The following is a 90,016-nucleotide window of genomic DNA, read 5'->3' as shown; positions in this document are numbered from 1 at the left end:
ACAATATATAAACAAGTATTACAAAGTTCTGGAAACTATGCTAAAACTTTCGATCTTACAAATCTAGAAGACGGCTTGTACAGAACAGAACTAGAAAAAGACTTCGAAATTATTGTTAAGAAATTTGAGGTAAAAGATGGTTTTGTTACTTTTTTTGAAGAAAAAGATGAAATAATTTTTAAACCTGTAATTAGAACAGAAGGAGATTTAATATTAATTTCTAAAATAGCATTTAACAATAAGCCTTTAGAAGTAACTTTATATTTCAACGATGCTATTATTCTTTCTGAGAAAGTAGCTGGAAAAGAACTTATAAACAGGATTTACAAGTTATCTGAAGAAGAAAAAGGAACGTATAAGGTTGTCATATTTACAGATAACAGGTCTTATGAAGAAAACTTCAGAATTTAAAAAACAGTAAATTTCATCATCAATCTACTGCCATACTTTGATGCTTAAAGCGAGTCTAATTTAGACTCGCTTTTTTTTTATAACTATTTCTAAAAATTTGGTTTTCTTTTATTTAAAAATGCATCAGTACCTTCTATAAAATCATCTGTTCCAAAACACTCTCCAAATTCATCTACTTCAACATCAAAACCATTAACACCATCTTCAAAACCTGCATTAACAGCTCTAATGGCTGCGCTAATAGCTAACGATGAATTTCTTATAATCTTACTTGCAATCTTTTCGGCTAATGGCAATAACTCCTCTTGGGTAGTAACATGATTCACCAAACCATATTCTTTTGCCTCTTCAGCAGATATCATACCAGCCGTCATAATCATTTCCATCGCCTTTCCTTTACCAACCAATTGTGGCAAACGCTGTGTACCTCCATAACCTGGTATAACTCCTAAAGAAACTTCCGGTAAGCCCATTTTTGCATTATCAGATGCTATTCTAAAATGACAAGACATCGCCAACTCTAATCCACCACCTAAAGCAAAACCATTTACGGCTGCAATAACAGGTGTAGATAAATTTTCTACATAATCGAATAAAGTATCGTGCCCTAATTTAGATAATCGGGTTCCTTCATCTACAGAAAAATCTGCAAATTCAGAGATATCTGCTCCTGCAACAAAAGCTTTCTCTCCGCTACCCGTTAAAATAATTGCCCTAATATTAGTATCATCTTCTAATCCTTCAAAAGCTTCATTCAATTCTATAATTGTTGCCTTATTAAGAGCATTTAATTTTTTGGGTCTGTTGATTGTTATTTGAGCCAAACTATCTTTTTTCTCAACTAAAATATTCTCGAATTTCATTTTTTATAAATTTAGTTGCCTATTCTTCACATTCAAGGCAATGATTATATTAACTTTTGGGTAAGATAACTGTAAAAACAGTTCCTAATCCTTCTTTAGAAGTAAAAGAAATGGTTCCTTTATAAGCTTCAATAATATTTCTTATCATACCTAAACCTAATCCCATTCCACTAGATTTTGTAGTAAATTTAGGTTCAAAAATTAAATCTTTTAGGTCGTCAGAAATTCCCTTTCCATTATCAGAAACTGTAATCTTTATATTTAGATCTTCAGAAAAAACTTTCACTTCAATTAAAGGGTTTTCCTCAACATTTACCGCCTGAATCGCATTTTTAACTAAGTTTGTAATCACTCTTATTAATTGCGTTTTATCTAAATTAGCATGCAGTTCTTTTTCTTGCGGGTAGTATTTTATATATCGCTCTGAAAAAATATCTAAAGCAAACTTTACAACGCTAATTACATCTAATTGTTCTTTCTTTTGAGTTGGCATTTTAGCAAAATCAGAAAAAGCAGATGCTATAGAACTCATAACATCTATCTGCTGAATTAAAGTCTGGCTAAATTCTTTTAACTTCTCTTTTGCTTTTTCGTCTGTAGGATCAAATCTTCGCTCAAAACTTTGCACTGTTAAGCGCATTGGAGTCAATGGATTTTTAATTTCATGCGCTACTTGTTTTGCCATTTCTCTCCAAGCTTGTTCTCGCTCACTTTTAGCTAATTTAGCAGCACTTTCTCCCAATTCATCAATCATATGATTGTATGCTTCCACCAAAATTTCTATTTCTGAACTAGCCTTGTCTAAAATAATCTTTTCATTCCGTTTATTAAGACGTGTCTGCTGCATTTTATCAGAGATCGATTTAATAGACCTTGTAATATAACTTGATAAGAAATATGCAATGGCAATGGCAATTAAAAACATTAATATATACACCACACCCAATCGCAACATAAACTCTCTCAGCTCATGCTCTATCTCCGAGTTATCTTGTGTAAACTGCAACTCAATAATACCGATTCTTTTAAATTTTGGATCATGTATAAACGAGAACGAAGATTGATAACCCGTTCCATTTTCTACACTTGTTTTTAATATTTTATGATTAGAATTTTGCGATAATTCTTTTAAAACATTTATCGGAAGCGGTTTTATATCTACCTTTTCAAAAGCATTTTCCGTAGACGATTTTAGCAAATTCCCCTTTAAGTCGTAAAACGAGATGTTTAATTTATTAATAGATGATATTTCAAAAATACGTTCTTGAAATATTTTAGCTAAATTTTCAGTATTTACCGGGTAGGTGGTTTTGTTTTTAAGCTCTAACTCTATAATTTCTTTTGTAGTGGCTTCTTTACGCTCAAAACGTTGAATATTGTAGTCTTTTGTCTGTTCATCATACTGATAAATAGTAACCACCAAGATTAATACAGATGCCAATAACACCAATAAAATCATTGATAAAAAGATACGTATTCTTAAGGATATTTTTTTAAAACTCACCAAATCTAATCTAATTTAATTCTTTTTGTCTTCATGGTTAACAAGTCATCAAAGTTTCCATCCTCATCCCAATCATACTTACTTGTTCCTATAAAACCTTCTGTAGTTCTTTCAATAAAGTAGCTTACTTTCTTATCTTTTCCTCCATAGTTAAAAGCTACTTTTAAAGAATCTCCTACTACATCCCACTCTCCAATAGCTTTAGATATTTGCTCTCCTTTTGTGTTTTTAAACCAAGCAGAAAAGGTACCATCATTATTATATTGAGATTGTGCTACTAATTCTGGATTATCATCAAATTTGTCTTCGTAAACTTGCAAAGAATCTGTATTATTAACCGTATACATTTCTATTTTTAGGTAAGTGGTTTCCCAATTATCTACCATAAATTCTTTTGTAGAAAGTTCTGGTGTACAACTAGCAAAAAGTATTCCGAAAAGAAGAATAAAAAAATAAGATTTTGTTTTCATAATAAAAGTGAGATTACATAAATTTAAACATTCTAATTTACAACTAATTTAGCTCTTTTTTAGCTTCCTTAAACTCTTCTTGTGTATTTATGTTTCTAATATAGTCATCATCAATTTCTACAATTTCTACTTCAGAATTAATTAACATTTTACGCGGACAAGAATATCCTTGTGCTAAATATTGTAATAAAATAGCGTATGCTTTCGGCTCGTAAATAGTAATTAGAGGTTCCGGAAAATCTTTACCTTTCCCCTTAATTGCCGTTGCTGCCTTACTTGGGTTTCTATGCTTTAATACTAATTGAATAATTTCTTCATTTACAAAAGGAACATCTGTTGCCAACACAAACCAAGCTGCATTTGGATCTTTCTGAAAAGCAGAACAAATTCCGCCAAACGGACCTAAATTGATGAATTTATCTGAAATTTCATCTCCTTTTTCTGATGAATTCTGAACAGAATAAAAGGTTTCTAAGGTATTATTTTCTAACAATTCTTTTACCGCTTCTTTCTGTGGTTTTCCAAAATAATCAAGTTCAGATTTATCCGTTCCCATTCTTGTACTTTTTCCGCCAATCAAAACCAAACCTTTTACAGGAGCAATTTTTTCTTGAATTAAATTATGAATATGATTAGAAATCGCATCAATTTCATCAATAGTATAACAAGTAATATTTTTTATCTGCGGATATTTCTCTTCTAAAAAGTTAAAATATTCAGTTTCTGATTTCAACTTAATTATAAATTGAATACGATCTAACTGATCTAACCTTTTTAAAACAGAGGCTTCTTTTGCCTCATCTAAAATTAGAATTTGTTTTGCTCCTTGATAATGATTTCCGTTGATAAAAACATAATCAAACTGAGCAAAATCTAATCGCTGTTGAAATTTATTGATGTTTCCAGAAGTGGTAATTTGTAGATTTCCTTCGTGATGAAACACATATTCTGACAAGTTATTCTTCACGACATCCTTGGCATGAGAAGCATCAAAATAAGCCAATTTATAATCTGATAAATTTTTAGAAACCTTGTGAACCAAATCTGAAATAACACCACAATTTGTACCCAAAATTGCAATTTCATTCGGAGCAAAATTATCGTTATCTCTTCTTTCTAGATTGGTATGTTTGCTGTGTTTTTTCATAATATTATTCTATTGTTTCTAAAGCAAGTGTCATTTAGAAATGAGCTTTTTAAGCGATTGAGAAATCTCATCATTTAGAACTCCAAAATTTTATAATTTTCATGTAATTCTCCATAAAGAAGAAATAACAGTGGTTGATCTTTAAAAATTAGATTCTTCAATCAGCAAGAAGTCTTATTTCTATATGACATTTAATTCTTAATATCAGATTTCCCTCCTGTTTTCTCTAACAACTTTACTTCTTTAATCACCATTTTCTGACTAATGCTTTTGCACATATCATAAATAGTTAAACACGTAATGTTTGCGCCCGTTAGAGCTTCCATTTCAACACCTGTTTTACCAGTTATAGTTACCTCACAAAGCACTTCTATATTTTCTGAATCTATAATATTGATATCAATATCCACACCATTAATCAATAACGGATGACACATTGGTATTAATTCTGAGGTCTTTTTTACACCTTGAATTCCAGCAATAATTGCCGTTTGAAAAACAGGTCCTTTTTTGGTAAATAACTCATCATTTGTAAAATGAGCAATTACTTCTTCTCCTAAAAACATGGTTGCCTTTGCAATTGCCGTTCTTTTGGTAATTTTCTTATCAGAAACATTTACCATTTTAGGATTGTTCTTTTCGTTTAAATGACTAAAATCGCTCATTATCTATATCTTATTATCGGAAAAACCTCTCCTTTTTTAAACTCAATTTTATCATTTGGCAACTGAATAAAAGCTTCTGTTTTCACTAAACTTGCTAAATCTCCAGAACCATTTCCCTTAATTGGAGTTGCTATTAAATGCCCAAATCTCGAACTTAATTTTACTTGTAAAAAATACGATAAATTAGGCTTGAAAGAAACATCCGCATTTAAAATTGCCGTTTCAGTTTCAGCCTTTATGTCTACAGATTTATAATACCAAGGATAAAAATAGGCTACACAATTTACAAAAGTAGAAATTGGATTCCCAGGAAATCCGAATACAATTGTGTTCTTTTTATATTTATCATTTATCTGATTATCGGAATTTAAATCATTTTCATTAAGAAAAGTTTTTTTTCCAAACCAGAAGGGTTTTCCAGGTCTTTGTGCTACTTTATGAAAAAGTTTTTCTACTCCTAATTCATCAAAAACTTCTGGTAAAAAGTCATATTTACCTTTACTTACGGCTCCACTAAAAAGCAATACATCATATTCTTTTAAGTAGTTTTCTATTTTCGACTTTAATACTGGCTTATCATCTGTAATATGTGCGGTTTCTGATGGAATATTTAATCTTTCTAACAAAGACACCAATGTAAACACATTGCTTCTTCTAATTTGATGTTCTAACGGAATCTCATCAACCCCAACCAATTCATCACCCGTAGAAACAATCATTGCTTTTGGTTGTTTTGCAACTTTTACTGTAGATTTACCAACCGTTGCTAAAACACCAATTTCTGCTGCAGAAATTATTTTATTTTCTTCAATTAATACATCTCCTTTTTGTCCATCTTTTCCTTTAGGATGAACATTTTGGCCATCGTTAATTGCATCAATATTTATGGTTGCAATTTCGTCTTCTATCGTTACATCTTCATATCTAATAACAGTATCTGCATTGTTAGGCAAAACTGCTCCAGTCATAACTTCAATACAGTTTTCAGGGTTCTTAAGTGAAATTTGTTCACTTCCCGCAGCTTGAATTCCTTCTATTTTAAAATCTCTTTGTCCATTTTTAAATGCAGAGTAATCAATTGCAATTCCATCCATAGAAACCCTAATAAATGGCGGAAAATCTCTATCTGCAAAAATTTCTTCCTTTAAAATTCTACCAACAGATTTTATAAACGGAATTTCTTCAACTCCAAAATCTTGATATGAATTTAAAACGGTTTGCAAAGCTTCTTCTACTGAAATCATTATTCGTTTAATTAAGCAATCTATTAATTTGATATATTAATGCAATAAAACTTGCAATAATAATTCCAACATTTCTAATATAAATATTAAACTCTATATAGTTTTTTGACTTTTTATAGTCTAAATAATCACTTTTAATATTTACACAACAGTATATTCCATAAACAATGAAAGCAAAAATAAAAATATCAAAACTGTCCATATTTTTTACCCTCCAATAGTACTCATACTTTCAGAAGCACCACCATCCTTTCTATTTGCTTCTGCTATAAAACCATTTTCTGGTTTCTGTTTTACCAAACCTAAAAACAGTTCTTTTAAATCGTCATTAGACGCTCCTTTTCTTATAAAATCTCTTAAATTAAAAACGCCATCATCAAACAAACAGTTTTTAAAAGTTCCGGTAGATGTTATTCTTATTCTATTACAATCGTTACAAATAGTTCTTGTAAAAGCAGGAATTATTCCGAACGTTCCTAAATGATTATCAACTTTATAATTTCTAGAAGTTGATGATTTTTCTGATTGAATTTCATTAACATCAAACTCAGTTTTCACCTCGTTTAAAATCTTCTTAAAAGTCCAATTTTCTTTCATATCTCGTTGTCCTTTTCCATTAAAAGGCATTTCTTCTATAAAACGGACAGCAACATTTTTATCTTTTGTTAATCGTACAAAATCTACAATTTCATTTGTGTTAAAACCAGATTGTACAACTACATTTAGTTTTAAATTTAAACTACTTTTCTCTAGTAATTCAAAGGTTTTATAAACCTCTGGATACACATCTCTTCTAGTAATTTTCGCAAACTTTTCTCTATTTAAACTATCAATACTTAAATTGATATTTTTCACTTTTTCTAACTCCTCTATTTTAGAAATATGCTTAGAAATCATTGCACCATTTGTAGTAATATTTATGGCGTCTAACAAATCGTTATAAGACAACATTTCTAAAAAACCAACAAAATCTTTACGCACAAAAGGTTCTCCACCAGTTAAACGGACTTTATTCACCCCCAATTCGGTTAACACACGAATTAAACGATACATTTCTTTAAAAGTAAGTAATTCTTGTCTCGGAACAATATCTATACCATGCGCCGGCATACAGTATTGGCAACGTAAATTACAACGATCTGTAACTGCTAGTCGCACATATTCCATTTGCCTACCAAAACCATCTACTAATTTGCTCATTTAATTGGGTAGTTTTTTACTTAAAACGCCATACAATAACGTTCCTAAAAGCGATCCGAACAATAAAATTAAAGCCGGAATTAATTCGAAACCAAGGATAACAAAAATTGGAGCTGCACAAGCACCAGAAATCCCCCAACCTAAACCAAAAAAAGTTCCTCCTAAAAGAGTTCTTACAAAACCTTTTTCTTTCGGTTTTGGAATTATTTTATTCCCGTGAATGTCTTTTATTTTTCCACTTTTAAAAAGTTGCATAAAAATCATAGAAATTACAACTGCTCCTCCAATTATTCCAAACATATGAAAAGATTGAAACTTAAACATTTCGTAAAATCGATACCAACTGATTGCTTGTGTTTTGCTTAAAACGATTGCGAAAAAGATTCCTAATATTAAAAATTTAATGTTTTTCATATCTAAAATATTAAAGGGATTATAAACCAGGTAGCAATAATACCACCAATAAAAAAGCCAATTACCGCCAATAAAGAAGGCAACTCTAAATTGCTTAAACCTGTAATTGCATGACCAGAGGTACAACCGCCAGCATAACGGGTTCCAAAACCAATTAAGATTCCTGAAACAATTAAAATTAAAAATCCTTTTAAAGAAAATACAACATCTTCACTAAAAATTTCATCCGGAAAATATTGACTTCCAACATTAGAAAAACCTAAATCTGTTAATTCTTGTACCGTCTTTGGGTTTAAATCTATTGCTTGATTTGGCGTTAAAAAATTTGCAGAAATAAAGCCACCAATAATTAAACCAACAACAAACATCAATGCAAAGTCTCTGTCTTTCCAATCTTTCTTAAAATAATCCGATACTTTATCTGCACCTGCAATGGTACATAAAGTTTCAAAATTTGTTGATGCACCAAAATTTTTACCAAAGTAAAAATACAAGAGTAATGATATTGCTATTAAAGGCCCACCAACATACCAAGCCCAAGGTTGTAATATAAAATCCATTATTAAATCTTCTCTTTTAAATAATTCATAATTAATTCTGTTGCTCCAAGGTTATCTTTAATATACCTCTTATTAATAACACCGGTTAACTTTCTAAAGTTTTCATCGTTTTTTAGACTGATAAGATTAGAGGTAAATTCTTCTTGATTTGCAATTGAAATACACCCACCTATTTTTACCAAATCTACAGCTTCTTTAAATTTGTCGTAATTATTACCAATCACAACAGGAATACCAAAAGTTGCTGGTTCTAAAATATTATGCAATCCTGTTTTTAAACCTCCACCAACATAAGCTAAATCTGCCGCTGCATAAATCTTAGTTAATATACCAATCGTATCAATAATAAAAACCTGGTATTCAGCTAAGTTTTTATCCGCTTTAGCGGAAAATAAAACTGTTTTTTTGTTGATGGAATTCTGTAATTCTAAAATTGCATCTTGTTTAATATTATGTGGTGCAATAATAAACTTCTCATCTTCTGTTGCATTATTATTGATGTAATTTACCAACAACGCTTCATCTTCTTGCCAAGTACTTCCTGCAACAATTGTGTATTTACCACCTTTAAACTGATTGATAAAACCTAACACATTATCTTGTTCTAATATTTTAGAAACTCTATCAAAACGAGTATCACCAGCAATGGTAACGTTTTTAAAGTTGATAGATTCTAGTAATTCTTTAGATTTTTCGTCTTGCACAAAAAAGTGATGAAAGGCTTTTAATGCATCTCTCATAAAACCACCATAACTCTTAAAGAACAATTGTTTTTCTCTTAAAATACCTGAAACTAAAATAGTCGGAATTTCTTTTAATTTTAATTCATTTAAAAGATTTGGCCAAAACTCATATTTTACAAAAATGGCAAATTTAGGATTTACAATTTCTACAAATTTTCGTGCTTTTGCTTTAGAGTCTAAAGGCAAATAACAAATAACATCTGCCAAATTATAATCTTTTCTAATTTCATATCCCGAAGGAGAAAAAAAAGTGACTAAAATTTTATATGTTGGATATTCTTTTTTAATTGATTCGATAATTGGCCTTGCTTGCTCAAACTCGCCTAAAGAAGCTGCATGAAACCAAATAACTTCTGAGTTCTTTAAGGCAGATATCTTAGAAAATGTTTCATTTCTACCAGATACAAAAAGTTTTATTTTTTTATTAAATAAAGCAATTATTGGTAGTAACAGAGCGGCAATAAAAACGACAAAGTTGTATAAAAATTTCATAGCCGTAAAAATACGAAATAGTAACAACTAAGCTTCTACATAATTAACTAGATAAAAAAAAAGCTACCCTAAGAGTAGCTTATTTTTATTTATGAAATTTAACTATTATTAATAACATTCATATTCCCCCGAAAAAAATGTTACAAGTAAATTAAATTTCATGGTTAAATATACAACAATAAAATGACTAGCAGTTGTAAACACCACAAAATACAGTTATAATAATCTAAAAAACACGTATTTACACCCATTCTCTATTACAACAACTTACTTTTATTCTTATTGTTAAATTTATTTAATAGGCTAGATATATACTGATTTATCACCTGAATTACCTTCCTAAAAATAGGAAATGATTCACTTTAATAATCTAAAAAGTAATTAATTTACTAGTAATAATTTCTAAAAAACAGAAACGCTCAAACATTTTCATGCTTGAGCGTTTCTAATACTTTTAAAACTTAAATAGACTAAGCTTCAAATGGAGTAATAGATACATAAGATCTGTTATCCTTTTTCTTACGGAATTCTACAACACCGTCAACTTTTGCATGTAAAGTATGATCTTTACCCATGTAAACGTTTTCTCCCGGATTGTGAGTTGTTCCTCTTTGACGAACAATAATGTTCCCTGCAATTGCAGCTTGTCCTCCAAATATTTTTACTCCTAGTCGTTTCGATTCTGATTCTCTACCATTCTTCGAACTACCTACACCTTTTTTATGTGCCATGTTATTGAGTTTTTATAGGTTAAAGTTAAATTTTTAGGAATTATTTTTCAATACCTCCGTCTAATCTATCTTGTAATTCTTTTAATTCATCCCACTTACCTTCTGCAGCTAAACCAGCTTGTTTAGGCCAAGTAGTTGTTACTAAATGAGATAATCTTGAACTTGCTTCAGTTAAGATTTCACTCAATTTTGCTGGATCTGCTTTTGCTACTTTTGCAAAAGTATCTAAACCTGCATTTACTAAAGCTTCTGCAGCTTTAGGTCCTGCACCTTCAATTTTCTTTAAGTCGTCTGCTTTTGCAGATTTCTTTGGAGCAGCTTTAGTTGCCTTAGGAGCTGCTTTTGTGCTACCAGAAGCAGCAATAGATTCAATAAGAATCTCGCTTAAAAATTGTCTGTGTCCGTTTTTCTTAATGTAACCTTTTCTTCTTTTCTTCTTGAAAACGATTACTTTATCACCTTTTAAGTGACTTAAAATTTGAGCTGTTACTGAAGCTCCTTCTATAGCTGGGGCGCCAATAGTTACATTACCTGCTTCATCAAGTAAAAGAACGTTATCAAAAGTAACTTTTGATCCTACTTCTCCTTGTAAACGGTGAACGTATACTTTTTGGTCTTTTGCAACTTTAAACTGCTGCCCTGCCATCTCTACGATTGCGTACATACTATTTGTTTTGCGTTTATTACTAATTATTTTGCATTATCCTAATGAAAATGCGGGTGCAAATATACATCTTTTTTACAACTAACCAATATTGTTTTTATAAATAATTTTATCAAAATCAGCACAATAAAAGAAAGATGCATCACTTTTTATGTATATCTTTTTTATTTTTGATGTGTACACAAATTGTCTGGCGAAAAGTGTAACAAATAAAACTTCCGAGCGTCAAACAGAATATCAATTAATAACTTATTAAATAAAATTTATGAAGAAAAGTATTTTATCTCTTACTTCTGCTTTTTTAGTCGCATTTTCTATAAATGCACAACAAGTAGAATTTGAAGAGTATGACTTAAATAACGGAATGCACGTTATTTTACATCAAGACAATTCTGCACCCGTAGTTACAACTGCAGTAATGTACCATGTTGGTGCAAAAGACGAACAACCAGACAGAACTGGTATGGCTCACTTTTTTGAGCATTTATTATTTGAAGGAACAGAAAATATTGATAAAGGAGAATGGTTTAAAATAGTTGCGGCAAATGGTGGAAAAAATAATGCCAATACAACTGATGATAGAACTTATTATTATGAAGTATTTCCTTCTAACAATCTAAAATTAGGTTTATGGATGGAATCTGAGCGTTTATTACATCCTATTATTGGTCAAGATGGTGTAGACACTCAAAACGAAGTTGTAAAAGAAGAGAAAAGATTAAGAGTAGATAACCAACCTTATTCTCGTTTTTTAGAATATGTAAAAAAAGAAATCTTTAAAAAACATCCATATAAAGGAACTACAATTGGAGAAATGCAACACTTAGATGATGCTACTTTAGAAGATTTTTTAGCATTTAATAAAAAATTCTATGTACCAAATAACGCTACTTTAGTGGTTGCAGGTGATATTGATGTTGCAAACGCAAAAAAATTGATTGAAGCTTATTTTGGTCCAATTCCTCGTGGAGCAGATATAGAAAGAACAGTAATTCAAGAAGAACCTATTACTACTCCAATTTCAGCAAAAGGTTACGACCCTAATATTCAAATTCCAGCGATTATGACAGCGTACAGAACGCCGTCTATGAAAACAAAAGATTCAAGAGTATTAGATATGATTTCTTCTTATTTAAGCACAGGAAAAAGTTCTGTACTATATAAAAAGTTAGTAGATACTAAAAAAATGGCATTACAAGCTGGAGCTATTAACTTAAGTCAAGAAGATTACGGAACGTATATTATTTTTGGCTTACCACAAGGTGAAACTAAATTAGCTGACATTGTTACAGAAATTGATGAAGAAATTGTAAAACTACAAACAGAATTAATTTCAGAAAAAACATACCAAAAACTTCAAAATCAATTCGAAAATCAATTTGTAAATTCTAACTCAAGTGTAGAAGGAATTGCAAACTCTTTAGCACGATACAATGTATTATACGGAGATACAAATTTAATTAATACAGAAATTGAGATTTATCGTTCTATTACTCGTGAAGATATTAGAGAAGTAGCTAAAAAATATCTAAACCCAAATCAAAGAGTAACTTTAGAGTATTTACCTAAAAAATAATTAACAAAAGACATACATATACAATGAAAAAACAGATAATATCACTTATCGCACTTATAGCAATGTCTTTTGCTACAACTGCGCAAATAGATAGAAGCCAACAACCTAAACCAGGACCAGCACCAAAGGTTCAATTAGGAAAATCAGAAAAATTTACTTTATCTAACGGACTACAAGTAATTATGGTAGAAAACCATAAATTACCAAGAGCGTCTGCTAATTTAACTATAGATAATAGACCTGTAGTAGAAGGAGATAAAGCTGGAGTTTCTACCATAATGGGAAGTTTACTAGGTAGAGGAACAGAAAACATTACCAAAGATGAATTTAACGAAAAAGTAGATTTCTTAGGAGCCGGAGTTAATTTTTATAGTTCTGGAGCTTCTGCAAGATCATTAACAAAATATTTTCCAGAAGTATTAGAATTGATGGCAGACGGAGTTAAAAACTCTCAATTTACTCAAGAAGAATTCGATAAAGAAATTAAAATAACTTTAGACGGATTAAAATCTGATGAAAAAAATGTTACTAGCACAGCCAGAAGAGTAGAAAGCGCTTTATTGTATGGTAAAAACCATCCCTACGGAGAGTTTATCGCTAAAGAAACTGTAAACAACATTACTTTAGAAGATGTTAAAAACAACTACAACACATATTACAAGCCTAATAACGCTTACTTAATAATTGTTGGAGACATCAACCCTAAAGAAACTAAGAAATTAGTAAAAAGTTTATTTAAAAAATGGAAAAAAAGTGATGTGCCAGAAGTTGCTTTTACAAAACCAGAAAATGTTTCTAAAACAGAAATCAATTTTATCAATATGCCTAATGCAGTACAATCTGAAGTGGTAATTGCTAACAATATCGATTTAAAATTAGGTGACAAAGATTATTACGCAGCTTTATTAGCAAACAACATTCTTGGTGGTGGTGGAACCGCACGTTTATTTATGAATTTACGTGAAGACAAAGGTTATACTTACGGATCTTATTCTAGTGTTAGACAAAGTAAGGTAGCTGCAACTTTTAGAGCTTCTGCAAGTGTTCGTAACGTAGTCACAGACAGCTCTATAGTAGAAATTAAAAAGGAAATCGATAAAATTCGTGCTGAAAAAGTTACCGAAGAAGAATTAAAAAATGCAAAAGCACAATATGTTGGTAACTTTGTTATGGATGTACAAAAACCTGCAACTGCTGCTAGTTTTGCTTTAAATATTGCACGTTATAATTTACCAACAGATTTTTACGAAAACTATTTAACTAACATAAATGCAGTTACTGCAGAAGATGTTCAAAATGCAGCTTTAAAATACTTTAAAAGTGATGAAGCTCGTATAATTGTTACAGGTAAAGCGATTGATGTTTTAGATAATTTAGAAAAAACAGGATATACCATTAACTACTTTGATAAAAATGGAAATACTACTGAAAAGCCAGAAATGACTATAGCAATTCCAGAAGGAGTTACTGCAAGTTCTGTTATTGATTCTTACATTGATGCTATTGGAGGAGAAGATAAATTAATGGCAATTGAATCTGTTTCAATTACTTCTGCGGCAAAAGTACAAGGAATGGATATTTCTTTAGTAACAAAAACTGCTGCACCTAATAAAAGTGTTGTTATTGTTTCTGGAATGGGACAAGTTTTACAAAAAATGGTTTTTGATGGTGAAACTGGCTACCAAGAAGCAAGAGGTAACAAAAAAGAAATGACAGCAGAAGAAATTACAAAATCAAAAGCTAAAAATACAATTATAGGAGAATTAGCATATAAAGAAGGAGAGCTTTTAAGAATTGAACCTTTAGAAGACACCAAAGCTTACGTTATTAAATATGATGATAAAGAAATATTTTTTGATGTAAAATCTGGATTAAAATTACAAGAAGTTCAAGTTGTAAAAACTCCAGACGGAAAAGAAGTAAGAGTACCTTCTACTTTTTCTAATTACAAAGAAGTAAAGGGTGTTAAATTTCCATTTTCAATGGGACAAAAAATGGGTCCTATGGACATAAAATTTGAGGTAACAGAAATTAAAATTAACGAAGGTGTTACTGACGAAGATTTTAAATAAGCTACTCTAAAAAAGTATAAAAGGTTGAAAATTTAGGTTTTCAACCTTTTTTTATGTAAAATTAGTACAAAACTCTATAAAAATTTAAAAGTCAAGGCTTTTATTAATAAATTTGTAAAATAATTTTATAACTTATAATAATGAAAATTCAAAAAATATTATTTTCTTTCGCACTTGCTTGTTCCCTTTTAATAGGATGTAAAAGTGAAGTTAAAAAAGAAAAATTACCTGTACAGAAAGAGAACGTTTCTTTAGCTATTTCTGGTATGACTTGCGAAATTGGTTGTGCAAAAACGATTCAATCTAAGTTATCTAAAAAGGAAGGTGTTATAGATGCAAAAGTTGTTTTTACAGACAGCATTGCAAACATTGCGTTTGATGCAAACACAACTTCTAAAGAAGATTTAGTTGCTTTTGTTAGCGGTATTGCTGGAGGAGAACTTTATAAAGCTTCTATTGCTCCTAAAAAAGTAGCACATACTTGTACAGAAGATTGTAAAGAAACTTGCCAGAATAAAACAACTGCTACAGAAACAGAGAAAGCTTGTTGCTCTGTTAATGAAGATGGAACAACATTTTGTAAAGAAGACTGTAAAATGGCTTGTTGTGCAGACAAAATAGCAGCATAACACTTATTTTAAAAGCAAAAAAAAAAAGCTGAATCTCAATTGAGATTCAGCTTTTTTTTATCCTTAAAATTTAATTACATTTTCTGTAACCAAGTTTTCACATCTACTTCTGCTTTAATAATTTCTTTTAAATCAGCTATTGCAACACGTTTTTGCTCCATAGTGTCTCTATGTCTTATAGTAACACATTTATCTTCTAAAGTGTCATGATCTACAGTAATACAAAATGGTGTTCCTGCTGCATCTTGTCTTCTATAACGTTTACCAACGGCATCTTTTTCATCGTAAAAAACGTTGAAATCCCATTTTAAATCGTCCATTATTTCACGCGCTACTTCTGGTAAACCATCCTTTTTAACTAAAGGAAAGATAGCTGCTTTAAAAGGCGCTAAAACTGCAGGTAATTTTAAAACAGTTCTTGTAGTTCCATTTTCTAACGCTTCCTCTTGTAAAGAGTTAGAGAAAACAGCTAAAAACATTCTATCTAAACCAATAGAAGTTTCTACAACATAAGGTGTGTAACTTTTATTTTCTTCGTGATCGAAATACTGTAATTTCTTACCAGAAAATTCTTCGTGTGCTTTTAAATCGAAATCTGTACGAGAGTGAATACCTTCTAATTCTTTAAATCCGAATGGGAAGTTAAATTCAATATCTGCAGCTGCATCCGCATAGTGAGCTAATTTATCATGGTCATGAAAACGGTAGTTCTCTGCCCCCATTCCTAAAGATAAATGCCATTTTAAACGCGTTTCTTTCCAAGCTTCATACCATTCTTTTTGAGTTCCTGGCTTTACAAAAAATTGCATTTCCATTTGTTCAAACTCACGCATTCTAAAAATAAATTGTCTTGCAACAATCTCATTTCTAAAAGCCTTACCCGTTTGTGCAATTCCGAAAGGAATCTTCATTCTACCCGTTTTTTGCACATTTAAGAAATTTACAAAAATTCCTTGTGCCGTTTCCGGACGCAAATATAAATCCATTGCAGTTTCTGCAGAAGCACCTAATTTGGTACCAAACATTAAATTAAACTGTTTTACATCAGTCCAATTTCTAGAACCTGTTAAAGGATCTGCAATTTCTAATTCTTCAATTAATAACTTTACATCGGCTAAGTCTTCTTTTTCTAGAGAAGAACCCATTCTAGCTAAAATTGTATTTATTTTTTCTTGATACCCAACAACTCTTCCGTTGGTAGCTAAAAATTCTTCTTTATTAAAAGCATCACCAAAACGTTTTTCTGCTTTAGCAACTTCTTTATTTATTTTACCTTCAATTTTAGCACAATATTCTTCAATTAAAACATCAGCTCTGTAACGTTTTTTAGAATCTTTGTTATCAATTAATGGATCGTTAAAAGCATCTACGTGTCCAGAAGCTTTCCAAGTTGTAGGATGCATTAATATAGAAGCATCTATACCTACAATGTTTTCGTGCATTTGCACCATTGCTTTCCACCAATAATCTCTAATATTTTTCTTTAGCTCAACTCCGTTTTGAGCATAATCGTAAACCGCACTTAAACCATCATATATTTCAGAAGACTGAAAAACATAACCATATTCTTTAGCGTGCGATAATACTTTCTTAAATTGATCTTCTTGTTTTGCCATGCAGCAAAAATAAATTATTTATATCAATTTTTTATATATTAAAAATTACTTTTGTTAAAACTTTTATAACATGTTAAAAAGCCTTTTTACGGTTGTTTTCTCCTTCCTTTTTATCTCTTTAAATTTTGCTCAGATTAAAAAAACATCAACACCTAATTGGGTTGAAATACAAACGTATGCAAGCGAGCCAAATATTGATTTAGATGAAGTAACACAAGGAACTTTAATTCTCTTATACGATCAGCAAACACAGGTAGATAGCGAAGAGAATTACTTTAAAGTTGTCACTAAAATTACGGAAAATGTAGGTATACAAGAAGCATCGAGTATTAATATTTCTTTTGACCCAAGTTATCAAAACCTTAGTTTTCATGAAATTGATATTATCAGAAACGGCCAAACTATCAGTAAACTCAACAGTTCAGAGTTTCAAACTATAAGACAAGAGTTAGATGCAGAAAATTATATATATGACGGTAGTTTGTCTGCAGTAACCCATATAAGTGATGTAAGAGTTGGAGATATTATAGCCTATAGTTTTACACGAAAGGGCTACAACCCTATTCATAAAAATTATTTTGCAGAATATTATAATTTAGATAACTCCCATCCGATAGGTAAAATAAACATCAAAATTAACTCTAAAAACAAACTTGAAGTAAAGTTATTTAAAAACCAATTAAAATTTAAAGAAACTTTTAATAATAACAAATACACGTATTCTTTATTAGAAGAAAACATAAGCGCTACACATTTTGAAGACAACACACCTTCTTGGTTTCTAGACGCTAACTTTATAGAAATAGGTAATTACAAATCTTGGGAGAATTTAATTGATTGGGGTGTTCAGCTTTTTAAAGTTAAAGACAACCTATCTACTAGTCTATTAAAAAAAATTAAGGAAATTGATAAAGAAAACAATACTAAAGGTCAAAAAATAGAGGCGACATTAAGGTTTGTGCAAGATGAAGTAAGATATTTAGGGTTAGAAAACGGAATTAGCGCCTATAAGCCTTCGTCTCCCAACAAGGTTTATAACCAACGATTTGGTGACTGTAAAGACAAAAGTCTATTATTAGTAACCATGCTTAATCAAATGAACATTGAAGCGTATCCTGTTTTAGTGAGTACTTATCTAAAGAAAACGGTTACCAACTTATTGCCAAATCCTGCTCATTTTAATCATTGTGTAGTTAAAGTTATCGATGGTAATGAAGGTGAGCGTTGGTATGATCCAACAATCACAAATCAAGGTGGTACTTTTAATAAAGTTGTTTTTCCTGATTATAGATTTGGATTAGTTCTTAAAAAAGGAAATAAAGGTTTTGAAGAAATTTTTCCGTTTGCAGAAAATACCATCGATATAACAGATAATTATATTTTAGAGGAAGTTGGCAAAGGTGCAATCTTAAAAATAACTAGTGTTTACAGTGAAGCAGAAGCAGATAATATTCGTTTTTATTTTAAAAACAATAGTATTATCAACATCCAAAAGGAGTTTGAAAAATTTTACTCAGACTATCATGCGAATATAAAAAGTTTAGGTAAACCCGAATATACAGACAATCTTAAAACAAACACATTTACAATAAATGAAACTTATAAGATTGATAGTATTTGGCAACCATCATACATGGAAAACCAGATTGGTGTGGATTTTACACCTTACACAATAACAAATGTACTATCAATGCCTTCTAAAATTGAAAGAGAAACACCTTTTGAACTTAGCTATCCCATTACAAGAAGCCATACCATTAATGTAGAGTTACCAGAAGAATGGAATGTTGATGAAGATAATTTCAACTTGAGTTCTCCAAATATTTTTTACGATTTTGATGTATTATATAATAAGTCTAAAAACATATTAACTTTAAAACATTTACTTAAAATACAAAAAGACTTTGTAAGTGTAGCCGAATTCCCTGCATTTTATAATGACTTAAAAAAACTAGATAGTGAGTTAAACTATAACATTTCCTATAATATAGGAGGCAGTTCTACCTCAACTGGTTCAGTATTAAAATACTTAGGCATTTTTGTATTTATTTGTTTTTTAATCTTTTTTACTTGGCTAGCTTTTAAACTTTATCACTACGATGTAACACCAAAAATTGAATCTTATTATCAAGAAAATAAGCCTATTGGTGGTTGGTTAATTTTAATTGGTATTGGACTCTGTATCTCACCAATAAGAGTTTTTATGGATTTATTAAGCACGGAAATCTATTTAAATGGAGATTGGTTAGTCTATTTTGGTGGCGCAGACTTTAGTTTCTCTATAGGGCTATTATTGATTATTGAAACAATATTTAACGCAGCAGTTTTAGTCTTTTTACCGCTAATTATTGTTTTATTTATAAAAAAGAGAAGTAGTTTCCCTAAAGTATATGCAATCTTTTTAATCGTTTATTTTGTATTTATAGTAGCCGATTCATTTATAGCAACAGCTTTAACAGGTGTTAATAGTTTAACAAGTGTAGAGGAAAATCAATTGATAAAAAGTTTTATTTCTACAGGAATTATTATTCCTTATTTATTATTATCAGAAAGAGTTAAAGAAACTTTTATAAAAAGATATCAATAAAAAATTAACCTACTTTTTTACAATGATAAACAAAAGCTGGAGGAAAATTTAAGGGCTCAAAACCTAAAGATATAGATTCATTAAACACATTTTTAAGTTTTTTAAAATATGTTAAACTATACTGAAACTGAATAAAGGTTCCATTATCTGCTAAAGCATGAAAAGATTTTTCTAAAATTTCATCTGTAACTTCCTCCGGAATGATCGTTAAAGGCAAACTAGAAATAATGTGACACGTTTTATTTAAGTTGAGTTTTTTCAGTTCTTCTTCAATTTTTTCTGCAGATGATTTTACAACAATTAGTTGCTTATTTTTTATTTCGGATAGTTCATTGTAAAAACAATCATTAATTTCAAAACAAATTAGAGTTGCATTAATGGGCAACTTCTCTAAAATAAGTTTGGTTATCGCTCCGTTTCCAGGACCAAATTCTACTAAAACTTCTACTTTAGAAAAATCTATTTTCTTTAACATTCTTTCTGCCAAAAATCGAGAACTCGGTGTAACGGTTCCTAAGGTCTTTAAGTTCTTAATTGACTCTTTTAAAAAATTTATTCTGTTGTTCAAATCTTGTTCTTAAATTATAATCTTATCTTTCTAAAAAAAAGGCTTTGTAAAAATGCGAATTTTAAAAGACTTATTCAATCTTTTTTACCCTAAATTATGTGCAAATTGCGATAATCAACTCATTAAGAATGAAAATGCAATATGTACATTTTGCAGGCACGACTTACCTTTAACTAATTTTACAAACTATTCTGAAAATAAAATAACTAAAACATTCTATGGAAGAATTACCATAGAAAAAGCATATTCTTTATTATTTTACAGAAAAATAGGGATTACCAAAAAATTAATTCACGAATTAAAATACAAAGGAAATGAAGAAGTTGGTGTCTTTTTCGGAAATTGGTTGGGAGAAATGTTAATAGAAAATAATGAATTTTCTGCTATTGACGTTATTGTTCCAGTTCCGTTACATCCTAAAAAACGAAGGGAAAGAGGTTATAATCAAGTTTCAAAATTTGGTAAGGCCTTGAGTAATCATCTAGAAAAACCCTTTGTAGAAGATATTTTATTAAGAACCTCTACTTCAAAAACTCAAACTTTTAAGGCTCGTTTTGAGCGTTTTAATAATAACGACACCAAATTTCAGTTATCTAATGTAGCAGCCTTAAAAAACAAACACATTTTACTAATTGATGATGTTATTACAACTGGCGCAACCCTAGAAGCATGTGCAAAAGAACTGCAAAAAACCGAAGGTGTAAAAATTAGTATTTTAACAATGGCATACACCGAATAAACTTTATGATTTTTAAGTCAAAAATATATTGTTAATTTGTATAAAATTTACTTTTTGTGAGACACTTTTTTAAATTTATTTTTTTTAGCATTTCAATTCTAATTTTAACCAACTGCGCAAGAACAGGAAACCCTGAAGGTGGCCCGAAAGATGAAGATGCACCTTTGTTTGTTACTTCTACACCTGCGTATGAAACTATTAATTTTGATGCAAAAGAAATAGAACTTAACTTTAATGAATACATAAAATTAAAGGATCTAAACACACAACTTATTGTTTCTCCTCCTTTAAAAACACCTTTATTGGTTACACCACAAAGTACAGCCAGTAAATTTTTAAATATAGAAATTCTAGATACTTTAACTAAAAACACTACTTATATTATAAACTTTGGTAACGCTATTGAAGACAATAATGAAGGAAATAAGTTAGAAAACTTTAAATATGTTTTTTCTACCGGAAAATATATAGATTCACTTTCTACTTCTGGAGCAATTAAAGATGCTTCCTCAGACGAAATTCAGAAAAACATTAATGTTCTTTTGTATAAAATTGATAGTTCTTTTACAGATTCTATTGTTTTTAAAAACAAACCGAATTATGTAGCAAACTCTTTAGATACTTCACTTTTTAATCTTACTAACTTAAAAGAAGGTAAGTATTTAATGATTGCATTAAAAGAATCTATTAATGATTACCTTTTTAATCCTAAAGAAGATAAAATAGGTTTTTTTACAGATACCATAACTTTACCTAGAGATAGTATTATAAAAAAACCAATAATATTGTTTAAAGAAACTCAACCTTATTCATTTAAACGTGGAAAAGAAATTACGAGAGGTAAGATTGAATTTGGTTATGAAGGTGAAATAAAAGATTTAAAAGTTCAAATTATTTCTGATACTCCGGATGATTTTAAAAGTGTTTCTAAACTTCAAATGGATAAAGACACACTAAATTACTGGTACAAACCTTTTGAAGCAGATTCTTTAAATTTTATAGTTACAAACGATAGGTTTATAGATACGGTTACGGTAAAACTTCGTAAGAAAAAAACAGACTCATTAATTTTAAGCTCTTCTGTAAGTGGAACATTACAACTTAGAGATACTTTTTTTATAAAAGGAAATAACCCGCTTGTAAAAATTGATACGAGCAAGATTACCTTGATAGATAAAGATACATTGTCAGTTCCTTTTGTTAGTATTATTTCTAACATAGAAAATAAAATAGCCTTTGTTTTTGATAAAGAACCACAACAGAAATATGCTTTTAAGATGATGCCAGACGCTATTTCTGATATCTTTGAACAAAAAAATGATACCTTAAATTATAAATTTACTACAAAAGAAATTGAAGATTACGGAAGAATTACCATGGATATTGTAAACGAAACTTCTAATCATTTAATTATTGAACTTTTAGAAGGAAAAAACAAAGACAAACTTATAGAAAGACGTTTTATTTCAGGTTCTGGTCAAATACGATACAATCTATTAGAACCAAAAACCTATTTTATTAGAGCCATTATTGATGAAAATAAAAACAATAAATGGGACACTGGTAATTACTTGCTAAAACAACAACCAGAAAGCATTATTTATTATCCTCAGGAATTAAAATTACGTGCAAACTACTACTTAGACGGAAATGTGTTTACTGTTAAGAATCCTGAATAAGTTTTAAATTAAAATCATAAAAAAAGAGCCAATTGGCTCTTTTTTTATGATTTTAATGCAGATTCTAAATCTACAAGTATATCTTCTATATCTTCTATACCAACACTTAAACGAATTAAAGAATTTGTAATTCCCACTCTTTGTTTTTGTTCTTCTGGCATAGAACCATGAGACATTGTTATTGGATGATTAGATAAACTCTCTACGCCACCTAAAGATTCTGCCAACGTAAATATTTTAGTATTTTCTAAAAATGCATACGCTGCTTCTTGTGTCTCCTCTTTTAATCGGAAAGATACCATTCCGCCAAAACCGTTCATTTGACTTTTTGCCAATTCATAATTTGGATGCTTTTCTAAACCAGGATAATAAACTTGACTAACTTTCGGATGCTTTTCTAGAAATTTAGCTACTGCAATTCCGTTTTCGCAATGACGTTGCATTCTTATATGTAAGGTTTTTATACCTCTTAATGCTAAAAAAGAATCCATCGGACCAGCAATTGCTCCTGCTGCAGATTGAATAAAATGAATGTCTTCTGCCAACTTTTTATCTTTTACAACCAAAGCTCCCATAATTAAATCACTATGACCACCTAAATATTTTGTAGCAGAATGCATTACAATATCTGTTCCTAAGTCTAAAGGTTGCTGTAAGTAAGGTGTTGCAAAGGTATTATCTACCCCTATTAAAATAGTTGAATCAACATCTTTTACAGCTGATGAAATTGCTTTTATATCGGCAATTTTCATCAACGGATTTGTAGGTGTTTCTATCCAAACTAGTTTTGTATTTTCTGTAATGGCATCTGTAATGTTTGTAACATCGTCCATGTTTACAAAAGAAAACTCTAACCCGTATTTTTGAAATAATTTGGTAAACATTCTATAACTTCCTCCATACAAATCGTCTCCTGCAATAATTTCATCACCCGGATTTAATAAACGCAAAACAGCATCTATTGCTGCCAAACCAGATGCAAATGCAAATCCGTGTGTTCCATTTTCTAAAGATGCTAAACTATTTTCTAAAGCAGCTCTTGTTGGGTTTCCTCCTCTTGAGTATTCGAATCCTTTATGTTCTGTAGGACTCGTTTTTGCAAAAGTAGATGTTAAAAAAACTGGAGGCATTACTGCTCCAGTAGTTTCTTCTGGTTTTTGACCTCCGTGAATAGTTTTTGTATTGAATTTCATCTTTAAAAATGTATTGGTAATTTTATATTGCTATAAGTTAGCAAACTAGTTTAGCCCAGATTGAAGTGGCATCCTTTTTATAACCTATAATGAGGAAAATCTATTTTAAGCTATGAGATTGCGAATCTCACAGAAAAAGTGTGATTCGCAATGACAGCTATAAAAAGATATAACGAAAAGCTGGAAATAGCTTCTAATAAACCTATAAAAATTTCTTGATAGATCTTATAATTCCATAGTGAATTCCTTCGTGAAAATTGTTAAAAGAAATAGCAGCTTCTATAGAATTTAGTACAAAACCAGTGCTTGTTGGGTATTCTGCAAAATTCTCAAAAATACCAGCTTCATAATCCTCTTGTAAAGTGTCTGGTAAACCTAAAAGCAACTCTTTAACTTCTTCGAACTCCTCTTCTGTAAAAGTCTTTGTTGGTACCGTTCCTTTTTTATAATCTTCAATTAACTCATCTGGACACAAACAGTTTAAATCTGCTAATTTGTAGTTTAAAAGTTGTTGTGTAACCACTAAATGTGCCACATTCCAAGCAATATTGTTTTTAAAACCTGCAGGAATTGTATGGATTTGCTCTAAAGTTAAGCCCTCTAATTCTTTTAAAACTAGTGTGCGAGATGTTCTTAAAAGATCGAATTGTATGTTCATTTTTTTGTGTAATTTTGGAGATGTAAATATAATCTATAAAAATGAAGAAAGTCTATTTTTTACAAACTTGTGATACTTGCCGAAGAATTTTAAAAGAGGTAAATACCGATGGTTTTGAACGACAAGAAATTAAAGCAAACAACGTTACTGCAGCTCAATTAGAAGAAATGTATGCCCTTTCCGGTAGTTATGAAGCACTTTTTAATAAACGTGCAAAGTTGTATAAATCTATGGATTTAAAAAACCAAATGTTGTCTGAGTCTGATTATAGACAGTTTCTTTTGGATGAATACACGTTTTTAAAGCGTCCGGTTTTTATTGTTGATAAAGAAATTTTTATTGGAAATAGTAAAAAAGTAATTGAAGCTTTAAAAGAGAAGATTAGTTAAACCTTCTCTTTTTATTCTTGTTTTTTAATTTGATGAAACCTTTAAATCTGATGAAGAAATCATTGCCGCTAATTCATCGTGTGTAATTTTAGTTTTTAAACCAAAAAGCACCATTTTATCTGAGTCGCTGTTTGCTCTTATAATTATTTCTCTAATATACTTGCCTTCTTCTATAAAAAACAATTCAGCTTTACTTCCGTTTTCTTTTACTCTAGCAAGTGTTTTTAGGTTATTTTTTCTCCCGAATTTTCTAAAATCCTTGGAAAGATTGCTATCTTCATTATTGAAAATCATCAATTTAAAATCACTCGATTTTCTAATGATGTTCATTAAATCGTCATCTTCTTCATTATCTAAAAATGAACCAGCCAAAGAAGCTGATAAATTGATAGAAAAAGTAGATTTTTCTTTATTTGAATTATAGAAATTTTGAAATGCTGCATCTTGTGCAGAAATTGCAGTTATAAAAAGTGAGAAAAAAATTATTGCTAAATGTTTCATGTTAGTCGGTTTTAAATTGAAGACGACCACCAACTACATTTGTTACAATTGTTTAAAAATTGGAGTTATTAAAAACTCATAGAAATCCCCATAGAAGCCCCTTTCACACTAAAATTAAAAGACGGATTAAGGTTAGAACTTACACTTGGAACATCTACATTATATAAATCTACAGCTTCTTTTGTTTTTCTATTAACGGCTTTTACAATAGGAATTGACGCTACAATGAAGGCTGCTCCTACTCCTACTAAAGCCCATTTTGGTTCTCCTCCGCCAATTGCAGTTCCTACAGGAAACCCAACTAAACCACCACCTGCAACACCTAAAATCATTCCCCAAGTCTGATTTGATTTTGCAGATTTCATTAATTCAAAAGCTTGTTTGTTGTCTTTCATTACTTCTTGCATTTGACTTAAAGTTAAGTTTGAGTCATTTTGAGAAAAGATATAACCTCCAAATACTTTTTTTGTTTCGATTTTTTGAGCATTCGCAAAGGATAATGCAAAAACTGATAAGACAATTGTAAAAATTAGTTTTTTCATTTTAAATGTAGTTTTGGTTAATTGGATTGATATACTTTTATTAAGTTTTCTGCTTCTTTTTCTGCACTCCAATTTTTTAGAATTTCTTCTCTTGCTTCTTTACCTAGAAGTGGAATTTCACTATTTAATGACTGAGATAAAAGTTTTTCTAATTCAGAGATATTTCCTGCTTCAACCAAATAACCATTCTTTTGATTGTCTATTAATGAAGAATGGACTCCCACATTTTTAGTTGCAATTACAGAACATCCACAAGACATAGCTTCTGCAGTTACTAAAGAAAATCCTTCTGAAAAACTAGGTACAACAGCAATTTTTGAAGCTTGATAATAAGAAACAATATCTGATGTTTCATCTACAAAATATACTTGATCTGCAATATGATGTTTTTTAGAAATCGTTTTTAATTCCTCTAAAAAAACGGGTTTATCTACTTTACCAACTATTACCAAAGCCCAGTTTTTATGGTCTTTTAAAACCTTAGCTGCTTCTAATAAAACTACTTGCCCTTTTGCTTTTCGAACTCTCCCTGCACATAAAATAATATTTTCTTGCTGAATGTTTTCTAAAGTAACATCCTTTTTAGGAGAAAACAAATCCACATTTACTCCATGACCAACAATGGTATTTTTTATACCTAAGTTTTTACTCATACTTTCTATGAGTGTTACCACTTTATCTGCTTTTTTTAATAATTTTAAAGTTAAACCAGACGGCGTAGTTTCTGCATGACGTGTTGCAATCAAGGTAAACTTTGCACCTAAAAAACGTAGAAATAACATTCTCATTATTTCATTATTTCTATGACAATGCACAACAACTTCTCGATCAGAAAAAAGAAGTTTCTTTAATTTTGAAGTTGTAATTTTTTTCCCTTCCACATTATAACCATAAATATAGGTTTCATATTCCTTTTCAAAAAAAGGAAGCACGTTTTCTATACTTCTAGTAACTCCGGTTCTTCGTTTATGAAAATGTGTATGTATTAAAATTGGTTTCAAGAGTTGTCCTGTTTTCTGGATTTAATTAATAAAATAGCGCAGCAAATAATACTGTTTTATAAAAATATTTGCGGCGCTACATTTAAAAAAAATTATGCAAATTTACGTTCTACAATTTCTATAAAACGAGCTTCTAATTCTTGTTGAGTAGACCAGTCGTAATCTGGTTTTACCATTTTATTGATAAATTTTAAAGCTTCCTTTTCGGTTCCGTACGTATTTAATTGAGAAACTACTCTATTAAAATCTTCTTGACTCCCATCAAACAAATTCTTTACAAAGGCAATTCTATCATTTAAACCTATTTGAATATTGGCAGAAAATTTATCATTTAATGATTTTGGTGCAGCAACAGGAATATCAAATAAAGTAGCCATTTGATCTACAGAGATAGTGTCTTGCAACTCTTCTTCTAAAGATAAAGTCTTACTTTCTTCAATTTTAACTTCTTCCTTTACTTCAACTGTCTCTGGTTCTGCAAATATAATATCTTCTATTTCATCAAAAGGTTGTTCTATAATTTCTTCAACTACAACCTTCACTTCTTCTTTCACCTCCTCTTCAATCTCTTCTTCTATCTGTTCTTCAATTTCCTCTTCGGCATCTTCTTCTGCTTCTTCTATCACTAACTCCTCTGCCAATTCTTCCTCAATTAATTCTTCTTCAATTAGCTCTTCCTCAATTTGGTCTTCAACAGGTAAAGTTACTTCCTCTTCTTCTATTTCATAAAGCGTTACTATTTCTTCTTCAATATCTTCTTTAACCGACTCAATATCAACCGAAACAACTTCTTGTTCTTCTTTTAATGCGATTCCTTTTTCTACATTTTCAATTAATTCATCTTTTGTTACTTCTAAATTGGGTGTTGTGTTTATATATTCCTCTACAAAAGCTAATAAAGATAATTTCTCATAAATTTCTTTCGATTTTTCTTTTAAAGCAAACACATCTTCTTTATTTTTTAATTGCAAAATGCTGTGTGCTAAACTCATTAAATCGGCTTCTAATTTTTTGTGCATAAGTTGTAAGTTGAAGTTATTTTTTCCTCGTAAATATTCCTAAATTTGTTGAAATTCAAAGTAACATCAAATTTAATATTCTAACGCCTAAAATTACAAAATGTTTCTCGAAAATACAGTAAATCATTCAGAACAATTTGGCTGGATTGAAGTAGTTTGCGGCTCTATGTTTTCTGGTAAAACAGAAGAATTGATTAGAAGACTAAAACGTGCTCAATTTGCAAAACAACGCGTAGAAATCTTTAAACCTGCGGTTGATACACGCTATGATGAAGAAGAAGTAGTTTCTCATAATGATAATAGAATTCGCTCCACACCTGTACCTGTTGCATCTAACATTCGCTTATTAGCCACTGATGTTGATGTTGTTGGTATTGATGAAGCTCAGTTTTTTGACGATGAAATTGTTGCCGTTTGTAACGACCTCGCCAACCGAGGTGTCCGAGTAATTGTTGCTGGATTAGATATGGATTTTAAAGGAAAACCATTTGGTCCAATGCCTGCTTTAATGGCAACTGCAGAATATGTTACCAAAGTGCATGCAGTATGCACACATACAGGAAACTTGGCAAATTACAGTTTTAGAAAAACCCAAAATGAGGATTTAGTGCTATTAGGAGAAACCCAAGAATATGAGCCTTTAAGTAGAGCTGCATATTACAAGGCACTCCAAAAACAAAAAATGTTAACACAAAAAGATGTTGATTCAACTGAGGAATAAATGAATAACCATGTTACAGTTTTAGAAATTGATGGAGATGCTCTATTGCATAACCTAAATTATTTTAAAGGCAAATTACAACCAGAAACAAAAATTTTAGCGGTTGTTAAAGCTTTTGCCTACGGTAGTGATGCCGCACAAATTGCTAAATTTTTAGAAGATAAGGTCGATTATTTTGCCGTAGCTTATGTTCATGAAGGAATTGCTTTGCGTGAAGCTGGTGTAGAAAGTCCTATTTTAGTCTTACACCCACATACACAAAACTTACAATCTGTTGTAGATTATAGATTAGAGCCTTGTTTATACAATTTTAAAATTTTTAATGCCTTTTTAAAACTGTCAGATGAAATTCCGTTAATGAATTACCCAGTTCACATAAAGTTTAATACAGGGTTAAATAGATTAGGGTTTTGGCATACAGATATTCCTAATATAATTGCTGATTTAAAGGAAACAACACACGTAAAAGTAGCTTCTTTATTTTCTCACTTGGCTGCAAGTGAAGATCTAGAGGAACAAGACTTTACCATTAATCAAATAAATAACTTTGCATACATTGCACAACAATTCTACAAACATTTAGGATACGAACCAATGTTACATATTCTAAATACTTCTGGCGTAATAAACTACCCAAAAGCACAATTTAATATGGTTAGAATTGGTATTGGCTTGTATGGTTTTGGTAATGATGAAAAAGAAACTGCTCAACTTAAAAATACACATAATCTAAAATCTATTATTTCTCAAATTCATATTATAGAACCAGGAGAAACAGTAGGCTACAACAGAGCTTATACCGCCAAAAGACAAAGCAAAACAGCAACAATACCAATTGGTCATGCAGATGGTTTATCTAGAAGATTGGGAAATAAAAAGGGCTATGTGCTTATAAATAATCAAAAAGCACCCATTATTGGTAATGTTTGTATGGACATGATTATGGTAGATATTACTAAAATTGATTGTGCTGAAGGTGATGAAGTAATCATCTTTAATAATCAAGAAATGATACAACATATTGCTGATGTTTCTGAAACCATACCTTACGAAACCTTAACCGCAATTTCACAGCGTGTTAACAAAATGTTAAAGTGATGATTATTTTTATTACTTTTGTATTCTAACAAATAATAAAAATAATAAAAAATGGGAATGCTTAAAGAGTTTAAAGACTTTGCAATGAAGGGAAACCTTATTGACATTGCAGTAGGTTTTGTAATGGGTGCAGCTTTTAAACAAGTTGTAACTTCTTTTACAGGAGGAATTGTTTCTCCACTAATTGGATTAATATTTAATACTGATTTAAAAGATTTGAAATGGATCGCTAAAGAGGGTGTTGTAGATGACGCTGGAAAAGTTGTTGGTGAAGTAGCTGTTTTATACGGAGATTTCTTAACAAACGTTATCGATTTTATAATTGTTGCTTTTGTAATGTTTATGATTGTAAAAGGTATTAACTCAACTAAAAAGAAAGAAGAACCAGCTCCAGCAGCTCCTGCAGGACCAAGTCAAGAAGACTTATTAGCAGAAATTAGAGATTTATTAGCTAAAAAATAAGTTTCTACACTTCTATATAAAACAAAAACCCAAGCAAATGCTTGGGTTTTTTATATAAAATATTTTAACTATTAAGGTTCTAGAGTGTCTTCTTGTATATCTTCAATAAATTGCTCTACTGAAACTCCATTTACAACAGAAAAATCACCAATTTTAGTTCTTCTTAATGCTGATAAATGTGCGCCTGAGTTTAAAGCCAATCCAAAATCATACGCTAAAGAACGAATATACGTTCCTTTACTACAAACCACTCTAAATTCTACTTCTGGTAAATTTATTTTTGTTATTTCAAACTCTGTTATGCTTACAGTTCTTGCTTTAATCTCTGTAGTTTCACCCTTTCTAGCTAACTCATACAAGCGCTTACCATCTTTCTTAATTGCCGAAAAAATAGGTGGTTTTTGCTCAATATCACCAATAAATTGCTTGGTAGTTTCGTGCAGTAACTCTTCTGTTATATGATCTGTAGAGTAGGTTTTATCTATTTCTGTTTCTAAATCGTAACTCGGTGTCGTTGCTCCGATTGTAAATGTACCTGTATATTCTTTTTCTTGTCCTTGGTAAACATGTATTTCTTTTGTCTGCTTACCTGTACAAATAATTAATAAACCTGTAGCAAGCGGATCTAAAGTACCTGCATGACCAACTTTAATTTTCTTAATATTAAAGCGTTGTCTAATTTCCCAACGAAGTTTGTTTACTACCTGAAAAGAAGTCCAATTTAAAGGTTTGTCTATTAACAAGACTTGACCGTTTTTATACTCTTCTGCTGTTTTTATCATTTTGAAGAAAAACTTTTTATGATGAAATCTCTGCTTTCACAGAAATATCAGACTACAATTAATTTAAAAGAGCGTAACCAATAGCTACAAAACCAACAATAGCACAGTATAATGAGAAGTAAGATAACTTACTTTTTTTAACCAATGCAATCATCCATTTACAAGCTAATAAACCTGATAAAAAAGCGGCTACAAAACCAATTGAAATTGGCAACATTTCTGAAGATTGAAAACTTAAATCTCCACCTAGTAAATCTTTACCTATTTTACCAAAAATTAATGGAACAACCATTAAGAAAGAAAAACGTGCTGCTTTTGTTCTATCAATACCTAATAAAACAGAGGTAGAAATTGTTGCTCCAGATCTAGAAATACCTGGCAACATTGCAATTGCTTGAGAAATTCCAATTATTAATGAATTAGAAAATGTTACTTCTTTATTTGTATTTTTTGCTTTATCTGCTAATAATAAAAGTACAGCAGTTACTAACAACATAACCCCTACTAATAGAATTTTTCCTCCAAAAAAAGACTCTAATTCTTCTTCAAAAAGTAAACCAACAGCAACAGCTGGAATCATAGAAAGAATTATTTTTAAAGAAAACTTAGATTCATCATTCCATTTAAATTGAAACAATCCTTTAAAAATTTCTGCTACTTCTTTTCTAAAAATAACCAAAGTACTTAGTGCTGTAGCAAAGTGTAAAACCACTGTAAAGGTTAAACTTTCTTCCGGTACAGAAGTATCTCCTAAAATTACCTTAGCCAATTCTAAATGACCACTTGAGGAAACTGGTAAAAACTCTGTTAATCCTTGTATAACACCTAAGATTATTGCTTCTAATATATCCATTATTATTTTTTTGGATTTGCTAAAATAGCATAAATTTCAATTCCTAAACCAATAATTACTAAAGTTGGAGCTAAACGAATACGCTGCCAATTATAGATTTCTTCATTAAAAACCTCAGGATTATCACTTCCGCCACCTGCCATAAATATAAAACCCATTGCAATAACGATCAGTCCAATAATCATGAATGTATAATTTCTTTTACCAAATAAAAAAACTGGTTGTTCTGTATTTTCGTTTGTCATTGTATTAATAATAAAGTTCGTCTGTTTGTAAGTTTAAAAAACGTTGTGTTGCGAAGTAAGTACTGATCCAAGTAATTAAAAAAGCTGATATTAAAACACCCCCAACTAAATATCCTAGCGTAACATAATCTTTAACCAAATGTAAACTCGGTGCTAGCTGATCTGCATAATAAATAATAATTCCTAAAGCAACTAGGGCTAAAAGGGCTCCAAAAAAACCCAATTTAATACTTTGCCAAATAAAAGGTCTTCTTATAAAACCTTTTGTAGCACCAACCATTTGCATGGTTTTAATATTAAATCGCTTAGAATATATAGATAACCTAATAGAACTATTAATTAATATCATTGCTATTAAACCAAAGAAACCACAAACAACCAATAGCCAAAAGCTAATTCGTTTTATGTTTTTGGTTAATAAGTTAATTAAAGGTTTATCATAAGAAACATCAGAAACAAAAGCATTTTTAAGAAAACGTGTTTCTAATTCTTGCATTTTTTCAGGTGTTACGTAATCTGCTTTTAAGTAGATATCTATTCCGTTTTTTAACGGATTTTCACCTAAGAATTCTAAAAAATCTTCACCAATTTCTTCACTATAAATTTTGGCTGCTTTTTCTTTACTGGTGTAAATAATTGTTCTTGTAAACTCTTCTTCTAATAAAGAATCTTTAAAACTGTTTCTATTTTTAGTAGAAACATTATCTTTTAAGAACAAAGTTATCGCTACTTTTTCTTTTACTTTATTGGCAACAAAGGTAGATTTTAACAAAACTAACCCTAAAATACCGACCATAAAAAGTACTAAGGCTATACTTACTACTACTGATAAGTAAGAAGATAGCAGTCGTCGTTTTTGATAAGCATCAAATTTAGAAGACATATTATAGAATTTTTTTTAAGCCTGCAAGATAATAATTAGAATGCAGTTACCGTAAATGTTAGCAGTATTTTAACTAATCTATTTCTTGACACAACTCAATAAGAACTCCGTTGGTAGATTTTGGATGCAAAAAAGCAACTAATTTATTATCTGCTCCTTTTTTTGGTTCCTTATTTAAAACAATAAAACCTTCATTTTCGAGTCTTTTTATCTCTGCTTTAATATCTGAAACCGCAAAAGCAATATGATGAATTCCTTCGCCTTTCTTTTCTATAAATTTAGCAATTGGACTTTCGGGGTTTGTAGCTTCTAATAATTCTATTTTATTAGGTCCTGATTTAAAAAAAGAAGTTTTTACTCCTTCGGATACTACTTCTTCTGTTTTATAATGTGGTTTTCCAAACAAGGAAGCATACAACGCATTCGATTTTTCTAAATCTTTTACAGCAATACCAATGTGCTCTATTTTATCCATTTTGTAAAAATAAGAAAACTTCTTAATTTTTCTAAATCAAAAAAACGCATCATTCTTTTCCATTTATTATTACATTATCTAACTCATAAGTACCGTCAAAATTCACATTTCCATTCCCTGTATATTTAAAGGCGATAAAAGCAGTACCGGAAAAAGCAGATAAATCGATATAAGTAGAGTGGACCCAATTTTTATAATTCTCTCCATCAGAAACAATTTTTGCAGGTAAAACAGTCCAAGTAGCAATATTTATATTGTTTTCGTTTCCATCAAAATTTGTAGAAATTAAAGCTTGTAATTCACTTCCATTTCCAAAACTATTAGAAGTTTCAAAAGATAAAAACTCTTGAGATGTATTGTCTAAATTAATTCCGCTAGTAATTAACCAAGTAATGGTACTTTCATCTCCAGAATTGATCGAATTAACTCTAGCTGCTTTACTTTGCGCATAAGTATCCGTATAAGACCTCCATGATTTCGTCCCTTCTTCTCTGAAGTTAATCCAATTTAAAACATCAATATCTCCAGACTCATTATCAAAGTTTTCTTCCAACAAAATTGTCGAATATTCTTCCGCAGTTAACGGTATGCACCTTTCATCAATCATAGTAACATCATTGGTATCATTTAAAACAAGCACCATTAAATCTCCACCATAATCTTTAGAAACAACCGCGTTTATAGTACCTGCTTTTTCTGGCAAAGTTTCGTTTGAAAAACGAGAGAAAGAACTCGTTTCTACCAATAATTCATCATACCCCAACCCTAAACAAGTTTTAATTTTACGTTGTGTATCAAAATCTTCTTTTGGATCTACATAAGATTTCCCTAATAATTTGGCATCGAAAAAAACGTTTTCTAGCATAATAAAAGTCCCAATATTAGAGGCATTAATCCCTCCAAATGGAATTAATTTTGGAATAATGTCTTCTGTAATTTCTGTTCTATAAATATGATTTGGAATTTGATTGGTAGTTACATTTTCAATTTCAGTAAGATCTGTAGTACTTATTTTTCCACCAATGGTAATATTACCATCTCCAGAATTTGTTTCGCCAACATACAAACCCTTTAAACGGATGTAAACCTCTCTACCAATATTAAATTTATTATAACTATTACTTAAATTCAAGGCAACTCTTATACCTGCTGTTGGATTTTCTGGAGTATCTTGCATGTAAAATTCTTTATAGAAATTTCCTGACTTATCTGATGAAACAACATAGCCTTTAACAACTATATCGGAAACAATTTCTAAGGGATCATTACCAATTATATACAATTCCTTTAGTTGTTTTATGGTTTTTAATTGAAGAGTGCCAGAAGAAATACTATCTATTATCTTACTTACAGCTTCATTTTCTTCATTCCCTAAACTTTCTGGCACCTTAAAATCGGCATCTTCTATACAAGTTACAAAAGAAATACTTGTTATTAGCGCCAAAACTATTGTGATTATTCTTTTCTTTTTCATCTTTCTATTTTTCTTTTTGTTAAAATGACACACTTACATTCATAAAATAAGTTGCACCTCTACCATACCAGTATTTATTTCCAAAAACAGGTTTGTCTAGAGATTTATCTTCTAATAATTGTCTGTAATTTGCATTTCTTCCTTGTTCAAAACCGCCAGATTTATAAGTTTTATTCAATAAATTATTTACCGTTGCAAAAAAACTAATGTAATAACCATTAATAAGAAAAGATTTCCCTCCCACTAAGTTTACGACAGAATAACTATCGAATTTCTCTTGCTTTAAAAGTCCTTGAGCTATTTCAGTATCATATTCTAAAAAGGGCAATCCGTCATCATCTAAATAAAAATTTTGAGACCTATTTAAAGGCGAAATATCTATAAAGGTGTTGCTAAAAAAGTTAAGTGTTGCTCCGCCCCACCAGTACGAAGGATCTCGGTATTCAAAACCCACGGAATATGCATTTTGAGGTCCGGCAGCTAATTTGTAATTCTTAAGATTTGTGGTTCCAAAATCTTTAAATCCGTTTACAAAACCAGCGACTAAAGATTCATTATCTGCTTCAGTTGTTAAATATAAATTAGGGTTGTTACCATACGTAAACTGACCAATAGCAGCGGCTCCTTTTAAATTTAAGCTAGCTGTAACTTGAGCTTCCAAACCCAATTCTAACCCCATATGTTTTTTACTAATTCCGCTTAAAATTTCTTGTACAAAAGCCGTATTATCTCCTCCAACACCATCTGCAAAATAAAAAGAAATCTCTGTTGCATCTTTTACAGATGTATAGTAAGCCGTAACTTTAGAGGTAATAATCGGACTTCTATATACATAACTAACATCTGTAGAAAGCGTTTTTTCACTTTGTAAATCTAAAACCACATTATTATTTTCTCTAGAGTTAGAAAACGTATTTCTAGTGGTAGGCGCAGTGGTTATATATGCTGCATTTATATCGACTAAATGCCGACCTGTAATTTTATATGTTACTCCTGTTTTAAAACCATAATTCATGAATTTTTGTGCTTCAGACATTCCTAAAGAATTCTCAGAAAAACTACCATTTTTATACAAACCCTCTCGCTGATGTGCTGTGTTAGAAACTTTGATAGCAGCATAAAAGTCTAATTTATTGTATCTAAATTGAGCTTGTGTAAAAGCAGAAATAATAGTAGAATTTAAATTGAAGTTATACTTAAATTCATCTCCTTCCCCTACTATTCTATTCGGATTTAAAAGGTCGTTTTGTTTCTCTTCTTCAGTGGAGCCAAAAGGATCGATATCCAAATATGTATCACCGCCTAATAAATCGATAACGCTTGCAAAATTATGAGAATGTAATTTTTTGTACTCAACTTTTCCGTTGATAGAAATATGATCATTTACCTCTGTATTTAAAATGGTATTTATAGTAAATTGTTTGTCGTCATTTCTATCTTCATACAAAACATAGGCATTTTGTAATCCCACATTATTGTTCGTTCTATTTGCGTCAAAAACCCGATTCCAATTTATCTGTCCGTCATTTACAAAATTATTTTCTGCATCATAGGCTCCTTCAAAATCATCATATCTTAAAAAATAACTAGGTAAATTTTGATAATATGCAGCACTCGGATTAGCACCTCCATTGTAATCAATTCTACTATTACCAATCTTCCCAAACTGATACGACACATTAGTATTTATAGCCGTCTTTTCGGAAATATTCCAATAATGGTTTAACATTAAAATAGGCTCGCTAACTTCTTTAATTCTAGAATTCACCTTCTTTCCATTTAAAAAACCCCAATAATCATTGTATTTTATGCCTTTTAAATCAAATACTTCTTGTGTATTTGGTGATGATTTCCCTCTTTTATTTGGCGTAAAAATCCCTGTAAAATTAATACTACTTTTATCATTTAACTTTTTTTCGATGGATGTAAAAAAAGCATATGCATTGTAAGAAGTAGCGTCATTAAAACCTTCATTTCCTGTCCTTCTACTTCCAGAAAATGTAAAAGCCCAATTATTTTTCAACATCCCGGTAGAATACGTCGCCATCATTCTATGCTGATAACTTCTATTGGAAGAAGAATACGAAATTCGTATTCCAGGTCTTTGTTCAGAAGCTCTTGTATTCATATTTGTAGCACCTAAAAGTCCTCCAAAAGTAACATCTGAAGGTGTTAACCCGTTTCTAAATTCCTGATTTCTTAACACATCATTCAATCCGCCCCAATTTCCCCATTGTGCTCTACCATCATAGATTTTATTCATTTCTATGCCGTTAATAAGCACTTTACCATTTCCTGAATCCAATCCCTTTATCTTAAAAAAGGAAGAACTAAATTCATAAGCAGCAGTTCTAAGAAAGATATCTTTTGATGCTTGTAGTAATCCAGAAATATTATCTGCAGAGCTAGCATCATCATTTAACTCATCATCTGTTAGTGTAATCAAACTTAAATCTTGATTTTCTATAACTGTTTTAAATAAAAAGATACTTCCTAAATCTAAAGTTTTTCCCGAGAGTTCTATGGGAATATTTTGAGTTTCATACCCAACCAATGTTAATTCTAAAATAGCTTTTCCGTTTTGGAAATTTTTAAATATAAAATTACCATTTAGGTCCGTAGTTTGGTTTTGAGACGTGTTTCTAATTTTAACTAAAACACCTTTAAGCGGTTTCTTAGAATTGTTCTCTAAAATAATTCCCTTCATAACACTCTGTCCATTAACCTCTAAAAATGAAACTAACAGCAAGCATATTACCATAACATTTTTTTTCATAAACCATAAATTGAACTCTAAATTTTCTTTTTCCCTTGCACTTAAAGTTAGCGAAAAAATAATAAAGCATTGAATTTCAATCTATCTTAACTAATAAAATAACTTTAGTTTCTTACTTTTACTACTTTATAAAAACACTAAAAATGAATAAGAAAATATTTTTTATTTTTATTTTTTCGCTAACAATTACGGTATGTAATTCTCAGAAAAACGGAAAAAAATATAACATTAGAACCATTGCTTTTTACAATCTAGAAAACTTATTTGACACGATTAACGACGTAAATAAAAATGACGAAGCAAGTCCAATTATGGAGTTAAAATCGAATAAATCTAAGGTTTATTGGGATAAAATTGAAAAACTAAGCAGTACAATTGCTCAAATTGGAGAAGATAAAACAAAAACAAGTCCGGCTATTATTGGTGTTTCTGAAGTAGAAAATTTAAATGTGTTAGAAGATTTAATACACTCTAAACATTTAGTGCAAAATGATTACGGGATTATACATTACGATTCTCCTGACAAAAGAGGAATAGACGTTGCCTTATTGTATCAGAAAAAATACTTTAACCCTATTCATCATGAAGTGTTTAACCCCAAAATATTTAAAGATAATTACCCTATTTACACCAGAGATCAATTATTAGTTTCTGGGTATTTAGATGATGAATTGATACATATTATTGTAAACCATTGGCCATCTAGAAGAGGTGGCGAAGCTGCAAGTAGGCCCAATAGAGAAAAAGCTGCCTACCAAAATACTAAGATTATAGAACAAGTTAGAAAACAAGACGCCAATGCTAAAATATTAATTATGGGAGATTTTAATGATGATCCTAATAATTCTAGCTTTAAAAATGTGCTAAAGACTAAAAGTAGAAAGAAAGAAGTGGCAGAAGGTGATTTATATAACCCTTATGAAGACATGTTTCGTAGAGGATTTAACACCTTAAAATATAGAGATAAAATAAATTTATTTGATATGATTTTCTTCACCTCACCTCTTTTAGATAAAGGTGAAAAAGATTTTTCTACATATAAAATGTACAAAGCAATGATTTTTAACAAGCGCTTTTTAACTACTAAGAAGGGAAAATATAAAGGATATCCTTTTAGAAGTTTTTCTAGCGGAAATTACACAGGTGGTTATTCTGACCATTATCCAGTTTATTTATATTTGATTAAGGAAGCTGAATAGTATTAAGAATTAAAACATTTTTCTTAGCGCTCAGTTTTTTATTTTTAACTTTTTGTGGAGAAAGGACAATTGTTACTGCTCAGTTTTGTAGTATCACTGTTATGGGATTTCTCAATACTTCGAAATGACAAGTTTTATGACTGAGTTTTGTGTTATCGTCGTTATACAACTACTCAATGATTCGAAGTCACTCTATGGTGGTTTTTTTAAGAACTACTCTATCTAGTTCTTTATATGCGTTAAGGATAGAGCAATTGTTTGAGCTCTTTTTTGTTTTTCACGAAAAAAGCGAGTGCGAAAGCCTGCCCCTTGTGGTAACGCCCAAAGAATTACCAAAACCTTATAAAAACACAAAACCCCGAAACATAGACGTTTCGGGGTTTTTTGATAAAAAATTATTGCCTTTATTTTATAAATTAAATCTATTTAGATTTAAATTTATAATTTAAGTATGTGTAAGCGTCACGAGGTATAATTGTAATCCACTTTTTGTGTTTTAAATACCATTTAAAACGTATAGAATTCACTCCTTTTGTTAGATAAGATGCAATAAAAGGGTGTACATTTAACTGTACTTTTCCTGCTTTAGAGGTTGACATAAATTTCTCTAAATCTGCTTCTATTTTGTCTAACAAAACAATAGGTGCTTCTACTTCTCCATTTATATTTGGGTTGGCTTCGGTAGTTTTTATACTTAACTCTGGTCTTACCCTTTGTCTTGTAATTTGTACCAATCCAAACTTACTTGGAGGTAATATTTTATGCTTTGTTCTATCTAAAGCCATTTGATCTTTCAAGTGCTGAAACAGTTTATTTCTGTTTTCTGCTTTGTGCATATCAATAAAATCTACAACTATAATACCTCCCATATCACGCAGTTGTAACTGTCGTGCTATTTCGGTAGCTGAAATTAGATTTACTTCTAATGCAGTATCTTCTTGAGAACCGGCTTTATTAGAACGGTTTCCGCTATTTACATCAATAACATGTAATGCTTCTGTGTGCTCTATAACTAAATAGGCACCTTTACTCATAGAAACTGTTTTTCCAAATGATGTTTTAATTTGTCTTTCTATTCCGTATTTTTCAAAAATAGGAGTTTCAGATCTGTGTAATTTTACAATTTTCTCCTTTTCGGGATAAATTTCATGTAAATACTCTTTTATTTCTTCTTTCAAAGTTTCATCATTTGTTACAATACTAGTAAAAGAATCATTCATAACATCTCTTAAAATAGACGATGCTCTGTTTAACTCGCTTAAGATTTTTGTTGGCGTGTTTGTATTTGGTATACTTTTACACATTTTTACCCAACGTTCTAATGAGTTTTGCAAATCTTTGTCTAGTTCTGCAACTTTTTTGCCCTCGGCAACAGTTCTTAAAATAACACCAAACCCTTTAGGTTTAATGCTTTTTGCTAATCTTTTTAAACGTTCTTTTTCTTTTGGGTCTGCTATTTTTTGAGAAACAGAAACTCGGTTAGAAAAAGGAACTAAAACCAAATATCTACCTGCTATAGACAACTCTGAACTTAATCTTGGTCCTTTTGTAGAAATTGGTTCTTTTACTATTTGTACTAATAGGTTTTGCCCTGTTTTTAGTACTTGGTTAATACTACCGTCTTTGTTAATGTCTTCCTCTTTTTGGAAGTTCTTTAAAGTGAATTCTTTATACTTACCTGTGCTTACTTTCTTAATGAACGAATTTAATGAGTTTACTTGCGCACCTAAATCATGATAATGTAAAAACCCATCTTTTGGGTACCCTACATTTACAAAGGCTGCATTTAAACCAGTTAAAACTTTTCCTATTTTGGCTAAAAATATATCGCCAACCGAGAATTTGTTATCACTAGTTTCATTATTTAATTCAATAAGTTTTCCATCTCTTAATAAGGCAAAATCAATATCAGATGAATTTGAACGAATTATTAATTCTGTTTTCATGCTGAAATGGTTTTAACTCTACACATAATTGTGCAGATGGGATTAATATTGTCAGGTATTTTGTAATACCGTGTGAGATTGTATAATCTCTTATGTCAATGAACTTTTTTGTTTTTTCGCTACAATAAACGAAAAAGTAAGCGGATGCTTACTTTTTCTTCTTGTGTCTATTTGCTCTTGCTCTTTTCTTTCTCTTGTGTGTAGAGATCTTAGCTCTTTTTCTTTTTTTACCGCTTGGCATAATGTTTAGAATTTTTAAATCCGTTAAGATTTAGATTAATATTGTGTGTTTGTTACTTTACTACTACTTTACTCTTCACTCCTTCAGTAAAAGTTTTTGCCGGTTTAAAGGCAGGAATATTGTGTGCTGGAATCTTAATTGTAGTATTCTTAGAAATATTTCTACCAGTCTTTTCTGCTCTTGTTTTGATAATAAAACTACCAAAACCTCTCAAATAAACGTTGTCGCCATTTTCTAATGCATCTTTCACTTCAGTCATGAATGCTTCTACAGTTGCTAATACATCTGTTTTTTCGATTCCTGATTTATCTGAAATTTTTGATACTATATCTGCTTTCGTCATGTCTCTATATTTACTATATTTTTATTAATTTACTTTCAAAAATGCGGATGCAAATATATGATAATTAATCAACTCCAAAAATAATAACACTTAAATTTATGTGAATTTTATAATGTAATATTGCAAACCTATTTTTAAGCAATGATATTTTCTAACACGTTAATTTACTGGTACTTACAAAACAACCGAGATCTACCCTGGCGAAAAACCAAAAACCCATATTTTATTTGGCTGTCAGAAATCATGTTACAACAAACAAGAGTTGCTCAAGGTTTGTCTTATTATTTAAAATTTACCACAGATTTTCCAACTGTTTTTAACCTCGCTAAAGCGGATGAAAGTACCGTTTTAAAAATGTGGCAAGGGTTAGGATATTATTCCAGAGCCAGAAACCTTCACTTTTCTGCAAAACAAATTGCAAACGAACTTAATGGCGAATTCCCTAATACTTATAAAGAGATTATAAAACTAAAAGGAATTGGAGATTATACCGCCTCTGCAATTGCCTCTATTTGCTTTAACGAACCAACTGCAGTTGTAGATGGCAACGTTTACAGAGTGCTTTCTCGTTATTATGGTATAAATACACCTATTAACTCATCCGCAGGAATTAAAGAGTTTAAAACACTAGCACAGTCTTTAATAGACGAAACGCAACCAGGAACCTATAACCAAGCCATTATGGATTTTGGCGCGCTGCACTGCAAACCTCAAAATCCGCTTTGCGAAACTTGTCCTTTTTCTGATAGTTGTGTTGCTTTAGAGAAAAAGTTAACCAAAGAACTTCCTGTAAAAGAGAAGAAAATAAAGGTAAGAAAAAGATACTTTAATTTTCTTGTAATAAAAACAAATGACGGCACCACTATTTTATCAGAAAGAAAAGGAAAAGGAATCTGGCAAGGTTTATACCAATTCCCATTAATTGAAAGTGATAAAATCATTAATAAGGAAGAATTAGTTTCATCTGAAGAATTCATCAATTTATTTCCTTTAGAAACTACCATTTCACTTTTTAACCCAAAAGAGATTGTACATAAATTATCTCATCAACATTTATATACCCAATTCTGGATTGTAGAAACTGCAAATACTGCCGAAACAACGATAAAATGGAATGAAATTGAAAAATATCCTGTTCCTATTTTAATTGCAAATTTTTTAGAAGCTTTTCAAGCTAAAAAGTAATTGATATTTTTAGTACTTTTGAGGTACAGTTATTAAACAAATTAAGTTTGTCTACTCGAGTAGTACTAAAATTAAAATAATTAAATATTTTAATTGCATTTAGCAACGTAGTTTCTCGAAGGTTTAAAATCGATAGATATAAACTAAACAAGACTTAATACAAAAAAAAGAAAGCGATGGCAGCAGGAACAATAAACAAGGTGATTTTAATTGGTAATTTAGGTGACGATGTTAAAATGCACTATTTTGATGATCAAAATTGTGTAGGTAGATTTCCAATAGCAACCAGTGAAAGCTATACAAATAAACAAAACGGAGAAAAAGTTACTTCTACCGATTGGCACAATCTTGTTGTAAGAAACGGATTGGCAAAAGTGTGTGAAAAATATTTATCTAAAGGAGATAAAGTATATATAGAAGGGAAATTAAGAAACCGCCAATGGGAACAAGACGGAGTAAAACGTTACGCTACAGAAGTTCATGTAAATGAAATGACCATGCTTTCTACCAAGAAAAATGCGGATAACTCAACCCCTGTTGCACCACAACAAGAATCTAAACCTTCTGCACCAGCACCAAAAGCTGAAACCCCAGAAGAAGACGATGATTTACCATTTTAATTAATCTAACTTATAACAATTGGACCCAGATCCCGAAATATTACTTTCATTATTTGCCTCAATAGATTTTGTAACTACGTTTAATTCAGTTTTTCTAATTGTTTTACTTGTTAGCTCTGCTTTAGTTTCTGGAGCAGAAGTTGCTTTTTTCTCACTTTCACAAACAGATTTAAACGAACTTTCTAACAACGGTAAAGATCAAAACATAGTCGTTAGTTTATTAGAAAAACCTCGAAAGCTATTAGCCACAATTTTAATAACCAACAATTTTATAAATATCTTAATTGTATTATTGTTTGCTTCATTGGCAGAAACCTTATTTGGTAGTTTCGACTTTAAACTAGAACTATTTTCACTTTTAATTCCTACTCGTTTTTTATTAGAAATTGTTCTTGTAACCTTTCTAATCCTATTATTTGGCGAGGTTTTACCTAAAGTTTACGCTTCCAGAAATGCACTTAGCTTTTCTAAAACAATGTCTAAGTTTATACACACCATAAACATTTTACTAACACCTTTTAGCCTACCTCTAATTACACTAACAAAGTGGATAGAAAAAAAATTAGGCAGTAAAAACTCTAATTTTTCAGTAGAAACACTATCACAAGCACTAGAGCTAACTTCTGAAGGCGCAACCACAAAAGACGAACAAAAAATTCTTGAAGGAATTGTAAACTTCGGAAATACAGAAACCGTACAAATCATGGTTCCTCGTATAGATATTTTTGCACTTTCTGATACTGAATCCTACGAAGTAGTTTTAGAAAAAATCCTAAAAAACGGCTACTCTAGAAACCCTGTTTACAAAGATAACATAGACAATATTGTTGGGGTTTTATACGCTAAAGACTTATTAGCTCATTTAAATAAAACAACTTTTAAATGGCAAGAATTACTAAGAGAAACTTTTTTTGTACCAGAAAACAAAAAGTTAGATGATTTATTAGCCGATTTTAGAGAAAAGAAAAATCACTTAGCAATTGTTGTTGATGAATATGGAGGAACAAGCGGCTTACTGACTTTAGAAGACGTAATAGAAGAGATTGTTGGCGATATAAATGATGAATTTGATGATGAAGATTTACATTATTCTAAAATAGACGCTAACAATTATATTTTTGAAGGTAAAACAAGTATTAAAGATTTCTGCAAAGTTTTAGATGACGAGGATGAAGAAATATTTGAACAAGAAAAAGGAGAAAGTGAAACCTTAGCCGGCTTTATTTTAGAAATTTCTGGTAAATTCCCTAAGAAAGGAGAGAAAATAAACTTCAAGAACTATACGTTTACCATAGAAGCGTTAGATAAAAAACGCATTAAACAAGTTAAAGCTACACGAAATGCGTAATATTTTTCTATTAATTTTTGTAATCCTATTTCTATCTTGTAAAGAGGATGTTTTACCCAAACCAAAAGGATATTTAAGTTTAACATACCCTACAAAAGACTACAAAAAATTAGATTTAGAAAGACCTTATTCTTTTGATGTTTTAAAAAACACAAAAGTTTATGACGACCCTAAAAATTGGCTTACCATAAAATACCCTGACTTAAAAGCTTCTATAGACATCACCTACAGACCGGTAGAAAATAACATTAAAGAACTGCTAACAGAAGCAGAAAAATTGGTTTTTAAACACACTATAAAAGCAGAGCAAATTATTCCAAAAGATTTTGTAAATCCTAAGAAAAGAGTTTTTGGTAGCATGTATGAAATAACGGGTAATGCGGCCTCTCAAATTCAATTTCACATAACAGATAGTACCAAAAACTTTATAAAAGGATCCTTGTATTTTTACGCAAAACCAAACTACGACTCCATTTTACCTGCAGTAGATTATGTTAAAAAAGACATTTTACGTTTAGTAGAAACACTAGAGTGGAAACAATAAATAAAGCTTACCCCCCTACCAAACCCCATAGTTTCTTTAATGGAAAATACTCACGTAAAAAATTTATCCCTCTTAATTTTAGCAACATTATTTATAAGCACCTCTGGTGTTTTAGGTAAATATATTGCTTTACCAGCGGAAGTAATTATTTTATGTAGAGCTAGTTTTGCTGCCGTTTTAGTTTATATTTTTTGTAAAGTTCAGAAAATAGATTTAAAAATAAAATTTAAAAAAGATTATTATTCTTTTGCAATTAATGGCTTTTTCTTAGGAGCTCATTGGGTAACCTATTTTTATGCTTTAAAGCTATCTAACGTTGCTTTAGGAATGTTGTCTTTATACACATTTCCTGTAATGGCTGCACTTTTAGAGCCCTTTTTCTCTAAACAAAAACTAAATAAAATTCATGTTTTATTAGGAGTCTTTGTATTAATTGGCGTGTATATTTTAGTACCAGATTTTTCTATAGAAAACAATGAAGCCAAAGGAGTTTTATTAGGTATTTTATCTGCTCTTTGTTATGCTTTAAGAAATTTAACCACCAAAAAGCACGTTACCAACTATAACGGGAGTACAATTATGCTTTACCAATTAATTATTGTGACTCTATTATTAATACCTGTTTTATTCTTCAGTGATATTTCTAACTTTGAAAGTCAATTGCCTTTGTTATTATTAATTGCTTTATTAACAACAGCCATTGGCCACACCATGATGATTCACTCCTTAAAACACTTCACAGTCGCTACAGCAAGTATAATTAGCAGCGTGCAACCTGTTTTTGGTATTATTATCGCTTACATCTTTGTAAATGAAATTCCGAGTATGAATACAATTATAGGAGGAAGCTTAATTTTATTTACAGTAATTGTCGAAAGCGTAAGAAGTAAAAAATAAAATTACAAATCACTATTCCCCTCTATCTTATTTAACTACTCAACTGTATTTATTCTTCTCAAAAACTAAAATAAAATCATTTATATAAGATAATAACGCTTATAAAACAGCAAAAAGAAAAACCCACTATATAGAATCATTAAAAATAGTATGTGTTTTTTTAATTATTATCATTATCAACACTTAAAAATTATCACATACCCCTTAAAAACCCCTTTAAAAAAATAATCTATCAAAACTGTTAAGTTTATTTAGACTCGTTATAAATAGTTTTATATTTGTCGAAAAATAAAACGAATGCCATCTTTCTTTAAAACATTTTTACTGTTATTTGTATCATATACCGCTTTTGGTCAAGAAGGAGATTTTTACGGAAAAGTAAAAGTTGACGATAATGAACCAGGTATAGATGTTTTTGTCGTTATAAAAGGAGATCATTTCTACAAAGAAACGGTTACCGATTTTAATGGAGAGTTTTATATAAAATCAGTTCCTTACGGAACCCATAAAATTCAATTCCATTCATTAAACTCAAAATCTAAAACAATTACCACTCAACTCAATTCTAATAAAAAGGAAGTAAATGTTTTATTAGAAAGTATAAAGAATCAGTTAGATGAAGTACGTATAACAACCAAAACAGAAGAAACTAAAAAAGAAACCCAAGGTTTTGCTGTAAATGTTATAAAAACTGAAGAAGCTGGTCTTAGAAATGTTCAAACAAACGATTTATTAAACACTACAGTTGGCGTAAAAATTCGTCAAAATGGTGGTTTAGGATCAGAAGTTAGTTATAGTTTAAATGGATTATCAGGTAATGCTGTACGAATTTTTATTGACGGAATCCCTAGCTCTATGTACGGATCTTCTTACAACCTAAACAGTATTCCGCCTTCTATGATTAAAAATATTGAAGTGTATAAAGGAGTAGTTCCTGGACATTTGACAGATGATGCTTTAGGAGGCGCCATTAACATCGTACTTCGTAATGATACCAAAACAAATTTAAACGCATCTGTTTCATACGGATCATTCAACACCCTGCAAGCTAACGTTAATGGCTTATATCGTTTTGAAGAAACTGGATTTACTGTAAAATCTTCTATATTTCATAATTATTCTGATAATGACTACGAAGTATCTGGAAGAAGTGTTGTAGATACAGGCTTAGGAGGTGTACAAACTCCAATTACTGCAAAAAGATTTAATGATGCCTATAGATCTACAGGCGGAATGTTTCAAGCTGGTTTTACAGATGTAAAATGGGCAGACCAATTTTTAGTTGGTTTTAATGCTTCTAAAGACTACAAAGAGGTGCAACACGGGGCATTTATGACCATCACACCTTATAAGGACCGTTTTTTAGAATCGGATGCTTTGTTGGCAAACATAATTTATCAGAAGAAAAATCTTTTCACCAAAGGGCTAGATGTAAAAATAAACGGGTTGTACGGAAAAAGAAACCGTGCTATTAACGATACCGTTGCTTGGGCTTATAGTTGGACTGGAGATAGAGCCATCGATTTTAGAGGTAACGAATACAAATATACTTGGGGATCTCAACAAGAAGGAGGACCTACATTAGCCAAAATTAAAAGAAACGTAGCTTCTATTAGAACTGGTGTCTCTTATGATTTTAATGATCACCATAAAGTTTTAGTAAACCACGTTTACAGCGGAGTTGACAGAGAAGACAGCGATGTTTTAGTTTCGGTATTAGAAAACACCTTTAAAGGCACAAGAAATATTGACAAAAACATCTATTCTTTAACCTATGAATTTAAAGCTTTTGATAATAAATTAAGAACAAGCATATTTGGAAAACATTATCAACAAAAAACAACAAGTATAGATCCTGAAATACAAACAGACACAAACGGAAACAAAAGTATCGTTGATGAAATTATAAGTAGTAATAACAAAAAAGATGGATACGGTTTTGCAGCTTCATATGCTATTTCTCCAAAAGTTACACTGTTAACTTCTGCGGAAAAAGCTGTTCGTTTACCAGATGAAACTGAAGTATTTGGTAATGATGGTGATAATGTAGTAGCAAACCCAACTATTAAACCAGAACAAAGTAACAACTATAACTTAGGTTTTAGATTTGGAACATTTAACATAAAAGACCATGATTTCTCTATCTCTACCAATGTATTTACAAGAAACATTAAAGACAGAATTGGCTTACCTATAGAAACATCTTTTAATGTTGATGACGAATTAATTGTATACGTAAACCAAGGAACCGCAACTTCTAAAGGGATAGACGCACAATTAAATTATACCTATGACAGAAATTTTGGAGTAAATTTTAACGTGTCTCGTTTCGATTTACAAATTATAAATAGCAATGTAGAAATAGATGTACCAAACACACCTTTTTTTACCATGAATGGTAGTTTACGCTACTCTTTTAAAGATTTAATACAGAAAAAATCTAGACTAAACCTATTTTACTCGATGTACTTTACAGATGAGTTTTCATACTTAGTTCCTCAAGGTTCTAATACAGTTGGTAATGATTTTTTTGAAGTACCGAAACAATTTTCTCAAGATTTTGGTCTTAGTTATTCTTTTCCAAACAAAAAACTTGTTGCTAGTTTCGATATTAAAAACATATTTGACAAACCTGTATTCGATAATTTATCTGTACAAAAACCAGGTAGAGCTTTTTACATAAAATTAAATTACACAATCAATAAATTTAACTAAATAAAATAAAAATGAAAAGATTTTTTTTAAACCACAAAGCATTAGCCCTTGTATTATCATTAGGCCTATTTACGGCATGTAGCGAAGATGTTAACGATGATCCAATTGATACCCCAGAACCAGATGCTACTAGATGGATAACAATTGCTGGAGCTAAAATGGGAGACAATCCTGGAGACGGAAATGGTGGAACACTAATTTATAGTGTATCTAGTGAAGACGCAAAAGACCCAACAGTGTCTATAGATCCTTTCGAAAATGGATTTATTGCACCTTCAAACAGAACCGCTAGATTACAAGCTTCGGAAGACGGAGGTACAATTTTTAATATTAGCTACGCAGGAGATACAGGTGGTAACTACACTAAATACACTGTAGAAGGTGGTCAAAATTTTACACCAACAGGTACAGAAGTAAGTATTGCTCCTTATGTAGGAACTGCTCCAAGATGGATAAAATTATTTGACGGTGACAAAACTGGATCTGCAGTATACGTATCTACAGAACACCAAGTTGATGATAACGGAACACCAGATGATGTAACAGACGATGTTTATACAAATACAGAAGCTACTATAGGTGTAGTAACTTTAGATTTAGAAAATTCAACAATAATTGAGTTTAAAGAACACGTTGTTCCTTTAAGTGCTGAAGAAGAAGCTGCTGGTTATTATTTTTCTAGAATTGACATGCCTACTTTAAATGCTGCAGGAAATAAATTATACATCGGTGGTCGTTTAAGCAAAGTAGACCCAAGTACCGTAGAAAGTGATAGCGATTATGAAATTTTAGGTTCTAAAACCATCGTTTTAGATTACCCATCATTAGACAACCCAACAGTAATCACTTCTACTGTAGGACATGGAAACACAAACGGATACAGAAGTATTAATGCTTTTGAATATAACGGAAGTGTTTACCAAGCAAACCAAAGTGACCCAGAAGGTTCTCATATTTTAAAAATTGGAGCTAATAATGAATATGACAATTCTTACGACTTTAATTTAGACGATGCTTTAGGCGTAACAGGAGCTTATGTTCTTGCTTGGAGACCTGCAGCGAACGGAAAAGCAGTATTAGCTTATCGTCATGAAGGTTCTGCTGATGGTTTAGCAGGAGCTCAAGGATTTTTTGCTTTGGTTGATTTAAATGCTAAAACAGCTGTGAAAATTGAAGATATTCCTTATGATCCAGATTTTTACTTATTCCAATACCAAGGTTTTGCAGTTGATGGAAATGAAATCTATTTAACGCAAGCGCCTGTTGGGCAAAACGGAAACATTTATGTTGTAGATACTGAAAGTGGTGCTGTAACTAAAGGTGCTGAGTTAGTAAACGCAACAGGAAGTCATTTTATTGGGGCTTGGTAATATTAAAATAATGCCAACTAAAAAGGACGTAAATTAATTTTTACGTCCTTTTTTTTATTTTAAGATGATAATTGGACCTCTATTACAAAGTGCCAGCAAACAAGTTTAGCCCTGATTGAACGGTTTGCCTGAGCTCTTTTTTATTGTCCGTTCGAGTGAATTTTGAAGAATGAAAAATTTGTATCGAGAAAGAGCAATAAAAAAAGCGAGTAGTGAAAGCAGGAAACAGCTTCTAAAACAAGTCTTTATTACTAATATCTAAATAATTACGCTTTACAAAAGATAAAATAGTATCTAAAATTTCGCCCATATTATTACAGTCTTTAAACTTTACATCTCCCACATACTTCATTAATTGCTTCTTTAACAATGCTATGTTTTCCGGATATGAAATGGTATCATTTTTCATACAAGCTATAAGCCTTTCTGTTCTTCTTGGCGCAGTAATCATACGTTTTGCCATAAAGGAACGTTCTTCTATTTTGTATTGTTCAATAGAGCTATTTTGTAATTTTTTCCCCACCATTTCCACCATTTTAAAGTTCTCCTTCATAAATTGTAGGTTGTACACTTTTAAATTTCCTTCAAACGACTGTTGATCGAAATCGATGGCTCTAATTTTATAAATGATGCTAAAAAAATCGTGCGTAGGTGTAACTACGTAATTGTAAGAACGCATATCTCCCAACAAACGAACCAGACAACGTTCTTTAAACTTAACAAACTCTTTGGCTATTTGAGATTTTTCTAATTCTGTACATTTAGGTAAAAAGTTTTTGATAAAATCATCTCCAGGAATACCAACAATATGCTCTTCTATTAGCGTGTCTTTATATACTAAAAAATTAATGTTATGAGGAGATAATATATGCTCTAATTCTAAACCGTAAACACGAGAAGCATCTGCTTTTTTTACATAAAAATAGGTGGAATTATCATTTAAAATATTTCTAACTTTTATTCTAAATGGTTTCGAATTACCAAACGTACAGTAATCTATTGCATCTACATTTAAAAACGGAATGGTCTCTTCACTTCCATCCGAAAGCAACATGGTGTATATTTTTTTTAAACTATTGTCTATTTCTATCCGATCCCATTCAGAGTAATACGTTCGTATCCATAGCGTATCTTCATCATTATTGTCATACACAGTTACAGAGCCTTGAAAACGCAATAAATCATCATAAAAAATTGGAATTTTCACATTCCTATTATACTTTTTTAAGTAATCGCTCAACATATCATTAATAGGAAATGTTGGTTTCTTTTTAGACATTAACTTTCTTTCTAACTTCATAGTTTCAAAAATAGGAATTATTAAGCAAGTTCAAACATCTTTCCTGGTAAAGGTTTGGTAACTCCTTTTAATTCTAACTGCAATAATATAGATGATAATTGATAAATTGGAATATTACATTCTAATGATATAACATCTAATAACTGCTGCCCTTTATCATGCAATAAATCATGAATTTTTTGCTCGTTTTCATTCAATTCTATAAATAGTTGTTTTTGAATTGGTTTGGTTTTTTCTTGAACATCCCAATTCAACATTTTTACAATATCGGAAGCAGAACTCAATAAATGCGCTCTATTATTTTTAATTAAATTATTACATCCTTTACTATAAATATCGGTGGTTCTTCCAGGAACTGCAAATACATCTTTGTTATAAGAATTTGCTATATCAGCTGTTACCAAAGAACCTCCTTTTGAGGCAGACTCTATAATAATGGTCGCTTTAGAAATACCCGCTACAATTCTGTTTCTTTTTAAGAAATTCTCTCTTAAAGGAGATTCTTCACTCCAAAATTCAGTTAAAAAACCTCCATTTTCATTTACTTGATTGATGTATTTCTTATGTACCTTCGGATAAATTTGCTCGAAACCATGTGCTAAAACCGCAATGGTTTGCAAATTATTTTCTATTGCAGCTTTATGCGCACAAATATCTACACCGTATGCAAAACCACTTACAATAATGGGATTATAAACTGCAATTTCTTTAATTAATTGATTGCAAAAATCGCGTCCGTAAGAACTAATATTTCTGGTACCAACAACAGAAATAATTCTTTGATTCGAAAATTCTAAATTCCCATCTTTAAACAATAATATAGGGCTATCAATACAATGTTGTAGATTTTTAGGATAATCATCTTCTAAGAAATAAGTATAAGAAATATTATTATCTTGAACATATTTTAACTCTTGCTGCGCTAATTCTATGTTTTTTGCATCAAACAAATGTTTTAAAGCATGACCTCCTATTCCGTTAATTTTTGAGAGTATTGCTGTCTTTTCTTTAAAAACCTGCTCTACATCTCCCACATTTACAATGAGTTTCTTGGCCAAAATATCACCAATGGCTTTGCATTTTTGTAATCTTAAGATCGCTAATAATTTTTCTTCTTTCAATTTGGTAACAATTTGAATACCAATATATAAAATATTTGTTGATAAAATTGTTAAGAAATTGTTTTTCAAAACGCCTTAATTTCTATATTTGTTCCAATGAAATTAGCAACTTACATAAACGATTTACTGTACAGATACGACTGCGTAATTGTACCTGACTTTGGAGGATTTGTAACCAATAAAATTGGTGCAAAAGCCAATAATTTTACACATACTTTTACACCACCTACTAAACAGGTTACTTTTAATAGTTTGTTAAAACACAATGATGGTTTATTAGCTAATTATATTGCTTCTGCAGAAAATATTTCTTTCGAAAAAGCTTCTACTGCTATTTCATTATCTGTTATTAAGTGGCAAAATGAATTACAATCTAACACTGTACAAATTGATAGTTTAGGTATTTTGTCTTTAAATGAAGAAAAACAAATTATTTTTGAACCTAATGCTGCTGTTAATTACTTAACAGAATCTTTTGGTTTAGATATCGTAACATCTTCTGCTATTTCTAGATTTAAAGAACAAGTAAAACCTTTGAATCCTCTTCCCGTAAAAGAAGAGCGCAAAAGAGGAATACCTGCATTTATAAAATACGCAGCAACGGCAGCTATTTTACTAACTTTAGGTTATACTGGCTATAATGGCTATGAAAATAACCTACAAAAAGAAAACTTAGCAAATCAAGAAAAGGCTATTCAGAAAAAGATACAAGCGGCTACTTTTGTTATTTCTAATCCTTTACCAACTATTAACTTAAATGTTGTTAAAGAAGTAGCAAAACCTTTTCATATTGTTGCTGGAGCTTTTCAATTTGCAGAAAATGCAGAAAAAAGAGTAGAAGAATTAAAAGCAAAAGGATTTGATGCTAAGATAATTGGCGTTAACAAATGGGGACTTACTCAAGTTACTTTTAACAGTTACGCTAGCCGAAATGAAGCTACTAACAACCTTTATAGAATTCAGAAAACAGTATCTAAAGATGCTTGGTTACTTGTTGAAAAGTTAGATTAATTCTACTTTTCTTTAACAATTTTAAACCTCTTTTTTTAATAAGCGATTGCTATCTTTGCAAAAAAAACATTTTTTGATGGAAGTAAAAACGCCGAAAGAATCTTTAACAATACTTACCGACTTAGTTTTACCCGGTGAAACCAATTATTTAGACAACCTTTTTGGTGGCGAATTACTTGCCAGAATGGACAGAGCTTGTAGTATTGCTGCAGGTAGACACTCTAGAAGAATTGTAGTTACAGCCTCTGTAAACCATGTTGCTTTTAGCAAAGCAGTACCTGTTGGAAGCGTACTTACTATAGAAGCTAAAGTTTCTAGAGCGTTTAACTCTTCTATGGAAACGTATGTAGATGTTTGGACAGAAGACAGACAGTCTGGATGTAGAACTAAAGTAAACGAAGGTATTTATACGTTTGTTGCTGTAGACGAAACAGGAAGACCTGTTGCTATTCCTCAAATTAGACCAGAAACAGATTTAGAACAAACACGCTACGAAGGTGCTTTACAACGTAAAGAATTAAGTTTAGTTTTAGCAGGAAAGTTAAAGCCTGGCGATGCAACTGCCTTAAAAGCAGTATTTAGTTAAATACTATAATTATGGAATTTTACAATTATAAAATCATATCATCAATAGCAATTATAGTTGTTGCTTTTTTAATTCGCTTTGTAATTACCAATTCTTTAAGGAAAATTCAAGTAAAATTTGGGTTTCAAAAAGCCAGAATTATTTTAACAAATAAAATAATTTCAGTGCTTATATACATTACTATAATTGTATTTGTATCTTTTGTTTGGGGAGTAGACGAGAAACAATTACTTGTTTACGTTTCTTCTTTTTTAACCATTCTAGGTATTGCTTTTTTTGCGCAATGGTCTATTCTTTCTAACATTACTGCTGGCTTAATTTTATTTATAAATTATCCTGTAAAAATTGGAGACACCATTACTATTTTAGAAAAAGACAATAATATTACAGGTGAAATTAGAGATATTGGTGCATTTTTCATCACATTAAGAACCTTAGAAAAAGAATTAATAACCATTCCTAATGCCGTTATTCTTCAGAAAAACATTAAGTACTCTCCTCAACCAGAGTAGTCTTCATTTACCCTTTCTAATAAAGGTTCTTGTTAAGATTAAATAGCTAAAGGTTATCACAAAAAAGAAGCGCAAATCTAAATTTGCGCTTCTTTTTTATTTACGACTAATAATCGTCTTATTTAAAAGATAAATTAAGCCATTTGACCTTTGTGTTTACCTTCATAAACCTCTTCCACTAACTTAGCGTTAAATGCAGGTAAATCACTCGGGTTTCTACTGGTAACTAAACCTTTATCTACAACTACCTCTTCATCAACCCAATTTGCTCCGGCGTTTATAAGGTCTGTTTTAATTGAACTATATGAAGTTATATTTCTCCCTTTTAAGACGTCTGCTTCCTCCAATAACCAAGGTCCGTGGCAAATAGCTCCAACAGGTTTATGATGCTCAAAAAAGGATTTTACAAAATGAACTGCATCTTCATTATTACGTAATAAGTCTGGGTTTATAACTCCACCAGGTAACATCAATGCATTATAGTTTTCTTGAGATACTTCTTTTAAAGTTTTATCTACTTTATACGTTTCTCCCCAATTACCTTCATTCCAAGATTTTATTTCTCCAGATTCTAAAGACACAATGTGCACCTCTGCACCTGCTTCTTCTAAAGCTTTCTTTGGTTCTCTTAATTCACTTTCTTCAAATCCATTAGTTGCTAATATTGCAACGGTCTTTCTTTCTAAGTTCTCCATTTTAATAAAATTTTAATTAATAAAAAATTTGTAAATTCTTGTACAAACTTAATTATATACCAGCGTTCTTATGTGTGGTATCAAATTCTATTTTAACGCAAATACTATTTGAAGTAATTATCTTCTTAAAATCCAAGAAGAAGGATTTAAACGTGTTGTATTTTTAAATAATACAAAGACTAATTTTGTTTTTTTAGAAACTTTATCCGTAAAAACCTGACCAATTGCTTGTCCCGTTATTACAACCTCTCCTTTTTTAACAGTAACTTTTTCTAAGTTGTTGTATGATGAAATATAATTACCATGTTGAATTAGAACATTTTTTCTTCCTTCTGCACTCACCAAAATATTTAAAACTCTACCATTAAAAATAGATTGCGCTTTTATACCTTGTTTAGTTACAATATGTAAACCGGTACCATTAACAGTAATTCCAGGAAATGAGGGATGCGGCTGTGTACCAAACCTTCTAACCACAATACCTTCACTTACAGGCCAAGGTAATTTACCTTTATTTAATTCAAATTTTGCCGCTAAAGCCTTTGCTTCGGGACTTAAAATAAACTCATTTTTCTTAACAACAGTTGGTTTACTATTACTAGGTTTATCCTTTAGTTTCGCTCTTGCAATTCTATTTGCTCGTTCTATTTCTTCACGGATTTTTCTATCGATTTGTACAGTAACTCTTTTCTCTTCTTTAACCTTACTTTGAAGTTCTTTTTTGTAACTACTTTCTTTCTTCTTAATAGCAGCTAATAATTTCTCTTGATTCCTTTTATCTTCTTCAATTTCCTTTTTTTGTTCATTCTCAGAGGCTATTAACTTGTCTTTTAAGGATTTTTGAACCAATAAAGAGTCATTTACAGCTAATACTTCATTTGCATGAATAACAATTTCTTCTCCTTGCTTTTTTCTATAAGCAGTATACTGTTTCATATACTCAAACCTTTTATAAGCTTGATGAAAATTTTGCGAAGAAAGTAAAAACATCATTCTACTTTGTTGAGATTTACTTTTGTACGATTTTAAAATAATATCTGCGTAATCTGCTTTTAAATCTGCTAACTTCTTTTTTAATTTTTTTAACTCAGTTTCATTAGCACGAATCTCTTTTGATAAAATTCTTGCTTCTGCGTTAATTATAGCAATCAATTTAGCCCTAACACTTATTTTTCTATTTAAATCATTTAGGTCTTCTAACGCATTATCTACTTTTTTCTTTTCTTTAAAAAGCAACGAGTTTACTTGCTTAATTTCATAATTAAGCTTCTTTCGCTGCTCTTCTAGCTGTTTTCTTGTTTGTCCAAAAACAGAAAAAACACTTAGAAAAAAAATTAAAACGGGTATGTAAAATTTTCTACTTTTCACTATAATTTAATTTGCTTATAACTTCTAGGAATTGAAAAAGAAGTATCTATATCTGTATTAAACTCTATAGATCTTACTGTAAAATCTATATCTGTAAATTTACCAGGTTGTTTTGCTTTAATGTTAATTTCTGATGGAAAAATTGCATCATCAACCACGTTATAAGACGGATAAAAGACATCTAAACGTTGATTTTTTGCTGAATTAACAATAGATTGCTTATCTAATTTAAAATGCGAAGGATTTACAGAAAAGAAAACATCGAATAAACTCTCTTGAATTTCTGGAGATAAAACATACGAATTATCTATGATGCTTACATTTTGCTTTTGATCTTTAACATTGGTTAAAGACTGCCCCAAAAACAAATTTTGAAGCTGGTTAAAATTAATATCTGTACCCAATAACTTTTTTAACATTGTAAAATCTCCTTCAAAATATTCTCTTTCTAAAGATGAATAATAACTTACAGAAGTTGGTGTAATCTTCGCTTTAAAAAGCGTAATAAACTTAGTCCCTTTTAACCAAATCACCTTATCTTTTTCCATTTTTAAATTAACAGAAATACTTTGATTAATCTTACCGTTATTAAAGTTTGCTTTTAGCTTTGCATCTACCGTTTGTTTATCAAAATTAGCAGCAACATGTTTTCTTGCAACCTTTTTTGAAGACATTTCTTCGGCAATACTATTTGCATTTATTAAATCTTTTTTTGCCTTACAAGAAGTAAAGACCACTGCAAAAATCACAAAATATTTTAAAAACTTCATTCTTATTCTTTTATTTTTTTTGATTTCTCAAGAAACTTTTTTCCCTCTATAAAATTACCTAAACCATTGTAAGAAACTGCCATTTCTTTATAAAAATCAGCTTCCATAGCATCCTCAATTACAAAATCGATACCATTCTGTAAACTTATTAACGCATTTTTAAACTTTTTCTGATAATTTAATGCCTTTCCTTTCATTAAATATACAAAAGGCTGCGCAGGAAACAGTAAAATACCTTCATCAGCATATTTTAAAAGCACTTCAGGATTATCTTTAGCTGCTAATAAAATTTGCTGTAAAACAGCATACGATTTATTTGCTTTAAATTGCTCTTCAAAAGAACCATCATCAGTAATTTGTTCTTCGACTACCGGATTATTTTTTCTTTTAACTAAGCCCTCTTTCAACCTTTTAAAAGAGGTAGAAAGTCCGTTGTTCTTCTCCATTGTATTCATTAAAGAAATTGCTTTACCTTCTTCTTTATTATTTAAATACAACTTTACCAGTAACTCTTGCTCGTTTAAATTGAGAGTTACCAGTTTTTCCTGAACCTCAATTGCTTCAGAAAAGTTTTTATCTTTTATATGGATTTTAACAAGATGCTGTAACATCCAAATATTATTAGGCTCATTACTAAGTGCTCTTTTAATGTATTCTTTTGCCAATAATGTTTTATTAAGCAATAAATAATTTTTAGAAAACTCAAAATAAACAGCCATATTATCTGCTAAAATCTGGTTACTATTTTCTAAATTCTCAATCGCTTTTTGATAATTACCAATTGACTTCTCTGACAAAGCCTTAAAAAAAAATTGCTGAAAATCTAACTCTTTTTCTTCCGTTAAATCTTTAGCAATTGGTATACTATCTTGTGAAAAAGAGTTGAAAGAAAAGAGAACAAAGAAGAAAGGAAAAAGAACATTGATATAAAAACCAGTAATGTTCTTTTCCCTAAACTCTTTTATCTTTCCTTTATTTTTCATTTATGTTAATTCTGTATAATCACCGATGCTTACAGAAGTATATTTACCATTATATTTTGCATGGTTACCAATCATTGCATTGTCTAAATCTGCATTAGAAATTGCTACATTAGATTGAATTAGCGAGTTTACAATCGTAGAGTTTTCTACTACACTATTTGCACCAATAGAAACATAAGGTCCAATTTTAGTATTTTTAAGCACCACATTCTCACCAATAAAACATGGTTGAATAATTTCTGAGTTTTCTAAAACTACATCTTTAGCTACTAAATTATTACCCGCTTGATGTTCAAAACCTAAAACTTGCTTGTTTGTATCTACCGTTGGGTCTTTTTTACCACAGTCCATCCAAGCACTAACGGTACCTGGTACAAACTTAGCTCCTTGTTGTTTTAAAGATTCTAAAACATTGGTAAGTTGGTATTCTCCGTTTTCTTTTAAATCGTTATCGATTAAATATTGAATTTCTTCTAATAATTTATCGCCACTTTTAAAGTAATAAATTCCGATAATTGCTAAATCAGAAACAAACTCTTTTGGCTTTTCTATAAAATCGGTAATAATATTATCTTGTAATTTTACAACTCCAAAAGCACTTGGGTTTGCTACTTTACTTACCCAAATTGCACCATCAGCATTTACATCTAACGTAAAATCCGCCTTAAATAAAGTATCTGCATACGCAACAACACATGGTCCACTTAAAGATTCTTTAGCACAGTAAATTGCATGTGCTGTTCCTAAAGCTTCTTCTTGTACATAAACAGAACCTTTTGCACCTAATTCTGCAGCAATTTTTAATAATTGAGCTTCTGTATCTGTAGGGAATCCTTTTGCTGTTGTACCGATAACAAAGGCAATTTCATCAATTTTTTCATCAATAACAGAAGCAATATCTTCTACTAAACGTTGTACAATTGGTTTTCCTGCAATTACGGTTAAAGGCTTAGGAACTGTTAATGTATGAGGTCTTAAACGAGACCCAATTCCGGCCATTGGTACTATTATTTTCATATCTTTTTTTTATCAATAAATATGGACGCAATATAGCACTAATTAAAATATTCTAAAATTAGATTTTGATGAAATATAATTGCTTAAATCTCTTTAATTAACTTAAAAAACGGAATATTTAACATAAATACAGCTTAGAATTCGCTCAAACAAATTAAATGACATCAAAAAACCTACTTAACGCTTGGGTTTTTGTTTCTTTGCAAAAAATAAATTTATTTCTGTGAATTATTTATCTGTTGAAAACATCTCTAAGTCTTACGGAGAACGCGTCTTATTTGAAGACATCTCTTTTGGAATTAGCAAAGATCAAAAAGTTGCTTTTGTAGCTAAAAATGGTAGTGGTAAAACATCTATCTTAAATATTATTGCTGGCTTAGATGTTCCAGATTCTGGCCAAGTGGTTAGTAGAAAAGGTATTTCTATTGCTTATTTGGCTCAAAAAGATGATATTAATCCAGATTTAACCATAGAAGAAACCATTTTTGCTACGGATAATAAAATTCTTTCTATTGTTAATCAATACGAAAAAGCATTATTAAACCTAGACGATACCGATGCATACCAAGCTGCTTTTGAGCAAATGGAGCAATACAATGCTTGGGATTTTGAAACGCAATACAGACAAATTTTATCAAAATTAAAGTTAGACGATTTATCTTTAAAAGTTGGTGCACTTTCTGGTGGACAAAGAAAAAGGCTTTCTTTAGCAATCGTTTTAATTAATAAACCAGATTTATTAATTTTAGATGAACCAACAAATCATTTAGATTTAGAAATGATAGAATGGTTAGAGGCTTTCTTTGCAAAAGAAAAAATCACCTTATTTATGGTTACGCACGACCGTTATTTCTTAGAACGTGTTTGTAACGAAATCTTAGAATTAGACGAAGGTAAAATCTATAAATACAAAGGGAATTACTCTTATTATTTACAGAATAAAGAAGAACGTTTAGCTTTAGAAGCAACCAATTTAGGAAAAGCTAAAAGTTTATTTAAAAAGGAATTAGAATGGATGCGCAAGCAACCAAAAGCAAGAACTACAAAATCGAAATCTAGAACAGATGACTTTTATCAAATTAAAGAAAAAGCACATCAACGTAGGCAAGATCATCAGGTTCAATTAGAAATAAATATGGAACGTTTAGGAAGTAAAATTCTTGAACTTCATAAAGTGTCTAAGTCTTTTGGTGAAAAGAAGATTTTAGAAAACTTCGATTACGTTTTTAAACGTGGAGAACGTATTGGTATTATTGGTAAAAACGGAACTGGTAAATCTTCTTTCTTAAATATTATTACAGAAACAGCTCCTTTAGACGCTGGTAAAGTTATTTTAGGTGAAACTGTAAAATATGGGTATTACACACAAACTGGTATCCAAATAAAAGAAGGACAAAAAGTAATTGATGTTGTTAAAGAATTTGGAGAATTTATCCCTTTAACAAAAGGTAGAAAAATTTCTGCATCACAATTATTAGAACGTTTTTTATTCGATAAAAAGAAACAATACGATTTTGTAGAAAGATTATCTGGAGGAGAACAAAAACGTTTGTACTTATGTGCCGTTTTAATTCAGAATCCTAACTTTTTAATCTTAGATGAGCCAACAAACGATTTAGATGTTGTAACATTAAATGTACTAGAAAGTTTCTTATTAGATTTTCCTGGTAATTTAATTGTTGTTTCTCACGACCGTTATTTTATGGATAAAATTGTAGATGCATTATTTGTTTTTAGAGGCGAAGGCGTTGTAGAGAATTTTCCAGGAAATTACTCAGATTTTAGAGCATACGATGATGGTTCTGCATTAACGGAAGTTGTTGCAAAACCTATAGGAAACAAGGAAGAGAAAAAAGAGGTTAAAAAATCAAATAAAAACACCTTAACTTTTGATGAAAAAAGAGAGTTTGGTGCTTTAGAAGGAGATATTGAAAGACTTCAAAGAAGAAAAGCAACGATAGAGACAGAATTTTTAAATGTAGAAATTGCGCCTGATGATATTGCTAAAAAATCTGAAGAACTACAAGAAACAATCGATAATTTAGAGCAAAAAGAAGAGCGCTGGTTAGAGCTTTCTATGAAATTAGAAGATTAAAAGTTGTTGCACAGAGATTCACTAAAAAAAACTTAAAGATTCCCAGAGAAAAATAAACAAATTTTCTTTGGGAATTTTATTTTTGGCCCTCTGATTTTCACTATGAATCTATATGTAAAACAACTAGACACTCACAATATCTTCTGCCTTCAACAATTCTTGGTTGTTAAAACGCAATAAAATTTGAGCAACAGCTATCGTATCCTTTTCACAATAGGTTACAATTCTTTGTATGTCTTTTTCTTGGTAATACACTTTTGCCACTTCACTCCCATCAATATCATCTTTTGGTGATGGAATACCTAAAATAGACGTTAAAAGCTTTAATGAAGTATAATGTTTATAATCTCCAAACTTCCACAATTCTAAAGTGTCTAAATGCGGTACTTCCCAAGGTTTCTTACCAAACAGATTTAATTTATTTGGTAATGAAATTTGATTTAGAATCATTCTTCTAGAGATAAAAGGGAAATCAAACTCCTTACCATTGTGCGCACATAAAACATTCGTTTTCTTATTAAAATGTAGATTTAACAATTCTTTAAACTCCGTTAAAAGTTGGTGTTCATCATCACCAAAAAAAGAAGTTAAACGCAATTGTTTTTTGTTTTCTACACCCACCAAGTAACCTACAGAAATACAAACAATCTTGCCAAATTCAGCCCAAATACCAGCTCTTTCATAAAATTCTTCAGCTGTAACATCTTCTTTACGCTGATATTCCGTTTTCTTATTGTACAGCGCTTGTGTTTCTTTAGCAAGTTGCCCCCAACCTTCATATTCAGGAACAGTTTCAATATCTAAAAAAAGGACATCATTTAAGTTAATAGGTAAATTCATAGCAATACGTTTTTCTTTTTCATTACTAAAGATAGTGAAAATAAAAAAGCTCCGAATAAAATTCGGAGCTTTATAAAAATAAACGTAACTAATAATTACCTAATCACTAATTTCTTAGTAGTCGTTTTACCAGATTCTGTAACTTTTAAAACATACACTCCAGAATTAATTTCTGAAACATCTAAATCTTTCTTTTCACCAGAGAAGTTTGTTTTAAAAACTTGTTTTCCTAATAAATTAAAGATGGTTACACTTTTTGACAAACCAGAAGAAGTAGCCACTGTAAACATATTATTTGTAATTGGGTTTGGATATGTAGTAAAACCTTTAATTTCATTTTTAGATAAAGAAGCAGTTGCTTCTTCAAAAACCAATACATCTTCAAAAGTCTGACCAATCATTAGATCATCCATACGAACAGTTTCGTTTTCTGATGAATCAGACTGTCTAAAATCAAAGCTATCAAGAGAATTTGAACCAATTTCTGAACCAGAAATAGAAGTATCTGCAGATACCGTTGGGTTTATCCAAAGTTGTGCAATTCCAATAACCTGATCAAACTTTATAATGGCTCTATATTTTTGATCAAATATTAAATCCGTAGCCCAAACAGACTCAGCTGAACTCGATGTTGAAGCAATTCCCACTGAATAATCACCTCCATTAGTAGCAGGTACAATATCAATTTTAGCTTTAAAATCAATATGAGCAAAATATTCATTATCAGAGCCACTGTAAACATCACCTAAATCATCTACAGAAAAATCAAAACCTACGTAAATGTCCCCAGAAACTGCTGTAAATGTAATATTAGCATCCTCACTAGGAATACCGTGTTGCACAACAACTTGCCCAGAAGAAACTAATAAATCCCCTTCTGTACCGCTTACATTCTCCCAATTTGTAGTTGAAGTTAAACTTCCATCAGAATAAGAAAAATTTTCAGTTAAAATGACCTGACCAAAAGAACCCAGTGTCAAGTAAAATGTAAATAATAAAGTAAAAATGTAATTTTTTTTCATGTAAATGTAATTTAAGGTTATATCCATAAAAATACAAATAATTAAGATAAACCTGATTAAACTATCGTTAACTCAACAAAAAGAATAAAACATTAAATTTTTATCAATACACCCTCTCAACGTTATGTTAATGTTAATAGATTAAGACGAGATTAAATGATTGTTAAGGAATCCTATTAGTAATATATTTATTACTACTTTTGATATTCAATAGTTTTAAATCTATTTATGAACAAGAGTGATATTAAGATTTTATTGGTTGACGATGAGCCAGATATTATAGAAATTGTAGGTTATAATTTAAAAAATGAAGGCTATCAGATATTTACTGCAACAAATGGAGTAGAAGCTGTTAAAGCTGCTAAGAAGAATATTCCTCATCTAATTTTATTAGATATTATGATGCCAGAAATGGATGGAATAGAAGCTTGCGAAAAAATTAGAAAAGTAAAATCACTAGAAAACGTTGTTATTGCATTTTTAACAGCAAGAGGCGAAGACTACTCTCAATTAGCTGGTTTTGAAGCCGGTGCAGATGACTATATTACAAAACCTATTAAACCTAAAGTTTTAATAAGTAAAGTAAAATCTCTTTTACGAAGACTAAAAACCAAAAAAGATAGCGAAGAAACTTTTAAAATTGGTGATATTGTTATTGATAGAGATGAATATGTAGTTTATAAAGCTGGTAAAAGAATATCGCTGCCTAGAAAAGAATTCGAATTATTTTCTTTATTAACTTCTAAACCTGGTAAAGTTTTTAAAAGAGAAGTTATTTTAGACACTGTTTGGGGAAACGAAGTTGTTGTTGGCGGTAGAACTATTGACGTACACATTAGAAAACTACGTGAAAAAATTGGTGATGACCACTTTAAAACCGTAAAAGGAGTTGGCTATAAGTTTGTTTTAGAAGGCGCAGAGCATTAAAATTGCCCTAATGAAAATTAAAAAAACATACTCTTACGCACTTTGGTCTGCATTATATTTAACACTGCTTACAGTTGTAATCGCAGCATTATCCTATTGTTTTTTTTCTAAGCATATTGGTATTGGTTCTGTCCTTTTTTCTATTGCAATTCTTTTTGTAATTTCCTTTTTTATCATTCAGTATAGAACAGAACACTTTATATACAGACGCCTTAAAAAAATATACGAAGATGTTTCTATCTTAGACGTAAACGATTTACGAAGAGACTCTGTAACTACAGATATTGATAAACTTTCTAAAAGAATGCAAAGATTCGTAGAAGGAAAAAGACTAGAAATAAAAAGTTTAACTGAAAGAGATTCTTTTAGAAGAGATTTTTTAGGAAATGTTGCACACGAACTTAAAACTCCTTTATTTACAGTACAAGGCTATATCTTAACCTTAATTGAAGGAGCCGTAAACGACAAAGAAATTAGAACAAAATACTTAGAAAGAGCTAATAAAGGAGTAGAAAGATTGGTTGCCGTTATTAAAGATTTAGACATGATTGCTAAATTAGAAAATGATGGTATGAAACTAAATAAGGATGTCTTTAACATTTTAGAATTGGTACAAAATGTTTTTGACATGTTTGAAATGAGAGCAAAAAAAAGAAACATTACCTTAAAATTTGATAGAATTCATGAATTTCCTGTATTTGTAAAAGGAGATGCAGAAAAAATTGAACAAGTTTTAATCAACCTAATTGTAAACTCTATTAAATACGGAAAACCAAACGGGACTACTATTGTTGCTATAGAAAGTTATAATGAAGCTAAGTTTATTGTTAAAACAATAGATAATGGAGAAGGAATTAAACCACAACATCTTTCTAGACTTTTTGAAAGATTCTACCGAGTAGACCAAAGTAGATCTAGAGAACAAGGCGGTTCTGGTTTAGGTTTGTCTATTGTAAAACACATTATAGAAGCACACAACGAAACCATTTTATTAAAGAGTACTTACGGAGAAGGATCAGAGTTTTCTTTTACGCTCGAAAAGCCTAAATAAATCGGAATCTAATTTTGTTTCAGTAGTTTTTAAACCTTTATAATTTTCTATTTTAGAAATATCTTCTTTTACAAAATCTTTCATTTTAGAAAATGGAGCTAATTTTTTAGTTTCTAAAAACGAAGCTAAATATTCTTGTTCATCTTGATGTTCGGTAGGAATAAAAAACACTTTTTTATCTAAAACAGCTAAATCCATTATAGAGGAATAACCAGATCTGCAAATAATAATCTTACTAGAATTGATTAAATTTTGAAGTTCTTCTGATAATACATAATTATAGTAAGTAATATTTTCCTTTTTCCAACTTTTTTGGGCGGGCTCTATTTTACCTAAAACAAAAACAATGTTTCTAGTATCGTTTTTAAAGGCTGAAATCAATTTATTCTCTAAAAACACTCTGTTAGACTCAATACCAGAAAGAATGATTAAAACGTCTATATTTTGAGTTAATTCTTGTTTTTTAAAACGACTTAAAACTCCAATAAACTTTGTGTTCAGATTTTTTTTGGTTGATGATAGTTTTCCTGAAAACTCAGAACCATTCTTATCGGGGATCCAACATTCATCAAACTTTTTTATTATTTGTTGATGAAAATAAGAGGTAAAAAAAGTAGTACTACCAGACAAAACATTTACTTGATGCGTAACATAAACTGAAGGAACCAACGAACTTCTTACTCCGAATCTGTTATCTGAAATTACACCAACAACGTCTGTATTTTTAAGTATAAAATTATTGATAATTTTACGCTCTTCTCTAACTGCTTTTAAAACTTTAGGTATTTGCAAAAGTAATCCCAACTTTAAATTTCTATGATAAGAAATATTATAAGCTGGGATTTCTATATATTCTAAGCTCGGAAACTCTTTTCTTAAAAAGCTTAAAGCGTTTCCGTCTGATGCAATAATGGGTGTAAAATTGTTTTCTAATAATGCATTTATAATAGGCACACAACGAGTTGCATGGCCTAAACCCCAGTTTAAGGGTGTAATTATTATTTTCTTTTGGCTCGCTTTCATTTTTTAATAATCACTAAAAAACTCGGATAAAACAGTTGATTTTAAACAAGTGCGTTAAGGATTGAAATGGCATCCTTTTTTTCTTTTTCTGAAAAAAAGATATAACCTTTCGACTTCGCTCAAGATAAATTTCAAGCCTGTTAAAACCTGCCTGCGGCAGGAAGGCGCCCAAATAAAAATAAATTTACACTAAATCGAAACCAATATCTTTTCTGTAATTCATTTTATCGAAATGAATCTTATCTATACTTTTATAACTCTTTTCTAAAGCCTCTTCAATGGTGTCGCCAAAAGAGGTTACCGCGATAACTCTACCTCCGCTTGTAACAACTTTGCCGTCTTTAATGGTAGTTCCGGCATGAAAAACGAAAGAATCTTCTACGGTATCGAAACCTGTAATTTCTTTATTTTTTTCATACGTTTCTGGGTATCCGCCAGAAACTAACATTACCGTTGTTGCCGTTTTATCGGTTACAGAAAACGATTTTTCATGTAAATTTTGGTTTGCAACTCCTTCGAACAATTCAAATAAATCTGACTCAATTCTTGGTAAAACAACTTCCGTTTCTGGGTCTCCCATTCTTACGTTATACTCAACTACAGAAGGATTTCCATTATCATTCATTAAACCAATAAAGATAAATCCTCTATAATCTATTCCGTCTTTTTGTAAACCTGCAATTGTTGGTTTTACAACCAATTCTTCTACTTTATCTAAAAAAGCTTTATCTGCAAATGGTACGGGAGAAATTGCTCCCATTCCTCCAGTATTTAAACCTGCGTCACCTTCGCCAATTCTCTTATAATCTTTTGCCGATGGTAAAATTTTATAACTTTTTCCGTCTGTTAAAACAAAGACAGATAATTCTATTCCTTTTAAAAATTCTTCAATAACTACAGTTGTAGATGCTGTTCCGAATTTTTGATTAGAAACCATTTCTTCTAATTCGGTTTTTGCTTCTTCTAAAGAGTCTAAAATTAACACTCCTTTTCCTGCTGCTAAACCGTCTGCTTTCAATACAAAAGGTGGTGCTAAGGTTTCTAAGAAAGCAAAACCTTCTTGTAAATTATCTTTCGTAAAAGATTGATATCTTGCTGTTGGAACGCCATGCTTTTGCATGAATTGTTTAGAAAAATCTTTAGATCCTTCTAACAATGCTCCGTCTTTTTTAGGTCCGATTACTGGAATATTTTTCAACTGTTCATCTGCCAAAAAGAAATCGTGAACTCCAGCTACCAAAGGTACTTCTGGTCCAACAAGAACCATTTTAATGTCGTTTTCTAATGTAATCTTTTTAACAGCTTCAAAATCTGTAGCATCGATATTAATATTAGTGGCTATTTTATCTGTTCCTGCATTTCCTGGAGCTACAAAAAGTTTATTAATTTTTTTACTTTCTAATAATTTAATTGCAAAAGCGTGTTCTCTACCTCCAGAACCTAAAATAAGTACATTCATTGTTTGTTGTGTTGTTGTTATTGCAAATATATTTTAAAAATATTGGATTCCACTTTGATTATAAAGACAATTTAAAGGAAAAAGAAATTCTATTTAAGAACTTTATGTTCTTAAAAACCCCATTTATGGAAATATTTAAATGCAGATGAAGTATGACGTAAAAATAATTCCAGACTTTTAGAAGAGCCTTGTTTTAAAACATGTATGATTTGTTCTTGAGGAAAATATAATTTCTTCTTCTCTAATAAATCTATTTTTTTACAAATATCAACATCTTCCATATACAAGAAATACCGCTCATCAAAACCATTTAATGCTATAAAATCTTCTGTTCTGTATAGTTGAAAACAGCCTGTAATATATTCTGCAAAAAAAGGAATTTCTAAATCTCTTTCTCTGTATTCTCCTTTAAAAATAACAGCTTTAAACATTGGTTTTAAAAGCGTAAACCTTCTAGCAATTAATTCTGAAACAGATGGATATCTTCTGCAAGAATATTGATGTTTTCCGTTTGGAAACAATACTTTAGGAGCAATCATTGCAACATCTTTATTGTTTTCTAATTCTTTAATTAAATTAGAAATAACACCTAAGTTAAATAGTACATCTGGATTTAAAATTAAATGAAATTTAGAGGTTTCATTTATTTTATCTAATATTCTATTATGACCAGAACCAAACCCAATGTTTTTACCAATAGCAACATATTCAATTTCATTTTGATTAAAAACATCATTAAAATACTTCTGAGGTGTATTATCTATTAAATAAAGTTTCTTTTTTAGCGGAATACTTAAAAAACAATTTATTGTTTTTGTAAGCTCCTCTAAATTTTCATTATAAAGAACAATAGATACTGATATGTCTAATTTCTCTCTCATTTATTTAATATGCTTTCTCTTCTCCTTTAAAAATATTTATACAGGTTTTAAATATAATTTTTATATCTAATAAAAATGACCAATTTTCTATATAAAAAACATCTAAACGAACTCGATTTTCTATATCTGATTTTTTTTGTATTTCACCTCTATAACCACTAATTTGAGCCAAACCAGTAATTCCTGGTTTTACAGACTTCCTTTTCATATAATTAGTAACTTCTTTATCAAATTTTAAAGAATGAATATTCATATGTGGTCTTGGCCCTACAATACTCATCTGACCTAAAAATACATTAATAAATTGTGGAAATTCATCAATACTTGTTTTCCTTAAAAAAGCACCAACTTTTGTAATTCTAGCATCATTTTTCTTTGTGTGTCCTGCATCTAATGACTTCTCTTGATACATAGACCTGAATTTATAACACATAAAATCTCCTCCATTAATACCTTCTCTTTTTTGTTTAAAGATTGTTGCCCCTTTAGATTCAATTCCTATAATTAAAATAATAATAGGAAATAACCATGAAAAAATAAGTATACAGACTAAAAAAGAAAAAAAAATATCAAAAACTCTTTTTAAACTTCTATTTTCAAAAATTTCAAGTGGTAATTTTTTTACATTTAAAACAGGTAAAGAATTACCCAAATATTCTGTATTTAAATCTTTATTATATATTTCTCTTGAGTTTGGTATTAATTTTAATATTAAGTTATTTCTATTTGCAAACTTTCTTATTTTTCTTAATTCTAATTCTTTTAACTCATTTAAAGAACAAAATATTTCATCAACTTCATTTTGTAACACAAAATTAAAACTAGCTTTAATAGTACCTAAATATAGCTTATCAACTCTCTCTTTATCAGAAAAAAAACCTAGATATCTATATCCTAACCCCTTATCCTCTATTAATGTTTGTATAATTTTTTTTGATGAACTATCACTACCCAAAACAATAGCTTTTCTATAATTATTTCCTTTAGACCTATATAACCTTATCGAATAAAAAATAAAAAGTTTGAATATCCATAAAAGGGCTATAATTATTGTTAAAATTTTTGCTTGATTATTAATAACAACTCCTTCTCTGAAATAACCAAAATAAGTAAAATAGCCTAAAGTAAAAATAGCCGTTTGAGATATTAATATTTTAACAAGCTGATAAAGTTTTGTATTTCTATAAGTATTATAGTACCCCAAAACGAGTGAAGATATTAACCAAAATAGTGAAATATAAATTAGAAAAAAGCTATTTAGGAACTCTGTATCATAGACAAAAAAGACCACTAAATTTAGTATTAATAAATCAAAAAAGATTGATAAAGGTTTTATATATTTTGAATATCTTTTCCTCAAATTAAAGATTTTTTGTTTTTTGTTCTACAAATTCTTTAAATTCTCTTTCAAACCTTTCTTTACTAAAACGCTCTGCATTTCTTCTAATTACCTTAGCATCAAATTTTAATTTCTCAAATTTATTTACAGCTTCAATGATATCAATAATTTCTTGTTTTTGAAAAAAAACACCAGTTTCATTATTAATAACGGTCTCTTTTAATCCTCCTTTATTTAGTGCAATAACTGGTGTACCACAACTTTGAGCTTCTACAGGTAAAATTCCAAAATCTTCATCAGCTGCAAAAACTAATGCTTTTGCTTTTTGCAGAATTTTAACCATCTCATCCTGATTTTTTCTTCCTAAAACGGCTATGTTGCTTTTGGCTATTTTAAGAATCTGAGACATCTCTGGCCCTTCTCCAATAACTTTTAATTTTTTATTTGGCATTCTATTAAATGCTTCAACAATTAAAGCAATTTTCTTATAAGAAACTAATCTAGAAGCAGCTACGTAATAGTCTTCTTTATTTTCTTCTAACGGAAAATTTTGTATGTCTACAGGTGGATAAATAACAGTGGCTTCTCTATTGTAAATTTTCTTTATTCTTTGGGCAATATAATTAGAATTGGCAACAAAATGATCTACTCTATTGGTAGAAATAACATCCCAAGTTCTTAGTTTATGTAAAACTCTTTTAGCATACCAACCTTTTAAACCTGTTGTTAGGTTTTTATCTTCTAAATATTCATGATACAAGTTCCAAGCATAGCGCATTGGAGAATGACAGTAACAAATATGTAATTGATTTTGATTGGTTAAAACACCTTTAGCAACAGAAGATGATGATGAAATAACTAAATCAAATTCATTAAGATTAAAAGATTCTATCGCTTTTGGAAAAAATTCTAAAAATTTTCTATGATTACTCTTTGCAGTAGGTAAATTTTGAATAAAACTAGTCTTAACTTTCTTCCCATTTAAAATAAAAGCTCGGTCTTTATCATCTAAAAAATCTATAAGTGAGTGATATTCTAAATCGTCCCAAATATTAGCAATAGAATGAACTACTTTTTCAGCTCCTCCATTTGTATAAAACCAGTCATGTACTAGTGCTTTTTTCATAGACTTATTAGGCTAATTTCACCAAAAATATGGAATGTTGCTCTATAAAAGAGTATAAAAACAAAAAAATTACGGGAATTGCTCTAAACTTAAAAAGGACAAACAAATAAGCCTTTTAAATTGAACTTTTTATAGAAGTAATTAAACAATAACGGACCTAATAAACCTATTGTTACTCCTAAAAACACATGTAATACAACAGATGATATTCCTAAAACATTGTATAGAAAAATCCTTGTTCCTGCAGTAAAAAATATATGTAGAAGAAATATAACTAAAGATTGATTTCCTAAGAATGTAAATATTTTATTTTGCACCATAATTTTACTGAAACTAAAAACTACAATAGCCCCAATTAAAGCTGGTATTAAATAAAGTCTTATCTCATTAATCTTAAAAAGAACATTATAACAATAAAAGGATATTAAAAAAAACGGAACACTTAAAAACAAAATTAAAACGTTCTTTTTAAGTTGATTAATTTCTTTAAAAAGAAAAGAGCCTAGAATAAAATAAATATAAAAATCGAATAAATTATCTACTAAAATAATATTTGTATTTGGCAAAAAGTATAGAATAGCTGCAAAAAAAATCTTTAATTTTATATCAATTTTTATAAATATTACCGACAATATGTACATTAAAAAAACAGCATACAAATACCAAAAAGGAGCAATAGGTTCGTAAATTATTTTTAAAATAGACCAAAGATCTGAATTATTATTTGTGAATTTACTCAGTAAAACATTAATTAATATTTGAATTACAGACCATATAAAATAAGGATACATTATTGTTTTCGCCTTATTTATTATCAGTTCTTTTCCTCCATATTTAGAAAGGCTTTTATTAATAAAAAAACCAGAAATTAAAAAAAATAAAGGCATATGAAAACTGTAAATAATATCATCTATAAACATAAATGTATCATTACTAATTGATAAACCTTTTGCAAAAATACCTCGCAAAACATGTCCAAAAACTACAAGAACAATTCCTATACCTTTGGCATTATCAACCCAGTCAATTTTATTTTTCATAATTATGAATACCTAAGAGTATAGATTCTAACTTACACTCTCTATTTCTAAAATTTTTGTTTCTATTAAACTAGCAGATTTAGACCAACTATATGCTTCTAATTGCTTAAATTCTTGTTTTGGTTTTTCTAATGATAACATTATTTTTTCTTTTATATCATCTGTATTTTTAGGATCAAAATACTCTGCATTATTACCACAAATTTCTTTAAAAACATCAATATTAGACACACAAACAGGCAGACCACAACTCATTGCTTCTATTATTGGTATACCAAAACCTTCATACAAACTCGGATATACAAAAAGCTTAGCATTTTTATAATACTCTTTTAAATCAACATCATTTACACCTGTTAATATTTTTATTCGAGAGCCGTCTTCTTCGATATTTAAAGTTTCAAAAGCAAAGTTTTTATCAAAATTACCAACAATATATAAGTGTACGTTTTTGTCTGGTAACTTAAGAAACGCATCTATTAATCTCTTTAAATTTTTTCTAGGATGAAAAGATGAAACAGTTAAAATATACTCTTCTTCATTTTTATAACTTTCTTTTTCTTGTGCATCTTTTTCTAAAAAAATGGTACTTACAGCATTGTAGATAACACTAATTTTATTTTCAGGTATTTCTAATTCACTAATCAGTTCTTTTTTAGAACTATTACTAACTGTTAATATATGGTCTGCTTTTTTAGCTATAATCGGTATCATAAAATTATATACCAATGAAAACATTTTTGAATTCCATTCTGGAAATAACCTAAAACTTAGATCATGGATTGTTACAATTTGATGTTTTAAAAAAAGAGGAGCAGTATTACCTAATGAAATTAATAAGGCATCTTTTTTGCTAACATACAATTGTAATGTTATTTGCTCCCATAAATGACCTGTTAAATTACCGATTTTTTTTATATCTAATTCTTCTGCAATCTCAGAATTTATAATATTTTTTGGAGAAACAAATTCAATTTCTAAATTACTTTTTTTTAACTCCTTACAAATTTCAATTGCAAACCTTTGAACCCCTGTAATTCTTTGAGTTAAAAATCTTGAATTAATTATAATCATACGAATTTTTCTTTTTTAGGGTATTAAAAAATAAAAGCGAATTAAAGAAAGAAAAAAAGATAACACCATCTGATCTTTGTAAAATATTTTCAGTTAAAAACATCAAACAAACAGAAATTATAAAATAAAAAAATATAAATTTTTTATCTCTGTATGATTTTCTCATCATGTAAAACAAGAAAAACACAAAAGCTACAAAACCAATAAACCCTGTGGAAACAAGGAAGAAAAGATATTGATTATGGGTGTTATAATCTGTCCATGTATAAATATCAGAAAGTAATTCTGTAGCATAACAATTATTTAACTCTTCTTGTACATCACCAACACCAACACCTAAAAATAAATTATTAGGAATTAAATTTAACGAGCAATAATATATTCCGTTTCTAACATTTGACGAGTTGTAATCGTTAATTTTAGAGCTTTTATTTAGCACCTGAAAACCTGTATTAAAATACTCTTTTACTCTTATAGATAGTGGGTTTTTAAATGATAACGTAAGCATACTTATCGTTAAAATAGTAAGCCCAAAATACATTAATTTCTTTTTAGTAAATCCACCAAAAACAACTGTAGTTATAATACCCGATACTAAAAGTGCTAGCAAAGGCATTCTTGTAGAAATAAGGTACAACCAAATTAATAAAACAGCTACTAAAACGAGTAACACAAGTTTTTCTACCCATTTCTTTCTTTTATAAATTGCTACACAAAACATAAAAATGGTAAAAGAAATCCATAAACCTTGGTAAGTTGTATGTGTATTAGAAATTGTAGTTATAAACCCTCTAAATCGTCTAAGTTTAATTCTTGAAACAGCTTCTTCAGAAATCTGACGAATAGATGTATAACCATTAATTTTTATTTCTGTTGCCGATAATCCTTCTAATAAAAAGTCCTTATTAAAAAAAACAACACTTAATTGATAAAGTACAAATAGAACAACAGTAATAGAAAAAACAGCTATAATTCTATACAGGTTCTTAGTATTAAAAATATTCCTATTTAAATAAAAAGGAATTGGAATAATTACAAAAGACAACATTTTAGTTAAGAGATTTACCCCAACATTTGTGTTTTTTGAATAAATTAATGAAAGTATTAATATTAAATACGGAATTAAAAACACCCATATTTCTTTATTTAACTTAACATGAATCTTATTTTCTTTAAAATAAAATAGAATACCTAAAAGACACCAGATTATAGTTACGACACTTCTAAGTACAAAAGGAAGTAAAGGAAAGGTTGCTAATAGAAAAGTGAAACCTAAAAAGAACTTATGTAAAATACTTATTTTCATTTTTCTAAATTATGTATTACTTCCTCTTTTTTTATTTTTATAAACAATAACGGAAAAATTGCTAAAAACACAATGCTTTGTGTTAAATGAACAAGAAAACCAGCTAAAAAAAAGGCTATTAAAATAAAAAAAGACTTATTATTATTTTTAATTTTTTGAAGAATAAAAAGAATAATTAAAACAATTCCTATAAGCCCAGATGAAAATAAAAAAAAGAACCAAGAACTATCTATAGTCTCTATAAAACTACCTGCCCCTCTAACACCTCCTCCTACATTACCTATTGCTCCTCCAAAAAGAAAATTATAATCTACATTAATTTGAGTAGTCCATAAATGAACTCTATCATATAAAGATGCTGTTGATAAAATATTATTTTTAGCTAAAAAAATAAATGTTAAAACACCAACAGGTATCCCAACCTTTAAAAGTAAAACTAACTTCTTCAAATTTTTCTTTTTGGTAAAAAACTTAAAAAACTCATATACTATAAAAATCAAGTATGGGCTTCTTACAAATGAAAAAATTAAAGGTATTAATGCAAAGTATTTCTTCTTTCTAAATTTTTCATTTTGATCCATTAAAAGATAAGTTAAAATACTAAAATAACCTACAGATGCAGGATTACCAATAAGAGCTGGAGATCTCCAAAATTTAGAGAAATTTGTCATTTTAAAACCATATTCAGGGTCAACTCCCCATCTATAACGTCCTGTCATTAATTCCATATAACCCTTTGGTCCTAAAGCATAGGTTAATATTATAAACCCTGTATTTAATATTAGCAAATAAAAAAGAAGGTTTAATATTTTATTCCACTCTCTTTCTTCTATTTCTATTTTTTGAAATATAAAAATAAGTATAAATAAAAAATAGAATTCTCTAAACGAAATATATAAAGATTGTAATCCATTATTATTAAACAACAACACTATAAATAATCCAAAAAAATATAGAATAAAAAGTGAGTCTATAATGGTAACTTTTATTTTTTTTATTGCTTTAAAAAGGAACAGAAAACAAATTAAAAAAAAAGAAAGAGGATGAATAAGTTTCTTTAATTCCCAATTACCAAGAAATTTAAAAACAACAAAAGTTAAAACACCTTGTGTAGAAATTATTGTCAAAATAATAGACCAAAAAAAAAGCTTATTTAATTTTACCCTCATTCATCAATAATTTATGAAACACATTTAAATACTCCTCTACAACTTTTTCTATTTTAAACTGGTTCAGAAATTCCTCATCAAAATTAAAACTATTTAAAAAATTCTTATCTAAAATTATTTTTTCGATAAGAAGATTTAAACTTTCATCATCTGGATTAAAAATAAAAGCTTTATTATTCGACAAAAGTTCTAAGATGCCGCCTCTCTTACTACCAATAACTGGTTTTTTATGTATTATAGACTCTAAAACAACTCTTCCGAAAGGCTCGTGCCATAATGAAGGCACGATTAATACATCTATTTTCTTAAAAAAATCATTGCTATTTGTAAAACCTATGAATTTTATTTGATTGGAATTATTAATTTCTTTTAAATAATTAAGATATTCTTCCTCTATATTTCCTGCAATTAAAAGTTGCCAATTCTTACTTTTTATATTTGAGAAACTTTGTAATAACAGCTCAACACCCTTCGATTTATTAAGCTGACCAATATAACCAAACACAATTTTATCATTATCTATAGCATTATGTTTACTCTTAATATTAAAACCATTATAAATTACTTGATTCTGCACATCTTTAAAATATCCATTTTTTAAATGATCTTGTAAAATATAATTACTAATACCTATTACATGATCTACTTTAGCTGAATCTTTCTTTTTTGTAATAGAAAGTAATTTACAATCTACGCAAAGAGTTTTACAATTTTTTTCATTTTTAAACTTTGTTATTTTTGGACATTGTAAATAATAATCTCTTAAAGTATGAACTACTGGTAAATTTAAACCTTTTGCAATTGACCAAATATTAGTTGAAAACCCGCTTAAATTATTTGTAAATAAAACATCTGGTTTAAATTCTTTAAATATTTTATGAAATTCGTTACTATAATTAACATTTTTAGAATCTTTTAAATGCCATAAAAACTTTTGAGATGAAGCTTTAGGACTATTATTAAAAGGCCAATAAATATTTTTAATTTTTAAAGCAGTAATACTAACTCCTTTTATTTCATAATTTGAGTCTTGTTTATCTAAACAAACAACTTTAACAACATGTCCTAAAAGAACAAATTTCTCGGCTAAAATTTGTACTGATTTCTCGGCACCTCCAACTTTATTTGGAGCATAAAGGGTGTTTGTTATTAAAATCCTCATTAAAACTTAACTAGATTATTATTTTTTGCATCGTTTACCGCCCTTAAAAAAACTTTATAATTGATAGTGTTATATGCATAGATAGTTATAAAAAAAGTAAATAATAAACGATTGAGACTATAAACCAATCTATTAGAAATTAAATATTTTTTTTCAAAGACTATTCTATTCCTAATCGTATAATAAACTCTTAAAGAAGGAGCTTTTTTAATTTTTGCAAAGATAGAACTACCTCCATCTTTAATTGCCCAAGACGTATCTATATCATCTACAACGCTATCCAATAAAAGGTGAATTTTCATCCCTTTATTAGTTATTCTATAAGTCCAATCGTGATCATCAGAATATAAAAAATAATCTTCATCAGGATACCCTATCAATTCTAAAATAGATACATGAAAGAAAATACCTCCATAAGGTGCATATGCTATTTCTCCAATTTGTATGTTTAATTTTTCTTTTTTTCTTTTAAAAGGTCTAGAAATTTTTTCAAAAAAATGAAAACCACTAAAACTATTTTCCCAAGATAAAACCAATTCCGGATTATCTTCTTCTATTGCCTGTTTATACTGGCTTCTATCTGGTCTGTATGATAATAAAGCATGAACATTTGTAGGTTTTACAGCCCAGTAATCCTTTAAAATTTTAAGTGAATTTTTATTTGGTTTATTATCATCATCTAACAACCAAATATATTCACTTTCTTTTCTACTATTTGCCTCATTTAATCCTTGTTTAAAAGCTTTTGCAGACCCTAAGTTTGCTTCGTTCCAAATAACTTTTATATTCTCCTTATAATCCTTACTTAGAGCTAACAGTTTTGTTTTGCTTTTTTCTTCAGAATTATTATCAATTACAATAATCTTAGAAACATCCTCTAAAAAACAAGATCTTACTACTTTTTCTAATAAGTGGAATCTATCTCCATATGTTACAATAATAACGGTAGTATGCATTATTTTTTATTTACTTAATTTAGTCCAAAAGGAAGTGTTAAAATTCCTGTTTTATATTTTGCTACTATAACTCTAACAATATTCTCTCCTACAATAGCTGTTGTAGTTGCAATTGCTGCTCCTATTTCTTGATATTCAATTATTAAAAAATAATTAAGAATGATGTTTAAAATTAAAAAAGATGTAGAAATATAACTAAAAATTTTTTCATGACCACACATAATTAGCAATACACCAGAACAACCTGTAGAAACATTTACAAACTGACCAATACATAGAATTATTAAACAAGTATATGCTTCCACAAATCCATCACCCCAAAAACCTAAAATAGGCTTACCAAGAGCCACAAAAAACAATGCAGATAATAAACCAATTATAATTAACCAAAATGTAACTTTTTTAACCATTACAGACATTTCTGTAAAATTTTTATTTGAATAAAAAGTTGCAATTTTTGGAGAAATAGCAGAATTCGTTATTTGTAAAAAAAAAGCAATAAACAATACTAATCTGGCTGCCACGGTGTATAAACCAACTTTTTCTGAACCACTTAACCAACCTAACATTAATACATCTATAGAAGACGCAAGTAATGTTGTTGCAGATACAAAAAGTAAAGGAACAGCCATCTTTAACATTGACTTATCAAATACACTTTTTAAAAAAATAGGCTTGTACAGAGATTTCCAATAAATCGTAGCAGCTATAAATGTGATACATCTACCTACAACGTATAATATTATAATAGAATATAAATTTACGTCTATACTTAACAACCAATACAAACAAACCCCTATAAAAACAATTAATGAAGTTAAAAAGTCTTTAAGCAATCTACTTTGCCATACTTTATTATAACCATTAATACTCGAAGAAAATATGTTTCCAATGGTTTGGGGAACTATTACAAGAAAAACAATTATAATTGGCGTTTGTAGTTGGGGATTCTTAAAAATTTGAGAAATAAAACCTGAAGATAAAACTCCTAAGACAGTCAGAATTATAGCTATTAAAACATTTACCCTTAAAGCAGTAAACAGAGTACCACCTATAAGCTTAAAATCTTTTACACCATACCCAATTGCTGTATTCTTTAAAATCACATGATCCATCCCAAACATAGAAAAAACCATTACAATAGTAATTACTTGGTTTATCAAATTAACATCTCCCAAACCAGCAGCTCCTAATGTTCTACCAAGAAACACACTAGTTAACAACCTCGCTAAAATACCAACAATTTGAATTAATACGGTTGATGAAGATTTAAAAAAAACTTCTTTTGAATGTTCGTCTAAATTAGTAATTTTTTTAAAAATACCTTTCATAAAATCTTCTCCTAAAAGAGAACTATTTTTAAAATACTTATTAAATATTTTTAAATTCTGAAAAATCAAACAACACTTTATCCTTCTCTGAAAGTGTAATTTTATCCATAGGTATTTTCCAGTCAATATTTAAATCTTTATCATCAAATAAAACACCATCTTCTGCTTCTGGTTCATAATAATTATCACATTTATAAGATACAATTGTATCATCTTCTAAAACAGAAAAACCATGTAAAAACCCTCTTGGAACAAATAATTGTTTATTATTTTCTGCCGATAATTCTACAGAAAAGACTTTACCTAAAGTTTCAGAATCTTTTCTAGCATCAACAGCAACATCTAAAATTTTCCCTTTTACCACTCTTACTAATTTTGCTTGTGCAAATTCTCCTCTTTGTAAATGCAAACCTCTTACAACTCCATATTGAGAAGTAGACTGATTTCCCAAAACAAAATCTCCTTTAAATCCTGTTTTTTCTTCAAACTCTTTTTTATTATATTCTAATAAAAAACCCCCTCTATTATCTTTAAAAAAAAGAGGTTCTATAACATAACATCCTTTTAAACTTGTTTCTGTAACTTTCATTATATTTTTAATAAATTATTAGAATAACCACTTTTTAATAAAGGCTTTGTTATTTCTATCATTTGTTCTTTTGATATAAAACCTGCTCTGTAAGCTGCTTCTTCTATAGCACCAACTTTTAAGCCTTGTCTTTCTTCAATTACTTGTACAAACTGGCCTGCTTGCATTAAAGAATCAAAAGTACCTGTATCTAACCATGCAGTTCCTCTATCTAAAATTTCTACAGATAGTTTCCCTTTTTTTAAATACACGTTGTTTACTTCTGTTATTTCTAACTCGCCTCTTTTACTTGGCTTTATATTTTTAGCAATTTCTACAACTTCATTATCATAAAAATAAATACCAGGAACCGCATAATTAGACTTTGGTTTTTCTGGCTTTTCTTCTATTGAAATTGCTCTTTGATTATCATCAAATTCTACCACACCATATCTTTCTGGATCATTTACATGGTAAGCATACACAATACCTCCATTGGGATTGTTATTCGCTTTTAACAAATTAGATAACCCAGAACCATAAAAGATATTATCTCCTAAAATTAAAGCAACCTTATCTTTACCTATAAATTTTTCACCAATAATAAATGCTTCTGCCAAACCATTTGGTTCTGCTTGCACTTCATACTCAAAACTACAACCAATTTGATTTCCGTTACCTAATAACTTTTTAAACAAGGGTAAATCTTGCGGCGTAGAAATTATTAAGATTTCTCTTATTCCAGCCGAAATTAAAGTGGAAAGTGGATAATAAATCATCGGTTTATCATACACTGGCATTAACTGTTTACTTACTGCCAATGTAAGTGGGTGTAATCTTGTACCAGAACCTCCTGCTAAAACTATTCCTTTCATATCTAACTATATTTTTCTAAATACCACTGAATGGTTTTTCTAATACCAGTCTCAAAATTCTCTTTAGCTTTCCAGTTTAATTTATTTTCTATTTTCGATGCATCAATTGCATATCTAAAATCATGACCCGCTCTGTCTTCTACAAAACTAATTTGTTCTTTGTACGGTTTCTCTTTTGGTTTTTCTTCGTCTAAAATTTCACAAATAGCATTTGCTATATATAAATTATTTCGTTCGTTTTTACCACCAATATTGTAGGTCTCTCCTAATTTACCTTCTTTAAAAGCAAGCGCAATACCTGTACAATGGTCTAATACAAATAACCAATCTCTTATATTTTTCCCATCACCATAAATGGGAATATTTTCCCCAGAAATAGCTTTTCTTATAATTGTAGGAATCAGTTTTTCGTCATGTTGTTTTGGTCCATAATTGTTAGAACAATTGGTGGTTACAACATTCATCCCAAATGTATGAAAATAGCTTCTCACCATAAAATCTGATGATGCTTTAGAAGCACTATAAGGGCTGTTTGGTGCATAAGGTGTTTCTTCAGTAAACAAACCTGTTTCTCCTAAAGTACCATACACCTCGTCTGTAGAAACATGTAAAAATCTTGAATTTTCAAAACCTTCTATAAATACATTCGGACTTTCCATCCAATATTTTTTTGCTACATCTAATAAATTAAAAGTTCCAAAGACGTTTGTTCTAACAAATGCATCAGGATTTTTAATAGAATTATCAACATGAGATTCTGCTGCAAAATGAATAACGCCTGTAAACTTATGTTCATTAAAAAGATTTTCTACCAAATCTCTATCACAAATATCTCCTTTTACAAAAGTATATCTTTCATTATTTTCTATTTCAGATAAGTTAGAAAGATCTCCTGCATACGTAAGCACATCTAAATTTACTACTTTGTAGTTTTTATGTTCGTTTAAAAAATAAGGGATAAAATTAGAGCCTATAAACCCTGCTCCACCTGTTATAAGAATTGTTTGCATTGTTTATTTTTTGTAGTTATTTAGAAATGTATTTAATTGTTTTATCATTAAAAATAAAACCATAAGACCTGCACCTAAAACAGCTAATAAAAAGGCATAATTTTGCGCAACACCACTTACTTTATATCCTACGGACTGAAAATTAGAAACTACATTAATCACCTCATATTTTTCAGATCTATCACTAACAACACTCTTTAATTCTGCATTAATTTTTCTATTCGTTTCAAAAAGCTCTAACTCTTTGGTTGTGCTCTTAACACCTCCTAAATCTATATTTGTTCCGTTACTTTGTTTTTTTGCCTCTTCAACCATTACCTGCATGTAAACCCTTCTTAAAGAATCTACCTGACCTAAATTTTGACGTAATAAAGAATCGGTTCTGTTTAAGTTCTCATTACTTAATTCCTTTAATCTGTTAAAGTATTTATTCTTTACTACGGAAGAAATAATAACATCTCCTAAATTATTAAAAACATCATTTTTTTCTGAAACTACGTGAATTTCATGAATTTTATAGTCATAATCTGAGAAGGCTTTTTTAAACTGTTCATATTTATAACTCTTTACCGTAGTTGTATCTACTGCCAAAATAAATTTATTATAAGAATCAATAATATCATTTTCAGTTTCTACGGAAGTGATTGTAAATTTCTTAAAACTTGCAGCTGTTGGTTCATCTATATTAAATATTTCAGCTAAGTCTGCCGTCTTTTTCTGTCTTACAAGGTCATTATAATAATTTATATTATTATATAATTGCCTTGTACTTTCAAAATTCGGTTTTACAAGTAAATCAGATCCATAAAGATCTTTCTTTTTTACCTCTAAAAAAATCCCTGCAACAACACCTATTAATGCTGCAATTGCAATCTTAATAAAGTGTTGTTTAAAGAAGATTAAAATGATGATTAGAAAATTAAAAACTCCTTTAAAAATACTTCCAATAAAATTAAAAAACTTAGAAAAACCTTTACCTATAAGCACAAATAATGAACCTAAATCTATTTCTTCTTCGTTATTTTTTTGATTTGTTGACATTCTTTTTTGATATAATATTTTAGTCTTAGACTATTAAAAAATTTGTTCTAATATTTTTTGAGTAATCGCGTATGTTGGTGTAACACCTGTCATCCCTAAACCTCCAGAAGCTAATGTTGCTCCTGTTTCTAGCGGATTATCTGATGCATAATAGGCATATCTTACTTTTACGTTTTTAGAAATATTCCCTCTAATTTTAGAGGCAGATTGTATTGCTTTTTGATAATGAGCACCTTCCATTTCTAAACCAATAACATTCCATGTAGAATCATGGAAAAACTGTAACAAATCTTTATTCTGTAATGAAGTTCCTAAAACAGAAATCATAGAACCATCAAAAACTTCTACTCCAAAACCTTCTAAATCTTCTTTAGACAACTCGTTTTTAAACGGATAATTATCTGCAGTACCTTCAAAAATATGTGCAGTAGGAATCATAATATCTCCTTTTCCACCTTCTAAAATACCTGCTTTACCCATTATAGAAACAGATTTCACATCTAAATGATTTTTCTTCTTTGTATTTTTATACGGTTTTAAAAGCTCATCCATAGTTTCGTAAGCTTGCTCTCCAAAAGCATAATCCATTACAATGATAACAGGCTTTTTATTCACAGAATTTACTTTATCAAACGGAGAATCTTCAAAATTAATTTTTTCTGTATCTATTACTTGAACATTAATATTGGTACCCGAAGTATCTTTAATATAGATTAATCCATTTTCTGAAGCATATTCCTTAACTGCCTTTTGCAAAGGCTTGCTATTAGAATTACTTAATAATTGAAACAGCCCAAAACCTTCATGCTCTTCAGCCTCTTTTGGCAACGCACCTTTGGCATAAATAGAATTTAAGACACTGTGCATGTTGGCACTAATAATATGAATTGGTCTTTTTAGTAGACTATTTTCTTTTAGTACTTTTTTAATATTATTAGCCCAAATATCTCCATAAATATGGTGTCCTATTTCTTCAATTAAAACAGAGCTAAAAGTAACTTTTCTCTTTTTATTATCTAAAACCTCATCAATCGCTAATTTACCCAACCAATAAATTAAATGAAAAAATCGATCCTTTTTTTCTGATGTTGCAAATGCTTTATGAATATCTATTACTTCCTCAAAAGTTCTTCCTAAAATATTACTTAAATGAGCAGTAGCAACCTCTCTTTCTTGGTCTGTAATTTCTTTATTATAGATTACAATATCTTCTAAATATTTCCATTCTCTAATAAAATCTGTCCCTTCACTTATAGTAACTCTTTTTTGAATTTTATGAGATTCTATAAATAAGAACGTTAAATGTGTAAGAATATCATAGATTTCAGATCGACCACGTGTAATCTCTATATTCATTTGGTCTTTGTCTATTCTGTAACAATTTCTTCTTCTTTTTGGAGGAATTATTGTTTCAAAATGAGAATCACTATAACCTTCATCTGCAGTTAAGTTTATAAATTGGCATTCTTCAATTCCTCTTGGAAGCCTTTCAATTACATATATTAAACCATTCAACTCAATTCTTTCTTCTGCAATTGAACCATAAATTTCTGGTCTTAATAAAAGTAAAGATTTACGTAAAGTTTCTCCAGAAATACCCATTGGCTTGTAAAAACCTCTACTAAATAAATGACGCATAGAAATATATAATTTTTCTATTGCATTTGTAGACTCGTGAGCTCTAGTTCTATCTGTTTTATTTATTTTTGTCATTTTCAATTTTAATTTTCAAATATAAAATTATTTAGCGGATAAAATTTGCTTATATTTTTCTTGGTTTTTTAATACGTTAACCGCTTCTCTTATAACCAAATCATTCTTTAATTTATGGTTATATACTCCCTCATCAAAATAGTATTTATTTAGAATTTCTTCTTCAAGAACTATTTTAAGAATATCTTTATTCTTAGTGATTTCATCTACTTTATTTTTAAATAATTTTTCTTGAATTTTCTCATATTCATTAGAAATATTATTTACTGTTATAGCTTTATACGCTTCTTTAAACAAAGCTTCTTGCTTGGTAACAAATGTGGTATCTAACTCTAAATAATTAGTGAATTTATTAAAATCAGCCTCTTTAAATTCAAAATTAAGAGCACTTTCTATTGATGGATGCTGATAATAATAATTTACAGCAAAATTAAAAATAGCTTTAGAGTTTAAGATCATCTCAGTTGCTTCTGTTTTTTCTGATGTTTTAATAACTACATCTGGCAAAACACCGCCACCATCATATACTTTTCTTCCGTTTGCCGTTTTAAACTCATTTATTCCTGCATCAGAAAATTTAGGAACTTTTCCGTTTTTATCTCTATTAGCATAGTCCAACTCTTGAATACATCGACCACTTGGCGTATAATACTTAGAAATTGTTAATTTTAATTGGGTACCGTATGTCAATTTTCTATAACGCTGCACTAATCCTTTTCCAAAAGAACGCTGCCCCATAATTACAGCTCTATCATAATCTTGCAAAGAACCACTTACAATTTCTGATGCCGAAGCAGAACGTCCGTTTACTAAAACTACAATCGGTATTTCTAAATCTAAAGGATCATTTGTACTTTTATACGTATTGCTCCATTTTTTAACTTTTGCTTTTGTAGAAACAATCACCTCTCCTTTTGGTAAAAAAAAATTAGAAATATTTATAGATTCTAGCAAAGAACCTCCAGGATTCCCTCTTAAATCGAAAACCAGTTGCTTCATACCCGCTTTCTTTAATTTTCTAAATGCTTTTTTTACTTCGGATGATGCTTTTTCATTAAAGCGTGTTAATACAATATATCCCGTTTCTTCATCGATCATTTCAGAAAAAGGCACTGGATTTATCACTACTTTATCCCTCGTTATTTCTTTCTGAATCCTTTTTCCTTGTCTTTCTATCTCTGCAGAAAAACTACTATTTGGTGTTCCTTTTATCAACATAGAAAGTTGCTCACTTTCCATATCTTTTACAGATTGGCCATCAATAGAAACAATAATGTCTCCTGGTTTTAAACCTGCTTTATCTGCCGAATATCCCTTAAAAATTTCTTTAATCTGAATTCCTTGTTTTACATAATAAACAGAAACACCAATACCGCCATACTCTCCTTCTCTTAATATTTTTGCATCTTCTACATCTTGCTCATTGTAAAAGTTGGTATAAGGATCTAAATCTTTAAGCGTATTTTTAATAGCGCTATTTGTTAATTCTGCAGGATTAATTTCATCTACATAATACATATTTAACTCTTTAAATAATGTATTGTAAATTTCAATTTGTTTTGCAACCTCAAAAAATTTCGATTTAAATGCAAACGATAAAAAGATTGTTCCTACTAAAAGAACAATAATTGTATTTTTTGAAAACTTAAACCTCTTCATTTTTTTTATTTTTTACTTCACTAACAAACCGAGTTAGTAATTTTTCCATTTTTAAGAATATCTCGTCATAAGTACATTTATCTTTCCCAATATACGAAATCATAAAAACATAAGGTTGCTCTAAATTATTGTAGACAATTTCTTTTTGCAAACGATAGGATTCTCGCATTAACCGCTTTATTCTGTTTCTATCTACAGCCAGTTTAAAATTACGTTTAGGAACAGAAACCCCTACTTGAGCTGGGAATTCTGAGGTATGATCTGTTTGTAAAAAAATCATTCTAAGAGGATACGCTTTCACAGAATTTCTCTCTTCGTAAAGTTTTTCTATGAGCTTTTTACTTTTTAAACGCTCTTCTTTTCCTAAGGTATGCTTCATGCATACAAACTTAATAGAAATCATCTACTTTTTATAGATTTTGTATCTTTAACTTTCATATTTATTGCTTTATTAAAGTTTAATTTCTGACAAATAAAAATATAAATATTAAACAACAATCAATATATTTGTTTAAAAACACACATATTGTTCAAAAAATAAGATTAAATTCGAATCCACTTTTAGATATAAACTTATGAAACAAGATCTTTTTCAAGCGCCAGATTATTATAATCTAGATGATTTATTATCCGAAGAAAACAAACTAGTAAGAAGTGCAGCTCGAGAATGGGTAAAACGAGACGTTTCTCCTATTATTGAAGAATATGCTCAAAAAGCAGAGTTTCCAACTCAAATTATTAGTGGTTTGGCAGAAATTGGTGCTTTTGGCCCTTACATTCCAGAAGAATACGGTGGTGCAGGATTAGATCAAATTTCTTACGGATTAATTATGCAAGAAATAGAACGTGGAGATTCTGGAGTTCGCTCTACAGCTTCTGTGCAATCTTCTTTAGTAATGTATCCTATTTTTAAATATGGAAATGAAGCACAACGTAAAAAGTATTTACCAAAATTAGCTTCTGGCGAATGGATGGGCTGTTTTGGATTAACAGAACCAAATCACGGTTCTAATCCGTCTGGTATGGAAACCAAGTTTAAAGATATGGGAGATCACTATCTTTTAAATGGTGCAAAAATGTGGATTTCTAACGCGCCTTTTGCGCAAGTTGCCGTTGTTTGGGCAAAAAATGAAGAAGGTAGAATTCATGGTTTATTGGTAGAACGCGGAATGGAAGGTTTTACAACACCTACCACACATAATAAATGGTCTTTGCGTGCATCTGCAACAGGAGAACTTATTTTTGATAATGTAAAAGTGCCTAAAGAAAATTTATTACCAAATAAATCTGGACTCGGAGCACCTTTAGGTTGTTTAGATTCTGCAAGATTCGGAATTGCTTGGGGCGCAATTGGTGCTGCAATGGATTGTTACGATACCGCTTTACGTTATTGTAAAGAACGTGAACAGTTTGGCAAACCGATTGGCCAATTTCAATTACAACAGAAAAAATTAGCAGAAATGATTACTGAAATCACCAAAGCACAATTATTAGCCTGGAGATTAGGTACTTTAAAGAATGAAGGAAAAGCAACTTCTGCTCAGATTTCTATGGCAAAAAGAAATAATGTCGACATGGCTATTCATATTGCAAGAGAAGCGAGACAAATGTTAGGTGGAATGGGCATTACTGGTGAGTATTCTATAATGCGTCACATGATGAATCTGGAAAGTGTAATTACCTATGAAGGAACGCATGACATTCACCTATTAATTACAGGTTTAGATGTAACTGGTTTAAGTGCTTTTAAGTAGTGTTTTTTATGGTTTGGTTAAACGTTTAACAAATGTTGAAATTAAGACAAAAATCAATAAAACGATTTATTTTCAACAAGAGTTAAATACTTAGTGTTTCAGTAACTTAGCAATGAAAATTTTATGGTATTTTTATATGAGTTTAAAAATATCATTATGCAAGAAACTAGAAATGACATTATTCAGTTTATTAACCTACAATTAGCTTCATTAGGACAACCTACTTTTAAGGACAAACCAGAAAATTCTATTCAATTTTTAGATCCGAAATTTGAGGAATTAACTTGCAGTCTTATTAAAAGTATCAAGCAAAGATCTAGATTATTATCGGACCATCTTTCTCCTGCAGATTCAAGAATACAAGCATTTATTAATGATTATTTAAAAAAAGTGTCTATTAATAAATCTCTTGTAATACCAAACAACACGTTGGTATTAACTAAAAAAGGACAAGCAAGAGAACTTAGTTTACCTCCAGATGGTGATTCTTTTAAAAGTAATTTAGTTACTACTAGCAGAATAAAACAAGGTATTTTAAACAATCCATTAAACGATAAAAGGACAACAAAAGGAACTTTTCATATTGTAAAAGGCAGCTTACCTGTACCATTAGACAAAAAAGAAGTTCCGCAAGAAACTTTTGCGCATTTATTGCATTCAGCTTTTAATCCTTCGGATGATTTAAAAACACTTCCGTTTACCTCTAGTCAAGATAAACAAGCCAAAGTAATGGTTTCTTCACTTTTAAGACCTGTGGTTTGTCCGGAAGTTAAAGGAGTAATCTCAGAAAAATCATTAGAGGTTCGCTTTTTTGTACCAGGAAACTTAGTAAGTAATTTAGATTTTGTAGAGTCAATTTTCGGCAATGCCGGAGACCATAACTTAGCACAAAATGATGCTGCTTTAGATACAGAACACTGGACAGGACATACTGGCTGTATTGTTTTAGCTCCACAATTAAAAGAATTAAAAAAGAAAGATGTTGGCTTACCTCATTTTGATGATGCTACAGAACGTCAGAAAAAAGACGGAATGTGTTGGGAAAATGAAGAGGAACTTTATAATGAAGGTGGTGCTTTTAAAATTACCTGTAGAGATGATAGAGGTGTTGTAGTTACCCTAATTGCAGATAATTATTACGGATATTCCAAAAAAGAAATAAAAACTCAAATTAGTTATTCTGCCAACCTATTTGGTTTGGTAGAAGAAGAACATGCAGGTGGTGCAATTGCATTTGCTAGAAGAGTTATGGGCGATACCGTAGATGGTAAAGTGCAATCTGAATTCTATAACTTTAAACATACTTTTGAAGGTGTAAAACAACTTTTAGGAGATACCATAGAGGTAAAACCAGAAAACTATGCGGTAGATAAAAAATACCCAAACATTGTTTACATCCCGGAGTTTGCATACATAAACACCAATACTAACAGCATTACTTGGATGCATAAAAGTAAAGAGCAAAAATTAACATTGTCTCCTTACAAAACTTACATACACCCTACGGGAAGTAAATTAAAATTAGAAAAACATAAATCTATCGATTTATGGAGAATTATAGAAACATTTGCAGAAGGTGTTTTTTGCCACAAACCATGTACAGTTTCTGGTGGTGGTAAATCTGAGATTTCTAAACCAATGCAAAATGCTATTACGTATAGTACTTTTAACATTCATAATATAGAAGAAGACTTTAAAAAGGCCGACGAAATTATAGAGTATGTATATTCTAATCGATGGAAAGTAAAAGACCCAAACAGACCAATTTCTAGATCTTTTTTAAGTGAAAAAAGAACGTTAAGTTCTGCTGTTAAATTATTAATTCCGTCGAAACATAATTCTGATGAGTTCAATCAATTTTTAGAAGAAATTCCTGTACACATTCGTTCTTTAGTGCTTTTTGTAAAAAGGTTATACAGACAAGCACACGGAACTTTAAATTGGAAAGAGTACATGTCTGTTGAAATTATCAACGGAAAAAAAGGAACGAGTTTATTATACAACAACACACCAGTTGTTGGTAGTTATGTTCGTATTGGTTTTAATGAACAAGGAAATTGGATGTTAAACAAATTACGTTCAGATTTCTCTCCTTCAGAAAAAGTACAAACAGAAGATGATATTACAGCTTCTATTACCATACCTAGAAATCAATTAAAAAACTTAAACCCTGAATTC

The 90,016-nt window shown here is 29.8% G+C and carries 84 protein-coding genes (1 of these 84 cut by a window edge); 27 read left to right on the top strand and 57 right to left on the bottom strand.

Annotated features, from left to right (window positions below; all coding sequences use genetic code 11):
* Positions 1-411: hypothetical protein (locus GQS57_RS06725; protein WP_165731804.1), on the top strand; the 411-nt coding region annotated here is incomplete at its 5' end.
* Between the two features lie 89 nt (positions 412-500).
* Here the strand turns inward: GQS57_RS06725 and GQS57_RS06720 are convergent.
* The 12 genes from GQS57_RS06720 to rplU form a co-directional block, all read right to left on the bottom strand.
* The gene (locus GQS57_RS06720) at positions 501-1,274 is read right to left on the bottom strand and encodes an enoyl-CoA hydratase/isomerase family protein (protein ID WP_165731803.1); all 774 of its coding nucleotides are present in this window, start codon (positions 1,272-1,274) and stop codon (positions 501-503) included.
* 49 nt (positions 1,275-1,323) lie between these two features.
* Positions 1,324-2,733, bottom strand: a complete 1,410-nt coding sequence (locus GQS57_RS06715) for a PAS domain-containing sensor histidine kinase (RefSeq protein ID WP_165731802.1) — start codon at positions 2,731-2,733, stop codon at positions 1,324-1,326.
* A 50-nt stretch (positions 2,734-2,783) separates the two neighbouring features.
* Positions 2,784-3,248: a hypothetical protein gene (locus tag GQS57_RS06710; RefSeq protein WP_165731801.1), complete on the bottom strand. Its 465-nt coding sequence runs from the start codon at positions 3,246-3,248 to the stop codon at positions 2,784-2,786.
* A gap of 43 nt (positions 3,249-3,291) precedes the next feature.
* Positions 3,292-4,395, bottom strand: coding sequence for an NTP transferase domain-containing protein (locus GQS57_RS06705; protein WP_165731800.1), 1,104 nt, complete (start codon positions 4,393-4,395; stop codon positions 3,292-3,294).
* A gap of 191 nt (positions 4,396-4,586) precedes the next feature.
* Entirely contained in the window at positions 4,587-5,060 is a 474-nt protein-coding gene (moaC, locus tag GQS57_RS06700; RefSeq protein WP_165731799.1) for a cyclic pyranopterin monophosphate synthase MoaC, read from the bottom strand.
* The gene (locus GQS57_RS06695) at positions 5,060-6,304 is read right to left on the bottom strand and encodes a molybdopterin molybdotransferase MoeA (protein ID WP_165731798.1); all 1,245 of its coding nucleotides are present in this window, start codon (positions 6,302-6,304) and stop codon (positions 5,060-5,062) included. Before GQS57_RS06695 ends, moaC begins: the two co-directional genes overlap by 1 nt.
* A 207-nt stretch (positions 6,305-6,511) precedes the next feature.
* Positions 6,512-7,504, bottom strand: coding sequence for a GTP 3',8-cyclase MoaA (moaA, locus tag GQS57_RS06690; protein ID WP_165731797.1), 993 nt, complete (start codon positions 7,502-7,504; stop codon positions 6,512-6,514).
* Positions 7,505-7,918 (bottom strand): DUF6691 family protein, encoded by a 414-nt coding sequence (locus GQS57_RS06685; protein WP_165731796.1) that lies wholly within the window; start codon positions 7,916-7,918, stop codon positions 7,505-7,507. It lies immediately after the preceding gene.
* 2 nt (positions 7,919-7,920) lie between these two features.
* On the bottom strand, positions 7,921-8,478 hold the full coding sequence (locus GQS57_RS06680; protein WP_165731795.1) for a YeeE/YedE family protein: 558 nt from the start codon (positions 8,476-8,478) through the stop codon (positions 7,921-7,923).
* Positions 8,479-8,480: 2 nt separating this feature from the next.
* Positions 8,481-9,713, bottom strand: a complete 1,233-nt coding sequence (locus GQS57_RS06675) for a 3-deoxy-D-manno-octulosonic acid transferase (RefSeq protein ID WP_165731794.1) — start codon at positions 9,711-9,713, stop codon at positions 8,481-8,483.
* Positions 9,714-10,183: 470 nt separating this feature from the next.
* On the bottom strand, positions 10,184-10,444 hold the full coding sequence (rpmA, locus tag GQS57_RS06670; RefSeq protein ID WP_036782547.1) for a 50S ribosomal protein L27: 261 nt from the start codon (positions 10,442-10,444) through the stop codon (positions 10,184-10,186).
* Between the two features lie 40 nt (positions 10,445-10,484).
* Positions 10,485-11,108, bottom strand: a complete 624-nt coding sequence (gene rplU, locus GQS57_RS06665; RefSeq protein WP_165731793.1) for a 50S ribosomal protein L21 — start codon at positions 11,106-11,108, stop codon at positions 10,485-10,487.
* Positions 11,109-11,373: 265 nt separating this feature from the next.
* On the opposite strand from rplU, the gene GQS57_RS06660 reads away from it, so the two are divergent.
* The 3 genes from GQS57_RS06660 (at position 11,374) to GQS57_RS06650 (ending at position 15,385) form a co-directional block, all read left to right on the top strand.
* Positions 11,374-12,684, top strand: coding sequence for a pitrilysin family protein (locus GQS57_RS06660; RefSeq protein ID WP_165731792.1), 1,311 nt, complete (start codon positions 11,374-11,376; stop codon positions 12,682-12,684).
* Positions 12,685-12,707: 23 nt separating this feature from the next.
* Positions 12,708-14,756: a pitrilysin family protein gene (locus tag GQS57_RS06655; RefSeq protein WP_165731791.1), complete on the top strand. Its 2,049-nt coding sequence runs from the start codon at positions 12,708-12,710 to the stop codon at positions 14,754-14,756.
* Positions 14,757-14,896: 140 nt separating this feature from the next.
* On the top strand, positions 14,897-15,385 hold the full coding sequence (locus GQS57_RS06650) for a cation transporter (protein WP_165731790.1): 489 nt from the start codon (positions 14,897-14,899) through the stop codon (positions 15,383-15,385).
* Positions 15,386-15,459: 74 nt separating this feature from the next.
* Here the strand turns inward: GQS57_RS06650 and GQS57_RS06645 are convergent, their stop codons facing one another.
* Positions 15,460-17,001: a glycine--tRNA ligase gene (locus GQS57_RS06645; protein ID WP_165731789.1), complete on the bottom strand. Its 1,542-nt coding sequence runs from the start codon at positions 16,999-17,001 to the stop codon at positions 15,460-15,462.
* 70 nt (positions 17,002-17,071) lie between these two features.
* Between GQS57_RS06645 and GQS57_RS06640 the strand changes: the two genes are divergently transcribed.
* Positions 17,072-19,588 (top strand): DUF2569 family protein, encoded by a 2,517-nt coding sequence (locus GQS57_RS06640; protein WP_165731788.1) that lies wholly within the window; start codon positions 17,072-17,074, stop codon positions 19,586-19,588.
* A gap of 4 nt (positions 19,589-19,592) precedes the next feature.
* Here the strand turns inward: GQS57_RS06640 and GQS57_RS06635 are convergent, their stop codons facing one another.
* Positions 19,593-20,156: a class I SAM-dependent methyltransferase gene (locus GQS57_RS06635; RefSeq protein ID WP_165731787.1), complete on the bottom strand. Its 564-nt coding sequence runs from the start codon at positions 20,154-20,156 to the stop codon at positions 19,593-19,595.
* Between the two features lie 52 nt (positions 20,157-20,208).
* On the opposite strand from GQS57_RS06635, the gene GQS57_RS06630 reads away from it, so the two are divergent.
* A complete protein-coding gene (locus GQS57_RS06630; protein ID WP_165731786.1) occupies positions 20,209-20,895 on the top strand; it encodes a ComF family protein in 687 nt (228 codons plus the stop codon).
* Positions 20,896-20,951: 56 nt separating this feature from the next.
* On the top strand, positions 20,952-22,574 hold the full coding sequence (locus tag GQS57_RS06625; RefSeq protein ID WP_165731785.1) for an Ig-like domain-containing protein: 1,623 nt from the start codon (positions 20,952-20,954) through the stop codon (positions 22,572-22,574).
* Positions 22,575-22,618: 44 nt separating this feature from the next.
* Here the strand turns inward: GQS57_RS06625 and GQS57_RS06620 are convergent, their stop codons facing one another.
* Positions 22,619-23,788, bottom strand: coding sequence for a cystathionine gamma-synthase (locus tag GQS57_RS06620; RefSeq protein WP_368855183.1), 1,170 nt, complete (start codon positions 23,786-23,788; stop codon positions 22,619-22,621).
* A gap of 181 nt (positions 23,789-23,969) precedes the next feature.
* The gene (locus GQS57_RS06615; RefSeq protein ID WP_165731783.1) at positions 23,970-24,425 is read right to left on the bottom strand and encodes a DinB family protein; all 456 of its coding nucleotides are present in this window, start codon (positions 24,423-24,425) and stop codon (positions 23,970-23,972) included.
* A 41-nt stretch (positions 24,426-24,466) separates the two neighbouring features.
* On the opposite strand from GQS57_RS06615, the gene GQS57_RS06610 reads away from it, so the two are divergent.
* Positions 24,467-24,814, top strand: coding sequence for an arsenate reductase family protein (locus GQS57_RS06610; protein WP_165731782.1), 348 nt, complete (start codon positions 24,467-24,469; stop codon positions 24,812-24,814).
* A 24-nt stretch (positions 24,815-24,838) separates the two neighbouring features.
* Here the strand turns inward: GQS57_RS06610 and GQS57_RS06605 are convergent, their stop codons facing one another.
* The 4 genes from GQS57_RS06605 to GQS57_RS06590 all read right to left on the bottom strand — a co-directional run bounded on the left by GQS57_RS06605 (position 24,839) and on the right by GQS57_RS06590 (position 27,877).
* On the bottom strand, positions 24,839-25,315 hold the full coding sequence (locus GQS57_RS06605) for a DUF4252 domain-containing protein (protein WP_165731781.1): 477 nt from the start codon (positions 25,313-25,315) through the stop codon (positions 24,839-24,841).
* Positions 25,316-25,383: 68 nt separating this feature from the next.
* Positions 25,384-25,857: a hypothetical protein gene (locus GQS57_RS06600; protein ID WP_165731780.1), complete on the bottom strand. Its 474-nt coding sequence runs from the start codon at positions 25,855-25,857 to the stop codon at positions 25,384-25,386.
* 17 nt (positions 25,858-25,874) lie between these two features.
* Positions 25,875-26,858 carry a glycosyltransferase family 4 protein gene (locus tag GQS57_RS06595; protein ID WP_165731779.1) on the bottom strand — a complete coding sequence of 328 codons (984 nt, stop codon included), beginning with the start codon at positions 26,856-26,858 and terminating at the stop codon, positions 25,875-25,877.
* Between the two features lie 92 nt (positions 26,859-26,950).
* Positions 26,951-27,877 carry a hypothetical protein gene (locus tag GQS57_RS06590; RefSeq protein ID WP_165731778.1) on the bottom strand — a complete coding sequence of 309 codons (927 nt, stop codon included), beginning with the start codon at positions 27,875-27,877 and terminating at the stop codon, positions 26,951-26,953.
* A 100-nt stretch (positions 27,878-27,977) separates the two neighbouring features.
* Here GQS57_RS06590 and GQS57_RS06585 point away from each other — a divergent pair, with 100 nt between their 5' ends.
* The 3 genes from GQS57_RS06585 to mscL are packed head-to-tail and all read left to right on the top strand — an operon-like array spanning position 27,978 to position 30,158.
* Complete coding sequence (locus GQS57_RS06585) at positions 27,978-28,598, top strand: thymidine kinase (protein ID WP_165731777.1); 621 nt, start codon at positions 27,978-27,980, stop codon at positions 28,596-28,598.
* Positions 28,599-29,696, top strand: coding sequence for an alanine racemase (alr, locus tag GQS57_RS06580; RefSeq protein WP_165731776.1), 1,098 nt, complete (start codon positions 28,599-28,601; stop codon positions 29,694-29,696).
* 51 nt (positions 29,697-29,747) lie between these two features.
* Positions 29,748-30,158 (top strand): large conductance mechanosensitive channel protein MscL, encoded by a 411-nt coding sequence (gene mscL / locus GQS57_RS06575; RefSeq protein ID WP_240915441.1) that lies wholly within the window; start codon positions 29,748-29,750, stop codon positions 30,156-30,158.
* A gap of 71 nt (positions 30,159-30,229) precedes the next feature.
* On the opposite strand, the gene truB is transcribed toward mscL, so the two are convergent.
* The 7 genes from truB to GQS57_RS06540 all read right to left on the bottom strand — a co-directional run bounded on the left by truB (position 30,230) and on the right by GQS57_RS06540 (position 37,646).
* Positions 30,230-30,940 (bottom strand): tRNA pseudouridine(55) synthase TruB, encoded by a 711-nt coding sequence (gene truB, locus GQS57_RS06570; protein WP_165731775.1) that lies wholly within the window; start codon positions 30,938-30,940, stop codon positions 30,230-30,232.
* 58 nt (positions 30,941-30,998) lie between these two features.
* Positions 30,999-31,793, bottom strand: a complete 795-nt coding sequence (locus GQS57_RS06565; protein ID WP_165731774.1) for an undecaprenyl-diphosphate phosphatase — start codon at positions 31,791-31,793, stop codon at positions 30,999-31,001.
* A gap of 2 nt (positions 31,794-31,795) precedes the next feature.
* Positions 31,796-32,038, bottom strand: a complete 243-nt coding sequence (locus GQS57_RS06560; RefSeq protein ID WP_165731773.1) for a DUF3098 domain-containing protein — start codon at positions 32,036-32,038, stop codon at positions 31,796-31,798.
* A gap of 4 nt (positions 32,039-32,042) precedes the next feature.
* Positions 32,043-32,921, bottom strand: a complete 879-nt coding sequence (locus GQS57_RS06555; protein ID WP_165731772.1) for an ABC transporter permease — start codon at positions 32,919-32,921, stop codon at positions 32,043-32,045.
* Positions 32,922-32,994: 73 nt separating this feature from the next.
* The gene (gene mce, locus GQS57_RS06550; protein WP_165731771.1) at positions 32,995-33,396 is read right to left on the bottom strand and encodes a methylmalonyl-CoA epimerase; all 402 of its coding nucleotides are present in this window, start codon (positions 33,394-33,396) and stop codon (positions 32,995-32,997) included.
* A 49-nt stretch (positions 33,397-33,445) separates the two neighbouring features.
* Positions 33,446-34,870, bottom strand: a complete 1,425-nt coding sequence (locus GQS57_RS06545; RefSeq protein ID WP_165731770.1) for a DUF5689 domain-containing protein — start codon at positions 34,868-34,870, stop codon at positions 33,446-33,448.
* A 19-nt stretch (positions 34,871-34,889) separates the two neighbouring features.
* A complete protein-coding gene (locus GQS57_RS06540) occupies positions 34,890-37,646 on the bottom strand; it encodes a carboxypeptidase-like regulatory domain-containing protein (protein WP_165731769.1) in 2,757 nt (918 codons plus the stop codon).
* Between the two features lie 143 nt (positions 37,647-37,789).
* Between GQS57_RS06540 and GQS57_RS06535 the strand changes: the two genes are divergently transcribed.
* Positions 37,790-38,845, top strand: a complete 1,056-nt coding sequence (locus GQS57_RS06535; protein ID WP_165731768.1) for an endonuclease/exonuclease/phosphatase family protein — start codon at positions 37,790-37,792, stop codon at positions 38,843-38,845.
* A 422-nt stretch (positions 38,846-39,267) separates the two neighbouring features.
* On the opposite strand, the gene GQS57_RS06530 is transcribed toward GQS57_RS06535, so the two are convergent.
* On the bottom strand, positions 39,268-40,791 hold the full coding sequence (locus tag GQS57_RS06530) for a ribonuclease E/G (RefSeq protein WP_165731767.1): 1,524 nt from the start codon (positions 40,789-40,791) through the stop codon (positions 39,268-39,270).
* A gap of 293 nt (positions 40,792-41,084) precedes the next feature.
* Positions 41,085-41,375 (bottom strand): HU family DNA-binding protein, encoded by a 291-nt coding sequence (locus tag GQS57_RS06525; RefSeq protein ID WP_036824254.1) that lies wholly within the window; start codon positions 41,373-41,375, stop codon positions 41,085-41,087.
* 141 nt (positions 41,376-41,516) lie between these two features.
* On the opposite strand from GQS57_RS06525, the gene mutY reads away from it, so the two are divergent.
* From mutY to GQS57_RS06490, 7 genes are all read left to right on the top strand, one after another.
* On the top strand, positions 41,517-42,560 hold the full coding sequence (gene mutY / locus GQS57_RS06520; protein WP_165731766.1) for an A/G-specific adenine glycosylase: 1,044 nt from the start codon (positions 41,517-41,519) through the stop codon (positions 42,558-42,560).
* Between the two features lie 176 nt (positions 42,561-42,736).
* Positions 42,737-43,180: a single-stranded DNA-binding protein gene (locus GQS57_RS06515; protein ID WP_165731765.1), complete on the top strand. Its 444-nt coding sequence runs from the start codon at positions 42,737-42,739 to the stop codon at positions 43,178-43,180.
* Positions 43,181-43,199: 19 nt separating this feature from the next.
* Positions 43,200-44,528, top strand: coding sequence for a gliding motility-associated protein GldE (locus GQS57_RS06510; RefSeq protein ID WP_165731764.1), 1,329 nt, complete (start codon positions 43,200-43,202; stop codon positions 44,526-44,528).
* The gene (gene gldD / locus GQS57_RS06505) at positions 44,521-45,072 is read left to right on the top strand and encodes a gliding motility lipoprotein GldD (protein WP_165731763.1); all 552 of its coding nucleotides are present in this window, start codon (positions 44,521-44,523) and stop codon (positions 45,070-45,072) included. Before GQS57_RS06510 ends, gldD begins: the two co-directional genes overlap by 8 nt.
* 39 nt (positions 45,073-45,111) lie before the next feature.
* Positions 45,112-45,969, top strand: a complete 858-nt coding sequence (locus GQS57_RS06500) for a DMT family transporter (RefSeq protein WP_165731762.1) — start codon at positions 45,112-45,114, stop codon at positions 45,967-45,969.
* Positions 45,970-46,266: 297 nt separating this feature from the next.
* Positions 46,267-48,684, top strand: a complete 2,418-nt coding sequence (locus GQS57_RS06495; RefSeq protein ID WP_165731761.1) for a TonB-dependent receptor — start codon at positions 46,267-46,269, stop codon at positions 48,682-48,684.
* Positions 48,685-48,695: 11 nt separating this feature from the next.
* Positions 48,696-50,054 carry a hypothetical protein gene (locus tag GQS57_RS06490; RefSeq protein WP_165731760.1) on the top strand — a complete coding sequence of 453 codons (1,359 nt, stop codon included), beginning with the start codon at positions 48,696-48,698 and terminating at the stop codon, positions 50,052-50,054.
* Positions 50,055-50,286: 232 nt separating this feature from the next.
* Here the strand turns inward: GQS57_RS06490 and GQS57_RS06485 are convergent, their stop codons facing one another.
* Both GQS57_RS06485 and dprA read right to left on the bottom strand, forming a co-directional pair.
* Positions 50,287-51,354, bottom strand: a complete 1,068-nt coding sequence (locus tag GQS57_RS06485) for a hypothetical protein (RefSeq protein ID WP_165731759.1) — start codon at positions 51,352-51,354, stop codon at positions 50,287-50,289.
* Between the two features lie 20 nt (positions 51,355-51,374).
* Positions 51,375-52,475, bottom strand: coding sequence for a DNA-processing protein DprA (dprA, locus tag GQS57_RS06480; RefSeq protein WP_165732022.1), 1,101 nt, complete (start codon positions 52,473-52,475; stop codon positions 51,375-51,377).
* A 96-nt stretch (positions 52,476-52,571) separates the two neighbouring features.
* Between dprA and GQS57_RS06475 the strand changes: the two genes are divergently transcribed.
* The 3 genes from GQS57_RS06475 to GQS57_RS06465 all read left to right on the top strand — a co-directional run bounded on the left by GQS57_RS06475 (position 52,572) and on the right by GQS57_RS06465 (position 54,584).
* Positions 52,572-53,486, top strand: a complete 915-nt coding sequence (locus tag GQS57_RS06475; RefSeq protein WP_165731758.1) for an SPOR domain-containing protein — start codon at positions 52,572-52,574, stop codon at positions 53,484-53,486.
* A gap of 76 nt (positions 53,487-53,562) precedes the next feature.
* The gene (locus tag GQS57_RS06470; protein ID WP_165731757.1) at positions 53,563-54,072 is read left to right on the top strand and encodes an acyl-CoA thioesterase; all 510 of its coding nucleotides are present in this window, start codon (positions 53,563-53,565) and stop codon (positions 54,070-54,072) included.
* Between the two features lie 11 nt (positions 54,073-54,083).
* Entirely contained in the window at positions 54,084-54,584 is a 501-nt protein-coding gene (locus GQS57_RS06465) for a mechanosensitive ion channel domain-containing protein (protein ID WP_165731756.1), read from the top strand.
* Positions 54,585-54,718: 134 nt separating this feature from the next.
* Here GQS57_RS06465 and GQS57_RS06460 read toward each other — a convergent pair whose 3' ends face one another.
* From GQS57_RS06460 to GQS57_RS06440, 5 genes are all read right to left on the bottom strand, one after another.
* Positions 54,719-55,279 (bottom strand): type 1 glutamine amidotransferase domain-containing protein, encoded by a 561-nt coding sequence (locus tag GQS57_RS06460; protein ID WP_165731755.1) that lies wholly within the window; start codon positions 55,277-55,279, stop codon positions 54,719-54,721.
* Between the two features lie 117 nt (positions 55,280-55,396).
* Positions 55,397-56,647, bottom strand: a complete 1,251-nt coding sequence (locus GQS57_RS06455; RefSeq protein WP_165731754.1) for a murein hydrolase activator EnvC — start codon at positions 56,645-56,647, stop codon at positions 55,397-55,399.
* Positions 56,647-57,417, bottom strand: a complete 771-nt coding sequence (locus GQS57_RS06450; RefSeq protein ID WP_165731753.1) for a DUF4292 domain-containing protein — start codon at positions 57,415-57,417, stop codon at positions 56,647-56,649. The genes GQS57_RS06455 and GQS57_RS06450 overlap by 1 nt, the downstream gene beginning before the upstream one ends.
* Before the next feature lie 2 nt (positions 57,418-57,419).
* On the bottom strand, positions 57,420-58,400 hold the full coding sequence (locus GQS57_RS06445) for a lipopolysaccharide assembly protein LapB (protein WP_165731752.1): 981 nt from the start codon (positions 58,398-58,400) through the stop codon (positions 57,420-57,422).
* Complete coding sequence (locus GQS57_RS06440) at positions 58,401-59,417, bottom strand: sugar phosphate nucleotidyltransferase (protein ID WP_165731751.1); 1,017 nt, start codon at positions 59,415-59,417, stop codon at positions 58,401-58,403.
* Positions 59,418-59,640: 223 nt separating this feature from the next.
* Between GQS57_RS06440 and GQS57_RS06435 the strand changes: the two genes are divergently transcribed.
* A complete protein-coding gene (locus GQS57_RS06435; RefSeq protein WP_165731750.1) occupies positions 59,641-61,512 on the top strand; it encodes an ABC-F family ATP-binding cassette domain-containing protein in 1,872 nt (623 codons plus the stop codon).
* Positions 61,513-61,635: 123 nt separating this feature from the next.
* On the opposite strand, the gene GQS57_RS06430 is transcribed toward GQS57_RS06435, so the two are convergent.
* Entirely contained in the window at positions 61,636-62,352 is a 717-nt protein-coding gene (locus GQS57_RS06430) for a 3'-5' exonuclease (RefSeq protein ID WP_165731749.1), read from the bottom strand.
* Between the two features lie 95 nt (positions 62,353-62,447).
* The gene (locus GQS57_RS06425) at positions 62,448-63,374 is read right to left on the bottom strand and encodes a T9SS type A sorting domain-containing protein (RefSeq protein ID WP_165731748.1); all 927 of its coding nucleotides are present in this window, start codon (positions 63,372-63,374) and stop codon (positions 62,448-62,450) included.
* Positions 63,375-63,602: 228 nt separating this feature from the next.
* Between GQS57_RS06425 and GQS57_RS06420 the strand changes: the two genes are divergently transcribed.
* Entirely contained in the window at positions 63,603-64,301 is a 699-nt protein-coding gene (locus tag GQS57_RS06420) for a response regulator transcription factor (protein ID WP_165731747.1), read from the top strand.
* 10 nt (positions 64,302-64,311) lie between these two features.
* A complete protein-coding gene (locus tag GQS57_RS06415; protein WP_165731746.1) occupies positions 64,312-65,352 on the top strand; it encodes a cell wall metabolism sensor histidine kinase WalK in 1,041 nt (346 codons plus the stop codon).
* Here GQS57_RS06415 and GQS57_RS06410 read toward each other — a convergent pair.
* The 19 genes from GQS57_RS06410 to rnpA form a co-directional block, all read right to left on the bottom strand.
* Positions 65,317-66,375, bottom strand: coding sequence for a UDP-N-acetylglucosamine--N-acetylmuramyl-(pentapeptide) pyrophosphoryl-undecaprenol N-acetylglucosamine transferase (locus GQS57_RS06410; RefSeq protein WP_165731745.1), 1,059 nt, complete (start codon positions 66,373-66,375; stop codon positions 65,317-65,319). The genes GQS57_RS06415 and GQS57_RS06410 overlap by 36 nt on opposite strands.
* Before the next feature lie 184 nt (positions 66,376-66,559).
* Entirely contained in the window at positions 66,560-67,834 is a 1,275-nt protein-coding gene (gene purD / locus GQS57_RS06405) for a phosphoribosylamine--glycine ligase (RefSeq protein WP_165731744.1), read from the bottom strand.
* A 110-nt stretch (positions 67,835-67,944) separates the two neighbouring features.
* Entirely contained in the window at positions 67,945-68,715 is a 771-nt protein-coding gene (locus GQS57_RS06400) for a glycosyltransferase (protein WP_165731743.1), read from the bottom strand.
* 4 nt (positions 68,716-68,719) lie between these two features.
* Complete coding sequence (locus GQS57_RS06395) at positions 68,720-70,075, bottom strand: exopolysaccharide biosynthesis polyprenyl glycosylphosphotransferase (RefSeq protein ID WP_165731742.1); 1,356 nt, start codon at positions 70,073-70,075, stop codon at positions 68,720-68,722.
* A gap of 1 nt (position 70,076) precedes the next feature.
* Positions 70,077-71,180, bottom strand: a complete 1,104-nt coding sequence (locus GQS57_RS06390) for a glycosyltransferase (RefSeq protein WP_165731741.1) — start codon at positions 71,178-71,180, stop codon at positions 70,077-70,079.
* Between the two features lie 89 nt (positions 71,181-71,269).
* Positions 71,270-72,220, bottom strand: a complete 951-nt coding sequence (locus GQS57_RS06385; protein ID WP_165731740.1) for an acyltransferase family protein — start codon at positions 72,218-72,220, stop codon at positions 71,270-71,272.
* Between the two features lie 27 nt (positions 72,221-72,247).
* On the bottom strand, positions 72,248-73,294 hold the full coding sequence (locus GQS57_RS06380; protein WP_165731739.1) for a glycosyltransferase family 1 protein: 1,047 nt from the start codon (positions 73,292-73,294) through the stop codon (positions 72,248-72,250).
* Positions 73,281-74,600: an O-antigen ligase gene (locus tag GQS57_RS06375; protein ID WP_165731738.1), complete on the bottom strand. Its 1,320-nt coding sequence runs from the start codon at positions 74,598-74,600 to the stop codon at positions 73,281-73,283. The genes GQS57_RS06380 and GQS57_RS06375 overlap by 14 nt, the downstream gene beginning before the upstream one ends.
* Entirely contained in the window at positions 74,597-75,388 is a 792-nt protein-coding gene (locus GQS57_RS06370; RefSeq protein ID WP_165731737.1) for a hypothetical protein, read from the bottom strand. Before GQS57_RS06370 ends, GQS57_RS06375 begins: the two co-directional genes overlap by 4 nt.
* Positions 75,389-75,749: 361 nt before the next feature.
* Positions 75,750-76,931 (bottom strand): glycosyltransferase family 4 protein, encoded by a 1,182-nt coding sequence (locus GQS57_RS06365; RefSeq protein ID WP_165731736.1) that lies wholly within the window; start codon positions 76,929-76,931, stop codon positions 75,750-75,752.
* On the bottom strand, positions 76,931-77,887 hold the full coding sequence (locus GQS57_RS06360; protein WP_165731735.1) for a glycosyltransferase family 2 protein: 957 nt from the start codon (positions 77,885-77,887) through the stop codon (positions 76,931-76,933). The genes GQS57_RS06365 and GQS57_RS06360 overlap by 1 nt, the downstream gene beginning before the upstream one ends.
* Before the next feature lie 14 nt (positions 77,888-77,901).
* Positions 77,902-79,287, bottom strand: a complete 1,386-nt coding sequence (locus GQS57_RS06355; protein WP_165731734.1) for a flippase — start codon at positions 79,285-79,287, stop codon at positions 77,902-77,904.
* A complete protein-coding gene (gene rfbC / locus GQS57_RS06350; RefSeq protein WP_165731733.1) occupies positions 79,259-79,807 on the bottom strand; it encodes a dTDP-4-dehydrorhamnose 3,5-epimerase in 549 nt (182 codons plus the stop codon). Before rfbC ends, GQS57_RS06355 begins: the two co-directional genes overlap by 29 nt.
* The gene (gene rfbA / locus GQS57_RS06345; protein ID WP_165731732.1) at positions 79,807-80,661 is read right to left on the bottom strand and encodes a glucose-1-phosphate thymidylyltransferase RfbA; all 855 of its coding nucleotides are present in this window, start codon (positions 80,659-80,661) and stop codon (positions 79,807-79,809) included. Before rfbA ends, rfbC begins: the two co-directional genes overlap by 1 nt.
* A gap of 2 nt (positions 80,662-80,663) precedes the next feature.
* Entirely contained in the window at positions 80,664-81,671 is a 1,008-nt protein-coding gene (rfbB, locus tag GQS57_RS06340; protein ID WP_165731731.1) for a dTDP-glucose 4,6-dehydratase, read from the bottom strand.
* A gap of 3 nt (positions 81,672-81,674) precedes the next feature.
* On the bottom strand, positions 81,675-82,712 hold the full coding sequence (locus GQS57_RS06335; RefSeq protein WP_165731730.1) for an urea transporter: 1,038 nt from the start codon (positions 82,710-82,712) through the stop codon (positions 81,675-81,677).
* Positions 82,713-82,745: 33 nt separating this feature from the next.
* Positions 82,746-84,425 (bottom strand): hypothetical protein, encoded by a 1,680-nt coding sequence (locus GQS57_RS06330; RefSeq protein WP_165731729.1) that lies wholly within the window; start codon positions 84,423-84,425, stop codon positions 82,746-82,748.
* Positions 84,426-84,452: 27 nt separating this feature from the next.
* A complete protein-coding gene (locus GQS57_RS06325) occupies positions 84,453-86,084 on the bottom strand; it encodes a S41 family peptidase (RefSeq protein WP_165731728.1) in 1,632 nt (543 codons plus the stop codon).
* Entirely contained in the window at positions 86,071-86,463 is a 393-nt protein-coding gene (rnpA, locus tag GQS57_RS06320; protein WP_165731727.1) for a ribonuclease P protein component, read from the bottom strand. The genes GQS57_RS06325 and rnpA overlap by 14 nt, the downstream gene beginning before the upstream one ends.
* 196 nt (positions 86,464-86,659) lie before the next feature.
* Here rnpA and GQS57_RS06315 point away from each other — a divergent pair, with 196 nt between their 5' ends.
* Both GQS57_RS06315 and GQS57_RS06310 read left to right on the top strand, forming a co-directional pair.
* Positions 86,660-87,838, top strand: a complete 1,179-nt coding sequence (locus GQS57_RS06315) for an acyl-CoA dehydrogenase family protein (protein WP_165731726.1) — start codon at positions 86,660-86,662, stop codon at positions 87,836-87,838.
* Between the two features lie 156 nt (positions 87,839-87,994).
* Positions 87,995-90,016, top strand: the 5' portion of a protein-coding gene (locus tag GQS57_RS06310; RefSeq protein WP_165731725.1) for a hypothetical protein. 1,428 nt of this gene lie beyond the right edge of the window; only the first 2,022 of its 3,450 coding nucleotides appear in the window; its start codon is at positions 87,995-87,997; its stop codon lies off the right edge, out of view.

Source organism: Polaribacter sp. 20A6 (genome assembly GCF_011378915.1).
GTDB classification, from domain to species: domain Bacteria; phylum Bacteroidota; class Bacteroidia; order Flavobacteriales; family Flavobacteriaceae; genus Polaribacter; species Polaribacter sejongensis.
Note: the sequence above shows the minus strand (reverse complement) of the source record. Positions and strands in the feature narration are given on the sequence as shown.

Coding starts and splice junctions, on each gene's coding strand:
- GQS57_RS06720 (WP_165731803.1), bottom strand. CDS start 1,274: ATGAAATTCGAGAATATTTTAGTTGAGAAAAAAGATAGTTTGGCTCAA.
- GQS57_RS06715 (WP_165731802.1), bottom strand. CDS start 2,733: ATGATTTTATTGGTGTTATTGGCATCTGTATTAATCTTGGTGGTTACT.
- GQS57_RS06710 (WP_165731801.1), bottom strand. CDS start 3,248: ATGAAAACAAAATCTTATTTTTTTATTCTTCTTTTCGGAATACTTTTT.
- GQS57_RS06705 (WP_165731800.1), bottom strand. CDS start 4,395: ATGAAAAAACACAGCAAACATACCAATCTAGAAAGAAGAGATAACGAT.
- moaC (WP_165731799.1), bottom strand. CDS start 5,060: ATGAGCGATTTTAGTCATTTAAACGAAAAGAACAATCCTAAAATGGTA.
- GQS57_RS06695 (WP_165731798.1), bottom strand. CDS start 6,304: ATGATTTCAGTAGAAGAAGCTTTGCAAACCGTTTTAAATTCATATCAA.
- moaA (WP_165731797.1), bottom strand. CDS start 7,504: ATGAGCAAATTAGTAGATGGTTTTGGTAGGCAAATGGAATATGTGCGA.
- GQS57_RS06685 (WP_165731796.1), bottom strand. CDS start 7,918: ATGAAAAACATTAAATTTTTAATATTAGGAATCTTTTTCGCAATCGTT.
- GQS57_RS06680 (WP_165731795.1), bottom strand. CDS start 8,478: ATGGATTTTATATTACAACCTTGGGCTTGGTATGTTGGTGGGCCTTTA.
- GQS57_RS06675 (WP_165731794.1), bottom strand. CDS start 9,713: ATGAAATTTTTATACAACTTTGTCGTTTTTATTGCCGCTCTGTTACTA.
- rpmA (WP_036782547.1), bottom strand. CDS start 10,444: ATGGCACATAAAAAAGGTGTAGGTAGTTCGAAGAATGGTAGAGAATCA.
- rplU (WP_165731793.1), bottom strand. CDS start 11,108: ATGTACGCAATCGTAGAGATGGCAGGGCAGCAGTTTAAAGTTGCAAAA.
- GQS57_RS06660 (WP_165731792.1), top strand. CDS start 11,374: ATGAAGAAAAGTATTTTATCTCTTACTTCTGCTTTTTTAGTCGCATTT.
- GQS57_RS06655 (WP_165731791.1), top strand. CDS start 12,708: ATGAAAAAACAGATAATATCACTTATCGCACTTATAGCAATGTCTTTT.
- GQS57_RS06650 (WP_165731790.1), top strand. CDS start 14,897: ATGAAAATTCAAAAAATATTATTTTCTTTCGCACTTGCTTGTTCCCTT.
- GQS57_RS06645 (WP_165731789.1), bottom strand. CDS start 17,001: ATGGCAAAACAAGAAGATCAATTTAAGAAAGTATTATCGCACGCTAAA.
- GQS57_RS06640 (WP_165731788.1), top strand. CDS start 17,072: ATGTTAAAAAGCCTTTTTACGGTTGTTTTCTCCTTCCTTTTTATCTCT.
- GQS57_RS06630 (WP_165731786.1), top strand. CDS start 20,209: ATGCGAATTTTAAAAGACTTATTCAATCTTTTTTACCCTAAATTATGT.
- GQS57_RS06615 (WP_165731783.1), bottom strand. CDS start 24,425: ATGAACATACAATTCGATCTTTTAAGAACATCTCGCACACTAGTTTTA.
- GQS57_RS06610 (WP_165731782.1), top strand. CDS start 24,467: ATGAAGAAAGTCTATTTTTTACAAACTTGTGATACTTGCCGAAGAATT.
- GQS57_RS06605 (WP_165731781.1), bottom strand. CDS start 25,315: ATGAAACATTTAGCAATAATTTTTTTCTCACTTTTTATAACTGCAATT.
- GQS57_RS06600 (WP_165731780.1), bottom strand. CDS start 25,857: ATGAAAAAACTAATTTTTACAATTGTCTTATCAGTTTTTGCATTATCC.
- GQS57_RS06590 (WP_165731778.1), bottom strand. CDS start 27,877: ATGCACAAAAAATTAGAAGCCGATTTAATGAGTTTAGCACACAGCATT.
- GQS57_RS06585 (WP_165731777.1), top strand. CDS start 27,978: ATGTTTCTCGAAAATACAGTAAATCATTCAGAACAATTTGGCTGGATT.
- alr (WP_165731776.1), top strand. CDS start 28,599: ATGAATAACCATGTTACAGTTTTAGAAATTGATGGAGATGCTCTATTG.
- mscL (WP_240915441.1), top strand. CDS start 29,748: ATGGGAATGCTTAAAGAGTTTAAAGACTTTGCAATGAAGGGAAACCTT.
- truB (WP_165731775.1), bottom strand. CDS start 30,940: ATGATAAAAACAGCAGAAGAGTATAAAAACGGTCAAGTCTTGTTAATA.
- GQS57_RS06565 (WP_165731774.1), bottom strand. CDS start 31,793: ATGGATATATTAGAAGCAATAATCTTAGGTGTTATACAAGGATTAACA.
- GQS57_RS06560 (WP_165731773.1), bottom strand. CDS start 32,038: ATGACAAACGAAAATACAGAACAACCAGTTTTTTTATTTGGTAAAAGA.
- GQS57_RS06555 (WP_165731772.1), bottom strand. CDS start 32,921: ATGTCTTCTAAATTTGATGCTTATCAAAAACGACGACTGCTATCTTCT.
- mce (WP_165731771.1), bottom strand. CDS start 33,396: ATGGATAAAATAGAGCACATTGGTATTGCTGTAAAAGATTTAGAAAAA.
- GQS57_RS06545 (WP_165731770.1), bottom strand. CDS start 34,870: ATGAAAAAGAAAAGAATAATCACAATAGTTTTGGCGCTAATAACAAGT.
- GQS57_RS06540 (WP_165731769.1), bottom strand. CDS start 37,646: ATGAAAAAAAATGTTATGGTAATATGCTTGCTGTTAGTTTCATTTTTA.
- GQS57_RS06535 (WP_165731768.1), top strand. CDS start 37,790: ATGAATAAGAAAATATTTTTTATTTTTATTTTTTCGCTAACAATTACG.
- GQS57_RS06530 (WP_165731767.1), bottom strand. CDS start 40,791: ATGAAAACAGAATTAATAATTCGTTCAAATTCATCTGATATTGATTTT.
- GQS57_RS06525 (WP_036824254.1), bottom strand. CDS start 41,375: ATGACGAAAGCAGATATAGTATCAAAAATTTCAGATAAATCAGGAATC.
- mutY (WP_165731766.1), top strand. CDS start 41,517: ATGATATTTTCTAACACGTTAATTTACTGGTACTTACAAAACAACCGA.
- GQS57_RS06515 (WP_165731765.1), top strand. CDS start 42,737: ATGGCAGCAGGAACAATAAACAAGGTGATTTTAATTGGTAATTTAGGT.
- gldD (WP_165731763.1), top strand. CDS start 44,521: ATGCGTAATATTTTTCTATTAATTTTTGTAATCCTATTTCTATCTTGT.
- GQS57_RS06500 (WP_165731762.1), top strand. CDS start 45,112: ATGGAAAATACTCACGTAAAAAATTTATCCCTCTTAATTTTAGCAACA.
- GQS57_RS06495 (WP_165731761.1), top strand. CDS start 46,267: ATGCCATCTTTCTTTAAAACATTTTTACTGTTATTTGTATCATATACC.
- GQS57_RS06490 (WP_165731760.1), top strand. CDS start 48,696: ATGAAAAGATTTTTTTTAAACCACAAAGCATTAGCCCTTGTATTATCA.
- GQS57_RS06485 (WP_165731759.1), bottom strand. CDS start 51,354: ATGAAGTTAGAAAGAAAGTTAATGTCTAAAAAGAAACCAACATTTCCT.
- GQS57_RS06475 (WP_165731758.1), top strand. CDS start 52,572: ATGAAATTAGCAACTTACATAAACGATTTACTGTACAGATACGACTGC.
- GQS57_RS06470 (WP_165731757.1), top strand. CDS start 53,563: ATGGAAGTAAAAACGCCGAAAGAATCTTTAACAATACTTACCGACTTA.
- GQS57_RS06465 (WP_165731756.1), top strand. CDS start 54,084: ATGGAATTTTACAATTATAAAATCATATCATCAATAGCAATTATAGTT.
- GQS57_RS06460 (WP_165731755.1), bottom strand. CDS start 55,279: ATGGAGAACTTAGAAAGAAAGACCGTTGCAATATTAGCAACTAATGGA.
- GQS57_RS06450 (WP_165731753.1), bottom strand. CDS start 57,417: ATGAAGTTTTTAAAATATTTTGTGATTTTTGCAGTGGTCTTTACTTCT.
- GQS57_RS06445 (WP_165731752.1), bottom strand. CDS start 58,400: ATGAAAAATAAAGGAAAGATAAAAGAGTTTAGGGAAAAGAACATTACT.
- GQS57_RS06440 (WP_165731751.1), bottom strand. CDS start 59,417: ATGAAAATAATAGTACCAATGGCCGGAATTGGGTCTCGTTTAAGACCT.
- GQS57_RS06430 (WP_165731749.1), bottom strand. CDS start 62,352: ATGAATTTACCTATTAACTTAAATGATGTCCTTTTTTTAGATATTGAA.
- GQS57_RS06425 (WP_165731748.1), bottom strand. CDS start 63,374: ATGAAAAAAAATTACATTTTTACTTTATTATTTACATTTTACTTGACA.
- GQS57_RS06420 (WP_165731747.1), top strand. CDS start 63,603: ATGAACAAGAGTGATATTAAGATTTTATTGGTTGACGATGAGCCAGAT.
- GQS57_RS06415 (WP_165731746.1), top strand. CDS start 64,312: ATGAAAATTAAAAAAACATACTCTTACGCACTTTGGTCTGCATTATAT.
- GQS57_RS06410 (WP_165731745.1), bottom strand. CDS start 66,375: ATGAAAGCGAGCCAAAAGAAAATAATAATTACACCCTTAAACTGGGGT.
- purD (WP_165731744.1), bottom strand. CDS start 67,834: ATGAATGTACTTATTTTAGGTTCTGGAGGTAGAGAACACGCTTTTGCA.
- GQS57_RS06400 (WP_165731743.1), bottom strand. CDS start 68,715: ATGAGAGAGAAATTAGACATATCAGTATCTATTGTTCTTTATAATGAA.
- GQS57_RS06390 (WP_165731741.1), bottom strand. CDS start 71,180: ATGAAAAAAGCACTAGTACATGACTGGTTTTATACAAATGGAGGAGCT.
- GQS57_RS06385 (WP_165731740.1), bottom strand. CDS start 72,220: ATGAAAAATAAAATTGACTGGGTTGATAATGCCAAAGGTATAGGAATT.
- GQS57_RS06380 (WP_165731739.1), bottom strand. CDS start 73,294: ATGATTATAATTAATTCAAGATTTTTAACTCAAAGAATTACAGGGGTT.
- GQS57_RS06375 (WP_165731738.1), bottom strand. CDS start 74,600: ATGAAAATAAGTATTTTACATAAGTTCTTTTTAGGTTTCACTTTTCTA.
- GQS57_RS06365 (WP_165731736.1), bottom strand. CDS start 76,931: ATGAGGATTTTAATAACAAACACCCTTTATGCTCCAAATAAAGTTGGA.
- GQS57_RS06360 (WP_165731735.1), bottom strand. CDS start 77,887: ATGCATACTACCGTTATTATTGTAACATATGGAGATAGATTCCACTTA.
- rfbC (WP_165731733.1), bottom strand. CDS start 79,807: ATGAAAGTTACAGAAACAAGTTTAAAAGGATGTTATGTTATAGAACCT.
- rfbA (WP_165731732.1), bottom strand. CDS start 80,661: ATGAAAGGAATAGTTTTAGCAGGAGGTTCTGGTACAAGATTACACCCA.
- rfbB (WP_165731731.1), bottom strand. CDS start 81,671: ATGCAAACAATTCTTATAACAGGTGGAGCAGGGTTTATAGGCTCTAAT.
- GQS57_RS06335 (WP_165731730.1), bottom strand. CDS start 82,712: ATGTCAACAAATCAAAAAAATAACGAAGAAGAAATAGATTTAGGTTCA.
- GQS57_RS06330 (WP_165731729.1), bottom strand. CDS start 84,425: ATGACAAAAATAAATAAAACAGATAGAACTAGAGCTCACGAGTCTACA.
- GQS57_RS06325 (WP_165731728.1), bottom strand. CDS start 86,084: ATGAAGAGGTTTAAGTTTTCAAAAAATACAATTATTGTTCTTTTAGTA.
- rnpA (WP_165731727.1), bottom strand. CDS start 86,463: ATGAAGCATACCTTAGGAAAAGAAGAGCGTTTAAAAAGTAAAAAGCTC.
- GQS57_RS06315 (WP_165731726.1), top strand. CDS start 86,660: ATGAAACAAGATCTTTTTCAAGCGCCAGATTATTATAATCTAGATGAT.